The 80809-nt window shown below is 73.4% G+C and carries 76 protein-coding genes, 2 tRNA genes, 1 other RNA gene, 3 pseudogenes, 1 riboswitch and 1 other annotated feature (1 of these 84 only partly in view); of the genes and pseudogenes, 40 read left to right on the forward strand and 42 right to left on the reverse strand.

Going from position 1 to position 80809, the window contains the following annotated elements:
* The 9 genes from MY526_RS09590 to MY526_RS09630 all read left to right on the forward strand — a co-directional run.
* Positions 1–565, forward strand: partial view of a sigma-70 family RNA polymerase sigma factor gene (locus MY526_RS09590; protein ID WP_436703777.1) — the 3' portion only. Its footprint begins 509 nt before the window's first position; 565 of the gene's 1074 nt are visible here — the last part of the coding sequence; its start codon lies off the left edge, out of view; it ends in the stop codon at positions 563–565.
* Positions 562–1467, forward strand: a complete 906-nt coding sequence (locus tag MY526_RS09595) for an STAS domain-containing protein (protein WP_436690477.1) — start codon at positions 562–564, stop codon at positions 1465–1467. The genes MY526_RS09590 and MY526_RS09595 overlap by 4 nt, the downstream gene beginning before the upstream one ends.
* Positions 1464–1853 (forward strand): STAS domain-containing protein, encoded by a 390-nt coding sequence (locus MY526_RS09600; protein ID WP_436690479.1) that lies wholly within the window; start codon positions 1464–1466, stop codon positions 1851–1853. Before MY526_RS09595 ends, MY526_RS09600 begins: the two co-directional genes overlap by 4 nt.
* Positions 1850–2167, forward strand: coding sequence for a phosphatase RsbU N-terminal domain-containing protein (locus tag MY526_RS09605; protein WP_436690481.1), 318 nt, complete (start codon positions 1850–1852; stop codon positions 2165–2167). The genes MY526_RS09600 and MY526_RS09605 overlap by 4 nt, the downstream gene beginning before the upstream one ends.
* A 25-nt stretch (positions 2168–2192) precedes the next feature.
* Positions 2193–2474: a hypothetical protein gene (locus MY526_RS09610; RefSeq protein ID WP_436690482.1), complete on the forward strand. Its 282-nt coding sequence runs from the start codon at positions 2193–2195 to the stop codon at positions 2472–2474.
* Positions 2465–2608, forward strand: coding sequence for a hypothetical protein (locus tag MY526_RS09615; protein WP_436690484.1), 144 nt, complete (start codon positions 2465–2467; stop codon positions 2606–2608). The genes MY526_RS09610 and MY526_RS09615 overlap by 10 nt, the downstream gene beginning before the upstream one ends.
* Positions 2609–2648: 40 nt before the next feature.
* The gene (locus tag MY526_RS09620) at positions 2649–2918 is read left to right on the forward strand and encodes a hypothetical protein (protein ID WP_436690486.1); all 270 of its coding nucleotides are present in this window, start codon (positions 2649–2651) and stop codon (positions 2916–2918) included.
* A gap of 131 nt (positions 2919–3049) precedes the next feature.
* Complete coding sequence (locus MY526_RS09625) at positions 3050–4546, forward strand: M6 family metalloprotease domain-containing protein (protein ID WP_436703778.1); 1497 nt, start codon at positions 3050–3052, stop codon at positions 4544–4546.
* 61 nt (positions 4547–4607) lie between these two features.
* Entirely contained in the window at positions 4608–4904 is a 297-nt protein-coding gene (locus MY526_RS09630; protein ID WP_436690490.1) for a hypothetical protein, read from the forward strand.
* A 6-nt stretch (positions 4905–4910) separates the two neighbouring features.
* Here MY526_RS09630 and MY526_RS09635 read toward each other — a convergent pair whose 3' ends face one another.
* From MY526_RS09635 to MY526_RS09645, 3 genes are all read right to left on the reverse strand, one after another.
* A complete protein-coding gene (locus tag MY526_RS09635) occupies positions 4911–5423 on the reverse strand; it encodes a DinB family protein (protein ID WP_436703779.1) in 513 nt (170 codons plus the stop codon).
* Positions 5424–5484: 61 nt separating this feature from the next.
* On the reverse strand, positions 5485–5811 hold the full coding sequence (locus MY526_RS09640) for a TfoX/Sxy family protein (protein ID WP_436703780.1): 327 nt from the start codon (positions 5809–5811) through the stop codon (positions 5485–5487).
* A gap of 90 nt (positions 5812–5901) precedes the next feature.
* Complete coding sequence (locus MY526_RS09645) at positions 5902–6663, reverse strand: pentapeptide repeat-containing protein (RefSeq protein WP_436703806.1); 762 nt, start codon at positions 6661–6663, stop codon at positions 5902–5904.
* A 549-nt stretch (positions 6664–7212) separates the two neighbouring features.
* On the opposite strand from MY526_RS09645, the gene MY526_RS09650 reads away from it, so the two are divergent.
* Positions 7213–7977: a hypothetical protein gene (locus MY526_RS09650; RefSeq protein ID WP_436703781.1), complete on the forward strand. Its 765-nt coding sequence runs from the start codon at positions 7213–7215 to the stop codon at positions 7975–7977.
* Positions 7978–8082: 105 nt separating this feature from the next.
* Here MY526_RS09650 and MY526_RS09655 read toward each other — a convergent pair whose 3' ends face one another.
* Positions 8083–8799 (reverse strand): Crp/Fnr family transcriptional regulator, encoded by a 717-nt coding sequence (locus MY526_RS09655; RefSeq protein ID WP_436690502.1) that lies wholly within the window; start codon positions 8797–8799, stop codon positions 8083–8085.
* A 342-nt stretch (positions 8800–9141) separates the two neighbouring features.
* Between MY526_RS09655 and MY526_RS09660 the strand changes: the two genes are divergently transcribed.
* The 3 genes from MY526_RS09660 (at position 9142) to MY526_RS09670 (ending at position 11061) form a co-directional block, all read left to right on the forward strand.
* A complete protein-coding gene (locus MY526_RS09660; RefSeq protein WP_436690504.1) occupies positions 9142–9900 on the forward strand; it encodes an ANTAR domain-containing protein in 759 nt (252 codons plus the stop codon).
* A gap of 91 nt (positions 9901–9991) precedes the next feature.
* Positions 9992–10690: a GAF and ANTAR domain-containing protein gene (locus tag MY526_RS09665; RefSeq protein ID WP_436703807.1), complete on the forward strand. Its 699-nt coding sequence runs from the start codon at positions 9992–9994 to the stop codon at positions 10688–10690.
* An 11-nt stretch (positions 10691–10701) separates the two neighbouring features.
* Positions 10702–11061 carry a hypothetical protein gene (locus tag MY526_RS09670; protein ID WP_436690508.1) on the forward strand — a complete coding sequence of 120 codons (360 nt, stop codon included), beginning with the start codon at positions 10702–10704 and terminating at the stop codon, positions 11059–11061.
* Between the two features lie 261 nt (positions 11062–11322).
* On the opposite strand, the pseudogene MY526_RS09675 reads toward MY526_RS09670, so the two are convergent.
* The 4 genes and pseudogenes from MY526_RS09675 to MY526_RS09690 all read right to left on the reverse strand — a co-directional run.
* Positions 11323–11574 (reverse strand): annotated as a pseudogene (locus MY526_RS09675) (ATP-binding protein); the annotation flags it as partial.
* 291 nt (positions 11575–11865) lie between these two features.
* An RNA gene (rnpB, locus tag MY526_RS09680) (RNase P RNA component class A) lies at positions 11866–12266 on the reverse strand.
* 53 nt (positions 12267–12319) lie between these two features.
* Positions 12320–13039 (reverse strand): PIG-L deacetylase family protein, encoded by a 720-nt coding sequence (locus MY526_RS09685; RefSeq protein ID WP_436703782.1) that lies wholly within the window; start codon positions 13037–13039, stop codon positions 12320–12322.
* Between the two features lie 15 nt (positions 13040–13054).
* Positions 13055–13615 carry a dihydrofolate reductase family protein gene (locus tag MY526_RS09690; RefSeq protein ID WP_436703783.1) on the reverse strand — a complete coding sequence of 187 codons (561 nt, stop codon included), beginning with the start codon at positions 13613–13615 and terminating at the stop codon, positions 13055–13057.
* A gap of 54 nt (positions 13616–13669) precedes the next feature.
* Here MY526_RS09690 and MY526_RS09695 point away from each other — a divergent pair, with 54 nt between their 5' ends.
* Positions 13670–14146 (forward strand): nucleoside deaminase, encoded by a 477-nt coding sequence (locus tag MY526_RS09695; protein WP_436703784.1) that lies wholly within the window; start codon positions 13670–13672, stop codon positions 14144–14146.
* On the opposite strand, the gene MY526_RS09700 is transcribed toward MY526_RS09695, so the two are convergent.
* Complete coding sequence (locus MY526_RS09700; protein WP_436690516.1) at positions 14143–14847, reverse strand: alpha/beta fold hydrolase; 705 nt, start codon at positions 14845–14847, stop codon at positions 14143–14145. The two genes, MY526_RS09695 and MY526_RS09700, sit on opposite strands and share 4 nt — an antisense overlap.
* Before the next feature lie 92 nt (positions 14848–14939).
* Here MY526_RS09700 and MY526_RS09705 point away from each other — a divergent pair, with 92 nt between their 5' ends.
* Positions 14940–15695, forward strand: a complete 756-nt coding sequence (locus tag MY526_RS09705) for a sulfite exporter TauE/SafE family protein (protein ID WP_436690518.1) — start codon at positions 14940–14942, stop codon at positions 15693–15695.
* A 157-nt stretch (positions 15696–15852) separates the two neighbouring features.
* Positions 15853–16071 (forward strand): hypothetical protein, encoded by a 219-nt coding sequence (locus tag MY526_RS09710; RefSeq protein ID WP_436690520.1) that lies wholly within the window; start codon positions 15853–15855, stop codon positions 16069–16071.
* A 31-nt stretch (positions 16072–16102) separates the two neighbouring features.
* On the opposite strand, the gene nadA is transcribed toward MY526_RS09710, so the two are convergent.
* On the reverse strand, positions 16103–17134 hold the full coding sequence (nadA, locus tag MY526_RS09715; RefSeq protein ID WP_436703785.1) for a quinolinate synthase NadA: 1032 nt from the start codon (positions 17132–17134) through the stop codon (positions 16103–16105).
* A gap of 158 nt (positions 17135–17292) precedes the next feature.
* On the opposite strand from nadA, the gene MY526_RS09720 reads away from it, so the two are divergent.
* The gene (locus MY526_RS09720; protein ID WP_436690524.1) at positions 17293–17733 is read left to right on the forward strand and encodes an SRPBCC family protein; all 441 of its coding nucleotides are present in this window, start codon (positions 17293–17295) and stop codon (positions 17731–17733) included.
* A 15-nt stretch (positions 17734–17748) separates the two neighbouring features.
* On the opposite strand, the gene MY526_RS09725 is transcribed toward MY526_RS09720, so the two are convergent.
* The 7 genes from MY526_RS09725 to MY526_RS09755 form a co-directional block, all read right to left on the reverse strand.
* Positions 17749–18342, reverse strand: coding sequence for a dihydrofolate reductase family protein (locus MY526_RS09725; RefSeq protein WP_436690526.1), 594 nt, complete (start codon positions 18340–18342; stop codon positions 17749–17751).
* Positions 18343–18414: 72 nt separating this feature from the next.
* On the reverse strand, positions 18415–19509 hold the full coding sequence (locus tag MY526_RS09730; protein ID WP_436690528.1) for a bifunctional RNase H/acid phosphatase: 1095 nt from the start codon (positions 19507–19509) through the stop codon (positions 18415–18417).
* A 245-nt stretch (positions 19510–19754) separates the two neighbouring features.
* Positions 19755–20495, reverse strand: a complete 741-nt coding sequence (locus MY526_RS09735; RefSeq protein WP_436690530.1) for a zinc ribbon domain-containing protein — start codon at positions 20493–20495, stop codon at positions 19755–19757.
* 4 nt (positions 20496–20499) lie between these two features.
* Positions 20500–21336: a Nif3-like dinuclear metal center hexameric protein gene (locus MY526_RS09740; RefSeq protein ID WP_436690532.1), complete on the reverse strand. Its 837-nt coding sequence runs from the start codon at positions 21334–21336 to the stop codon at positions 20500–20502.
* Between the two features lie 121 nt (positions 21337–21457).
* Positions 21458–22873, reverse strand: coding sequence for an FAD-dependent oxidoreductase (locus MY526_RS09745; protein ID WP_436703786.1), 1416 nt, complete (start codon positions 22871–22873; stop codon positions 21458–21460).
* A gap of 96 nt (positions 22874–22969) precedes the next feature.
* Complete coding sequence (locus tag MY526_RS09750; protein WP_436703787.1) at positions 22970–25339, reverse strand: ATP-binding protein; 2370 nt, start codon at positions 25337–25339, stop codon at positions 22970–22972.
* 39 nt (positions 25340–25378) lie between these two features.
* Positions 25379–25873 (reverse strand): GNAT family N-acetyltransferase, encoded by a 495-nt coding sequence (locus tag MY526_RS09755; RefSeq protein WP_436690538.1) that lies wholly within the window; start codon positions 25871–25873, stop codon positions 25379–25381.
* Between the two features lie 64 nt (positions 25874–25937).
* Here MY526_RS09755 and MY526_RS09760 point away from each other — a divergent pair, with 64 nt between their 5' ends.
* Together MY526_RS09760 and MY526_RS09765 are read left to right on the forward strand one after the other, a co-directional pair.
* Complete coding sequence (locus tag MY526_RS09760) at positions 25938–27878, forward strand: FUSC family protein (RefSeq protein ID WP_436690540.1); 1941 nt, start codon at positions 25938–25940, stop codon at positions 27876–27878.
* A gap of 100 nt (positions 27879–27978) precedes the next feature.
* The gene (locus MY526_RS09765) at positions 27979–29379 is read left to right on the forward strand and encodes a WS/DGAT/MGAT family O-acyltransferase (RefSeq protein WP_436703788.1); all 1401 of its coding nucleotides are present in this window, start codon (positions 27979–27981) and stop codon (positions 29377–29379) included.
* A gap of 159 nt (positions 29380–29538) precedes the next feature.
* On the opposite strand, the gene MY526_RS09770 is transcribed toward MY526_RS09765, so the two are convergent.
* Positions 29539–30450, reverse strand: a complete 912-nt coding sequence (locus MY526_RS09770; protein ID WP_436703789.1) for an alpha/beta fold hydrolase — start codon at positions 30448–30450, stop codon at positions 29539–29541.
* A 180-nt stretch (positions 30451–30630) separates the two neighbouring features.
* Between MY526_RS09770 and MY526_RS09775 the strand changes: the two genes are divergently transcribed.
* Positions 30631–31449 carry an esterase/lipase family protein gene (locus MY526_RS09775; protein WP_436690546.1) on the forward strand — a complete coding sequence of 273 codons (819 nt, stop codon included), beginning with the start codon at positions 30631–30633 and terminating at the stop codon, positions 31447–31449.
* Between the two features lie 6 nt (positions 31450–31455).
* Here the strand turns inward: MY526_RS09775 and MY526_RS09780 are convergent, their stop codons facing one another.
* Both MY526_RS09780 and MY526_RS09785 read right to left on the reverse strand, forming a co-directional pair.
* Positions 31456–33015 carry an alpha/beta fold hydrolase gene (locus MY526_RS09780; protein ID WP_436690548.1) on the reverse strand — a complete coding sequence of 520 codons (1560 nt, stop codon included), beginning with the start codon at positions 33013–33015 and terminating at the stop codon, positions 31456–31458.
* Positions 33016–33216: 201 nt separating this feature from the next.
* Positions 33217–34449 (reverse strand): annotated as a pseudogene (locus MY526_RS09785) (IS256 family transposase).
* A 419-nt stretch (positions 34450–34868) separates the two neighbouring features.
* Between MY526_RS09785 and MY526_RS09790 the strand changes: the two are divergent.
* On the forward strand, positions 34869–35207 hold the full coding sequence (locus MY526_RS09790) for a CU044_2847 family protein (protein WP_436703790.1): 339 nt from the start codon (positions 34869–34871) through the stop codon (positions 35205–35207).
* Between the two features lie 29 nt (positions 35208–35236).
* Positions 35237–38308: a tripartite tricarboxylate transporter substrate-binding protein gene (locus tag MY526_RS09795; RefSeq protein ID WP_436703791.1), complete on the forward strand. Its 3072-nt coding sequence runs from the start codon at positions 35237–35239 to the stop codon at positions 38306–38308.
* Positions 38309–38504: 196 nt separating this feature from the next.
* On the opposite strand, the gene MY526_RS09800 is transcribed toward MY526_RS09795, so the two are convergent.
* The 3 genes from MY526_RS09800 to MY526_RS09810 form a co-directional block, all read right to left on the reverse strand.
* Positions 38505–38576 (reverse strand) — tRNA-Val (locus tag MY526_RS09800).
* A gap of 38 nt (positions 38577–38614) precedes the next feature.
* Positions 38615–39076 (reverse strand): peroxiredoxin, encoded by a 462-nt coding sequence (locus MY526_RS09805; protein WP_436690550.1) that lies wholly within the window; start codon positions 39074–39076, stop codon positions 38615–38617.
* 84 nt (positions 39077–39160) lie between these two features.
* Positions 39161–39586 (reverse strand): DUF3052 domain-containing protein, encoded by a 426-nt coding sequence (locus MY526_RS09810; protein ID WP_436690552.1) that lies wholly within the window; start codon positions 39584–39586, stop codon positions 39161–39163.
* A gap of 380 nt (positions 39587–39966) precedes the next feature.
* Here MY526_RS09810 and aceE point away from each other — a divergent pair, with 380 nt between their 5' ends.
* A complete protein-coding gene (gene aceE, locus MY526_RS09815; protein ID WP_436690554.1) occupies positions 39967–42771 on the forward strand; it encodes a pyruvate dehydrogenase (acetyl-transferring), homodimeric type in 2805 nt (934 codons plus the stop codon).
* A gap of 79 nt (positions 42772–42850) precedes the next feature.
* Entirely contained in the window at positions 42851–43771 is a 921-nt protein-coding gene (locus MY526_RS09820) for an FAD-dependent oxidoreductase (protein WP_436690556.1), read from the forward strand.
* 43 nt (positions 43772–43814) lie between these two features.
* On the opposite strand, the gene MY526_RS09825 is transcribed toward MY526_RS09820, so the two are convergent.
* Genes MY526_RS09825 through MY526_RS09835 form a run of 3 tightly spaced genes read right to left on the reverse strand, consistent with a single transcriptional unit; the run spans position 43815 to position 46277 of the window.
* On the reverse strand, positions 43815–45014 hold the full coding sequence (locus MY526_RS09825) for a M20 metallopeptidase family protein (RefSeq protein ID WP_436690558.1): 1200 nt from the start codon (positions 45012–45014) through the stop codon (positions 43815–43817).
* A gap of 28 nt (positions 45015–45042) precedes the next feature.
* Positions 45043–45591 carry a pirin family protein gene (locus MY526_RS09830; RefSeq protein ID WP_436690560.1) on the reverse strand — a complete coding sequence of 183 codons (549 nt, stop codon included), beginning with the start codon at positions 45589–45591 and terminating at the stop codon, positions 45043–45045.
* On the reverse strand, positions 45588–46277 hold the full coding sequence (locus tag MY526_RS09835; RefSeq protein WP_436690562.1) for a phosphatase PAP2 family protein: 690 nt from the start codon (positions 46275–46277) through the stop codon (positions 45588–45590). Before MY526_RS09835 ends, MY526_RS09830 begins: the two co-directional genes overlap by 4 nt.
* A 58-nt stretch (positions 46278–46335) precedes the next feature.
* On the opposite strand from MY526_RS09835, the gene MY526_RS09840 reads away from it, so the two are divergent.
* The 6 genes from MY526_RS09840 to MY526_RS09865 all read left to right on the forward strand — a co-directional run bounded on the left by MY526_RS09840 (position 46336) and on the right by MY526_RS09865 (position 53070).
* Positions 46336–47514 carry a PucR family transcriptional regulator gene (locus tag MY526_RS09840; RefSeq protein WP_436703792.1) on the forward strand — a complete coding sequence of 393 codons (1179 nt, stop codon included), beginning with the start codon at positions 46336–46338 and terminating at the stop codon, positions 47512–47514.
* Positions 47515–47668: 154 nt separating this feature from the next.
* Positions 47669–48880 carry an acyltransferase domain-containing protein gene (locus tag MY526_RS09845; RefSeq protein WP_436703793.1) on the forward strand — a complete coding sequence of 404 codons (1212 nt, stop codon included), beginning with the start codon at positions 47669–47671 and terminating at the stop codon, positions 48878–48880.
* Positions 48877–49899 carry a beta-ketoacyl-ACP synthase III gene (locus MY526_RS09850; protein ID WP_436703794.1) on the forward strand — a complete coding sequence of 341 codons (1023 nt, stop codon included), beginning with the start codon at positions 48877–48879 and terminating at the stop codon, positions 49897–49899. Before MY526_RS09845 ends, MY526_RS09850 begins: the two co-directional genes overlap by 4 nt.
* A 74-nt stretch (positions 49900–49973) precedes the next feature.
* Positions 49974–50210, forward strand: coding sequence for an acyl carrier protein (locus MY526_RS09855; protein WP_163482755.1), 237 nt, complete (start codon positions 49974–49976; stop codon positions 50208–50210).
* Between the two features lie 99 nt (positions 50211–50309).
* The gene (locus tag MY526_RS09860; protein WP_436690570.1) at positions 50310–51551 is read left to right on the forward strand and encodes a beta-ketoacyl-[acyl-carrier-protein] synthase family protein; all 1242 of its coding nucleotides are present in this window, start codon (positions 50310–50312) and stop codon (positions 51549–51551) included.
* Between the two features lie 106 nt (positions 51552–51657).
* Positions 51658–53070: an acyl-CoA carboxylase subunit beta gene (locus MY526_RS09865; RefSeq protein ID WP_436690571.1), complete on the forward strand. Its 1413-nt coding sequence runs from the start codon at positions 51658–51660 to the stop codon at positions 53068–53070.
* A gap of 169 nt (positions 53071–53239) precedes the next feature.
* On the opposite strand, the gene MY526_RS09870 is transcribed toward MY526_RS09865, so the two are convergent.
* Complete coding sequence (locus MY526_RS09870; RefSeq protein WP_436690573.1) at positions 53240–53740, reverse strand: DUF3145 domain-containing protein; 501 nt, start codon at positions 53738–53740, stop codon at positions 53240–53242.
* 383 nt (positions 53741–54123) lie between these two features.
* The gene (locus tag MY526_RS09875) at positions 54124–54375 is read right to left on the reverse strand and encodes a hypothetical protein (protein WP_436690575.1); all 252 of its coding nucleotides are present in this window, start codon (positions 54373–54375) and stop codon (positions 54124–54126) included.
* A 96-nt stretch (positions 54376–54471) separates the two neighbouring features.
* Here MY526_RS09875 and MY526_RS09880 point away from each other — a divergent pair, with 96 nt between their 5' ends.
* The 3 genes from MY526_RS09880 to MY526_RS09890 all read left to right on the forward strand — a co-directional run bounded on the left by MY526_RS09880 (position 54472) and on the right by MY526_RS09890 (position 56972).
* Positions 54472–55365 (forward strand): maleylpyruvate isomerase N-terminal domain-containing protein, encoded by an 894-nt coding sequence (locus tag MY526_RS09880; protein WP_436690577.1) that lies wholly within the window; start codon positions 54472–54474, stop codon positions 55363–55365.
* A 147-nt stretch (positions 55366–55512) separates the two neighbouring features.
* Positions 55513–56295 carry a DUF2382 domain-containing protein gene (locus MY526_RS09885; protein WP_436690579.1) on the forward strand — a complete coding sequence of 261 codons (783 nt, stop codon included), beginning with the start codon at positions 55513–55515 and terminating at the stop codon, positions 56293–56295.
* Between the two features lie 83 nt (positions 56296–56378).
* Positions 56379–56972 carry a hypothetical protein gene (locus MY526_RS09890; RefSeq protein WP_436690581.1) on the forward strand — a complete coding sequence of 198 codons (594 nt, stop codon included), beginning with the start codon at positions 56379–56381 and terminating at the stop codon, positions 56970–56972.
* 74 nt (positions 56973–57046) lie between these two features.
* Here MY526_RS09890 and MY526_RS09895 read toward each other — a convergent pair whose 3' ends face one another.
* Positions 57047–58264 carry a M23 family metallopeptidase gene (locus tag MY526_RS09895; protein ID WP_436690583.1) on the reverse strand — a complete coding sequence of 406 codons (1218 nt, stop codon included), beginning with the start codon at positions 58262–58264 and terminating at the stop codon, positions 57047–57049.
* A gap of 31 nt (positions 58265–58295) precedes the next feature.
* A riboswitch (cyclic di-AMP (ydaO/yuaA leader) is annotated at positions 58296–58392 on the reverse strand.
* A 489-nt stretch (positions 58393–58881) separates the two neighbouring features.
* On the opposite strand from MY526_RS09895, the gene pstS reads away from it, so the two are divergent.
* Positions 58882–59985: a phosphate ABC transporter substrate-binding protein PstS gene (gene pstS, locus MY526_RS09900; RefSeq protein ID WP_436690585.1), complete on the forward strand. Its 1104-nt coding sequence runs from the start codon at positions 58882–58884 to the stop codon at positions 59983–59985.
* A 209-nt stretch (positions 59986–60194) separates the two neighbouring features.
* Here the strand turns inward: pstS and MY526_RS09905 are convergent, their stop codons facing one another.
* Positions 60195–60647, reverse strand: coding sequence for a hypothetical protein (locus MY526_RS09905; RefSeq protein WP_436703795.1), 453 nt, complete (start codon positions 60645–60647; stop codon positions 60195–60197).
* A gap of 488 nt (positions 60648–61135) precedes the next feature.
* Here MY526_RS09905 and MY526_RS09910 point away from each other — a divergent pair.
* Positions 61136–61209, forward strand: a tRNA-Ile gene (locus MY526_RS09910).
* Between the two features lie 16 nt (positions 61210–61225).
* Here MY526_RS09910 and MY526_RS09915 read toward each other — a convergent pair.
* From MY526_RS09915 to MY526_RS09940, 6 genes and pseudogenes are all read right to left on the reverse strand, one after another.
* Positions 61226–61693 carry a tyrosine-type recombinase/integrase gene (locus MY526_RS09915; protein ID WP_436703796.1) on the reverse strand — a complete coding sequence of 156 codons (468 nt, stop codon included), beginning with the start codon at positions 61691–61693 and terminating at the stop codon, positions 61226–61228.
* Between the two features lie 294 nt (positions 61694–61987).
* Positions 61988–63976, reverse strand: a complete 1989-nt coding sequence (locus MY526_RS09920) for a glycosyltransferase family 2 protein (protein WP_436703797.1) — start codon at positions 63974–63976, stop codon at positions 61988–61990.
* 260 nt (positions 63977–64236) lie between these two features.
* Positions 64237–65028, reverse strand: a complete 792-nt coding sequence (locus MY526_RS09925; protein WP_436703808.1) for a glycoside hydrolase family 16 protein — start codon at positions 65026–65028, stop codon at positions 64237–64239.
* A 120-nt stretch (positions 65029–65148) separates the two neighbouring features.
* Positions 65149–66358, reverse strand: a pseudogene (locus MY526_RS09930) (IS3 family transposase); the annotation flags it as partial.
* Positions 65948–66076, reverse strand: a sequence feature (AL1L pseudoknot). It overlaps the preceding pseudogene by 129 nt.
* A gap of 476 nt (positions 66359–66834) precedes the next feature.
* Positions 66835–67587, reverse strand: a complete 753-nt coding sequence (locus MY526_RS09935; protein ID WP_436690599.1) for a ParA family protein — start codon at positions 67585–67587, stop codon at positions 66835–66837.
* Positions 67584–69044 (reverse strand): CHAD domain-containing protein, encoded by a 1461-nt coding sequence (locus tag MY526_RS09940; RefSeq protein ID WP_436703798.1) that lies wholly within the window; start codon positions 69042–69044, stop codon positions 67584–67586. Before MY526_RS09940 ends, MY526_RS09935 begins: the two co-directional genes overlap by 4 nt.
* A 1009-nt stretch (positions 69045–70053) precedes the next feature.
* Between MY526_RS09940 and MY526_RS09945 the strand changes: the two genes are divergently transcribed.
* The gene (locus tag MY526_RS09945; RefSeq protein ID WP_436690602.1) at positions 70054–70500 is read left to right on the forward strand and encodes a nuclear transport factor 2 family protein; all 447 of its coding nucleotides are present in this window, start codon (positions 70054–70056) and stop codon (positions 70498–70500) included.
* An 87-nt stretch (positions 70501–70587) separates the two neighbouring features.
* Positions 70588–70821: a helix-turn-helix domain-containing protein gene (locus MY526_RS09950; protein WP_436703799.1), complete on the forward strand. Its 234-nt coding sequence runs from the start codon at positions 70588–70590 to the stop codon at positions 70819–70821.
* Positions 70822–70985: 164 nt separating this feature from the next.
* On the opposite strand, the gene MY526_RS09955 is transcribed toward MY526_RS09950, so the two are convergent.
* The gene (locus MY526_RS09955; RefSeq protein WP_436690606.1) at positions 70986–71972 is read right to left on the reverse strand and encodes a patatin-like phospholipase family protein; all 987 of its coding nucleotides are present in this window, start codon (positions 71970–71972) and stop codon (positions 70986–70988) included.
* A 404-nt stretch (positions 71973–72376) separates the two neighbouring features.
* Positions 72377–72874, reverse strand: a complete 498-nt coding sequence (locus MY526_RS09960) for an NUDIX hydrolase (RefSeq protein WP_436703800.1) — start codon at positions 72872–72874, stop codon at positions 72377–72379.
* Between the two features lie 217 nt (positions 72875–73091).
* Here MY526_RS09960 and MY526_RS09965 point away from each other — a divergent pair, with 217 nt between their 5' ends.
* The 3 genes from MY526_RS09965 to MY526_RS09975 all read left to right on the forward strand — a co-directional run bounded on the left by MY526_RS09965 (position 73092) and on the right by MY526_RS09975 (position 77284).
* Positions 73092–74120 (forward strand): AraC family transcriptional regulator, encoded by a 1029-nt coding sequence (locus tag MY526_RS09965; protein ID WP_436703801.1) that lies wholly within the window; start codon positions 73092–73094, stop codon positions 74118–74120.
* A 71-nt stretch (positions 74121–74191) separates the two neighbouring features.
* Entirely contained in the window at positions 74192–75526 is a 1335-nt protein-coding gene (locus tag MY526_RS09970) for an APC family permease (RefSeq protein WP_436690612.1), read from the forward strand.
* Between the two features lie 156 nt (positions 75527–75682).
* On the forward strand, positions 75683–77284 hold the full coding sequence (locus MY526_RS09975; protein ID WP_436703802.1) for an MFS transporter: 1602 nt from the start codon (positions 75683–75685) through the stop codon (positions 77282–77284).
* 42 nt (positions 77285–77326) lie between these two features.
* On the opposite strand, the gene MY526_RS09980 is transcribed toward MY526_RS09975, so the two are convergent.
* The 4 genes from MY526_RS09980 to MY526_RS09995 form a co-directional block, all read right to left on the reverse strand.
* Positions 77327–78391: a YeiH family protein gene (locus MY526_RS09980; protein WP_436703803.1), complete on the reverse strand. Its 1065-nt coding sequence runs from the start codon at positions 78389–78391 to the stop codon at positions 77327–77329.
* Entirely contained in the window at positions 78388–79008 is a 621-nt protein-coding gene (locus MY526_RS09985; protein WP_436690617.1) for an RBBP9/YdeN family alpha/beta hydrolase, read from the reverse strand. The genes MY526_RS09980 and MY526_RS09985 overlap by 4 nt, the downstream gene beginning before the upstream one ends.
* Positions 79005–80339 (reverse strand): MFS transporter, encoded by a 1335-nt coding sequence (locus tag MY526_RS09990; RefSeq protein WP_436703804.1) that lies wholly within the window; start codon positions 80337–80339, stop codon positions 79005–79007. The genes MY526_RS09985 and MY526_RS09990 overlap by 4 nt, the downstream gene beginning before the upstream one ends.
* Positions 80340–80535: 196 nt before the next feature.
* The coding region (locus tag MY526_RS09995; RefSeq protein ID WP_436703805.1) for a 3-keto-5-aminohexanoate cleavage protein at positions 80536–80809 on the reverse strand (274 nt) is incomplete at its 5' end.

Raw genomic sequence — 80809 nt, forward strand, 5'->3', positions numbered from 1 at the left:
CGAGCGCGTGGAACCCCCGACCGAGCGGTGCCGCCCGGTGCTGCTCGCCATCTCCGGCGGCGACCGCCGGCGCCAGCGGGAGGTGGACGCGGCCCGCCACCTGCTGGAGTGCGACCTCTGCGCGAGGCTGTCCGAGCCCCTCGTCGGACGCGGCCGCTCCCGGGAGGACGTCGTGCGCGTCCCCGTCCGCACCGATGCCGACATCGTCGGGGCGCGCCAGGCGGCCCGCGAGGTGGCCACCCAGCTCGGGTTCTCCCCCACCGACATCACGCTGATCGCCACGGCGGTCTCCGAGATCGCCCGCAACATCGTGCGCTTCGCCGACGCCGGCGAGATCGTGGTCGAGCCCGTCGAGCAACCGCGGACCGGCATCTCCATCGTGGCGCGCGACTCCGGCCCCGGGATCCCCGACGTCGAAGAGGCCCTGCGGGACGGCTACAGCACCTACCGGGGTCTCGGGCTCGGGCTTCCCGGTGCCCGACGCCTCATGGACGAGTTCGCGGTCCTCTCCGAGAGCGGCCGCGGCGTGACGGTGACGATGACGAAGTGGCGGGGAGAGCGATGACGAGGAACGAGGACGCGACCGTGACCGAGGCCCGCCCGCACTCGACTGCGCACGCCGACGAGGACGTCCTGCTCCCCCAGCTCGTGGCCCACCTGCGCGAGCACCGGACCCGGTTGCGGCAGGAGTGGGCCTCGCGCATCCAGGGGGCCCACCTGCTGCAGGCGATGACCTCTCAGGAGATGGCCGCCGAGACCACGCTGGTCTACGACAACTACGTCGAGGTGCTCGAGACCGGCAGCGTGGAGGCGCTGCAGCACTATGCCCGCGACCTGTCCGAGCGGATCATCCCGCGCGGCGTGGAGACCCACGAGGTCGTGGGGATCGTCCTGCTGCTGCGCGACGTCCTGGCCCGGTCGCTGTTCGAGAAGTACCAGGGTGACCTGCCCCTGCTCAACCGTGTGCTCGACGCCTACGAGCCGGCCGCGAACCGGATCGCCAACACCGTCGCGGTCAGCTTCGTCGACGAGCGGGAGCGGGTCATCCGGCAGCAGCAGGACGCCATCCGGGAGCTGTCGACGCCGGTGCTCCCGGTCCGGGAGCGGCTGCTGATCCTGCCGATCATCGGTGTGCTGGACCAGGAGCGCGCGCGTCAGCTGACCGTTCAACTCCTCAGCGGCATCCGCACCCACCGGGCCAAGGTCGTCGTCGTCGACATCACCGGCGTCCCGGACGTCGACGAGTCCGTCGCCAACAACCTGGTCCGGACGGTGGACGCGTCCCGGCTCATGGGCGCCAGCGTGATCATCACCGGTCTGTCCCCCGAGATCGCCCAGACGCTGGTCACCATCGGGGTGGATCTCAGCAAGATGAACACGATCGGCGACCTGCAGGGCGGGTTGGAGCAGGCCGAGCGGCTCCTGGGGTACACGGTCACCCGGGGCAGCGAGACAGGTGGGCCATGACACCCGGCCCGCGGCTGTTCTCCATCCTGCGGCAGGCCCCGTACCTGATCGCCTCGGTGCACACGGCGCTCGACGACTCCCAGCTGGTCCGTTTCCAGGAGGACCTCGTGGAGCGGATCGGCGCCGACCGCGCCCGCGGGGTGGTCATCGACGTGGCCGCGCTCGACGTCCTGGACTCCTTCGGCACGCGCACCCTCCGGGACATCGCCGAGATGGCCCGGCTGCGAGGCGCGGTCACCGTCATCGTCGGCATCCAGCCCGACGTCGCCTTCGCCATGGTGGAGCTGGGCATGGACACCGGCACGGTCATCACCGCGCTGGACCTCGAGGAAGGACTGGAGGAACTGGACACACGACTCGCCGCCCCGCCGGTGCCGGGGCCGTGACACCGCACGGGGACCTGCTGCGCGACTACCGCGCGGCCTTCCTCCGGTACCTGTCGAGGCAGGAGGAATCGGCGCTGACCACCGGCTACCAGCTCGGGCGTGGCACCCTGGCCGCGGGTCGGAGCCTGCTCGAGGTGGTGCAGGTGCACCACGACCTCCTCGCGGAGGTGCTCGCCGAGACCCCTGCCGGCGAGGTGCCGCAGGTGGCCCGGTCGGCATCGGCGTTCCTGCTGGAGGTGCTGTCGAGCTACGACATGGCCTACCGCAGCGGATCTCGCGTCATCCCCGTCGGGCGGGGGCGTCTTCCTCCCTGACAGCGCTCCTCTGGAGGTGACGGACGTGACCGAGCTCGCCCACCGTGACACGCACAGAGGCCCCGTCCGCACCGGACGGCAGTTCGCCGAGAACCGGCTCGAGATCGTCGAGCTGATCCGCCGCGCGGCCGTCTACGTGGAGACCGCCGCCGTGCTCGACCGGCGGGCCGGCCGGTGCGCCAGCCCGGCGCTGGCCGACGTCCTGCGCGAGCGGGCCGCCACCCACCGGCGGAACGCCGAGCGGGTCCGCGCCGATCTCGCCTCGCACGGGGTCACGCTCACCGCCGGGAGCCGGCCGTGGCGGTGATCGTCCTGCTGTTGCTCGCCTGGGCGCTGGTGACGGCCGCCTGCGCCCGCTGGTACGCCCGCGCCCTCACCGCCGCCGACGAGGCCTCCCGGCCGCTGGCCCCCGGCCCCGACGGCGACCGCTGCACCCCCTGAGCGCCCCCGCGGCCGGTCCGCGTGCGGCACGCTTCCCGGCATGAGCGAGACCGCGCAGGTCGCCCTGGCCGTCGTCTGCCTGCTGGTGTCGCTGCTGGCCGAGCTGACCGCCCTCGCGCTCCTGATCCGGGAGAGCCGGCGGACCGGTGCCGCGCTGCGCGCCTGGCGGGACCGGTCCGGCGATGCCGGGCTGCTGGTCGACGTGCTCCTGGGCAGCCAGTTCGACCGGGCGAGCGCCCTCGTCCTGCTGGTCGTCGGCGTCCTGACCGGTGCGCTGGGCGGCGTCCTCGTCCTGCTCGTGGCCCGCTGACCGCCGGCCCGGGCCGGACCCGGTGACGCTCCCGTGACGGTCGCGTGACGGCACCGCGCCGAGGATCGCCGCGGATCCGACGAGAGCGGAGGTGCGCCATGTCCGTGGCGGTCTGGCGGGATCTGTGTGCCGTGGCCCCGAGCCCGGAGCTCCGGGAGCGGCTGCGCGAGGAGTTGCGGCAGTTCCGTGCCGACGCCGAGTCGCCGATCCTGCGGCAGCTGACGCTGCCCCGCAGGCCGCGCTGGCCGGGGTTCGACGACGGGACGATCATCCCGGCCGACGAGTTCCCGCTCGGCACGCCGTACAGCGCCATCAGCGGTGCCGCGGCGGAGCGCGCCCCGCTGCGCGGGAAGGTGCGCGTCGTCGTCGTGCTGGTGGACTTCGCCGACCACCCGATGAACGAGACGCCGCAGCACTTCAACGACCTGTTCTTCTCGACCGGCGTGCTGCCGCGCGGGAGCGTCACCGAGTACTTCAAAGAGGTCAGCGGCGGCAAGATCGACCTCGTCGGAGAGGTGGTCGGCCCGTACCGGATGCCGCGGACCCTGGCGTGGTACGCCAACGACAACTTCGGCATCGGCCGGCCGACCGGCACCCCGCGGGCGCAGCACATGGCCCGCGACGCGGCGGTCGCGGCCGACCCGCAGGTGGACTTCAAGCCCTACGACAACGACGGCAACGGCTACGTCGACGCCTTCGTCGTCGTCCACGCCGGGGGCGGCGGCGAGGCCACCGGCGACTCCGGGGACATCTGGTCGCACAAGTGGGTGCTGACGTCGCCGTACCGCACCGACCGCACCCGCATCTACGCCTACCTGACGATCCCCGAGGACGCGAAGATCGGCGTCAGCGCGCACGAGCTCGGCCACCTGCTGTTCGGCCTGCCCGACCTCTACGACACCGACGACACCTCGGAGGGGGCCGGCAACTGGTGCCTCATGGCCGGTGGCTCGTGGAACGGCGGCGGTGACCTGCCGGCGCACCCGTCGGCCTGGTGCAAGCTCAAGCAGGGCTGGGTGGAGGAGGTCAACGTCGAGGACGCGGGGACGATCACGTTCGACGACGTCAAGACCAGCCGCACGGTCCACCGCATGTGGCGGGACGGCACGCGCGGCAAGGAGTACTTCCTCGTGGAGAACCGGCAGCGCACCGGGTACGACGGCCTCATCCCGGCCGGCGGCCTGCTCGTCTGGCACATCGACGACGCCCAGACCACCAACACCGACGAGTTCCACTACATGGTCGGCCTGGTGCAGGCCGACGGGAAGCGGGACCTGGAGCGCAACCGGAACCGCGGCGACGCGGGGGACGTCTACCCGGGCACGAGCGCCAACACCGCGCTGACGCCCACGTCGACGCCGAGCTCCGACTCCTACGCCGGCCAGGACACCGCCGTCTCGATCACCGGCATCTCGACGTCCGGGCCCAGCATGACGGCCACCGTGTCGGTGAGCCCGCCGCCGCCCGCACCCCCGTCGCAGGCACCGAGCGCGGCGGCCGGCGAGGGGCTCGCCGGCGTCCCCACGCCGCGGGCGGACGGCGAGGTGACCAGCGCGCTGGCGAAGCTGAAGTCCGACATCGCCGCCCTCGAACAGCTGGTCGTGTCCGGAGGGACAGGGGCGGACTGAGGACGGTCACCGCGGACGGCGCCGCGACCCGGCGCCGTCCTGACGGTGGCGGGGCGATGACGTGGTCCAGGTCGTCGAGAACCTGACCCGGCTCTCGGGGCCCATCGTGTCCCGGGAGCCGGACCCGCGTCGGGACGGCTGGGACACGGTCGTGGTGCACGTGGAGGACGCCGCTCCGGTGGCCGGCATGGCCGATCTGCTGTCCCGGCGCCGGGGCGAGGACCTCGCGGTGGCCTTCCGCCGCGCGCTGCTGGGCGAGGCCGGGGCCGGTTCGAGGCTCACCTTCCGGGCGCGGTTCGCCCCCGACGGCGCCCTGGCCGAGCCGTACCCCGCCGAGGGCGACCTGCGGGTCGAGTAGGCCGTCTCACCAGTAGCCCCTGGCGCCGTCGAGCTGCTCGCGGAGGACGTCGAGGTGGCCGACGTGCCGGGCGACCTCCTCCAGCACGTGCAGCAGCATCCAGCGCAGGGTCAGCTCGGTGGCGCCGTACTCGGCGTTCCGGCCGCGGTCGTCGAGGTCGGCCGCGGCGACGATCTCGTCGGAGACGGCGCACTGCCGGGCGTACTCGTCGAGCAGCTGCTCCAGCGGGGTGTCGCCGACCTCGAAGTCGGCCGCCTCCACCTCCCCGAACTGCGGGTTGCCGTCGGCCGGGCGGTCGAGGAACAGCACCTCGAACCAGCAGTGCTCCACCCAGCGGAGGTGGGAGACCAGGCCCGCGACGGTCATGGCCGGCGAGGTCGGCAGCAGTGCCCGGTGGGCGTCCTGCTCCGAGAGCCCCTCGCACTTGTACGGGACGATCGCCCGCTGGAGATCGAGCCAGCCGAGCAGCTGGGTGCGCTCGTCGGCCACACCGGGTGGGCGGATCCGTGGAGGGGTCACCCCCGCGGACGGTAGTGCGGGGTGCCCGGGCTCAGCACCGCCTTTCCGCCGGCGTCCTCGGCTACGGCAGCGTGGCCACGAAGTCGCGGGCGCGCTGCAGCCAGCCGGCGAGCGCCTCGTCGGTGGCGTAGCCGGCGGGGTCGACCAGGACGAAGGCCGAGAGCCGCTTGCCGCCCAGTTCCATCGGGCCGACGTGCGGCTCCTCGAGGGTGCGGGCCACCGCGTCGGGGCCGACGCGGACCAGGAGCCCGGTGCCGGTGACGCCACAGCACATGCGGCCGTCCACCGAGAAGGACAGTCCCCCGCCGACCATCCGCTTGTCGACGACGTCGCCGTGCGGGGCGAGGAGTCGTCGGACCCGCTCGGCGGTGTCCCGGTCGTAGGCCACAGCTACGCGGGTCCGGCGGCAGAGGACCTCAGCCGCGGGACGTCGGCTCGCACGTCTGTCGATCCTGCCCGCTCCGACGACGGCGCGGGGCTAGGTGGGCAGGCCGATCGTCCCGTCGGTCATGGCCTCGTCCAGGTGGAAGGCACCCGCCGTCCGCGCGCCCGTCAGATCGGCGCCGCTCAGGTCGGCCCCCCGCTGGAAGTACTGGTTGCCGGGATCGACCCTGCCGAAATTGGCCTTCTCCAGAATGCTGCCCGCCAGGTGGGCGCCTCGGAGGTCGGCACCCTCCAGTCGTGCGCCCCACAGGCTGACGCCGTCGAGTCGCGCATCGCGCAGGTCGGCACGGCGGAGGTCCGTGCGCGACAGATCGAGGCGTACGCCGTCCCCCGCCGAGCCCCGTGCGTCCGACAAGGGTGGGCGGCAGAGAACGCTCAGGGCGGCCTGCGCGTCGGGGGCTCGCAGCCGCAGGATCTTCACGTAACGCCGCTCCTCCACGTCATCGGAGGGCAACCGTCCCCGGACGAACGCCGCCAGGGTGTCGACGACGTACCGGCGATCGATCGTCGAGTCCCGGGCGATCCGCTCCATGGCGAAGATCCCGCCCATGCGGACGTGCGTGCTCTCACTGCCCATCTGCTCGACGGCCCGGGTGAAGCGGTCGGTGACCTGCGCCGACTCGAGGAGCTTCAACTGCTCGGCCTGGTACCTCTCCTGCGAACGCAGGACCTGCCCCTGCCTGCGGTAGTTCAGGAGACCGATTCCGAACGTCGCCGCCGTACCGATGACGGCCACGGCGAAGGCCGTGAGACCGGCAGTGCTGAAGGGTGCGCCGTCGGCGCCCAGGCTCGTCATCGCCACCCCCGCAGCGTGACTTCGGAGGACAGGAGACTACGTCCGCGCGGCCGTCAGCGGCCGGTGGACGAACGCGGGACCGCCATCTGCCGGCTCGTCCGGGACCTCTCGATCACCGCATCGGGCCGTCGCCCGGCCCGGTCACGGATCCGAAGAAGGGGTCAGCGCCCCCGACGCCCCCAGGGTCGACCTGGGATCAGCACGCCGTGCCTCGACACCGTCGCCCCCAGACCGCCGTCGAGCGTTCCCGCGGAACGCGGTCAAGGCAGCTGACTCGACGACGTTCCCGCGGAAACGCCGCGCCGGGCCATCCGAATGAGGGAGACCGGGAGCGGTCGTCCGCGAGAGACGCCGGATGGCCGTGAGCAGTCCGCTGGGCACGGTCGAGGTGTCCTGATCAACGAGCCGACGATGGGTGCGAAGTGGCCGGCAGGACGCCCCGCCCGCCCATGGGCCCGCCTGGAAGCCGAACGTCCCGATGACGGTCAAGCGACGCGCCCGGGACTTCGGCTGACATCCTGCAGGAGGCGACAACCGACAGGAGACCCGATGACCGGCGGATTCAACTTCCCGAAGCCGGAGTTCGACATCGAAGCGACCGTCGAGCGTGCGATGGCGCTGATCAACCGGACTCTCCAGCCGTCCCTCGAGGAGGCCCAGAAGGTCGTCGACAAGGTCCGGGCGAGCAAGCCCCTCGTCGCCCCGGGGGAGCTGGTGAGCCAGGTGACGCGCGGGAACCGGATCAGGGCGGCGCGAGCGGTCTCCTTCTCGCTGCCGTCGATCGTGCCGGGTGTGGGAACGGCGATCTCGGCAGCCGCGATCCCGGTCGCGTTGAGGGAGGTCCTGAAGGAGTCGGTCAGTGCGGCAATCAAGGTGGGACTGCTCCACGACCGGGACCTCACCGACCCCGAACTCACCCGCATCGCCGTCCTCCTGGTGCTCACGGAGGGAGCGGTCAAGCTCGACAGGACCGGCCGGATCCGTCCCGACGCCATCCTGGGACCCCACGCGTCGCTGTTGGCAGGGGCCGCTGCGTTCGACGCCCTGGTGGCCCTGCCGGCGGAGGAGCGGCAGGAGATCGCCGCCTCGGAGTCGGAGATCCTCCGGGCATGGGCGCTGGCGATCGGACCGCCCCTGCTGGCCGGGCTGCTGCCCTTCGGCTTGGGGCCCATGGCCGCCGCGAACTACATGCAGTACGTGCTGAAGGGCACGATCACGGCCGCCTCGCGGGTCTTCGGGCCCGCTGATCCCGTGCCGGTGACCGTCGAAGCGATCCCGGAGCGTGAGGTCCGGCAGGACGCCCCCGAGTCCTGAGCCGAGAGGGCCTCGCGGGGGGCCGTGCGGACGCCGTGCGGACGGCCACGAGGTCGCTGTCGGGCGGTCGATCGCTGCCCGCCGTGCTTCGAGGAGGGCTGACCGCTACGTGGACGTCAGGGCCGTTTCAGTGGCCAGGCGGATCGCGTCGTAGCAGTTGCAGGCGCGGGCCTCCAGGCGCGGCCGGTCGATGATGGTGATCCTGCCGCGGACGTACGTGAGGCAGCCGTCCTCGGCCAGTGACTGGGCGACCTCGCTCACCGAGGTGCGGCGCACCGCGAGCATCTGGGCGAGGAAGTGCTGGGTCAGCTCGAAGGTGGGGCTGTCCATCCGGTCGGCGGTCATGAGCAGCCAGCGGGCGGCGCGCTGGCGCACGACGTGAACCCGGTTGCAGGCGGCGTTGCGCGCAACCTGGGTGAACAGTGCCTGGGCCGAGCGGCGCAGCATGTCGGTCAGCGGGCCGTCGACGTCGGCGAGGTGCGCCTTGAGGTCTGCAGCGGCCATGGACAGCGCCTCGCCGGGCACCTGGACCAACGCTCGTTCCGTCGGGATGCCTGCACCGAGGACCAGCGGGATGCCGACCATGCCTTCTCGGCCGATCGTGGCGGTCTCCACGACCAGGTCGACGCCGAGGTCGGCGACGATCGAGACGACGCCGACGAGCGGGAAGTGCACGGCCTCGATGGCCTCCCCCGGCTCGTGCAGCACGACTCCCGAGAGGAGCGGCGTCGGCCGCAGCGCCGGCAACAGTCTGGCCAGCGTCGCCGGGCCGAGGCCGGCGAGCACGGTGTTGCGGCGCGCGGTGAGCGGGTCGATCTGCACGGGTTCCTCCGATGCCGGCGTCGGCGTGCCGCGACCGGCCGGCGGGTGGTGGTCCCTCGTCGAGGTCGGTGCGCGTGGCGGAGGCTGCTCCTGCGTGCGGGGCGATCCCATCGTCGCCGACGGGGTCGATACCTGCCCGGTGGGCGAGGTCCGCCCTGCGCAGTCAATGTCGGGTACCGTGCTCAACGCCGTCGTTCGTTCCCGCAGTCGTGGTGCAGCAGGTCCGTCGGCGCAGCCCACTCAAGACGAGGGTGGGGCCCGTCCGCGAGACGGGCGCGCGACCTGCTCCTCGGCAGGCAGTGGTCGAGGTCGCCAGGCCGCAGGGCGTGAGGAGCGGCGCTGGTGACCGATCGCACCGACAGTCAGAGCGTGCCGCAGACCCGGGCGGCCCTCGACGAGCTCGGCCGGCTGCTCTTGTCGAACCAGACCCCGCAGTCGGTACTGCAACGCGTTGTCGAGCTGGTCCAGCAGGCGATGCCTGCGGGCGCCGAGGTGTCGATCACGCTCATGCGCGGCGAGCAGCCCGCCACTGCCGCTTTCACCGGATCACTGGCCGGCGACCTCGACGAGAGCCAGTACGCGCGCGGTCACGGTCCCTGCCTGGAGGCTGCCCTCGGCGGTCACGTGGTCGAGATCCCCGACGGCCGCACCGAGGACCGATGGCCGGACTACCTGCCGACCTTCCTCGAGCGCGGCGCGCTGAGCTCGATGGCCGCGCCCGTGCCGGCGGCGCACCTGGCCGCGGGACTGAACGTGTACGCGCGCGTGGCCGAGGCGTTCACCGCCGACGACCGGGCTGCACTTGCCGCGTTCGCCGCCTATGCCGGCGCTGCGTTGACCAACCTGGACGCGCTGCAGGATGCCCGGGACCTCGCTGACAACCTGGAGAAGGCGATGGAGTCCCGGTCGGTCATCGAGCAGGCCAAGGGTGTGCTGATCGAACGGTTCAAGCTCACCGCTGACCAGGCCTTCCGACTGCTGGCGGACGCCTCGATGAACACCAACCGCAAGGTGCGCGACGTCGCCGACCACCTGGTGCTCACCGGAGAACTCGACCGCACCCCCGCGACTCACCGCCCGCCGCGCGCACGAGACACCTGACCGGGCAGCCCGCACCGCTGGAGGGAGCCGCCATGCCAGACCCCGCTCCGCACGTGCCGGACACGGCACCGCCCGGACCCGACGAACTGGCATCGGCACTGACCCAGATGGCGGGCCTGGTCCTCTCCCGGGAGACCGTCGACACTGCCCTTGCACTCGTCACCACGCTTGCCGCGACCACCACTGCAGGCACCCTGGGTGCCGGGTCACCGTCGTCGACGAGCACGGCAAGCGGTCGCGCGCAGCGTCCAACGCTGCCGTCGAACAGGCTGACGTGCTCCAGTACGAGCTGGACGAAGGACCCTGCCTGACCGCCTGGCGGACCGGGGAGCTGGTGCGGATCGATGACACCGCCACCGACGGTCGGTGGCCGCAGTGGAACGAGGCGGTCAGTCGGATGGGTGTTCGCTCGGTGCTGAGCACACCGCTGATCGTGGGCGCGGAATCGATCGGCGCGATGAAGGTCTACTGCGAGCGGCAGCAGAACTACGGACCCCAGGACGAGCACGTCATGCGCCTGCTCGCCGCACAAGCCGCGATCCTGCTGGCCAACTCCCAGAGCCTCCAGGAGGCCCGCCGGCTCAGTCGGCAGCTGGCTGATGCGCTGGCCAGTCGGGACGCCGTCGCCCGGGCCACCGGCGTGCTGCTCGCCCGGGGCGCCGCCAGCGAGCAGGACGCCTTCGCCAGGCTCTCCGACGCCGCCCGGCAGGCCGGCCACCCTGTCCACGACGTGGCCCGTGCCCTCCTGGCGGCGGTGGCCGCTCGCAACGCCCGCTCCGCCGGTGCCTGACCGCCACGACCATGACCATCGATGAGCGCCACCGGCACATGGACAGCGCGCGGGTTCGGGCCGAGCTGAGTGTGCGGGACATGTGGTTGCGCTACCTGGCGCTGGGCGGCACCGGCGACGCCTTCGACCTCGACGGCTATCTCCAGGGCCTGGTGCCGCTCGAGGGGCTCCAGCAGGACGTCCTCGCCCAGGCCCTCAACGAGGCACTCGCGGACCGCTACCGGGCCGACTGCGTTCCGCTGTCGACACCGCCGCTGAGGGATGTGATCGACGAACGGCTCGACCGCGTCATCGAGGAGATGCTCGGCGAACGTCCGTCGTCTCCGCGAGTGGATTCCGACCGAGGAAGGCCGGGCACGGAGAGCAGCTAACGGCCGGGCGGACAGGCGGTCCGGCAGCCACTGCTCGACTGCCGGACCTCGGCCGCCAGCACGGGGGTCCGTGCGCGACCACGGCGATGCCATCCGCGGTCTCGACTGCTGAGGCCATTGGTCGTCCGGGTGTGGAGAACGTGGGGAGGTCTGCGTCCCGTCGTGCGGACTTCCCGCCTCTCGGTCGGTCGGTCGTGCGGTCGCGCAGACGAGGTGGGCCCACACGCGCTTGCGGCCGACTTCCTCCACCCAGCCGTGGCCGTCGCTGAGCCGGGCCACCAGAGAGAGCCCGAGGCCCCCGAGGGCGGCGTCGCGCCCTTCGGCCGGGATCGGTGGCCGGTCGGGCGCGGCGTCACTCACCTCCACCAGCCAGCCGGTCGCGGTGATCGTGACGGCCACGTGGGCGGGTGGGCTGCCGTGCCGCAGCGCGTTGGAACCCAGCTCCTCGAACGCCAGCAGCAGCCAGGAGACGTCGTCATCGTCGGCGCAGGACGGCGAGAACCCGGCGGCCACAGCGCCGCGCAGCCGCCTGCGCAGGACGGCGAGGTCGATCGGTGTCTCAGGGCTCCCCGTCCACGCCGACGGAGGATCCGTGGCCGGGGCCGGTGGTGGCTGGTGGCCGTCTTCTCGACCGGTCCATCTGCTACGGCGGGCGCGTCCAAGGTACCCGCGGTCGCCGCCGGCGGGACACCGACAGCTGCTTCCAGGGAGGCCGCCGTCGGCGGCGTCCGCGGCCGAGTTGCGGACCCTGGGCGGACTGTCGCCCCCGCTGACTACATGAGCTCTGGTCAGAGAGGCGGGCGACGGACGAGTCGGCCTGTACGCCGGGTTCTGTCCACGGGTGCCTTGCGGCCTCCCGATGGGCGGTCATCCATCTAGGCCTGCCGTTGCCGGCAGGCTCGAGCGGTCCACCCGCAGGCATCGGGCGGGCAGCCCTCGAACGCCTGCGCAGGACGGCGGTCGCCCGCCGTCCCTCTCGACCTTGCTCCGGGTGGGGTTTACCGAGCCACACCGGTCACCCGGTGTGCGGTGGTCTCTTACACCGCCGTTTCACCCTTACCAGCGCGAGCGCTGGCGGTCTGTTCTCTGTGGCACTGTCCCGCGGGTCGCCCCGGGTCGCCGTTAGCGACCACCCTGCCCTGTGGAGCCCGGACGTTCCTCGGCGGCGGGGTCTCCCCCGCCGACGCGACCGCCCAGCCGACTCGTCCGTCGTGCCCACAGTCTAGAACGCGGTGAGGACACGGCCCACCGCCGCCGCTCAGCCCCAGTACAGGTTGAAGCCGACCCGCCGGCCGCCGTCCTCGGCCAGCGTGCCCATGTCGATGACCTGACGCGCCTGCTCCTCGACCGGGTCCTTCGACAACAGCTCCAGGTACCGGCGGTGCTCGCACAGCGAGGCGACCGCGGCGTCCACGTGCTCGGCGACGTCGACCACGTGCGCCGGATCGGTCATCTCCTGGACGGCGATGTACTGCACACCGCGCCACGGCTCCTCGGTCAGCTCCGGGAAGATCCACTCGTTCCCCGCGTCGGCGACCGCGTCCAGCACACCCTGGCCCAGCGCCCGGTGGTCGGCGGAGTTCACGTAGGACGGCGATACCCCGGGTGGCGACCACGTGGCGCCGAAGTACCCGGTGACGACGAGCTCCGGCCGGTGCCGGCGGATGGCCCCCGCCAGGGCCCGGCGCAGGTCCAGCCCCTCCACCAGCTGGCCGTCGCGCAGCCCGAGGAACTCCACCTCGGTGACGCCGACGACGGCGGCGGACCTCCGCTCCTCCTCCTCGCGCTGCGGGCCGGCCTCCTCCGGCGGCACCCCCGCCATGCCCGCCTCGCCGCGGGTGGCCAGCAGGTAGTGCACGTCCTTGCCGGACGACGTCCAGGCGGCCACCGCGGCAGCCAGGCCGTACTCGATGTCGTCCGGGTGCGCCGCGACGACGAGGGCTCGCTGCCAGTCGGCGGGCATGGGCTGGGTCGGCATGGCGGCAGTGTGCCGTCAGCCGACCGTCGGCCGGTAGGTCAGCAGCGTGATCCCGGCACGGAACTCCTCCGCACCCACCCGCCGTCGCCGGACGTCGACGCCGTCGGGGAACAGCCGTCGCCCCCGTCCCAGCACCCGCGGGTGGACCAGCAGCCGGCACTCGTCGACCAGCCCCGCGCGGATCAGCGCGTGGCACAGGGTGATGCTGCCGGTCACGCCGACCTCGCCGTCGTGCGATGCCCGCAGCACGCGCACCTCCTCGACGGGGTCCCCGGGCAGCACCCGCGTGTTCTCCCAGCCCGGGTCGGTCAGCGTGCGGGAGACGACGTACTTCCGGACCTCGTCGAGGTGCCGGGTGATCCCCGTCGTGTCGTCGGTCTGCGCCGGCCAGAAGCCGCGCATGTCCTCGAACGTCCGCCGCCCCAGGAGGAAGCCGGTCTGGGCGGCCATCTGCTGCTGGATCACCGCCAGCACGTCGGAGGTGTCCTCGTCGTCGCCCTGCGGGTCGAACCACCCGTCGAGCGCCTCGATGACGCCGTCCAGCGTGCAGTTCTGCGTGACGACCAGCTGTCCCATGCCAGGACGACCCGGCGGGGGCCGGGAACTCATCGGCTGCGCCACCATGGCGCCGTGGTCGACGACGTGGACCGGACCCACCTCCGCCGGTGCGTGGAGCTCGCCCGCGCCGCGCTGGACGCGGGCGACGAGCCGTTCGGGTCGGTGCTCGTGGACGCCGCCGGCCGGGTGCGCTTCGAGGACACCAACCACGTCGCCGGCGGCGACGCCACCCGGCACCCCGAGTTCGCGATCGCGCGGTGGTCCACCGAGCACCTCACCCCCGCGGAGCGGGCGGCGGCGACCGTCTACACGTCCGGGGAGCACTGCCCCATGTGCGCGGCCGCGCACGCCTGGGTGGGCCTGGGGCGGATCGTCTACGCCAGCTCCTCGGCCCAGCTGAGCGGCTGGCTGGCCGAGCTGGGGGTGCCGCCGGGACCGGTGCGTCCGCTGCCGATCGGCGACGTCGTCCGCGGCATCGTTCCCGAGGGGCCCGTCGCCGGGCCGGGCGAGGAGGTGCACGAGCTGCACCGCCGGTTCCACGGTCGCTAGCGCGCGGCGACCGCCAGCAGCACCTCGGTCAGCTCACGGGGCGCGCTGACCATCGGGTCGTGCCCGGTGGCGAGCTCGACCAGCTCCCAGCCCGGCTGGGTGCGCACCAGCTCCCGGGAGGGGTCGATGGTGCGCAACGCCGGCGCGGTGCAGTCGACGAAGGTCCGCGGCCGGGCCGCCCAGCGGTCGGCGTCGAAGTCGAGCGGGTCGTCGTAGACGCCGCCGGGTTGCGGGGTCTGCCGCCGCGCCACCCACTCCGCGTCGGCGCCGGTGAGGCCGAACACCCCGGGCGGCGGGGGCGGGATGGTGCCGGTCCGCTCGATCGCCGCGCGCCGCGCCTGCCGGACGTCCGGCGGGTTGCGCGTCGACCAGCACTCCCCCGGAGCCGGGACGACGGCGTCGACGTACACCAGCCGGCCGACCGCACCGCCCAGCCGGTCGGCCGCGCCGGTCGCCACCACGCCGCCGTAGCTGTGCCCCACCAGCACCGCGTCCCGGCACTCCTCCGCCCGGACCGCGGCGACCACGTCCTCGACGTGGGTGGCGAGCGTGATGTCCGGCGCGAGCTGGTGCGCCCGGTCCCCCAGCCCGGTCAACGTCACGGCGAGGACCCGGTGCCCGGCCGCCCACAGCTGCGGCAGCACGCGCCGCCAGCACCACGCGCCGTGCCAGGCCCCGGGCACCAGGACGATGTCGGCCACGGCGGTCACCGCCCCCCGCCCACGAGCAGGACGCATCGCACCAGCGGCGTCCTTCCCGGTGACTCCACGCCGCCACCGTAGGCTCGCCGCTCGTGTCCGCCCTCGACCTGGCCGTCGCCGCGGGCGTCGCCCTCGTCGCCGGCGTGATCAACTCCGTCGCCGGCGGCGGCTCGCTGATCCTCTTCCCGACCCTCGTCGCCCTCGGCCTGGGCACGGTGGCCGCGAACGTGACCAACTCGATCGCCCAGTGGCCCGGCTACCTCGGCGGGGTCCTCGGCTTCCGCCGCGAGTACGCCGGCCAGCGCGGGCGGCTGCTGCGCTTCGGCCTGGTCGCCCTCCTCGGCGGGACGGCGGGCAGCGTCCTGCTGCTCACCACGCCGAGCGCGGCCTTCGACGTCGTCGTCCCGGTGCTGGTCCTGCTGGCCAGCCTGCTGCTGGCGGTGCAGCCGCTGCTCACCCGGCGGCTCCGGACGACCGAGGACGGCGGCCCGCGCCGGGACCCGGCCTGGCTGTACGTCGCGCTGTTCCTGGCCACCGTGTACGGCGGCTACTTCGGCGGCGCGCTCGGCGTGATCCTGGTCGGCGTCCTCGGGGTGGGGCTGCACCGGCTGAAGCTGGCCAACGCGCTGAAGTCCGCGCTGTCGGCGGTCACCGCCACCGTCACCCTCGTCGTCTTCGGCATCTGGGGGCCGGTCGACTGGCTGGTCGTCGCCGTCGCCGCCCCGGCCAGCCTGCTCGGCGGGTTCCTCGGTGCCCGCATCGCCCGCCGCATCCCCGCCACCCCGCTGCGGGTGTTCATCGTCGTCTTCGGGGTCGCGGTGTCGGCCTACCTGTTCACGCGCATCTGACCTGGCCCCATCGGGTGGACCGCCCCCCGGCGAGCGGTACTGCCGGTGGTGTGACCCCGGCCACCCAGTGTGGTCGGTGGGACGGACGGGTCCACACCGCCGCGGACACGCGCCCGCGGACGCCCGGATCGGCGCCGGAGCTGCCTACCGTCGACCCATGCGCGAGAACCGACTCTCCCCGGTCCGGACCGCCGGCGACTGCCCCACCGCCCGGGTCCAGCGGCTGCACCTGATCGCCGCCGCCCGTGCCGCGGCCGTGCAGCCGACGTCGCCGCAGCAGGTCGCCGACATCGTGCGGGTCACCGTCGACGACGAGGTGGACACCGGCACGTTCACGGCGATCGTCGCCGACATCTCCTCCGACGTCCTGCGCTGAACCCTGGCGGTTTCCACGGAAACCGACGGGTTCACTCCCCGCCGCGGCCGGGCTCCCCGATGGCGATCATCGCCTCGACCGCCCGGCGGGCCCGCGCCGCGGTCTCCGGGTCGACGTCGACGGCCCCCTCGCCGGTGCGGAGCGTCCGCAGCAGCTTGGCCGGCGTGATCATCTTCATGTAGCGGCAGGCGGCGCGGTCGTTCATCGGGATGAACGCGGTGCCGCTGTTCAGGCCGCGCAGCTGGTGCAGGATGCCCACCTCGGTGGCCACGAGCACCTCGCGCGACTGCGTGCGCGCCGCCTCCTCGACCATGCCGCCGGTGGACAGCACGCGGGTGCGGTCGGCCGGCACGTCGCCGTGGCTCACCAGGTCGAGCACCGAGGTCGTGCACCCGCACTCGGGGTGCACGAGGATCTCGGCGTCCGGGTGGGCGGCGATCTGCGCGCGGACGTCGGCCGGGCTGATCCCGGCGTGCACGTGGCACTCCCCCGCCCAGATGTGGATGTTCTCCCGCCCGGTGACCCGCTTGACGTGCGCGCCGAGGAACTGGTCGGGGCAGAAGAGGATCTCCTTGTCGGCCGGGATCGACCGGACGACGTCGGCGGCGTTGGACGACGTGCAGCAGATGTCGGTCTCCGCCTTCACCGCCGCGGTGGTGTTCACGTAGCTGACGACGACGGCTCCCGGGTACTGGGCCTTCCACTCGCGCAGCTGCTCGGCGGTGATCGAGTCGGCCAGCGAGCAGCCGGCGGCGTGGTCGGGCAGCAGCACGGTCTTGCCCGGCGAGAGGATCTTCGCCGTCTCGGCCATGAAGTGGACACCGCAGAAGACGATCTCCCGGGCGTCGGTCTGCGCGGCGACGCGGGAGAGGTAGAGCGAGTCGCCGGTGAAGTGCGCGACGTCCTGGATCTCCGGGACCTGGTAGTTGTGCGCCAGGATCACCGCGCCGCGCTGCGCGGCCAGCTCGCGGACCTCCGCGGCCCAGGTCTCGTACTCGGCGGCCGACAGGGTGCGCTCGTCACCGACGACGGCGGACGTGGCGGGCGCGATGGTGGCGGTCACGGATCTCCTCGGGTCGGGCGTGCGGCCCCATGATCTCCCGCGCCGGCGGTCTGCCGGGTGTGGCGTGGGGCACTCCCTACAACGCCGTCCCCGCGGCCGCCCTTCCCGCAGGACCATGGACCCTCGACCGCCGACCGGGGCGGTGCTGCGATCCCGGCATGGTGACCCTGACCTCCCGCGTGGTCGTCCCCGCTCCGGTCGAGGCGACCGCGGCGCTCGTCCTGGACCTGACCCGGGACCGGGAGTGGCGGCCGGCGGTGGTCAGCATGCAGGTGGACCCGCCGGGCCCGGCACGGGTCGGGCAGCGCGCCGTCGAACGACTCCGCTTCGCCGGGCTGACCTTCGTCACGCCGACCGAGGTGGTCGAGGCCGGTCCCACCTCGCTCGGCTTCGAGGGGGGCACCCGCCAGATGACCGTGCGGGGACGGCGGACGGTGGAGCCGCGGCCCGACGGGGGCTCCCTGGTCACCGAGGAGCTCACCGTGCTGCCCCACGGCCTGTTCCGCCTGGTCAACCCGCTGCTGACCCCGGGGTACCGGTGGCTGCAGGACGCCGACGTCGCCCGCATCCCCGCCGCCGTCGCCGCCCAGCGCGTCTGAGGGCCACCGCCGGCGTCAGCGGCGGACGTCGTAGACGAGGTGGGTGACCCGCCGCCCCTGGACGATGCGGGGGTCCTCGAGGAGCACCTCGGGCGGGCCACCGGAGCCGAAGTACGGCCGCCCCGAACCGAGGACGACCGGCACGAGGTTGACCACGACCTGGTCGATGAGGCCCTCACGGAGCGCCTGGCCGCCGATGTCCCCCGCGGTGACCGAGACGTCCCGGTCCCCGGCGTACGCCTTGGCCTGCTCGATCGCGCTGCGGACGCCGTCGGTGACGAAGGTGAAGGGCGCGGTGCCGAGGTGCGGCCAGTCGTCCGGGACCTCGTGGGTGACCACGAAGGCGTGCTCGCCGTTGGGCGGCACGCCCTCCCAGCCGTTGGTGACGTCGAACAGGTGGCGGCCGACCACGCCCGCGACCATCCGCGGTGTCATGGACCGCAGGAAGTCGGCGGTCTCCGCGGTGACGTGGAAGACGCGCGACTCGTCGGTGAAGGTCATGGCGACGTCGCCGTTGCCGTACCAGTCGAACAGCGGCCCCACCGAGTCGTCCTCGCGGGCGATGTACCCGTCGAGGGACACCGCCGCGAAGAGGATCGCCCTGCCCATGTCGCCCGCCTCCCCTGGTCGCCTGTCGTGCAGGGGAGACGGCCGGGGCACGGTCAACTCATCGGGTGAGGACTAGCGCAGGTGGCTCGTGTCGTTGACCAGCCGGACCGACGCGCGCCCGTCGGAGCTCCACGCCACCGTGCAGAACGACGCGGCTTCCAGGAACACCCGGTGGACGACGTCGTCGGCCACGTCCAGCCCGGCGGCCAGCAGCAGCTTGATCGGTGTCACGTGGCTGACGACGAGCACCGTGCGGCCGGCGTGCTCGCGCAGGATGCGGGCGCGGGCCCGGCCGACCCGCACGCTGACGTCGGCCACCGACTCCCCGCCGGGTGCGGCCACGGTGACGTCGCCGATGAACCGGCGCGTGGCCAGCGGGTGCTGCGCCCGCGCCTCCTCGGCGGTCAGGCCCTCGAGCCGGCCGAAGTCGAGCTCGACGAGGTCCTCGTCGTACTCGACGGGCAGCCCGAGCTCGGCGGCCACGGCCTCGGCGGTCTCCCGGGCCCGGCGGATCGGCGAGGCGACGACGACCTCGATGCCGAGCTCCGCGGCCCGCTTGGCCGCGGCCGTGACCTCCGCCCGGCCGGTGGCCGACAGCGGCAGGTCGTTACGGCCGCTGTAACGACGCTCGGGCGTGTGCTCGGTGCGGCCGTGCCGCAGCAGATGGGTCACCGTGGTGACGGTGGGCGCCGGCTGGGCCACCGGCTGGACGTCGTCCTCGGTCGTGGCCGGCTCGGCGGCCAGGTCGCGGCGGACCGGCCGCCCGTCCATGGCGCTGTTGGCCAGGGCGTCCGCGGCGCCGTTCTGCGCCCGCGGCACCCAGGTGTAGCGGACCCCGCCCAGCTGCCGGGCGATCGCCTTGGCCTGCAGCGCGAGCTTCTGCATGTCGGGGTGCTTGATCTTCCAGCGACCCGACATCTGCTCGACGACGAGCTTGGAGTCCATCCGTACCTCGACCTCGGCGCCCGGGTCGAGGTCGAGGGCGGCCTGCAGCCCGGCGACCAGGCCGCCGTACTCCGCGACGTTGTTCGTGGCCCGCCCGACGGACTCCGCCCGCTCGGCGAGCACCCGCCCGGTCGTCGCGTCGCGGACCAGGGCGCCGTACCCGGCCGGGCCCGGGTTGCCCCGCGAGCCGCCGTCCGCCTCGACGATGAACCGCCGCGTCACAGCGTTCCCCGTTCGACTCCGCGCTCGATCCGCTCCTCGGTCGCTGGCGCTCCCTGCGATGCTCCCTCGCGCGTCGTCTTCACAGCGTTCCCCGTTCGACTCCGCGCTCGATCCGCTCCTCGGTCGCTGGCGCTCCCTGCGATGCTCCCTCGCGCGTCGTCTTCACAGCGTTCCCCGTTCGACTCCGCGCTCGATCCGCTCCTCGGTCGCTGGCGCTCCCTGCGATGCTCCCTCGCGCGTCGTCTTCACAGCCCGGACTCAGCCGTGCGCACCAGGATCCGGCCGCAGTTGTCGCAGCGGACCACCTCGTGGGGGTCGGCGTTCCGGACGGCGGCCAGCTCCTTGCCGAACAGCTCGATGCGGCAGCCCTGGCACTGGCGCGCCTTGAGCATCGCCGCCCCCGTACCGCCGGTGTGGCTGCGGATCCGCTCGTACAGGGCCAGCAGGTCGGCCGGGACGGTGGCGACGGCCTCCTGCCGGGCCTTCTCGTGCTGGGTGGTGGCGTCGGCGATGTCGGCCAGGGCGTCGTCGCGGAGCTGCTCGGCGCGCTCCTTGTCCGCCTGTGCCCGGCCGTGGCCCTCCTGCGCCGCGCCCAGGGTCGCCTCCGCGGTCTCGAGCTGCTCCATGAGCTCGAGCTCCTGGTCCTCCAGGTCGGACTGGCGGCGGGCCAGTGACTGCAGCTCGTGCTGCAGTTCGGTCATCTGCTTGGCCGCGACGCTGCCGGAGTCCAGCTGCCTCTGGTCCTTGGCCGCGCGCTGCCGGACGGTGTCGACGTCCGCCTCCAGCCGCTTGACCTCCCGCTGCAGGTCGCGCACCTCGGTCTCGGCGCGGACCACCTGCGCGGCGAGGTCGCGTTCGGCCTCCGCCGCGGTCTCGACGGCGGCCAACTCCGGCAGCGTGCGCCGGCGGTGCGCCAGCTGGGCCAGCGCGACGTCCTCGGCGGCAACGGCCAGGAGCTTCTGCTGGTCGAAGTGGTCGGCCTTCACCCGCTCAACCTACCTGCGGGGCGGCCGCTCCCCCGGCGCTCCACGTCCACGGGTCGGTGCGCCGCTCGGACACCCGCACCTCGACCCGGCCGTCCAGGTCCCGGCGCAGGACGTCGGCGGCCACGGGCAGCCAGGGCCACTCGGAGGCGAAGTGCGCGACGTCGCACACCGCGGGCCCGGGGACCTCCTGGGCCTCCGACACGGGGTGGTGGCGGAGGTCGCTGGTCAGCAGCACGTCGGCGCCGGCCGCCGCGGCGGCGGGGAGGAGCGAACCGCCGCTGCCGCCGCAGACCGCCACGGTCTCGATCCGGCGTCCGGGGTCCCCCGCCACCCGGACGCCGCCCACCGTGGCGGGCAGGCTCCCGGCGACCAGGTCCGCGAACTGGCGCAGGGTCAGCGGCGCGGGCAGCCGGCCGATCCGGCCGAGCCCGGCACGCGGGTCCCCGGCGGCCGGCAGGAGGGGCGTGGTGCCGGTGAGACCCAGCGCGGCGGCCAGGGCGTCGTTGACGCCGTTGCCGGGAGCGCGGTCGGCGTTGGTGTGCGCGACGAAGAGCCCGGCGCGGGCCCGGATGAGCCGGTGCACGACGCGGCCCTTCGGGTCGTCGGCCGGCACGGCGGAGACCGGCGTGAGCAGCAGCGGGTGGTGGGTGACCAGCAGCTGGGCCCCGGCCTCGAGGACCTCGTCGACCACGGCGGAGACCGGGTCGACGGCGAACAGCACGCGCTGCACCGGCTCGCCCGGGTCGCCGCAGACCAGGCCGACGGCGTCCCAGTCCTCGGCGAGCGTGGGGTCGTAGCGGGCCTCGAGGGCGGCGACGACCTCCCCCAGGGTCACGGTCACCCGCCGGACTGTAGGTCAGCCCGTGAGCCGGTCCACCCGGGCCTCCCCCTCCGGACTCTCCGCGCCGGAAGGCCGGGACGACGGCGGACTTCCGGCGCGGAAAGTCCGTAGCGACGGCGGGTCAGACGGGTGAGCGGGAGTCGACCGGCGACCGCGGGACCGGGATGAGGCGCGTCGTCCCCGACGGCCACCGGCGGGAACCGACCAGCACGTGCGCCATCACCGTCGGCGCCATCAGGCTCGCCGGCGGCGCCTCCAGGTGGGCGACCCGGAGGAACGCCGTCCCCACCGCGGGATCGAGCGCGGCCGCCCGGTGCACCCTGCCGATGTACCCGTTGACCACCCGCGTCCGGCGGTCCAGCGGCCCCCGCACGCCCGGGATGCGCAGGTCCCCGCCGACGGCGATCTCCCACGGGACGTCGACGACCGGCTCGATCGCGCGCCAGAACGCCCGGGGCAGCGCGGGCCCGTCCACCCCGCGGCGCAGGACGTCGCGCAGCGCCAGGGCCTCCAGGCAGGCCACGGTCATCCCCTGGCCGTAGACCGGGTCGAAGCTGCAGACCGCGTCGCCGGTCACGAGGAGGCCCTCCGGCGGCCGCGCCAGCCGCTCGTAGCGCCGCCGGACGGACGCCGGGAAGCGGAACCGCCGCGGCTCGGTGATCGGCTCCGCCGAGGCGATCACCTCGTGCAGCATCGGCGAGGGCAGGGTCGCGGCGTATGCATCGAAGCCGTCGGGGTCGATCGGCGGACGGTCCCCCAGGTAGCCGCCCAGGGCGCAGATCCACCGGTCGCCCTCCTGCGCGAGCAGGAAGCCGGCGCGCGGGTTGCCCGGCGTGGCCGCGATGACGATCCCCCTGTCGCCGTCGAGCTGGCCCGGCTCGCGCCGGTACCACCGGGTGGAGTAGGCGACGTCCACTTCGACCCGCTCCTCCTCCGGCGGCTCGGCGCCGAGCGCGGCCAGCCAGTCGGGTGCGCGCGACGTCCGCCCGGACGCGTCGACGACGAGGTCGGCGTCCCACCGCCGGCTCTCCCGGTCCGCCGGGTCCCGGCGGTCCACCGCGGCGACGCCGCGCACTCGGCCGTGGTCGTCGGACACGAGACCCCGGACGTCCACCCGGTCGAACAGCTCGATGCGGGGGTCGGCCAGGGTCCGGCGCCGCACCTCCCGCTCGAGGAGTGGCCGGCTGATCAGGATCCCCTGCATGCCGGAGCGGCCGCGGGCGATGGTGTAGCCGTCGTTGACCCAGCGGAACTGCTCCTGGACGTCGGCCACCAGGCCGCCGCGGGCCACGAGCTCGTCGATCAGGCCGGGGAACAGCTCCTCGAGCCCGCGCAGGCCCGCGGCCAGCAGCCCGTGCGCGTGCGCGCTCTGCGGCACACCGCCTCGCGGTACGGCGTCCTCCGGCAGCGTGTCCGAATCGAGCACGGTGACCCGGCCGAACCGCTCGGCGAGGACCCGGGCCGCCAGCAGCCCGGCCATGCTCGCGCCGACGACGACGGCGGCGCCGTCCCGGCCGCTGGAGGAAACGGTGGTCATCACTACCTCCCGGTCGCGCGCCGCCCGGTGCGGCGGCCGCTCGGCCGAGCGTGGCGGCGGGGAGGCCGGAACTGATGCGTAGGACTACGCGCCGGGCTACCCGTCCGCGCGGGCCAGGCCCAGCTCCGCCATCCGGCGGGCGGCGGCCGTCCGCGAGCGGACGCCGAGCTTCCGGTAGGCCGAGCCGAGGTGCCCGCCGACCGTGCGCTTGCTGAGGAACAGCGTCCGCGCGACCTCGGCGTCGCTGCACCCGCGGGCGACCAGCCGCAGCACCTCCAGCTCCCGGGCGCTCAGCGGCTCGGGCAGCGCCCCGGGTGCCGGACCGGCCGCCGCCAGCTCCACCACCTGGTCGGCCAGCCGCGCCCCGGCCGCGCCGCGCCGCGCCGCCACCACCGCGACCGCCGCCCGCAGCTCGGCGGCCCCGGCGTCCCGGCCCAGCGCCGAGAGGACGGCCGCGCAGACGCGGGCCACCTCGACGACGCGCAGGCCGTCACCGAGCTCGGCGAAACCGGTCGCGGCGCGGGCGCACGACCGCGCCGCCTCCTCCGGCTGCTCCGCCGCGAGGTGCCACTGCGCGTCGTGCAGCGCCCACCGGGCCACGCCCCAGCGGTCGTGGACCTCCTCGCTGGTCCGCTCCGCCTCGCGGAGCGCGGCCGCGGCGTCGCGCAGCCGCCCGGTCCGGAGCAGGGCGACGGCGGACATGCCGGTCGCCCGTCCCACGGCCCACCGGTCCCCGGCCACGACGAACAGCGCCCGGGCCTCGGTCAGGAGGCGCGCGGCCGTCTCCGGGTCGTGCTCGGCGAGGGCCAGCAGGCCGTGCCAGTACGTCGCCCCGCCCAGCGTCCAGTCGTCGCCGGCGGCCCGGGCCCGCGCGGCGCTGGCCTCCACCAGCTCCCGGCACTCGGCCAGGCACTCCGGCTCCCCGAGCACGGCGGTGTCCAGGCAGACGGCGGCCAGCCGGTGCAGCACGATCGAGGCGTCGGCGTCGTCACCCAGGTCGTCGTAGAGCCCGAGCGCCTCGGTGAGCGCCGCCCGGGCCTCATACGGGTCGTCCTGGTGGCGGGCCAGCCAGCCCAGCGCGTGCAGCAGCTCCGCGCGGTCGGCCGTCGTCCCGGCGCCGGTGGCCAGCGCCGCCCGGGTCCAGGTCAGCCCCTCCGGGAACCGGCCCAGCCGCCACCACGCCCACCACTGCACCACCACGAGGTCGACCAGCAGCTCCTCCTCCCCGGGGGTCCGACGGGCCCAGCTCAGCGCGGCCCGCAGGTCCGGGCTGCGCGCGTCGAGGTGGTCCAGGGCCTCGCGCTGCGCCGAGGGACCGGCCGGTCCCCGCACCGCAGCCCCGAGCCGGCGGGCGAGCGCGAGGTGGGCGCCGGCGTGCCGCCGTGCGGTCTCCTCCAGCTCGCCGGCCTCCGCCAGCCGTTGCGCGGCGTACTGGCGCACCGGCTCGAGCAGCCGGTAGCCGCGCCGCGACGGGTCGGGCAACGAGCGGACCAGGTAGCGCCGGACCAGGGAGTCGAGCACCGCGCCGGCGTCCTTCCCCGGGTCGCCGGCGACGGCGGCCGCGACGTCCCGGTCGAAGGGGCCGGCGAACACCGCCAGGCGGCGGAACAGCACCCGCTCGTCGGCGTCGAGCAGGTCGTGGCTCCAGGCGAGGGTCGCGTGCAGGGTGCGCTGCCGGGCGGGCACGCCCTGCCGGTCGTCGACGAGCACCCGGAAGGCGTCGTCCAGCTGCTCGTCGAGCTCGGCCGGGGCCACCACCGCCGTCCGGGCCGCGGCCAGCTCCACCGCCAGGGGCATGCCGTCGAGCCGGCGCACCAGCCGCGCCACGGCCGCGAGGTCGCCGGGGCCCAGCGCCGCGCCCGCCGCGGCGGCCCGGTCCAGGAACAGCTCGACGGCCGGTGCGGCCGACACCGACTCCGCCGCGGTCGCCGGCTCCGGGGGCACGCCCAGCGGCGGGACCTCCCACACGTGCTCGCCGGCGACCCGGAGCGCCTGCCGGCTGGTGGCCAGCACCCGCAGGCCGGGGCACTCGGGCAGCAGGGCGAGGAGCAGCTCGGCGATCTCGTCGGCCAGGTGCTCGCAGTTGTCCGCGACGACGAGGACCTCGCGGTTCCCGAGCGCGCCGGCCAGCGCCTCGGCGTCGGCCCGGCTGTGCTGCAGCCCGAGCGTGGTGGCGAGAGACGGCGCCACGAACGCCGCCTCGCGCAACGGCGCCAGCGGCCACCAGGCGACCGGCGTGCCGGCGTCGCGCTCGCGGGACGCCGCGGCCAGGGCCAGCCGGGTCTTGCCGCACCCCCCGGCGCCCACCAGCGTCACCAGCCGGGCCCGGCCCAGCAGGCCGGCCACGGTGTCCAGGTCGGCGGACCGGCCCACGAGCGAGGTCAGCGGAACGGGCAGCGCGGTGGTGCCGCCGTGCCCCGCGGCCCTCCCCCGCGCCGCGGTGGCCGCCGGCGCCTGCCCAGGCACCCGTCCAGCGTGCCCGTCCCGGCGCCCGGGGCCAAGCGGTCAGGGCGCGCCGTCCACCGGCCGGGCCATCGCCACCCGGCGGCCGTGCCGGTCGAGCCCCAGGGCGTGCTCGGCCGCGCGCAGGGCCTGCAGCTCCGGGCCCACGTCGTCGGTCTCCCGCCAGCCGTGCCGGGCGTACCAGGGGCCGTTCCACCGCACGTCGGCGTAGGTCAGCAGCGTCACTCGCCGGCTACCGGCGGCGCGCGCCGCCTCGACGGTCGCCGCCAGCAGCGCCGCTCCGATCCCCTGGCGCATGGCGTCGGGGTGCACCGACAGCTGCTCGAGGTGCACGTCGCCGTCGACGAGCTCCAGGACGGCGAACCCGCGCACCGGCCGGCCGGCCACCAGCACCCGCCACGCCCCCGCGCGCACGTCGGCCGGCGCCGCGGGCGGGAGGTCGAGGACCCCGCGCGCCCGGAACAGCTCGTCCGCGGCGTCCTCCACCGCCGGTAGCTCGGCCAGCTCGGTGGTCGTCGCCACCCGGACCTCGATCACCGCGGCAGCCTCCCAGAGCGTCGCTCCGCGGGGCGGTGGAAAGCTCGGGACCGTGGAGAGGGGGGTGCACGCGCCGGCGTGGCTGGAGGAGCTGGTGCGCACCACCCGTCCCCCGGTGCCGTGGCGGGACGTCGTCCGGTACGCCGTCGCCATCCCCGCGCCACTGGCCGTGGCGGTCGTCGTCGGCGGGGGCGTCGAGCCCGGGCCGGCCCTCAGCGCCGGCGTCTTCGGCACCATGGGCGCGCTCGTGGCGACCCTCGCACCGCAGGGGGGCGCGCTGCGGGACCGGCTGCGCCGCATCGCCGCCGCCGTCGGCTTCGGCACCGTCGGCCTGGTCGCCGGCCAGTTCGCGACCGGTGGCGGCTGGGAGCCCGTCGTGGTCATCGCCGTGCTGTCGGTGGTCGCGGCGCTGGTCAGCGGGGTCAACGCCGCCCTGTCGCTCGGTGGGCTGCAGCTGCTGGTCTACGCCGCGCTGTCGTCGGGGCTGGTCACCACGCTGACCACCGCACAGGAGATCGGCTTCTTCCTGGGCGGCGCGGCCTGGGCGACGCTGACCGCGCTGGTCCAGGCGCGCACCGAGACGCTCGACCCCGACCGGACCGCGGTCGCCACCGTCTTCACCCGCATCGGCGAGCTGCTCGCCGCGAGCGGCACCCCGCAGTCCGACGACGCCCGGCGGGCGCTGACCACCGCGCTCAACGCCGCCTACGACCGGGTGATCCGCAGCCGGAGCCACTCGTCGGGGCGCACGCAAGAGCTCTCCGAGCTCGCCGGCGTGCTCAACGCGGCCGCCCCGCTGGTCGAGGGGACGGTCGCCGCCGCCCGGGCCGGCGTGCCGGCCGACCCGCAGGACGTCACCGCCGTCTCCGCGCTCGCACTCGCGCTCCAGGGCGCCCGCGAGCTGCCCGCCGAGCGGCCACCCGCGCTGGACGACGGGTCACCGGCACGCCGGGCCGTGCGCCACGGCGTGCGGCTGGTCTGGAACGTCGTCGGCGACCCCGAGGAGCGGGCCGGGGCCGCCGCCCCGCGCCCGGACGTCGACCTGCGCACCCGGCTGCGCGAGCTGACCGACCGCACGCTGGCCAGCCGGGACAGCCGGGACTTCGCCGTCCGCCTCGCGCTGTGCATGACGATCGCCGAGGTCGCCCGCCAGTACCTGCCCATCCAGCGCCCCTACTGGGTGCTGCTCACCGTGGCGATCGTGCTCAAGCCGGACTTCGGCTCGGTGTTCGGCCGGGCCGTGCAGCGCGGCGCCGGAACCGTCGTCGGGGTGCTGCTGGGCTCGGCGCTGCTGGCGGTCCTCCCCCGCAACGCCTGGGTGCTGGTGGCCATGGCCGCCGCGGCCGCCGTCCTGCCGTGGGCGCGGGCGGCGAACTTCGGCCTGTTCGCCGTCTTCCAGACGCCGATGATCATCCTGCTGCTCGGCCTGGCGCTGCCCAGCGACCCCGGGCTCGTCGGCGCCCGCCTGGTCGACACCCTCATCGGCTGCGCCATCGTGCTCGTCTTCGGCTACCTGCTGTGGCCGCAGACCTGGCGGGCCCCGCTCGGCGAGGCGCTGCGCGCCGCCGCCTTCGCCCTCGACGCGTTCGTGGAGGCGGCGTTCACCGGCGGCCCGGTGGAGCGGCGCCGCGCCCGCCGGCGCAACTACCGGGCGCTGACCGAGTTGCAGACCCAGCTGCAGCGACGGCTGGCCGAGCCGCCGCCGGTGAGCACCCGCGCCGCGGCGTTCTGGCCGGTCATCGTCCAGCTGGAGCGGACCTCGGACGCCGTCACCGAGGCGGTCATCGCCACCCGGCAGGGCGAACCCGCGCCCGACCTCGCGCAGGTCGCCGTCCTCCGCCGGGCCATCCGCGAACTGGAGGCCGACATCGAGGCGCACCGGCCGCCCGACGACGCCGAGATCCACGCCGAGGGCGTGCTGGCCCCGGTCGCGCGGGAGGTGGACACCGCACGGCGCCTGGTCCGGGACGCCGCCCCGGGCCGCCCGCGGGCCGACGAGGGCTGACGCCGGGCCGCCGCCGGACCGGGGGAGGTCCGCTGGACGCGACCGTCGCCGCGTGGTCGGCTAGCAGGTCAGAGCACGGACGTGCCAGAAGGAGCTGACCGTGGACCGCCTGAGCCCGACCGATGCCGGTTTCTACTACGCCGAGAGCGAGAACACCCCGCTGCACGTCGGATCGGTGTCGGTGTTCGAGGGGCCGGCCCCCTCGTACGGGGACGTCGTCCGGCTGCTGCTGAGCAAGCTGCCCCTGGTCCCCCGCTACCGGCAGCGCGTGCGGCAGGTCCCGATGCAGCTCGGCCGGCCGGTGTGGGTCGACGACCCGCACTTCCAGATCCTGTACCACGTCCGGCACACCGCGGTGCCCCGTCCGGGCGGCGACGAGCAGCTGCGCAACCTGGCCGGCCGGCTCCTCGGCCAGCGCCTCGACCTCGCCAAGCCGCTGTGGGAGCTCTACCTGGTCGAGGGGCTGGAGAACGGCCGGTGGGCGCTGATCTCCAAGGTCCACCACTGCATGGTCGACGGCGTCGCCGGCACCGACCTCATGCAACTGGTCTTCGACCTGACCCCCGACGCCACCCACCCCGAGCCCGAGGACTGGACGCCGCAGCGCATCCCGTCGAGCCTCTCGGTCGCCGCCGGCGCCGTGCAGGACGCCGTCACGCATCCGATGCGCCAGTTCACCCGCCTGCCCGGTGCGGGCAGCCTCACGCAGGCGTCCAGGGACGCGCTGCGAACCAGCCGGCGGCTCGCCGCCGGCATCCCCGCGGCCGCGCGACGGGTCACCAGCCCCGCCGCCCGGTCGTTGAACGGCCCGATCGGCCCGCACCGGCGCTGGGCGTGGACCGAGGCTCAGCTGGCCGAGCTCAAGGGCATCCGGAAGGCGCTGGGCGGGACCGTCAACGACGTCGTGCTCGCGGGCATCACCCGCGGGTTCCGGGACCTCCTGGAACGGCGGGGTGACCTCCGCGAGGAGCTGGTCGTCCGCTCGATGGTCCCGGTGTCGGTGCGCCAGGCCGGTGAGCGCAACACCCTGGACAACCGGATCTCCGCCGTCTTCGTCGACCTGCCCGTCGGCGAGCCCGACCCGGTGCAGCGGCTGGCCTCCGTGCGCCGGCAGATGGACGAGCACAAGAAGACCCTCGCGGCGGTCGACGCCCGCTCGATCATCGCGATGGGCGACTTCGTGGCGCCCACGCTGCTCTCCCTCGGCGTCCGGGCGGCGCTGGCGACCGGCCAGGTGCTCGGCCAGACCGTGACCACCAACGTGCCCGGCCCGCGCGTGCCCCTCTACGTGCTGGGCCGTCGGATGTGCTCGGCGCACGCCTACGTGCCGATCGCCGGCGGCATGCGCGTCTCCATCGGGATCTTCTCCTACCTGGACACGATGACGTTCGGGATCAACGCCGACTTCGACGCCTTCCCCGACGTCGACGTGCTCGCCACGGGCATCCGCCGCGGGGTCGACGAGCTGGTCGCGGCCGCCCGGAACGCGGCCTCGGCCTGAACCGGTTCGCGTCCGGGCCCGGGCCGGTCGCCCGTGGCCGCTCCCGAGACCGACCTGACCGTGGCTGCCCCCGCGAAGGCGTTCGCCGGCGTCGACGTCGTCGTCGTCCACCTGCGCGGTACACGGGCCTGGAGGCGTTGCGCGCGACGCTGGGCTGACTCACGTCCTGCGGGGCACGACGGGCAGCCAGTCGAGCAGGTGCTTGGCCACTACCTGCGGGCACTGCAGCTGCGGGACGTGCCCCACTCCCTCCAGCTCGACGTACTCCCACCGCGGGTGCCGGCGGGCGGCGTTCCGGGCCGCGGACACGGGCACCAGCCGGTCGAGCTCGCCGTGGACGAGCAGCACCGGCGCGGTCACCTCGGCCATCGCCCGCCGCATGAGCCGCGGGTCGGCCAGCAGGAGGAACAGTGAGCGGAATGCCGTGAGGAACGCGCGGTCCATGCCCGCGACGTCCTGCCGCTGGTCGATCAGCGCGGCGGAGCGGTCGATGAGCTCCGGCGGCACGCCGGCCGGGTCGACACCGCACACGTCCAGCATGTCGAGCACGGCCGCGCGAGCTCCGCGCCTCCGGTGCCGGGCGGCGAGGTAGCGCTCCCCCAGCCCGGGCAGTGCGTAGAGGGCGAAGGTCGCGGCCACCCGCGGATCGGGGCGCCCGCGCGGGCCCGGGACCGCGGGGTCGACGAGCACCAGCCCGCTCACCCGCGCCGGTGCGCGGGCCGCCTCGAGGATCGAGATCATCCCGCCCATCGAGTTGCCGACCAGCACCACGGGCGTTCCGGTCACCTCGCGGACGAAGCGGTCGAGCACGGTCACGTTGCTGCGCACGGTGGCCTGCCGGTGGCCCGGCTCGCTGCGGCCGAAGCCGGGCAGGTCGAGGGCGTGCACGCGGGCGTGCGGGGTGAGCAGCGGGGCCAGCAGGTCCCAGTTGAGGTGCGAGCCGCCGAGGCCGTGCACGAGGACGACGGTCGGCCCGTCGTCCGTGCCGCCGTAGTCGACGTGGTGCACCGGCCCGTCCAGGTCCACGGTGGCGCTGCGGCCGCGCAGCCCGGCGTCGTCGTCGGCGGTCACCGCTCCACCGTCTCCCGGCCCGGCCGCCGTCGCCACGCGACGCGCGCCGTGAGGCCTGTGCGGCGCGTGCGACGGCGGCCACACTGGACTCCGCGCGCCGCAGCAGTCAGGTGTGACTGCGGCGCGACAGTGGTACCGGACCGGGACGGCCGACGACGGCCGGACGGCGAGGAGGACGACGTGGCACGACCGCATGGGGAACGACTCCGGGGAGACGGCCCGGCCCTCCCGCTGTACCTCACCGAGCCGGCCCGCGGCGCCGCCGACTTCGGCCTCTTCCTCGCCACCCTGCCGCTCCTGCAGCGGCTGCCCCAGGGCGACGGGCACCCGGTGCTCGTGCTCCCCGGCCTGCTCGCCGACGACACGTCCACCCGGGCGTTGCGCTCGGTGCTCCGCGGCCTCGGCTACCGCGTGCACGGCTGGCGCCTGGGCCGGAACATCGGCCCGACCGCGCAGTGCGTCGAGGGGATGCGGGACCGGATCGACGACCTCAGCGACCGCTACGGCCGCCCGGTCAGCCTGGTCGGCTGGAGCCTGGGCGGGATCTTCGCCCGCGACCTGGCCCGCCGGACGCCGGACTCGGTACGCCAGGTGATCACGCTGGGCAGCCCGTTCCGGCTGACCCGGCACAGCCAGAGCCGCGCCTCCCGGGTGTTCGACCGGTACTCGTACCTGCACGTCGAGCACCGCAGCCTGCCGCTGGAACCCGACGGCAGCCCGCTGCCCGTGCCGGCGACCTCCATCTACTCGCACCTCGACGGGATCGTGCACTGGCAGACCTGCCTGGACACCCCGGGCGAGCGCTGCGAGAACATCGCCGTCCTGGCCAGCCACCTCGGGCTGGGGTACCACCCGGCCGCCATCTGGGCGATCGCCGACCGGCTGGCCCAGCGCGAGGGCACCTGGACGCCGTTCCGCCCGCCGCTGTTCCTCCGCCCGGTGTTCCCGCGCCCGGACCTCCCTGCCGGCGAGCACCCGCTGTCCAGCACCGCCGCCTGAGCCGGGTCACCCGGCCAGGAACGTCTCGACCTCCCGGAGGAACACCCGCCAGGCGGGCTCGTCGGCGAGCAGGACGTGGTTGCAGCTGTCGAGGGCCACGAACCGGCTCCCGGGGATGCAGGACGCGGTCAGCCGGCCCTGCTCGAACGGCGGCCGCTGGTCGTGCCGGGCGTGCAGGACCAGCGTCGGCGCGCGCACCAGGGCCGCTTGGTCCACGACGTCGATCGCCCCCGTCAGCTCGAGCACGCCCGCCGCGTTCTCCGCCGAGGTGCTGGCGCGCTGGAGCTCGTTGAAGGCGTCCCAGAGCGGGCGGGACCCCTGCGGCATGAACTGCGACGTGAACACCTGCCGGAACGCCGGCTCGTCCCGGCCCCAGCCGAGCCGGGCCAGCTCCACCTGCAGCTGGTGCTCTCGCCGCTGCTCGTCGGAGGTCGCCCGGGCCAACCGGCCCTGCAGGTAGCCGCCGTAGAGGACCAGCTTGGTCACCCGTTCCGGGTGGCGCGCGGCGTAGGTGATGGCGACCGGAGCGCCCTGCGAGATGCCCAGCAGCGGGAACCGGTCCAGGCCGGCGGCGTCCACGACCGCCTCCAGGTCGGCCACCCAGCTGTCGAACGTGAGCGGTGGGACCTGCCAGTCCGACAGCCCGCACCCCCGCTCGTCGTAGCGGATGAGCCGGTGCCGCCGGGAGAGCTCCACCAGCCAGTGCCGCCACACGGGGCTGCGCCAGTCGTGGTCGACGTGGGTCAGCCAGTTCGCCGCCTTCACCAGCGGCGGCCCGGCGCCCGAGCAGGCATAGGCGAGGGTCACCCCGTCGGCGGTCCGGCAGAAGCGGATCTCCTGCTCAAGCCGCCCCTGGTCGGCGGGGGTCAGGGCACCGTCGTCGGTCAGGGCCGCCATCAGCCCCGCCCGGATCCGGCGCGCCTCGGGGCCGGGACCGGTGCCCAGCTCCCGGCGCAGCGTCCGGTCGAGCACCTCCAGCTGCCGCAGCGCACCGCGCCGGTCGCCGTGCTCGGCGAGCTGGCGCACCAGTCCCAGGTGGGCGTCCTCGTCGAGCGGGTGCAGCTCCACCAGCCGGCTCCACCGGCGGGCCTGCCGCAGCAGCTGGTCGCGCAGCCCGCACAGCCGCTCGCGGGGCTCCTCGGACCAGGGTGCGTAGACGTCGGCCGGCAGGAGCTCCGCCGGATACCGGTCGAGGACCGCCGCCGCGGCTCCGGGCGAGCGCTCGGTCAGGGCCGCCTGCGCGCCGGCCTCGAACTCCTCGACGTCCACCGCGACTGGCGTCCCCGGGGCCAGCGCGACCATGTCGTCCCGGAGGACGACGGCGTCGGACCGGCCCAGCGCCCGGCGTGCGTAGTGCGCGGCCTTGTGCAACCGCGGGGCCGTGTCGCCCACGCCGAGGTCGGGCCACAGAAGGTCCATGACCCGCTCGCGGTGCAGTCGCCGGCCCTGCTGCAGGGCGAGCAGCTTCACCAGCGCGGCGGCGTCCCGGCGCGGCCAGTCGTGTTCGCCGACCGTCCGCTCCTCCACCTGGACGCGGAACGGACCGAGCAGGTTGATCCTCAGCACGGCGGGCCTCCGCGCCCGAGTATGCGACCGGGGAGGCGGCCGGTACGAGGACCGGACGACGGTGGGCGCGGCAGGGATCGAACCTGCGACCGCTCGCTTGTAAGAAGGACCAGCGGAAACGCTGTGCTGACCAGAGAAGACCGCGGTGACGTCCCGCTCGGTGGTGTAGCTCGCGGCCGTGCGGAGGTTCTGCGGGTTGGACTATGACGCGATCAGTGCCGGCTGCGCCACCTCCTCCGCGGAGTCGGGGCGGCTGGCGAGTAGGGCCATGGAGCCCTCGGAGAGGTAGCGGCGGTCGCTCACCTGCCATTCGTCGTGGGCCTCGACCAGCACCGCGCCGGCCAGCCGGAGCAGGGCGGCGGGGTTGGGAAAGACGCCGACGACGTCGGTGCGGCGCTTGATCTCCTTGTTCAGCCGCTCCAGCGGATTGGTCGACCAGATCAACTTCGGCGTGCCCGATCGGAAAGCCGGTGAACGCGAGCAGGTCGTGCTCGGCGTCGCGCAGCATGGCTTCCACCTGCGGGAACTGGCGGCCGAGCATGCCGGCGATGACGTCGAACTGAGCGTGCACGTGTTCGGCGTCGGGCTGGGCGAAGACGGTGCGGATGGCGGCGGCGACCATCTCGGCGTTGCCCTTGGACACCCGGGCGAGCACGTTGCGCATGAAGTGCACCCGGCAGCGCTGCCAACCGGCGCCGAGCAGCACCGCGGCGATGGCGGCCTTCAGCCCGGTGTGGGCGTCGGAAATGACCAGCTGGGTGCCGGCCAGGCCGCGGGCCTTCAGCGTGCGCAGGAACGCGGTCCAGAACGCGCCGTCCTCCGAATCGCCGACGGCGAAGCCGAGCACCTCGCGATGCCCGTCGGCGGCCACCCCGGTGGCGATCACGACCGCCTGGGAGACCACCCGGCGGTTGACCCGGGCCTTGCAGTAGGTGGCGTCGAGGAACACGTAGGGAAACGCCTGCTCGGCCAGGCTGCGGTCGCGGAACGCCGCGACCTCCTCGTCCAGATCGGCGCAGATCCGGGACACCTCGGACTTGGAGATGCCGGTGTCGGCACCCAGCGCCCGCACCAGATCGTCGACCTTGCGGGTGCTCACGCCGTGCAGATAGGCCTCCATCACCACCGCGAACAGGGCCTGGTCGATCCGCCGCCGGCGTTCCAGCAGCGAGGGAAAGAACGACCCGGCGCGCAGCTTCGGGATCCGCAGCTCCAGATCCCCGGCCGTGGTGGTCAGCGTCCGCGGGCGGAAGCCGTTGCGCTGGGCGGTGCGGTTCACACTGCGCTCGTGCGGGGCGGCGCCGATCACCGCGGTGAGCTCGCCTCGATCAACGCCTGGTACAGCGTCTCGGTGGCGGACCGGATGCGGTCGTCGACGTCGGCAAGCTTCAGTGCCTCCAGGAGCTCGAGCAGGGCAGACCGGTCCAGGGCCATCGCGTGGCCTTTCTCTGAGTGAACCTTGGCGGGAACACGCAGAACATCCACGCGGTGGCCCCTCGCACGCCAGCACTTCGCCGACGAGCTCAGGACCCCCGACCAGCTACACCACTTCCTGGGACGTCACCAAGACCGCTCGCTTTCGTGAGCGGTGGAGCCTCAGTTGAGTGGTCACCGTTCGAGCTGTCTTCGGACGCCAGGGCGCGCTTGCAGCTGTAGCCCATTGGCCGCGCCAGCGACCCGTTGCCACCTCGCAGGAGACTTGACCGTCGGCGCCGCCTCCGTTGGAGGCGATCGAGGTTTGGCAAGGTCCCGGCGCCTGCACGTACTGGCTGACTTGCCGCGGACTCCGCAGTAGCGTCGCGACAGCGACGTCCTCGGCTGATGAATGTGGGGGTACGAGGATGGTGCGGCTCTTGGAGTACCCGCTGGAGGCGGGCGGCAGCGTGCTCATCCAGGTCGAGGACGGGCACGATGGGGACGCTGAGGTCACTCGCGGCTGGGGAGACCGGGACCGCCGCGTGGTGGAGCAGGCCAGGGAAAGCTTCGAGCAGGCCGTCGCGCGGGTGCAACCTGCCGTGCAGGGACTCGTCCGCCAGTTGCGCTCGTTGGCCGACAGCCCGGATGCCATCTCGGTGGAGTTTGGCCTCGAGCTCAGTGCTGAGGTCGGCGCCTTCGTCGCCGGGGCCAGCACAAAAGGCAACTTCAAGGTCTCGATGACCTGGCAACCAGGCCGGCCATCCGAAGACGCCTAGCCAAGGCAACGGAACCTTGAGGTGATGCCATGGCCGAACGCATCTACGAGGATTTCGATCTACTGATCGAACCGGCCACCGGCAGCGGCTATCGCGCTAGGGTTCTCAGTTCCCCAGTGGGGGAGACCCGCCCGGTGCCGATCAACATCCCCTTCTCCGAGCTCGAACTGGACAACTTTCTGCTCCGTATCGGTCGGCCGCGTCGGTCCGTGGGCCGCGGCGGGGGCTCGCCGGAGGCCACCGCCGTGCGCGACTTCGGCAGGCGGCTCTTTGATGCCGTCTTCCGCGATCAGGTCCGCAGCACGCTGGCCACCAGCCGCAACCAGGTCGAGGGCCGCGACGCCGGCCTGCGGGTGCGGTTGCGGTTGACCGACTGCCCCGAGCTGGCCGACCTGCCCTGGGAGTACCTCTACGACGGGGACGCCCGCCGGTTCCTTGCCCTGTCGGAGTGGACCCCGGTTGTGCGGTATCTGGAACTGCCGGGCCGCATCCGCCGCCTCACTGTGCAGCCGCCGCTGCACATTCTCGTCCTGGTCTCCAGCCCAACCGACTTCTACCCCTTGGACGTCCAGGCCGAATGGGCACGGCTGGAGGAGGCACTCGATGACCTGCAGCGCTCCGGGCGCGTGCTCTTGGAGCGGGCGCCCAGAGGAACTGTGACGGAGCTGCAACGGCGGCTGCGGCGAGGCACCTACCACGTCTTCCACTACATCGGCCATGGCAGGTACGACCCTGAGGCCGAAGACGGCCTGCTCGCCCTCGAAGGTCCCGACGGTCGAGGCGACCCCATAAGCGGCGCTGATCTCGGCGCACTCCTGCACGATCACCGCACGCTGCGCATGGCCCTGCTTAACTCCTGCGAAGGTGCCCGCGGCGGACGCAGCGACCCCTACGCGGGCACCGCACAGAGCCTCATCTACCAGGGCATCCCCGCCGTGGTAGCCATGCAGTTTGAGATCACGGACCGAGCCGCCATCATTTTCACTCGCGGCTTCTATGAGGCCGTCGCAGACGGCTACCCACTTGATGCCGCGATGGCAGAGGCCCGCAAAGCCATCCGACACCAGCCCAACCCCGTCGAGTGGGGCACACCGGTCCTCTACCTACGCGCCCCTGACGGAAGAATTTTCGATCTGCCAACGGGGCCGCGGGACACCGAGGACTCGTCCCAACGGGACAGCGTCGTTTCGACTGCAACAGATGCGATGCCAAGTGACGACCACAGCCTCCACGCTCTCCGTGTGAACGACCTAGACGGAGGTGATCTCGTCAACTCAGAAGGGTCTACAGGCGCCACAGACCGGATCGGTGACGGAACACCCTCAGAAGCAGGACAGGGAGAGGCGCAGAGCGGCCGTGAAGACGTGTCTCCATCGCAACCGCCCACCACAGACGCACCTCAGGAGCCACATTCACTCGGCAAGATTTGGACGGCAGTAGTCGACGGTACAGTTCCGAAGTCAGTAACCACTCAGGCTGCACCTCGACCCGTCCAGGATCCGCAAGAGCGTGCGGCAGACTCGATTTGCCTCGCCCCGACAGGTGCGGCGGCGGGTCACGGAGCGCATGACTTCTCTGACCACGCCGACTCTGCATCATCGCCCCCATCAGTCGTGAACACGGCAGACGCTCAGCCGAGCAACGAGATGCGGATCCACCGCGAGGATTCAGGAAATCAGGCAGCGTCAACCTCAACAAGCGCCGGCGACCTACCTTCGAACCAGTACGATGAACTACATCCAGTGACAGGTGCAGCCGAGGGTACCCACGCCGACATCGGCAGGATTCGAATAACACCCGGCACCCATCAGAACGACGCCAGTGATCCTGAGAGTCTAAATCTCATTGAGCGTTCACAGGACACCGACCATCAACACGGGATAGCGGATACACCCCCTCCTCGCCCGCCCGCCGAAAACGTCGTTCCAAGTCGGGAGTTTTGCTCCGGCGCCCCCGACAGTGGAATCGGTCCAAGGCCCGGAACCGCTAATCTCTCCACAGACGCAGAACAGCCTGAGAAGACAGAGCACTCATTTCCGATCTCCGCAGTCACAGGCCACACGACATCTGCCGGGCAGTCACTTCCGACTCCGAAGTGGCGTCGCCTGGTCATCGCAATCATTGCAGCAGGTTTGGCAGCGGCCACAGGCCTCATCGCTCTGAACAGCTTCAACCGTGGGGCACCCGACGAACAGCACGCAAGTCCGGACCACGGCCCAGTCAGCGGCCTGCGGATCATGGTCCTAAACTCGCCCGGCAGCGGCTACGACAACGTCGCCCGCGCCGTCGCGCAGGTCCTAGAGGACAACGAGCAGGCCACCGACATCGAGGTCTTCAACCGGGAAGGCGCCGGCGGCACCGTCGGCCTGCAGCAACTGATAAGCGAAACCGGCAACGCCGACCTGCTCATGCAGATAGGCCTGGGCGTCGTCGGCGCGCAGTACAGCAACCAGTCCGAGGCGACCCTCGACCAGACCACCCCGATCGCCCGGTTGATCGGGGAGGCCGAGGCGATCGTCGCCCCGGCGGACTCGCCGTACCAGTCGCTGGACCAGCTGGTGCAGGCATGGAAGGCCGACCCGGGCAACATCCCCGTCGGTGGTGCGTCCAACCCCGGTGGACCAGACCACCTTACTTCGATGCTGCTGGCCCAGGAGGTCGGCGTCGAGCCGGCGTCGGTCAACTATGTGGCCTACGACGGCGGCGGCGAGCTGCTCGCCGGCATCCTCGGCGGGCAGGTCGCCTTCGGCGCCACCGGGGTCGGCGGGGTGGCCGAGCACGCGGTTGGTGACCTGCGCGTCCTCGCGGTCACCAGCGAAGAGCCGGTGGAGGGCGTGGACGCCCCGCCCCTCACCGAGCAGGGCGTCGACCTGGTCCTCCTCAACTGGCGAGGCATCGTCGCGGCGCCGGGCATCTCCGAGGAGGACGCTCAGCGCCACGTCGACATGATCACCGAAATGCACGACAGCGGAACCTGGCAGCAACTGCTCGAGGAGCAAGGCTGGACCGATGCCTACATCAGCGGAGAGAAGTTCGACAGCTTCCTCGACGAGGAGAGCCAGCGGGTCCAGGACGTTCTGAGCCGGCTGGGGTTGGCTTGACTTCCGCCGCCCCCGGCGGCCCGGCGCTGGCTGCAGCGGCCACCCAGGGCTACGGCGTCCAGGTTCTGCGCCCACTCGCGCCCCGTGACCAGCACCTCGGCCAGCGCGCTCCGCTGCTCTACGCGGCGTTCCTCATGCTGTGCTTGCCAGAACCAGGCTGCCCGAGGGGCCATTCCCGCAGGTCAGATGCGAGGTGTGGGCGCGGCAGGGATCGAACCTGCGACCGCTCGCTTGTAAGGCGAGAGCTCTCCCGCTGAGCTACGCGCCCCGCTCGCCCAGGGTAGGTGGCCCTGGACGGCGAGTGGGTCAGGCGGCCAGCTTGGTGACCGCGTCCTTCCAGCCCTGCTGCTCGCGGGCGTCGCCGGGGCCGTTCACCTCGGTGAAGGCGATCCGCCCCTCGGCGTCGACGAGGAAGGTGCCGCGCACGGCCATGCCCGCCTTCTCGTTGAACACGCCATAGGCCTGGGCGACGGCACCGTGCGGCCAGAAGTCCGACAGCAGCGTGAAGTCGAAGCCCTCCTGCGACTTGAACGCCTTGAGGCTGAAGACCGGGTCGGTGCTGATCGCCAGCACGCGGACGCCGGCGTCGGTGTAGTTGGTGAGCTCGTCGCGCAGCTGGCACAGCTCACCGGTGCAGATGCCGGAGAACGCGAACGGGTAGAAGACGAGCAGGACCGGCGTACCGCGCAGGTCGGCCAGGGAGACCACCTGCTTGTCCTGGTCGGGGAGGCTGAACTCGGGGGCGACGTCGCCGACGGAGAGGGTCATGCGCCCGATGGTGCCCCACCGGCGACGGCCCCCTCGCAGGGGCCTACCGCGAGCTCGCGAGCGGTGGGGGCGAGGGATCCTTCTTCAGCGGCGGGAGCGCGCGGCCTTCGGGGTCACCAGGCGGATCCCGGACCAGTCCTTCGCCGCGGAGATGCTGCTGGTCTGGGACAGACCCGCGGTCGGCGCGACCTCGGTGACGTCCCCGGGCTCCACGTGACCCGGCCGGCCCGACTTGGGCACCAGCAGCCACACGACGCCCTCGTCGGCCAGGGAGGTCAGCGCGTCGGTGAGGGCGTCGAACAGGTCGCCGTCGTCCTCGCGCCACCACAGGATGACGACGTCGGCCACCTCGTCGGTGTCCTCGTCGACCATGTCGCTGCCGGAGGCCTCGACGATGGAGTCGCGCAGGTCCTCGTCGGCGTCCTCGTCCCAGCCGAGCTCCTGCACGACCATGCCCGGCTTGATGCCCAACCGGGCCGCCATGCTGGCGCTGCCCGAGTCGACGCTCATCCCTGCTGTTCCTCCATGGGTTCCGGTGCGGCTGACCAGCGGTGGGCACGATCGTGCCCTGTCCGGCGGCGCGCTGCTGGGGGAGGAGCCCCGGGCGCGGCCGTGCCGTGCCGCGAGGGGGACCGGCGGCGGCCGGGCCGGACACGACCAGCGGGAGCGTTCCCCCGCAGCCTGGTCATGTCACCCCTTCCGTCCACGCCTGTCGTCCCGCCTCGGTCCTCGAGGCCCCGTCCGGCCGGTGGCCCCGGTCGGCGTTGGCGGAAGCGTAGGGCATGGCTGGTCAGGCGCAAGCGCTCCGCGGACGGCGCTGCGCACACCCGCCGTCCCGACATGTGGGCCCACGGGTGACGCCGGACGGACCGGCGGGGGACGATGTGCCCATGAGCGCACCGCAGCAGTCGGACGGGGATCCCGCCCGCGATGCAGGCAAGGCCCGCGCGGTCATCACCGACGGGCTCCCCAGCCAACTGGTCGACACCGATCCCGACGAGACCCAGGAGTGGCTCGAGTCGCTGGACGCCGTCGTCGACCACGCCGGCCGCGGCCGGGCCCGGTACCTGATGCTGCGCATGCTGGAGCGCAGCCGGGAGCAGCAGGTCGGCGTGCCGGCCCTGCGCAGCACCGACTACATCAACACGATCCCGCCGGAGCGGGAGCCGTGGTTCCCCGGCGACGAGCACGTGGAGCGGCGGATCCGCTCCTACATCCGGTGGAACGCCGCGATCATGGTCCACCGCGCGCAGCGGCCCGGGATCGCCGTCGGCGGGCACATCTCGTCCTACGCCAGCTCCGCCTCGCTGTACGAGGTCGGCTTCAACCACTTCTTCCGCGGCAAGGACCACCCCGGCGGCGGCGACCTCATCTGGTTCCAGGGGCACGCCTCCCCCGGCATCTACGCGCGGGCCTTCCTCGAGGGCCGGCTGAGCGAGCAGCAGATGGACGGCTTCCGGCAGGAGGTCAGCCACCCCGGCGGCGGGCTGTCGAGCTACCCGCACCCGCGGCTGATGCCCGACTTCTGGGAGTTCCCCACCGTCTCGATGGGGCTGGGCCCGATCAACGCGATCTACCAGGCGCGGTTCAACCGCTACCTGCACTCGCGCGGCATCAAGGACACCTCCGACCAGCACGTCTGGGCGTTCCTGGGCGACGGGGAGATGGACGAGCCCGAGTCGCTCGGCGCCATCGGCCTGGCCGCTCGCGAGGAGCTGGACAACCTCACCTTTGTCGTCAACTGCAACCTGCAGCGGCTCGACGGCCCCGTGCGCGGCAACGGCAAGGTGATCCAGGAGCTGGAGTCCTTCTTCCGCGGCGCCGGCTGGAACGTCATCAAGGTGATCTGGGGCCGGGAGTGGGACCCGCTGCTGGCCGCCGACCGCGACGGCGCGCTGGTCAACCTCATGAACGTCACCCCCGACGGCGACTACCAGACCTACAAGGCCGAGGACGGCGCCTTCGTGCGCGAGCACTTCTTCGGCCGTGACCCGCGCACCCGCAAGCTCGTGGAGAACATGAGCGACAAGGACGTCTGGGACCTGTCCCGCGGCGGGCACGACTACCGGAAGCTCTACGCCGCCTACAAGGCCGCCACCGAGCACAAGGGCCAGCCGACGGTCATCCTCGCCAAGACCATCAAGGGCTGGACGCTGGGCAGTCACTTCGAGGGCCGCAACTCGACCCACCAGATGAAGAAGCTGACCGCCGAGGACCTCGCCGCCTTCCGCGACCGGCTGTACCTGCCGATCCCCGACGAGGCGCTCGACAAGACCATGCCGCCGTACTACCGGCCCGACGCCGGCTCCGACGAGATGCAGTACATGCTCGAGCGGCGGAAGACCCTCGGTGGCGCGGTCCCCCGCCGCCGGTCGGAGTTCAAGACGCTCAAGGCCCCGGAGGACAAGGCGTTCGACGTCCTGCGCCGCGGGTCGGGCAAGCAGGACGTGGCGACGACGATGGCGTTCGTCCGGCTGCTCAAGGAGCTGCTCAAGGACCCGGAGCTCGGCCCGCGGTTCGTGCCGGTCATCCCCGACGAGGCCCGCACCTTCGGCATGGACGCGATGTTCCCGACGCAGAAGATCTACTCGCCGCACGGGCAGCGCTACACGTCCGTCGACCGTGAGCTGATCCTCGCCTACAAGGAGTCCGAGCAGGGCCAGATCCTGCACGAGGGCATCAACGAGGCCGGTTCCGCGGCGTCGTTCACCGCCGTCGGCACGTCGTACGCCACGCACGGCGAGCCGATGATCCCGATCTACATCTTCTACTCGATGTTCGGGTTCCAGCGGACCGGCGACGCCTTCTGGGCCGCGAGCGACCAGATGGCCCGCGGCTTCCTGCTCGGCGCAACCGCCGGCCGGACGACGCTCAACGGCGAGGGCCTGCAGCACGAGGACGGCCACTCGATCCTACTGGCGCACACCAACCCGGCGGTCGTCACCTATGACCCGGCCTTCTCCTACGAGGTCGGGCACATCACCAAGGACGCGCTGCGCCGGATGTACGGCGAGGACCCCGGCGCCCCGCTGGGCGGCTCGCGCTCGCCGGACGTCATCTACTACCTGACGGTCTACAACGAGCCGTTCCCGCAGCCGGCCGAGCCCGAGGGCGTCGACGTCCAGGGCCTGCTGGCCGGCATGTACCTCTACGCCCCCGGCCAGGGCGACGGCCCGAAGGCGCAGGTGCTGGCCTCGGGCGTCGCGGTGCCGTGGGCGCTGCGCGCACAGGAGCTGCTCGCCAACGACTGGGGCGTCTCGGCCGACGTGTGGTCGGTGACGTCGTGGACCGAGCTGCGCCGGGAGGCCGACGACGCCGAGGAGTGGAACCTGTTCCACCCCGGCGACGAGCGGCGGGTCCCGTACGTGACCCAGCGGCTGCAGGACGCCCCCGGGCCGGTCGTCGCGGTGTCGGACTGGATGAAGGCCGTCCCCGACCTGATCGCGCCGTTCGTCCCCGGCGGGATGGCCACGCTGGGCACCGACGGGTTCGGTCTCTCCGACACCCGCCCGGCGCTGCGCCGGTACTTCCACGTCGACGCCGAGTCGGTCGTCGTCCGGACGCTGGCGTCGCTGGCCAAGCTCGGCCAGGTCGACGGCGACCTCGTGCGGCAGGCGGTCGAGAAGTACCAGGTCAACGACGTGCAGGCGGCGCCGGAGGACGAGACCGATCCCGACACCCAGCCGGCCACCTGATGAAGGACCCCACTGCCCCCCGCCACTCGCAAGCTCGCGGCGGGACCCTGCAGTGGGGCCGGCCGACGACGGCCCGTCCGTGGCCGTCGTCGGCGGCGGGGTCGTCGGGCTGACCTGCGCACTGGCGCTGGCCCGCGCCGGCGCCCGGGTGCGCCTGCACACCGCCGACCCGCCCGAGGCGACGACCTCGGCGGTGGCCGCCGCCATCTGGTTCCCCTACCGGGCGGCGCCGCAGGACGCCGTGCTGCGCTGGGGAGCCGCCTCGTTCGCCACCTTCACCGAGCTCGCCCGCGACGCGGCCACCGGCATCGCCCTGCGGCCGGGGACCGTCGTCCACCGCACCGCCGAGCCGGACCTCTGGTGGGCGCCGGGCGTGCCCGGGTTCCGCCCGGCGACCTCCGCGGAGCTGCCGCCGGGCGCCCCGGCCGGCACCCGCTGCACGCTGCCGGTGGTCGACATGCGCCGATACCTGCCGTGGCTGGCCGCGGCCGGGCGGGCCGCAGGCGTGACGGTCGTCCCCGGGCAGGTCGACCGGCTGGCCGACGTCCCCGGCGACGTCGTCGTGGTGGCCGCCGGGCTGGCCTCCGGTCCGCTGGTCGGCGACGACACCCTCACGCCGGTGCAGGGGCAGGTCGTGCGGCTGGCCGACCCCGGCCTGACCAGCTGGCTGCTGGACGAGGAGCACCCGGACGGGCTGACCTACGTGGTGCCCCGCGGCTCGGACGTCGTCTGCGGCGGCACCGCCGTGGAGGGGGCGACCGGCACCGAGCCCGATCCGGCGATCGAGGCGGCGGTGCTGGCGCGGGCGCGCGCACTGGTCCCCGGGCTGCGGGACGCCCCCGTGCTGTCGCGCGCGGTGGGGCTGCGGCCGGGGCGGCCCACCGTCCGGCTGGAGCGGTTCGAGCGGGACGGCCGCCCGGTGGTGGCCTGCTACGGGCACGGCGGCGCCGGGGTCACGCTCTCCTGGGGCTGCGCCGCGGACGTCGTGGCCCTCGTCTGACCGGAGTGGATCCGGAGGCGTGACCCCGACGGATCCCCTGCGCTCAGCCGGCCAGGGCCCGCAGCGCCATCGCCGCGTAGAGGGCCGCGCCGTCGGGCAGCACCGCCTCGTCGAACACCACGAGGTTCGAGTGGTTGCCGGCCGCCGTCGCCGGGTCCTGTCCCGGTGAGCAGGCCCCCAGGAAGGCCATGGCGCCGGGCACCTGCTGCAGCACGTAGGCGAAGTCCTCCGCGCCCATGAGCGGTTCCCGGGCGGTCGCGGTGCGCTCGGCGCCGAACAGCGCCGCGGCCGTCGCGCTCACCGCCTCGGCCACACCGGCGTCGTTGACCGTGACCGGGTAGCCCTGCCGGTGCTCGAACTCCACCGTCAGCTCGTGCGCCGCGGCGACGTGCCGGGCCACCCGCTCCACCCCGGCCACCATGTCGGCCCGCCGCTCGGCCGACAGCGTGCGGATCGTCCCCTCGAGGAACGCGGTGTCGGGGATGACGTTGTCGGTGGAGCCGGCGGTGAGGTGCGCGACGGTGAGCACGGCCGGGTCGAAGACCGGCGCCCGCCGGGTCACCATCGTCTGCAGCGCCAGCACGATCTCGGCGGCGACCGGCACCGGATCGGCCGCCGAGTGCGGCATCGAGGCGTGCCCGCCGCGGCCACAGACGGTCACCAGCCAGTGGTCGGCGGCGGCCATCATGGGCCCGGGCCGCACGGTCACCACGCCGCTGGGCTGGGTGGCGAAGACGTGCAGCGCGAACGCCCCGCTGACCGGTGCCTCCGGGACGGCGTGCAGCAGGCCCTCCTCGAGCATGTACCGGGCGCCGTGGTGGCCCTCCTCCCCCGGCTGGAGCATGAGCACGACCTGGCCGGCGAGCTCGTCGCGGCGCTCGGCCAGCAGGCGGGCGGCGCCCAGCAGCATCGCCACGTGCAGGTCGTGCCCGCAGGCGTGCATCGCCCCGGGCACCTCCGAGGCGAACGGCAGACCGGAGTCCTCGTGCACCGGCAGGGCGTCCATGTCGGCGCGCAGCAGGTAGGTCGGGCCGGGCCGGGCGCCGCGCAGGACGCCGACGGCGGAGGTGGTCGTCGTCCCGACGGTCACCTCCACCGGCAGCGCGGCCAGCTCCTCCAGCACGGTGGCCTGGGTGCGAGGCAGCTGCAGCCCGATCTCCGGGTGGCGGTGCAGCCGGCGGCGCAGGTCGACGATCCGGTCGGCGTCGGCGTGCGCCGCTGCGAGCAGGTCGGGCGTGGGCATGGACCTCACTCTCCCAGCTCGCCGGCCGTCACCCGGATGCCCAGTCCGGCCGGCCGACGTCCAGCTGCCACACCACCGCGGTCGCGGGGCCGTGCACCGGGCCGCCGTCCTGCCGCTCGACCCGCGTCCCCTCCGGACCCGTCAGCACGAGCAGCCCCGGCGGCACGGTCGTCCACGTCCCCGCCTCCACCACCTCGGTCCACAGCCGGGCGTCCGGACGGTCGAGGGGCAGCCAGCCGTCGGCGTTGGGGTGGACCTCGTGGGCCGCGGGCTCGCCGGGCATCGCGCTGCGCAGGTACGTCTGCAGCACGTGCGCGCCGTCGTCCCCCGCGATCTCGTCGTGCGCGAGGCCGGTGCCGGCGCGGAGGACGGCGACGTCCCCGGCGGCCAGGACCGCGCCGCTCCCCCAGGCGTGACGCAGCGACCCGTCCAGCACCACCGCGACGACGTCGACCGCGCGGTGCCGGTGCCGCCCGTAGCCGGTGCCGGGCGCCAGCCGGTCGTCGGCGATCCGCAGCAGCGGTCCGAGCGAGCCGTCGTCCGGCTCCAGCACGACGTCGGACACCAGCCCGCTCACGGCGCCTCCCGGGGCGGCAGCGCGGCGCGGCCGCCGGGCAGCGCGCCGAAGACGAGGGCGACGGCCAGCGCCCATGCGACCCCGAGCGACCACCCGCCGAGGACGTCGGAGAGGAAGTGCACGCCCAGCCACATCCGGGTCAGCCCCACGAGGACGACCAGCGCCACCCCGGCGACGACGGCCGGCCGGCGCCACCGCGGCGCCAGGCGCGGCCAGGCCAGCACCAGCGCGACGGTGACCAGGGCGGCGATGCCCGAGGAGTGCCCGCTGGGGTAGCTGAGGCCGCCGTAGCTCAGGCCGCCGTCCTCGAACGCCGGGCGGACCCGGCCGACCAGCTCCTTGAGCGACACGGTGATCGGGGCGACGGTCACGATCGCGACGGTCACCCAGGCCGCGGTCCACCACGCCCGGCGGGTGCCCAGCCAGAACAGCACCGGCAGGAACACCAGCACCCGGAACCAGGTGACCCCCGGGGTGGTCAGGACGTCGAGCAGCAGGTCGTGCCCGGTCGCCCGGTCGTCCCCGGCGTAGAGCGCCTCGCTGACCGACTCGTCCAGGCGGACCTGCGGCGCGAAGCCGGTGAGCACCCCGGCGCCCAGCGCGCCGAGGACGCCCAGGCCCGCGGCGATCGCGGCGACCGCCCTCCGGCGGGCGGAAGCCGCCCGCTCCCGTCGCAGCACGTCCACCCGCCCACTCTCCCAGCGCCCCGCCCGCGGCGGACAGTCGCGTGGAAGGGTTGGGGGTGTGTCCGACCGGGGCGACCGCCACCCACCGTCCGCCGGGACCCTCCGGCGACTGGAGCGCGCCTCGGGCTCCCTGGCCACCCGCGCCGTGGCCCGCATGGACGACGACCTCCCCTGGTTCCGCACCATGCCGGCCGACCAGCGCTCGTGGGTCATGCTCGTCGCCCAGGCCGGGATCGCCTCGCTCGTGGAGTGGTGCCGCAGCCCCGACCGGCCGCCCCGGCTGACCGGCGGGGTCTTCGGCGCCGCGCCCCGCGAGCTGGCCCGCGTCGTGCCGCTCAAGCACACGGTCGACCTCATCCGGGTCACCGTCGAGGTGATGGACGACTTCGTCGACAGCGTCGCCGAGCCGGGCGACGCCGACGCGCTGCGCGTGGCGGTCCTGCAGTTCAGCCGCGAGGTCGCCTTCGCGACCGCGCACGTGTACGCCAGCTTCGCCGAGAGCCGGGGCGCGTGGGACGCCCGGCTGGAGGCGCTCGTGGTCGACGCGCTCGTCCGCGGCGAGCGCACCGAGGAGCTGTCGGGACGCGCGTCGGCACTGGGCTGGGCGGCGATGAGCCCGGTCACCGTCGTGGTCGGCACCGCCCCGCCGGACCGCGACGCGCACGCCGCCATCCGCCGGGCAGCCCGGCAACTGCGCAGCGAGGTGCTCGTGGGGGTGCACGCCGACCAGCTGGTCGTGGTCCTCGGCGGGTCCGACGAGCTGGAGGCGGTCGCCGACCGGGTCAGCGACGAGTTCGGGCCCGGGCCGGTCGTCACCGGCCCGGTCGTCGACCGGCTCGACCAGGCTGGCGACTCCGCGGCCGCCGCGCTCGCCGGCCTGCGCGCCGCGCCCGCCTGGCCCGGCGCACCGCGGCCGATACCGGCCGACGCGCTGCTGCCCGAGCGGGCGCTGGACGGCGACCCGGTGGCCCGGGCGACGCTCAACGAGCGGGTGGCGGCGCGGCTGCAGGCGGCCGGCGGCGAGGTGCTCGAGACGGTGCGCGCGGTGCTCGCCAGCGGCGGCAACCTGGAGGCCAGCGCCCGCGCGTTGTTCGTCCACCCCAACACCGTGCGGTACCGGCTGAAGCGGGCACTCGAGCTCACCGGGCTGTCCGCGACCGACCCGCGGGGTGGGTGGACCCTGCAGGTCGCCCTGGCCCTCGCCGCGCTCGACCAGGACCGTTCCCTCTGGCACTGAGCCGGCGCACCCGCGGGCGCGGGCAGTGTGACACCCGCCACCGGGACCCCCACGGCGACCCCCGTGAGCCCGGTCCGCTTGTAGGAACCCTCCAAAGAGCACCCGTGTGCTTTCGTTCCGCTCCGACCCGCGCGCGACGGCGATCCCTGGCACGGTGAGGGACGTGCTGGCCGTCCTCGCCCCTGGTCAGGGTGCGCAGAAACCCGGGATGCTGACCGACTGGCTCGAGCTCCCCGGTGCCGAGTCCTTCTTCCGGTGGGCCGGCGCGATCGCCGACGCCGACCTCCTGTCGCTGGGCACCACCGGCGATGCGGAGGCCATCAAGGACACCGCGGTGACCCAGCCGCTCGTGGTCGCGATGAGCCTGTTCATCGCCCGCGAGCTCGGCGGGCTCCCCGGCCCGGTGGCGCACACGCCGCAGGGCGGCCGGGACGTCGTCATCGCCGGCCACAGCGTCGGGGAGCTCACCGCGGCCGCCCTGGCGGGGGTGCTGAGCGTCGAGGCGGCGATCGCGCTGACCGCCGTCCGCGGCCGGGCGATGGCCACCGCGTGCGCGATGACGCCGACCGGGATGTCCGCCGTCCTCGGTGGTGACCCCGACGAGCTGGCCGCGGCGCTGGAGCGGCACGGCCTGGTGGCCGCGAACATCAACGGTGGCGGCCAGGTCGTCGTCGCCGGCTCGCTCGACGGCCTGGCCGCGCTCAAGGCCGAGCCGCCGGCCAAGGCGCGGATCGTGCCGCTGTCGGTGGCCGGCGCCTTCCACACCGAGTACATGGCGCCGGCCCGGACCGAGCTGGAGGGCCTGGTCGGCGGGCTGCGGCCGGCGGACCCGAGCCGCCTGCTGCTCTCCAACGCCGACGGCGCGGCGGTGACCTCCGGGGCCGCGGTCCTCGACCGGCTGGTCAGCCAGGTCACCAGCCCGGTGCGGTTCGACGCCTGCCTGGCCACGATGAAGGAACTCGGCGTCACCGCCGCCATCGAGCTGCCCCCGGCCGGGGCGCTCGCCGGGCTGGCGAAGCGGGAGTGGAAGGGGTCCGACGTCGAGATCCTCGCCGTCACCGGCCCGGCCGACCTCGACCGCGCCCGCGACCTCATCGCCACCGAGCGCGGCCGGGCCGAGGCCGAGCACCTGCCCGACTGGCGGGTCGTCGTCTCCCCGGCGCGCGGCACGGTCAGCCCGGCCGACGTCAGCGAGGGCAGCCGGCTGCCGGCCGGGACCCCGCTGGGCCTCATCCGCGGCCGCCGCGAGGAGGTCAAGGTCTCAGCGGGCTACGACGGGGTACTGGCCGAGTGGCTGGTGCAGGACGGCGACCTGGTCGACGCAGGGGATCCGATCGCCCGGCTCTACCCGGAGGTGGCGGAATGACCAACGCGACGCCCGAACGAGCGCCGGCGACCGAGGAGCGGAACGAGGGCGGAGTGAGGATCAACCTGCGTGAGGGCGCGCCCGGCGCGCGACTGCTGGGCCTGGGCGCCTACCGGCCCCGCCGGCGGGTGACCAACGACGAGCTCGCCCAGGTCATGGAGACCAACGACGAGTGGATCCGCAGCCGGGTCGGCATCGCCGAGCGCCGGTGGGCGTCGGAGGACGAGTCCCTGGTCGACATGGCCGTGGCGGCCGGCGGCAAGGCACTGGCCGCCAGCGGCCTGTCCCCCGACCAGGTCGACCTGGTGATCGTGGCCAGCGCGAGCCTGCGGGCGCCCATCCCGGGCATCGGCCCGCAGGTGGCGTTCCGGCTGGGCATCCCGCGGCCCGGCTCGTTCGACCTCAACGCCGGCTGTGCCGGGTTCTGCTACGCCCTCGGCGTGGCCGCGGACGCGATCCGCACCGGGTCGGCCGGGCACGCGCTCGTCGTCGGGGTCGAGCGGCTGACCGACGTCACCGACCTGACCGACCGCTCCACGGCGGTGATCTTCGCCGACGGCGCGGGGGCCGCGGTGCTCGGTCCCTCCGACGAGCCGCAGATCGGCCCGGTGATCTGGGGCAGCGACGGCGACCAGCACAACGCGATCGAGATCGCCGCGGGCAGCTCGACGATGACCATGGCCGGCCAGGCGGTGTACCGCTGGGCCACCACCAAGCTCACCGAGACCCTCGTCGAGGCGATGGAGGCCGCGGGCGTCGGCCCGCAGGACATCGACGTCTTCGCCCCGCACCAGGCCAACCTGCGGATCATCGAGTCGATGACCAAGCGGCTCGGGTTCGGCGAGCGGACCGTCATCGCCCGCGACATCGTGCAGGCCGGCAACACGTCGGCCGCCTCCGTCCCGCTGGCGCTGACCGCGCTGATGGAGTCCGGCGAGGCCAAGAGCGGCGACCTGACCCTCGTCCTCGGCTACGGCGCCGGACTCACCTTCGCCGGACAGGTGTTCCGCCTGCCCTGAGGGGCACCCACCATGCACCGGGCCACCAGGGCCCGACGGCGGAGTTCCCGCCTACCCGAGAGAGAGGACCGCGCGTGAGCGAGGACATCCAGACCGGTCTGGCCGAGATCCTGGAGGAGGTCGCGGGCGTCGCCCCCGCCGACGCCACCCCGGAGAAGTCGTTCACGGAGGACCTCGACGTCGACTCCCTGTCGATGGTCGAGATCGCCACCGCGGTCGAGGACAAGTTCGGCGTCGCCATCCCCGACGACGAGCTCGGCAACATCAAGACCGTCGGCGACGCCATCAGCTTCATCCAGAAGAACCAGTAGAAGGACCCCCCTGCCCCCCACCGCTCGCACGCTCGCGGCGGGACCCTGCAGGGGGCCTCGACCCGGCTCCCCCGGCCGCCCGTCCCAGGAGGAATCCCCATGAGCACGCCCGTCGGCGACGTCGTCGTCACCGGCCTCGGCGCCACCACACCACTGGGTGGCGACGTGGCCAGCACCTGGGACGCCCTGCTGGCCGGGCGGTCGGGGGTCAGCCGGATCACCGACGACTGGATCAAGGAGTTCCCGGCCCAGCTCGTCGCCCGGCTCGCGGCCGACCCCGTGGAGGGGCTCGACCGCGTGCGGGCCCGCCGGCTCGACCGCAGCCAGCAGGTGGCCGTCGTCGCCGCCGAGGAGGCGTGGCGGCACTCCGGCGCCGCCGACGCCGGGGTGGCCCCCGAGCGGGTCGCCGTCGTCTTCGGCACCGGCATCGGTGGGGCGCTGACCCTGCTCGGCCAGGACGACGTCCTGGAGGAGAAGGGGCCCAAGCGGGTCTCCCCCTTCACCATCCCCATGCTCATGCCCAACGGCCCGGCCGCCGCGGTCGGCCTGTCCATCGGCGCCAAGGGCGGCGTGCACGCACCGGTCAGCGCCTGCGCGTCCGGCGCCGAGGCCATCCGGTGGGGCCTGGACCTGATCCGCTTCGACCGCGCCGACGTCGTGCTGGTGGGCGGCGCGGAGGCCTGCGTGCACCCGCTGCCCATGGCCGGGTTCGCGGCCATGCGCGCGATGAGCACCCGCAACGACGAGCCGGAGCGCGCCTCGCGCCCGTTCGACAAGGCCCGCGACGGCTTCGTGCTCGGCGAGGGCGCGGCCGCCCTGGTCCTGGAGCGCGCCGACGCCGCGAAGGCCCGCGGGGCCCGGGTGCACGCCCGCCTGGCCGGCGCCGGCGGTACCGCCGACGGCTACGACCTGGTCGCCCCGCACCCGGAGGGCGAGGGTGCCGGCCGGGCGATCGCCGCGGCCATCCGCGACGCCGGACTCACCGCGGCCGACATCGGCCACGTGAACGCGCATGCCACGTCCACCCCGGTCGGTGACACAGCCGAGGCCGCCGCCATCCGCAACACCATCGGCGAGCACGTCCTCGTCACGGCCACCAAGAGCCAGACCGGCCACCTGCTCGGCGCGGCGGGGGCACTGGAGTCGGTCTTCACCATCCTCGCCCTGCGCGAGCAGGTGGTGCCGGCGACGGCGAACCTCGACGACCCGGACGACGACGCCTCCGTCCAGGCCCTCGACATCGTGCGCCGGGAGCCCAGGCGCGCCCAGCTCACCGCCGCGGTGAACGACTCCTTCGGCTTCGGCGGCCACAACATCGCGCTGGTCTTCACCACCGCCTGAAGAAGGACCCCGAGCACCGTCTCCTGGGTCGGCCCGACCGGGCCGGCCCAGCGGTGCCGCCTGCCCAGGCCCCCCGATCCCGCGCGCCCGAGGCCCCGGAGGTCCCGTGACTGCCCTGTCCGTCGTCCCCGCCCCGACCGCCCCCGACCCGCGGGATCCGGCCGACCGCCTCGGGCGCCTGTTCGACCCCGGCTCCCTGTCGCTGCTGATCCCGCGGGACGACTCGGGTGTCCTGGCCGCCCGGGGCACGGTGTCGGGGAGCCCGGCCGTCGCGTACTGCACCGACGCGACCGTCATGGGCGGCGCCATGGGCCTCGACGGCTGCCGGCACATCGTCGACACGATCGACACCGCGCTGCGCGAGCGTCTGCCGGTGGTCGGGGTCTGGCACTCGGGGGGTGCGCGCCTGGCCGAGGGGGTCACGGCGCTGCACGCGGTGGGCGAGGTGTTCGCGGCGATGGTGCGGGCGTCGGGCCGGGTCCCGCAGATCTCCGTCGTCCTCGGGCCGGCCGCAGGGGGCGCCGCGTACGGCCCGGCGCTCACCGACCTGGTGATCATGGGCCCGGCCGGCCGGGTGTTCGTCACCGGCCCCGAGGTGGTCCGCTCGGTCACCGGCGAGGACGTCGACATGGAGCGGCTCGGCGGTCCGGACACGCACGGCCGGCGCAGCGGCGTCGTCCACGTGGTCGCCGACTCCGAGCAGGGTGCCCTCGACACCGCCCGCGAGGCGGTCGGCCTCCTCGCCGCCCAGGGGAGGTTCGCCCCGGCCGACGGCGAGCCGGACGTCGACCTGCGCGCCCTGCTGCCCGAGCAGCCGCAGCGGGCCTACGACGTCAAGCCGCTGGTCGCCGCCGTCCTGGACGGCGCCGGCCTGGAGCTGCACCCGCGCTGGGCGCCCAACGTCGTCACCACGCTCGGCCGGCTGGCCGGGCGCACGGTCGGCGTGATCGCCAACAACCCGCTGCGCCTGGGCGGCTGCCTGGACTCCTCCTCGGCCGAGAAGGCCGCCCGCTTCGTGCGGATGTGCGACGCCTTCGGGGTCCCCCTGGTGGTGCTGGTCGACGTGCCCGGGTACCTGCCCGGCGTCGGTCAGGAGTGGGACGGCGTGGTCCGCCGGGGCGCGAAGCTGCTGCACGCGTTCGCCGAGGCTGTGGTGCCGCGGGTGACGCTGGTGACCCGCAAGTCCTACGGCGGGGCGTACATCGCGATGAACGCCCGCTCGCTGGGCGCGACCGCGGTGTTCGCCTGGCCGGGCGCCGAGGTCGCCGTCATGGGCGCCAAGGCCGCCGTCGGCATCCTGCACCGCAAGAAACTGGCGGCCGTCCCCCCGGCCGAGCGCGAGGCGCTGCACGCGCACCTCGCCGCCGAGCACGAGCGGATCGCCGGCGGCGTGAACCGGGCGCTGCAGATCGGCGTCGTGGACGAGGTCGTCGACCCGTCGCGGACCCGGCGCCGGCTGGTCACCGCACTGGCCGCCGCCCCCGCCGGCCGCGGGGCGCACGGCAACATCCCTCTCTGACACACCGGGACGCGACGGGGCCCGGCACCTCCGCGGAGGAGCCGGGCCCGCTGCTTCTTCTGTGCGCTGGGCCGCCCGGACGCCGCTTCCCCGACGACGTCCGGACGGACCGGCCTCAGCCTACGACGGGAGTGCGGGGGGCACCCGGCCGTCGTAGTCGGATCGTGACCTAGACCACCTGGTGCAGCCAGGTGACCGGACTGCCGTCGCCGGCATGGCGGTAGACCTCGAGATCGGCGTCCCAGGCGGCACCGAGCAGCTCGTCCACGCCGTGGCGGAACGCCTCGATGGAGCCGGCCGTGGCAGCGAGGTGGCGCAACTGCTGCTCGCTGACGACGAGATCACCGTTGGCGCTCATGGGCGCGCGGAAGACACCGTGGCCGGGCACGTACGACATGCGCTCACCGTCGTTGCCGTGGCTGGCTTCCTCGGTCACCTCGAAGCGCAGCATCGGCCACGCGCGGAGCGCAGCGACGAGCTTGGCGCCTGTCCCGGGCGAACCGGTCCAGGCGACCTCGGCACGGTAGGAACCGTGTGCCGCGGGCTGGTCGGCCCACGACAGGGAGACCGGCGCGCCGACGACGCGTTCCAGCGCCCACTCGACGTGCTGGCAGAGCGCCTTCGGGCACGCGTGCACGAAGACGACACCCTGGGTAGACCGTCGTTGCACGGGGCACCTCCATCGACTCGATCGGTCTCGTCTTCCCCAACGGACGATCGATTCGGTGACAGGCTGTGTTCGGCGGCCTCGGACCAGGGGTCCCGTCAACAGTCTGCACGATGGTCACCCCCTCGCGCCAGTGCGGAGGAGGCGGATGGGTCACATGTGACGCTTGGTCACGGGAGTGACCACTATGTGCTGGTCAGCGGCCATACCACGGTGACGACACCGCCGTCCACCCATCCGCCGCGGCTTCCGTGCCCCGCGTTCGGAGCGCACGCTCGGGACCCCGCGACGCGGCCGGTCGACGTCCACACCCGCAGACCGGTTGTGACACACGGTAACGACAGCCACGGTGCGTGACGAGTTCGACACGCCGCACCGGACGCGGGTCAGGCGCCGAACGAGGCCTGGAGGTCCTCGCGCGGCACCACCCGGGTCGCCCGGAACGGCAGCCCCTCGACGCCGGGCTCGCTCCAGTCCACGTCGACGACCTGACCGGCCCGCAGGGTGCTGGTCGGCCCGTGGACGACGGCGGCGTCGACCCAGCAGTCGCCGGGGAGGTCCGGTGCCTCGATCAGCCCGGCTCGCCGGTCGTCGTCCCAGCGGATGACGGTGCCGCGGGTGGTGCCGCTCCGTGTCATGCGGTCAGGCTGGCGCGGACCGCCGTCGCCGGACAAGAGCGCGGCGTGCGACGCACGTCATGCCTGCCCGTCGACGCGGCCGGGTAGGGGCGGCGCATGCCGAGCTCCCAGGGGATGGCCGACGCCGGCCGCGACCAGGTGTCGGGGATGGTGCTGCCCGCGTGGGACGCCTTCCTCGACCAGGCCGCCGCCGTCGACCTCGACCGGCCGACCCGGCTACCGGGCTGGCGGGCGCACGAGGTCTGCGTGCACCTCGGCTGCTGGGACGACCACACCGCCCTGGCCGACCTCATCGCCTCTGCCCGCGCGGGCGGCGGGGGCACTCCCCCGGACGTCGACGCGACCAACGCGCGCGTGACCGCGGCGCACCGCGACGCCTCCCGGGAGGAGGTGCTCGACGCGCTGCGGCGCAACCGCGAGGCGACCGCCCGCTACCTCGCCGAGGAGCCGCGCGAGCTCGACACCGCCCCGGCCCTGGCCGTGGTGGGCCGGCTGCCGCTGCTCAGCGTCGTCCTGGGACAGGCGTACGAGCTGGCGGTGCACGGACTGGACCTGGTACCCCTGGGCGCTCCCCCGGTGCAGGCCCCGGTCCTGCAGGCCGGCCTGGCGGCTCTGGCGGACGTCACCGGGGCACTGGCGGCGGCCGAGGGGATCACCGGTGGCGCCACCCTCGCGACGCCGGAGGGCGGCTGGCGGTTCGCCGCGGACGGCGACGGCTGGACCGTGCGCCGGGTGGCCCCGGGCGAGGCGAGCGGCACCGCGGTGGAGGCGGCGGCCGACCTGCTGCTCGAGGCGGCGTCCGGGCGGGTGAACCCCGTCGTGGCGCTGGCCCGGCGGCGGCTGAAGGTGCACGAGCTCGGCGGCCTGCTGACCCTCGCGCCGATCGTGCAGGCCGCGCCCGGCATCCCCGGCGGGCCGATCCTGCAGCTCGCCGCCCAGACCCTCGGCGGCGTGGGCGGACTGCTCGGGCGGCTGCGCGGCCGGCGCTGACACGACGACATCCCCGACGAGGTCGGTTTACGTCGTAATCACCCGGGGCACCACCATCGCAGACGCTGTTGCGAACAACTTCACGGCGTCGCATCTCATTGACCGCAATTCTGCGGCGCACCTTTCACCACGGCCGAGGAGCCCCCCATGATCACGGACCAGGACGTTCGACGCGTCATCGGCAGCACGGCGTACGCCACGGACGGCAGCAAGCTCGGCACGGTCGGGGAGGTCTTCCTCGACGACGAGACCGGCCGCCCCGAGTGGGCCAGCGTTCGGACCGGCCTGTTCGGCACGAAGGAGGCCTTCGTCCCCCTGGCGCAGGCGGAGCTCGCGGGCGAGGACCTCCGCGTGCCCTTCGACAAGGACCGGGTCAAGAACGCCCCGCACGTCGACGTCGCCTCGGGGCACCTCTCGGCCACCGAGGAGTCGGAGCTGTACCGCCACTACGGCATCGGCGACACCGGCACGCCCGCGGCCGGGGGCCGGGACGTCGACGGTGACGGCGTGGTCGACCACCCGGTCGGCCACGACACCTCCGGCCCGACCACGGACGACGCGATGACCCGTTCCGAGGAGCGGCTCACCGTCGGCACGCGCACCGAGGAGGTCGGCCGCGCCCGGCTGCGCAAGTACGTCGTCACCGAGAACGTGACCGAGACCGTGCCGGTCTCCCGCGAGGAGGTCCGGGTCGAGCGCGAGCCGATCACCGAGGGCAACGTCGGCAACGCCATGGACGGCCCCGCCATCAGCGAGGAGGAGCACGAGGTCACCCTCCACGCCGAGCGCCCGGTCGTGGCGAAGGAGGCCGTGCCGGTCGAGCGGGTGCGCCTGGACACCGAGACCGTGACCGAGCAGCAGACGGTGAGCGAGCAGGTGCGCGAGGAGCGGATCGAGGCGGACGGCGTCGAGGAGACCCGCCGCCACTGACCGACCCTCGGGGCCGGGTGGCAGCACACCCCACCCGGCCCCCCGGTGCACGACCTCCCGCTCCCACCCCTCCCAGGAGACCCATGTCCACCACTGACCACGGCGCGTCGGCCACGCGCGGCCCGGCGCGCAACGCCGTCGACGCCCAGCACGACCGCTTCGGCGGCATCAAGTGGGGCGCGGCCTTCTTCGGCTGGCTGTCCGCCAACGGCCTCGCCGTCCTGCTCGTCGCGCTGCTCTCTGCCGCAGGCGTCGCCCTCGGCCTCACCCAGGGCATCCCCAGCACCGAGGAGGCCACCCAGCAGGCCGACACCATCGGCATCGCCGGCGGCATCGCACTGCTGGTGGTCCTCTTCCTCGCGTACCTCGCCGGCGGCTACGTGGCCGGCCGCATGGCCCGGTTCGACGGCGTCCGGCAGGGGATCGCAGTCTGGGTCATCGGACTCCTGGTCGTGATCGCCCTGTCGGTCGCCGGGGTCGTGCTCGGGTCGGAGTACAACGTGCTGCAGCAGTTGAACCTGCCGCGGATCCCGATCGACGAGGGAACGGCCACCACGGCGGGGATCATCGCCCTCGTGGCGGTCCTGCTCGCCACGCTGCTCGGTGCGGTCCTCGGCGGACGGCTCGGCACCCGGTACCACCGCAGGGTCGACCGGGCCGGCTTCGACGCCGCCTGACCCGGCTGGTCCCGCGACGACGGAGGGCCCCGCACCGACTGATCGGTGCGGGGCCCTCCGTCATGCGGTCGGGCTCAGCAGGAGCCGCCGAGGTCGATGCCGTGGGCGCTGAGCCACGGCATCGGGTTCACCCGGTTCTCGTACAGACCGCCCTGGTGCACCTCGAAGTGCAGGTGGGGTCCGGTGGACTGGCCCTTGTTGCCGACCTCGGCGATCTGCTGCCCGGCGGTGACCACCTGGCCGGCGCTGACGAAGAACCGGTTCACGTGGCCGTAGAGGGTGATCTGACCGTCGCCGTGCTGGACGTAGACCGCCTGGCCGAAGCCGCTGGCCGGGCCGGCCTGCAGGACGACGCCGCCCTCGGGGACGTAGATCGGGGTGCCGATAGGGGCGGCGATGTCGACGCCCTGGTGCATGGTGCCCCAGCGCGCGCCGTAGCAGGAGGTGAGGCGCCCGGAGGTCGGCATGCCGGACGTCGTGGCGGCGCTGGCGAGGGTCTGCGCCTGCGCCTGGCGCTCGCCCCAGGCGGCGCCCGGGTCGGCGGCACCCTGGGCGGCCAGCATCCGCTCACCGGCCTGGCGGAGCTCCTCCTCGAGGCGGGCCTTCTCGGCGGCGCGGGCGTCGAACTCGGCCTGCGCCTCGGCGAGGTGGGTGTTCGCCGCCGCCTCGGCCTGGTCGGCGGCGCGGGCGAGCTCGTCGAGCCGGACGACGGCGGCCTGCGCGGCACGGTCGGCGTCGGCGACCCGCTGCTCGACGGAGAGGAACTCGGCCAGCCGGTCGGACCGGTGGTCGCCGATGACCTCCATGGTGGCGGCCTGCTGCAGCAGCTCGGTGGGGCTCTCGGCGTCGAGCAGCAGCTCGACGTCGCCGTAGCGCTGGTCGCCGCCCATGTAGGCCTGGCGGCTGAGGTCGGCGATGGCCTCCTCGGCACCGGCGACCGCGGCCCGGGCCTCGGCCAGCTCGGCCGCGGTGGCCTCGGCCTCGGCCTGGCCGGCGGCGAGCTCGGCACGGGCGACGAGGGCGGCGTCGGCGGCGGCCTCGGCCTCGACCGTCATGCGCTGCAGCTGCTCCTCGGCGGCCTTGACCTCGCCCTCGATGCGGGCGACGTCAGCCGCGAGTTGCTCCTGCTCGGAGGCTGCGGGGGTGACGGGGGCGGCGACGGCCGCGGGCGCGCCGACCAGGAGGCCGGCGAGGACGGCGCCGACGACGAGGGCCCGGCGCGGAGAGCGCAGGCGACGGCGGACGGAGGTCGGTCGGTCGAGCTCGGTGTGCAGGCGGTGCAGGGTCGCCAAGGCGACGGTTCTCCCATCCTCGCGGCCGCCTACCGAGTTAGCTGACGGGTTCGGGCCGGACGGCGCCCTACCCGCCTGCGCCCCGTGCGCAGGCAGGACTCACCCCAGTGGAACGGTGGGTCCCCGGTCCCCCCTCGATCCCCGGAGGGACGTCGGGCGGTTCGGCGGGGCCCGGCCGAGGCCCCCCGGTTGTCGGGAGGCGGAGCCCGGCTGGGCCGTCAGGAAAGCTACTACGCGTGAGGGCCACCGGTCACGATCGGGTAACACACACGGTGCGCCTCCTTGCCCGAAGGGGTGAGGATCGACTACGTGCGGTCACAGCCTGACTGCTGACGGGTGATCACGGTGCCACACCCGTCACTCCTGCCGGGACCGCACCACCCACCTGCCCCGACACGGGTGGCGGAGCCCGGCGGAAGGGAGGAGGCTGCGCGGCCGCGTCGTCACCGACAGTGCGCGTCGGCACCCCCCGGTGAGATCCCGGACACGTCTGGCCGCCACGCCCGGGCGAGCGGCCCGACTCCGGTCGCCGGCGAGTGGACCCGGAGCCGACCGCCTAGGGTCGGCGACAGCGCCCCGGGGACGATCGCCCGGGCCCCGGATCGCGGAAGGCGTGTGTGACTGCCCGGAGGAAGGTCGCGGCCGGGATCGGCGCGCTGGCGGTCGGAGCCGCCGTCGTCGCCGTCGCCGGGTACGTGCCGCCGAACGAGCGCGACCGGGCCGGCGCCGCGGCCGGCGACCTGGCGGGTGCGATCGTCGGTGCGGGAGCGAGCAGCCAGCAGGCGGCCATGCAGGGCTGGACCGCGGGCTACTCCGCCGTCCAGCCGGGGGTGACCGTCGACTACGACCCGGTCGGCTCCGGCGGCGGGCGGGAACAGTTCCTGACCGGCGGCATCGACTTCGCGGGGTCGGACGCCGCACTGGACGACGAGGAGCTCGCCGAGGCCGCGGCCCGCTGCGGCCCCGCGGGGGTGTTCGAGCTGCCCAACTACATCTCGCCGATCGCCGTCGTCCACACCGCTCCGGGCCTCGACGAGCTCGCCCTCTCCCCCACCACGCTGGCGGCCGTCTTCGCCGGGCGGATCACCCGCTGGGACGACCCGGCCATCGCCGCCGACAACCCGGGCGCACCGCTGCCCGACCTGGCCGTGACGCCGGTGCACCGCAGCGACGAGTCCGGCACCACGGAGAACTTCACCGAGTACCTGGCGGCCACGGGCGGGGACGCCTGGCCGCACGAGCCCGACGGCGAGTGGCCGGTGGCCGGCGGGGAGGCCGCCCAGGGCAACTCCGGCGTCGTGGCCGCGGTGCGCAGCGGCGTCGGCACCATCGGGTACGCGGACCTCTCCCAGGCCGGTGACCTCGGCGTCGCGCGGATCGGGGTCGGCGAGGAGTTCGTCGCCCCCTCCCCCGAGGCCGCCGCCGCCGTGGTGGAGAACGCCTCCCGCCTGGAGGGCCGCGGCGAGTTCTCCTTCGCCGTCGAGCTCGACCGCACCACGACCGAGGCCGGCCGGTACCCGATCGTCCTGGTCAGCTACCACCTCGGCTGCGTCGAGTACGCCGACGCGCGGACCGCCGAGCTGGTCGCGGACTTCATGGGCTACGTGGTGAGCGAGGAGGGGCAGGACGCCGCGGCCGAGGTGGCCGGTTCGGCTCCGATCTCCGACGCGCAGCGCGACCAGGCCATGACGGCGATCGACGCGATCGGGACCGCCTCCTGAGGCGGACACACCGCCCCAGCGACCGGTTGTCGGCTGTTCCCACTCGACCGGGCCCGCGCCGGACGCCCAGGGCAGCCTGGTCGACCACCGCTGGGGCGGGATGGTCCGGCCGACCCTCCGGTCGACCGGACCATCCCGCCGTCCTCAGCAGACGCTGGGCCACACCGCCCGGTCACGAACGGTGCGCATGTCTGACGAGACAATGTCGATCAGTTCAGGGTGATCGTCGAATCCGGGTCGGCGCTTCCCTCGCACGGTGCTGAAGCGTCGGCAACGAGGTTCACGAGGACTGCGGCGTTCACGTCGCACACGTTGGCGACGACGCCGATGGGGGCCTGCACGTTGATGCTGGAGACGTTGACGTTGACCAGACCGTCCTGAGTAGGGGGGGCTCCGCCGTCGGTGGTCGTGATCTCGGCATCAGCGTCGGGGGTGGCCTCGGCGTTGCAGTTCGCCGCGTCGTCGACCAGATCCGCGACCAGCACGGCGATGTTGACGTCGCAGATGTTGGCGGCGATTGCGACCGGTATCTGGACCACGAGGTCGGAGATGTTGACGTTGATCAGGCCCTGCTGATTCGGCTGAGCGGCCGCGGGGGACGCAAGTCCGACCGTCGCGCCGAGTGCGAGCGTGGCGGCCGCGGCGAGGGTGCGAGTGTGCATGATCTGTCCTTTCTCAGCGCACCGTGCGGTGCGCAGAAGTACCTGGTGGCGTGACCAGCACGCGGAGGCACTTCTTGTGAGCGCCGGATCGTGGCGCGAGTTCGTTGTTCGTGAACTCGGTATGAAGACGCTCTGATCGCTGCGGCGCGACGAGGCCCACGAGGAGCGAACACGCGTGCAACGACGCCGAACTCCTCGTCGATCTCGCGTCATGACCGCGGGGCGCAGGCGTCGGTGAGTGAGACGCGCGGAGTGGCCGAGCGGGCGCAGGTGGCGGTGTCGGAGCGCCGGCCGTCCCCCGGATGGTGCGCCGAGTCAGGGGACGGCGGCGCGTCCGCCGCCGGTGCTCCAGCAGGTGCGGATCGCCAGGAGCGGTGCCCCTATCCTGGGAGCACTCATTCGGGCGCGTTCACGCGGCGTGGACAGACGATGCGTGGCCGATCGAGTGCGGTGCCCGGTCGACGCTGAGTTGGGGTCGGCCGCACATCGGGGCGGTAGCTCAGCCGGTCAGAGCATGGGACTCATAATCCCTGGGTCGTGGGTTCGAGCCCCACCCGCCCCACCGGTGGTCGTGCTGGTCAGCGCCTTGTTGGCGTCGGTGTCAGATCGGGGCTCTTGCCCCGCGCCCACAAGACGCCCACAGGATGCGCCGAGATGTGGGCGGCGTGGGCGGCATCCATGCGTTCGGCGAGGGCGCCGAGGTCGTCGTCGAAGAGGCCGGAGTAGACGTCCAGGGTCATCGCGGCGGAGGCGTGGCCGAGCATCCGCGGGACCGCCTTGACGTTCGCGCCGCTCGCCACGAGGAGGCTCGCCGCGGTGTGGCGGAGATCGTGGGGACTGAGATCCTCCCGTCCCGCTGCAGTAGCGGCCGGGGCGAAGACTCGGCGCCGGAAGGTGCCGGACCGGAGCACGCCGCCCTCGGGTGAGGTCAGCACCAGGTCGTCGGCGCGCTTGCCGGCGGACCGCCGGGCCAACGGCTCGAGGAGGACGGCAGGAACGGGGACGGTCCGCTGCTGGTGGGTCTTCGGGCTGCCGAACGCGACCACGCCTCCAACCTCCGTCCCACAGGGCCGCCATCTCGCCCAAGCGGAGCCCCGTGTAGGCGAGCAGCCGGACGAGGGACCACCTCAGAGCGATAGGTCATGAAAAGGTCATGAATAGGTCATGAACGGTGTCGCTGGTGCTGCGGCAAGCCGCTGACCAGCCAAGACACAGTTCAGCGCCCCGCCTTCCGGACTGGCCATGCCGGTTCGATCCCGGTCACCCGCTCCACGTACAAGGTCCGCCACCTACCCGAAGGTCGCGCAGCGGAGCCACGTCGGCCGCAACAGGGCCCGGCGTTACGACCGGGAGTAGGCGGCGTCCTCGCCCGGGGGGCGGTGCTGCCCACGGCCCCGTGGCGGTGTGGTCGAGTACACCGCACTGGCGATCTGAGCCCGAGTGACCATGCCGTGGGCGTAGGCGAGGTCACCGAGCCGGGTCCACCTGCCGTCAGCGTTCGCCTGCAGCGCCAGCAGAGACTGGAGTTGCGCGACACTGAGCGCCTCCTCGCGGACGAGGACCTGGCCGAGGCGCGTCCCGTACCGGCTCTGGGCACGCCGCTCTCGTACCGAGCAGATGAGGCGCGTGGTGGCCACCTGCACCAACGGCGCGGCGCAGATGAGTGCCACCGTCGCGGCCCAGAAGAGCAGTGTGGGGTAGTCGTGGTGCAGGGCCAGCCCGGTGGCGATGGAGGCCAGCGAGACGCCGAGCCACAGTAATTGCGACCGGAAGGTGCGCCAGGTGTCCCCGGTGGCGGCCGTTCCCTTGGCGGTGACGACGTACACCAGCGGCCGGCCGGCCAGCTGGGCCACCGCCGCGGCGCTGAACACCGGCCCGGTGACGAGGTCGAGGGCGAGGCCGGAGAGGTTCCAACTGGTGCGCTCATGCTCGGCGAGGTTGAAGCGGCCCATCAACCGGAACAGCAGGTATCCGAGGACGACGTTGGCGAGGAACAGCCCGAGCCACGCCCCGAGTGGCAGCCGGGTGACCGAGATGCCGCCGACGAGATAGAGCGCGAAGAGCAGGATGCCGCCCAGCCAGCTGAACGCGATCAGCGGGTAGTGCGTCTGCAGGGTGGCGAAGGAGAGCTGTTGGCTCCGGCGGGGCATCCGCGGGATGGCCCGGAAGGAGTGCTGCCGAATGACCTCCCAGATCCCGTAGGCCCAGCGCTTCTGCTGGCTGAACCAGTCGCTGTAGGTGGCCGGCCCCTCCCCGACCGCGAGGACGTCGGGTGTGTAGACGCCCCTCCAGTGGTTCCCCGTCGCGGGGTTGCGGCTGCCGTAGAGGGCGATGCCGGTCAGGTGGTCCTCGATGATGCTGTCCTGATACCCCCCGATGACCTCGAAGGCGCTGGGCCGGTACAGGTGGTTGGTGCCGATGAGGATCGGGGCGCCGAACCGGTTGGCGCCGCGCTGGGTGATGCCGTGGAAGATGTAGGACATCTGCGCCGCCCCGCGCGCCACGAAGGACTCGTCCACGTTGCCGTAGACCTGGGGGGCTACGACGAACCCGAGGTCGGGGTCGGCGAAGTAGCCCAGGGTCCGCTCCAGGAAGTGCGGAAACGGGACGTGGTCGGGGTCCATCTGCGCCACGACGTCGTAGTCGGCGGCGTGCTGCTCGCGCCAGCTGTTGTGGTTGCCGTGCTTGGTCCTGGCCTTGAACGGGCCGGAGGGCTGGTTCCACCGCTCGACGCCCTTGCGGCTGAAATGATGGACGCCGAGCTCCGCGCACCGCTCCCGGACCTCGGGGCTGTCCCCCTCGTCGAGCAACCAGACGTCCCGCTGTCCGTCGTGGCGGATCCGGGTCATGGCTCGCAGCGTGGCCATGACCAGCTCCAGCGGCTCCTTGCCCGGGACGATCGTGGTCAGCACCGCGACCCGGAGGCCGGGATGGGGCCGCATCGGGATCGGGTCCTGGGCGTTGGCGAGGAACCAGGTTGTCACCGCGGTTCTGAAGCCGGCGATCAGCTGCAGGACCACCAATACGACCAGGCCGACGACCGTGAGCACGCCGACGACCGGCCGCCCGGCGGGGAGCAGGGGCAGGTGGGAGGGCCAGAGGACGTACGCCAGCAGCGCGACGGAGGTGGCAATGTGCAGGCAGCCGGCGGCCACCATCGCCCACCACTGGCGGCGCGTCAGCACGTCGCGGAACCGGATGACCGCAGCGGAGGGCTGCAGCTCCCCGGCGATCTCGGACGACTCGCGCCCGTACAGCCGGCCAGGCTGTCGCCGTTCGTCCATCCCGGGCGGCACCCCGACCAGCTCTCTCGCGCGATCGACCGTCATTGCACTGCACCCCGTGTCTCGTTCGGTGGCCGGCCCGGTAGGGTTCGGGTCCGGCGACACCGTCGTCGTCCGGATCAGGGGTGCGTGCCCGACGTCCCGTCAGCAGGCGGACGTCGCGAGCGACGTCACCCACCGTCGTCCTGCATTCGCTACCTACCCAGGCATCGGACGACTCCAACACTCCTTTGCGGGCCCGGGCGGTCACGCAGCGTCGCGGCGTGCGTCCTCGAGGGCCCTCCGGACGCCGCGGCGGGGTCGGCTCAGGCGCGGAAGCGGACCCAGTCCACGACCATGGACGCCACCCGCGGTGTGGACGCGTCGGGGGGGCCGGGAAGGTCCCCACCGACCGCGACGTTCAACAGCAGGTACTGCGGTCCGTCGAAGGGCCATGTGCCATCCGCGGGCAGGTCCCCGGTCGACACCGCGCCGGTCTCCCGGCCGTCGATCGCGAACACGATCCGGTCGCCGGTCCAGTCCGCGCTGTAGGTGTGAAAGCCGGCGGACAGCGGCTCCGGCACGGGCGAACGGACGCCGCGCTGCCAGTGTCCGGAGTCGGCGCGGGGCCCGTGGACCGTCTGCAGCGCCTCGCCGGCCTCCCCGAACGACTCGACCAGGTCGATCTCCCCGCACCGCGGCCAGCCGACCTCCTGGATGTCCTGACCCAGGGTCCACGCGGCGGGCCAGATGCCGGCCCCCGCGGGGAGCTTGGCGCGAACCTCGACCAGACCTTCGTGCGCCACGCGCCGGCCGAACGTCGTGATCCGCGCCGACGTCCACTCCCCCATGTCCCCCAGCCGCGCCGAGAGCACGAGGTGCCCGTCGCCGTCCAGCGCCACGTTCTCGGGTGCGTCCGTGTAGGTCTGCACCTCATTGTTGCCCCAGCCGCCGCCCCCAAGCTCCGCCGTCCAGCTCGACCGGTCAGGGAACGAGCCGGCGGGTCCGTGGAACTGGTCCTCCCAGATCAGGCGACGCTCCCGCTCGCCCGAGCAGCCGGTCAGACCCGTCAGCACGAGGGCGCAGACGAGCCCGAGAGCGCGGACGACGTGGGACACACCGGCTGATGATGCGCCGTGAGGACGGCGGGGTGGTCGGAACCGTGATCCGACACGGCCTGAACCGCCCCGCGACCAGTGGAGGCTCGGTTCGGCCGGAACGTCCTCGGTGAGGCCGGCGATTGATCGGTAGTGGTTGTCCTCGTACTCGATCGGTGGGATGTCGCCGCAGGCGCCATGCAGCCGGCGGTGGTTGAACCAGTCGACGTACTCCAGCGTGACGAGCTCGACGTCGTCGAGACCTCTCCAGGGCCCGCGGCGGCGGATCAGCTCGGTCTTGTAGAGGCCGATGAGGGATTCGGCGGCGGCGTTGTCGTAGGAGTCGCCCTTGCTGCCCACCGACCGGACCGCGCCGGCGGCGTCGAGGCGTTCGGTGTAGCGAATTGCGACGTAGGGCCCGCCGCGGTCGGAGTGGTGAATCAGGCCACTGACCTCCTGCTCGTCCCGGGCTCGGGTCCACAGGCCCTGCTCGAGCGCGTCGAGGGCCAGGTCCGCGCGCAGGCTGGTCGACGCCCGCCAGCCGACGATCCGGCGAGAGAACACGTCCATCACGAAGGCGACGTAGACGAAGCCCGACCAGGTCGCCACGTAGGTCAGATCGGCCACCCACAGCCGGTTCGGCGCCGGCGCGGAGAACGTCCGGTCGACCAGGTCACCGGGGCGGGCGGCGACGTCGGCCGGCACGGTGGTGCGCTTGACCTTGCCGCGGACCGCGCCGGCCAGGCCGATCTGGCGCATGAGCCGCTCCACCCGGCAGCGAGCGACCCGAATGCCTTCCCGGTTCAGCTGAGGCCAGACCTTGCGGACACCGTAGACGCCGAGGTTGGCCGCATGCACCCGGGACGATCTCGACCTTGAGCTGCTCATCGGCCACGGCCCGCGCCGAGGGTGGTCGGGACCGTGCGGCGTAGTAGGTGCTCGGAGCGATCGCGGCGCCCGCCTCGGTGAGCGTGCGGCAGATCGGCTCGACTCCGAACTCCTTGCGGTGCTGGTCGATGTAGTCGATCAGCGCTGAGATGGCCGGTCGAGCTCGGCCGCGAAGAAAGCCGACGCGCTCTTGAGGATCGCGTTGGCCCGGCACAGCTCACGGTTCTCCCGCTCAGCTCGGCCAGTCGCGCCCGCTCGTCGGTCGTCAGACCCGGCGCGCTGCCCGCGTCGATGCGGGCCTGCTGCACCCAGTTCCGCAGCGAGTCCGGCACGATCCCAAACGCTCGCCGACCCGCTTGCACGCGGCATTGACGCTCAGCCTCTCCGGCCCCTCCACCAGATCGAGCGCGAAGCGGATCGCCCGCTCACGCAGCTCGTCGGGGTGCTTCCGCGGTGCCGCCATGACTTCCATCCTTCGGTGGTTGGAAGCCTCCATCAATCCCGGGGCGGTTCAAGGCGCAGCTGTCGCCGTCGAACTCAATCCCGCCACCTGCCGGATGGGCACTCGGTGGGCACGAACGCGCGAGCAGCACCCGTTCTCAAGCGAACGGCCGCGGACTGCCGCGGGGAGCTGACCTGTGGAGACGCACGCGCACGGTCACGGCTGATCACCGCCGACACGCGGTCCGCGCGACTCATGATCCCTGGGTCGTGGGTTCGAGCCCCACCCGCCCCACCGGTGTTCGTGTCTTGTTTCGCCTGATGCTTGACCACGGAGCTTCGGGTGCTCCGCGACAGTGGTGCGGCTGATGGTTGACAGCTGTTCCGGCTGATCCTTGACGCTCCCTCGATGAGGCAGATGAGCGTGACGGAGCAGCGCCATCTGGCGGTGCTGGCGGTGATCGCCGACGGGCATCCACGTGATTCGTGCTGTGGGCGTCAGCCGGTGCCGATCAGGCAAGACTGCACCCGTGCCCAGAGCGCCTCGTAGGCGGCGGTCGCGGAGCTGGCCGGCGCGAACGCCGGCACCGGTGCGCGCTCTTCGGCCATCTGCTCGATCGCCACCCGACTCGGGATCGCCTCGGGGACGACGGACGCGTGATCGTTGGGCAGCCGTTCGGTGAAATCGCGATGGGCCTTCTTGCGGCGGTCGACCATCGACAGAAAGCCGACGACCTGCGGCTTCCGCCCCGGCATCATGTCGACGAAGTCGATGAGCTGGTCGTAGGTGCGCACCGAGAGCATGGCGGGGATCAGGGGGACGAGCAGCACGTCGCAGGCGTGGACGACGTTCTCCGACACCAGGGACACGCTCGGCGGGCAGTCGAGGACGACCAGGTCGTACTCCTTCTTCAGGGGCCCGAGCAGGCGGCGGATCCGATCCGTGGGGCGCTTCGCCGAGTCCAGGTCCAGATCGAGGTTGCGGTAGCTGAAGTCGGCAGGCATCAGGTCGAGCTGGTCGAAATCGGTTCCCTTGATCCCGTCGTCCAGTGTGCGCTTTCCCCTGACCAAGGCGTTACCGCCACCCTTCACCTTGGGTTTGACCCTGAACAGGTACGTGGCCGAGCCCTGCGGATCGAGGTCCCAGAGGAGGGTGCGCAGACCGTCGCGGGCCGCGAAGTAGGCGATGTTGACCGCGGCTGACGTCTTCCCGACGCCCCCCTTGATGTTGTACGTGGCCAGGACCTTCATGACGCCGCTCCTGCCATTGCGGTGGCCGGCGCCGTTCGGCGCGGTCCTGGTGGGGCCGTCCGACGCTGCGCCGACCGCCGGGAGAACTGCTCGAACATGGCGGCGAACTGCGCGCGCGACGTGTCCTGGTCCTCCTGCAGCCGGGCCGCGATCTCCCCCATCGCGAACATCGTCCGGGCGGAGGCGCCGTCGTTGGCCATCATGTCGGTGGCGAGTGAGTACAGCGCCTCGCGCTGGGCCTCGCTGTCCTGGAACGTCCCGAGCACATCCTGCAAGGCCTTCAACTCCTTGATGGCGACGCGAGCGTCGGCCGGATCCGTCGTCGGGGGAAAGGTCTCCAGCAGGTAGCGCAGCTCCTTGGCCCGCTTGCGCAGGTCGTGCAGGTCCTCGGCAGGCGACGCGTCGGTGATCCGCGAGCCGAGGCGGAGTACACGACGATGCGCGCGATCGAGCCGTTCCACGACCACCTCGGCCGCGATCGGTCCCGCACAGGGCTGCCCGTCCCAGGTCGCCAGCGCCAGCAGCGAGGCGCGCCATCGTGCACGGAACCGCTCGAACCGCGGCGACCGCAAGCCGGCCGCGAGCCTGCGCCGCTCGTCCGCACGGAGCCCGGTCAGGTGGAGCACCAGGGGTTCCACGTCCTCGCGTCGGCCGGTCGAAAGACCAGCCGTCAGGGACGGGAGCTCCTCGAGAAGGACGTCGAGGTCGCGCGACGGCGTCGTGAGGTCGCCGAGCAGCTTCAACTGCGGTGTCACCCACGCGACCAGGGAGGGCGGCAGGACGTCACCGAGCAGCTTGACCGCCGAGCGAGCGCGCCGCACCGCGACCCGGAGGTCGTGCAGGAACTCGATGTCGACATCGCTGACCGTTCCGTCCACGGCGGCCTCCAGCTCGCCGAGAAAGGACAGCAACACCCTGGCCACCGCCACGCGGGCGGGAAGACCGGCCTCCATCACGGGCCTCGAGGGCGCGTCGGGATCGACTCCCGCGGCGCGCAACGCCGCCGGGTAGCGCGAAGGTGTGTCAGGAACGAGCCCCGCCCGGTGCGCGATACGGGCGGCGCACTCGCCGGCCGCGTCGTACCCCCGCAGAGGGATCAACCACAGGCCCCCCGGCAGGCGGCCGCGGCTTCTGGAAACGGTGGCCGGACGTTCGTGGATCAACCGCAGGACGGTCTTGCCCTCGATGTCCAGCAACCTGCCGGTGACGGACGTCCCCGATGCCTCGACCATCGGCAGGAGAGCGCGCACCCCGAGGACCGGCTCGAGGTGCGGGCGAAGGTCGTCGGGAAGACGCGCCAGCAAGCGCGGCCAGCCGAGGGTGTCGGGCCCCGCCGTGACCGTCGCACCGTCGGTGCGGCTGAGCCCCAGCATGCATCCGTCGCCGTCGGGGGCTTGGACGGCCGTCAGCGCCATCCCGCGGCGGTACAGCCGCAGGTCGAAGCTGTCCAGCCACATCGTCCGCGTGGTAACCGGTCTATCCATGGCCACCGTGTAGCTCGCCGCCAACGCCGCCAGGGCAGCGGCTACTGCCGATGGTTCGGAACCGGCCCAGAACTGGCCGCCGCGAGGGTCACTCACCGGCGTTCCTCTCAGGTCACCGACCTCGGTCGGGTGTCGCGCATTGTGTCGGTCGCAGCCGACCGCCAGGGTGAGGCGCGCCCAGCAGCTGTCATCTCGAACGACCGGTGCGGCCCGACCAGCCACCGACTGCCCCGAGCAATTGCCTCGGTGATGTGGTCGACCGCGGAACCCAGTTCGGTCTTCAGTTGTCACCGGCCGAGCGGGCCCGTAGGGCCGGGCACGCCCGCAAGGCCTACTTCGCACGCCTTGCGTTGCTGTCGTCGACGACGCCTGAAAACTGACCCCCACGCGACGTAGAACCCGCACGTCGCCAGGGGGTCAACCCTCGGCCGCCGTTGACAGCTGTCGGCACGGGCGTGGCGCCCCCGCTGGCAAGTGAGAACCGCGGTGTGAACCACCCCGACGAAAACCGAGCACACGTCACGCCCCGGCCTCCAGACGAGTCCCCTGCCGAACGAGTCGCTCCCGAGGTCGCGCAGCCCGAGGAGTAGCTCCGAGCACGGCTCGAGGTTGTCCCCGACCGGCGCCAAAGCCGTGCGTGGTGGCCACACCACCGCGACGTCGCTCCGCAGTCTTCCCGCATGGCCGTGTACCGCTACCGGACCCAGCCCCGTGCGGAGAGGTCGCGTCCAGGTCCATCGGGAGGTCGTCTCGCGTGACGGGGCGACCTGATCTTCGCCTCGACCTCTCCCCGCGCTCACCGCCGCCTCAGGACAGGCCGCCGCCCCGGAACTCGACGCTGCCGAGTAGGCCGCTCACTGCTGGGCCGAGCGGGAGATTCCCTCACCAATCCACGACCTTGGCCCCGGAGGACTGGGCGCGAGCTGCTCAGGAGGCCACCATGGCCACGTCCTGGTAACGAGGGCTTGCCAAGGAGGACGGCATGACCACCACGACGCCCGTGCCCGGAGCTCAGATGTCCCGGGAGCGCATGGACGAACTCGTCGACGGCCACTACCGGGCGGAGGAGACCGGCGACCTGGCCGCGATCGTTGCGGGATTCCAGCCCGATGCCGAGCACGACGTCGTCGGGCGCCCCGGCCCCACGCTGCACGGTGCGGCGCAGATCGAGGACTTCTACCGGGCTCTCTTCGCCGACTTGCGGATCGACCGGTTCGAACCGGTCCGCCGTTGGTACGGCGCCGACCACGTCGTTGACGAGTCGGTCCTGCACGCCACCGCGATGGGGCACCCATTTGGACTGGACGGGCGCGGCCGACCGGTCCAGACCCGCTTCTTGCACATCTTCGACTTCCGCGACGGCCTGATCAGCCGGGAGAGCGCTTGGATCGATCTCGCGGCCATCCAACAGCAGTTGGGCCCCGGGTGATGCGGCCTGGAATCCTCGTCCTGCCGGCTGGCTGTACCCGGGGACGTTGGTGACAGCGGTCCGCCTTGAACGCAGGAGAACCTCCGAGTGGGTTGTGGCTCGTCGAAGGCCCACATCCGCTCGGAGGTTCTCGCGTCCCACGGTGATGCCCGCACCACCGTTCACGCCCGGAAGCTGATCGTCGCCCCGTATCGGGCCGGCTGGCGCCAGGCGCACATCGCCGCGGCGATGGGCATCTCGCGCACGTGCGTGCGGACCTGGATCGGCCGCTACGAAGCCGAAGGCGAGGCGCCGATACCTCTCGAGCACGTCATCAGCTGAGCCGGCGCACAGTTCGCCCCGCACCCCGCTCGCCGACCACCACCGGCAGGGCCGCCCGGGCAGGACCTCGCTCTCCGCCGAGGCCCCTGGCGTGGCTGATCGACGGCGGCGCCGTCGGCCGGCGCGGGACATGACCATCGTCGATGGAGCGACGGCCCTGCGCGTCAGGCGACACCATCGACGGGTGACGGCGCGGCCGAGACGAACCGGGTCGTGCCTGTTCGCACCGCCGTCTCGAAGACGTGGCGGCGTCGCCGGGCGTCCATCACGTCGGGGCCCATGACGGCGAGGTCCTCGGCGGTGGGCGCGACCACGCGCACGGTCGTTCCTGCAGCGGTGAGCCGAGCCACCTCCCACTCCAACCGCTGGTTCGGGTGCTGGCGCAGGCGGGCCGCCGCGGACCTGCGCGGACCCGGTGCCGTGGTCGCCATGGGCGCCAGTACGAGCACCTCGTCCAGTCGTTCGTCCGCCAGCACGTCCGCGTTGGTGACCGAGACCGCGCCCCCGTCCACGTAGCGGCGGTGACCGATGAGCCGCGGCGGGAACACACCGGGGATCGAGCACGAGGCCATCACCGCCTCGGGGAGCGACGTCACCGGGTGCCCCGCCGCTCCGAAGACGACGCGTCGCCCGGAGTCGAAGTCCATCGCGACCATCCACGTCCGGGGACGGGCGGGCCATCCCCCGTGACCGCACACCTCCGCGATCAACTCGCCGACCGGCGCCAGGCTGCCCCGGCCGCGGGGGGCCAACGCCGCGGCCGTTGCCCGCACGGTGTGGCGTCCGGGTTGGCCGAGGGTCCGCGCGGCCAGCCGCAGGTTGCCCGGGAACGGCACGGGCCAGGGGATGTCGGTGAGCGCGCGGTGGACCCGGTCGGGCACGTCGACGGGGCTGACCGCGTCACCTTCGACCGCTCGGACGGGACCACAGGACAACGTCTCGGCCATGACCCGGGGCGGCACGCCGGAGCCGAGCAGCGCCGCGAGCACCGACCCGGAGGAGGTGCCGACGACGACCTCGAACGCCATCCCGTCCGGGCCCTCCGTGTCGGACAACGCGCAGAGCACTCCCAGGGCCCAGGCGCCGCCGACGGCAGCACCCGCACCGATCACCAGCCCACGTCGGGGCTGAGATCGCACAGAATCACCCATGACAGCTCCTCCAGACGGCTGACGCGTTCCCTGGCGTCCCTGGACGGCGACCCGACACGGCCGTCGCGGCACGGAGGACAGCGGCGCCCGACGCTCCTCGGCCGGCGAGGGGCAGAACGGAGCCGCTCTCCTCCGTGGGTGCGTGGGCCGGCATCCCCCGTGCTTCGTGGCCGATCAGGCTGACGAGATCCGTCCGATCCCCGCGTGCCCGACCTGGGCGCTGATGCCGTTGACGACGCTTCGACGTACGGCTCAGGAGTGCTGGGGACGGTCCCCTCCAGAGGTCCTCGACTCCTCCGGTCGCCTGGCCCTCGCTGAGATGCACGCGGCGAATGCTCCGAGGCTGACGGCGGTCTCGGATCCTCCCTTCCGGATGGGACCGCGGGACGACCGGTCGCCCGCGGTCAGCCCAGGTACACCGGCTCTCCGACGGAGATGGCCTGGGCGATCCAGAGCCGCACCGGCGGCTCGATCGGCAACCCCGGGAGGTCCGCGACCTGAACCCAGGCGGCCTCGCTGGTCTCGTGCTGATCACCGCGCGGAACCCCACCCACGGCACTGCCCCGGAAGATCAGCGCGAACTGCTGGCGCACCTCGCCGCCGACGGAGCGGACGACGTGACCGGGATCGCTGAACAGGCCGACGAACCCGGTCACCACCACCTGCACACCGGACTCCTCGGCGGTCTCCCGAACGGCGGTCTCGACGGCGGTCTCACCGACCTCGACGCGGCCGCCCGGCAACTCCCACGCACCGCTGTCACACCGGCGGACGAGGAGCAGCGCCCTCTGACGCCACCGCACTGCGACGAACACCGAGGGGACGACGAGGCTCGCGGCCGGCGCCGACGGATCGTGGAAGTACACCTGCCGCGTGCGTGCCCGGCGGTCGATCGACGTCATGGCCTGCCTGCCCCGTCCCCTGGAGTCGCTCCCCGCGACGCTCCTGCGCCCTGCGGCCGGGAGCATCGTCCGGAGCGGGTGAAGCAGGAGAGATCCCGGGGTTCGCGGCCTCCGGGGAGATGCGCCAGCGGGAGACACCGATTGCACTTTGCGGTTCTGCCGAGTGCCGCCTAGGTTTCCCGTGATCGCGGAGGGGGGACCGCTCATGCGGCCTCGCGTGCGGACTGCCGCGCTGACCGGGTACGCCGACCTGGCTCGATCGCTGGGGCTGGACCCGACCGAGCTGTTGGGCGACGTGGGCCTGACCCTCACCGACCTCGACACCCCGGACCGGTGGATCGCCGCGGCGCCCGCGGCCAGACTGCTCGAGCTGTCCGCCCGGCGCGCCCCGTGCGAGGACTTCGGCGTGCGCCTGGCCGAACGCCGGCGGCTCGGGTCCCTCGGGCCGATCAGCGTGGTGCTCCGCGACGAACCGGACCTCCGCAGCGCCGTGGACCTGTTGATCCGGTACGAGCGGGTCTACAACGAGGCGCTGCACATGCGCCTCCACGAGCACGACGAACTGGCGAGGATCACGGTGTGGCTGGAGTTCGGCGAGCCCGCCCCAGCCGGGCAGGCACTCGACCTCGTCATGGGGGCGGTGGTGGGCATCATCCGGGCGCTGATCGGGAACGACTGGGCGCCCCTGTCCGCCTCCTTCGCCCATCCGCGCCCGCGCGACCCGGCGTCGTACCGCCGCACGTTCGGCCCGGGTGTGCGGTTCGACCAGGACTTCACCGGCCTGGAACTGCTCGTGCGCGACCTGGTCGCCCCCGTCCTCACGTCCGACGCGTCCGTGCGGCCCTACAGCCGGCAGTTCCTCGACGACGTCGTCGCCCCCGGGTACCCGACGTTCGCCACCCAGGTGTCCGAGACGGTGGAGTTGCTGCTGCCGGCGGGACGGTGCTCGCTGAAGACGGTGAGCCGGTACCTGGGGATGCGCCCGAGAGCTCTCCAGACCCTCCTGGCCGAGGACGGGCACAGCTTCTCCGCGATCGTGCACGCCACCCGGGCCCGGCTGGTCGAGCGCTACCTGCCCAATGACGGGTACTCGGTGACCGAGGTGTCCCAGCTGCTGGGTTTCGGCGCGCCCAGCGCCTTCACCCGGTGGTTCCAGGCGCGGTTCGGCACCAGTCCCAGCGAGTGGCGTCGAAACGCACGCGCCGGATCCCTCCCCGCTGCGATCGGGGACGGGCAGGCGACCTGAACCGTCCGGGAGGTCCGCGACTCCTCCGTCGCGGATGAGGTCGCAGGCCAGGCGGCGCGGTAGTCAGGACCATGACCGTCAGCGACCAGCCCGCCGCCCGGCTGTCGGTGCGGCAGGCGGCCTTCATCGGGGTCGGGGCCATGGTGGGCGCCGGCATCTTCGCGCTCCTCGGGGCTGCCGGTGAGGTCGCCGGTGCCGCCGTCTGGCTCTCCTTCCTCATCGCCGGCGCCGTCGCCGTCCTGCAGGGGTACTCGTTCGCCAAGTTCGGGGCCCGCTACCCGTCGGCCGGAGGGCTGCTGGAGTACGTCGTCCGGGGGTTCGGCAACGGGCACGTCACGGGAGTCGTGGCCTGGTTGCTGCTGGCCGCCAACGCGATCATCACCGCGATGGTCGCCGTGTCGTTCGGCAGCTACGCCTCCGCCGCGTTCGCCGACGGAGGAGCCGGCTGGACGAAGGCGTTCGCCGTCCTGGTGGTGCTCGTGATGACCGTGCTCAACATCCTGGGCTCCCAGGCAGTGGCACGGGCGCAGACGATCGTGGTCGTCGTGGTGGTGGGCATCCTCACCGTCTTCGCGGTCGCGACACTGTGGAACCTGGACACGTCGCTGCTCGCGTTCTCCGGCTACCCCTCGCTGCGCGCCGTCGTGTCGAGCGTGGCGCTCACCTTCTTCGCCTTCCTCGGCTTCGGTGTCATCACGTTCACGGCGAAGGACCTGGCCAACCCGGCCCGCGAGCTGCCGCGTGCGGTGTACCTGGCGCTCGGCATCGCGACGGCGGTCTACGTCGCGGTCGCGGTGGGCGTCTTCGGCACCCTGACCGTCGACGAGGTGGTCGCCTCCGGCGGGACGGCGCTGGCGGTGGCCGCACAACCCGTCCTGGGCGACGCCGGGTACTGGCTGATGAGCGTGACGGCGCTGTTCGCGACCGCCGGCGCCACCAACTCGGGGCTCTACCCCGCGGCGGGGTTGTGCGAGCACATGGCCTCGACCGGCCAGTTCCCGCCGGTGCTCGGTCGTCGGTTCCGGGACCGCGCGCCCGCGGGGATCCTGCTGACCGCAGTGGTGGCCATCGCCCTGTCGGTCGGTTTCGCGCTCACCGCGATCGCCTCGATCGGCAGCGCGGTCGCCCTGATCGTCTTCGCGCTGGTGTCGGCGGGCCACCTGCGGGTCCGGGGCGAGACGGGGGCCAAGACGTGGCTGCTGGTGCTCGCCGTCGGGTCCGCGGTGATCGTCCTGGTGACCTTCGCGTTCACCACGCTGGTCGAGGAGCCGGCGACCGCGGTCACCCTGGTCGCCATCCTGCTGGTGAGCATCGCGCTCGACCTCGTCTGGAAGCGCCGACGGCCCGATCGTCCGGCGCCGGCGCCGGACGGCCCCGTGCACGCACCGCAGAGCCCCGCCAGGTGACCACGGCGCACGCCATCGGGCAGCCAGCCGTGGAGCGCCGTCCCGCTGGAGTCCTCCGGCGGGTGGCCCGGTGCGATCCCCCGGTGCACGGTCGCTGTAGCCGTTCACCACGAGCGGATGAGGACCACCGGCGCCGGTCCCGCCCACGATGACACGATGGTGAGCGATCGCGCGGACACGTCCTCTCCCCCGGAGGGGAAGCGGAGCCGATTGCTCGCCGTGCTGCTGGCGATGGCGATGTTCGTGCTCGTCGTCGACACGTCGCTGATGAACGTCTCGATCTCGGCGGTCGTCCGTGACCTGGACACGACCGTCTCCGGCGTGCAGTCCGCGATCGCGCTCGAGGCACTGGTCTCCGCCGCGTTCATCCTGATCGGCGGCAAGGTCGGCGACCTGGCCGGTCGCAAGCTGGCGTACACGCTGGGGCTGCTCGGTTACGCCGTCGGCGCCGTCGCCATGACGCTCGCCCAAAACCTCACCGCGATCATCGTGTTCTGGGCGATCATCGGCGGGCTCGGCGCCTCGCTGCTCCTGCCGGCCATGCAGTCGCTCATCCACGGCAACTTCGAGGGCCCGGCGCGGAGGAAGGTCTACGCGCTGGTCGGGGCGGCCGCGGCGATCGCCGCGGCGGTGGGGCCGCTGCTGGGCGGCGTCATCACGACGTTCCTGTCGTGGCGGGTCGGGTTCCTGCTCGAGGCCGTGATCATCGCCGTCGTCCTGTCCGGCCTCCGGCTCGTCCGCGACGTCCCCTACACCGGTCCGCGGCACGTCGACGTCGTCGGTTCGGTCCTGTCCGTCCTCGGGATGGGCGGCATCGTGCTGAGCATCCTCGTCTGGCAGGAGGGCGGTGAGTCCGTCGGCGGGCTGATGCTGATCGGCCTGGTCGCGATGGGTGCACTGGTGTGGTGGCTGCGGCGCGGCAAGCGCCTGGGTCGGCCGACGCTGCTCGACCCGGACCTGTTCTCGTCCAAGTACTTCCGGCTCGGGGTCTCCGAGCAGCTCCTCCAGCAGATCGCCCTGGGCGGCACGATGATCGTGCTGCCCATCTACCTGCAGATGGTGCTGGAGTACGACGCGCTGCAGGCCGGCCTGTCCATCGCCCCGCTGTCGCTCAGCATGTTCGGGATCGCCCTGCTCGCCGGCCAGCGCGCGGGGCGGCGGCGCCCGTCCACCATCGTCCGATGGGGGTTCGCGCTCTTCACCGCCGGGCTGGTGATCCTGCTCCCGGTCGTGCCCCGCGCGGACTCCGGCTGGTACCTCCTGGTCCCGCTGCTGATCGCCGGATCCGGGCTGGGGCTGCTGGTCTCGCAGCTGAACAACTACACGCTGAGCCCGGTCTCCGACGAACGCGTCAGCGAGGCCGCCGGCGTGAACTCCGCCGCCGGGTCGTTCGGGCTGTCCTTCGGCCTGGCCTTCGCCGGCGCGATCATGCTCGCTGCGCTCGCGATCACGTTCACCACCCGCGCCGAGGACAGCGACGTCCTGTCCTCCACCGAGCAGCAGCAGGTGGCGGAGGTGCTGGAGGACGACGCGCAGCTGATGAGCAACACCGGGCTCGAACAGCTGCTCGCCGACCAGCCCGAGGCGACCCGCGAGGAGATCGTCCGCATCAACACCGAGGCCCGGCCCCCGGCGCTGCAGATCGCCCTGGTGATCCCCATCCTCGCGGGCCTCCTGGGCCTGGCCAACTCCTTCCGCATGGCCCGGCTGCCCGACCCCGTCCCGTCGAGCTCGACCGAGGGGCTCGCCCTGGGCTGACGGCACCCGACTCCCCGCTGGGCCCTGCTTCGGCCCGGCGGTTCAGCCGAGGACCAGCACCCCGGCCAGCGCGACCCCCGTAACGAGCAGCGTCGACAGCGTCGACACGAGGAGGACCCGTCCGCTGCCGCGGAGCAGCGAGCGGATCTGCACCGCCGCGCCCATGCCGAAGAGAGCGGCGGCGAGCGCCGCGACCTGCACGTGCGAGATCGCGTCGAGCGCCCCCGTGGGCATCACACCGGTGCTGCGCAGGGCGACGCAGGCGACGAACCCGAGCACGAACAGCGGCACGATCGGCGGCCGCTTGGCAGCCGTGCCCTGATCCGACCCGGCCAGCCGCCGCCGGACACTGACCGTTGCGACGACGGGCGCCAGCAGCAGCACCCTGGTCAGCTTGACGACGACCGCGATCGCCACGACGGCGGCACCTCCGGCGCCGGCGGCCGCGACCACCTGACCGACCTCGTGGATGCTCGCCCCGGCCCAGATGCCGAACTGCACGTCGCTGAGGCCCAGCGGGTTCGCCAGCAACGGCAGCAGCACCATGGCCACGGTGCCGAAGAGGGTGACCATGGCGATCCCGACCGCGACGTCCTCCTCGTCGGCCCTGGCCGTGTCCTCCATCGCGGCGATGGCCGAGGCCCCGCAGATGGCGAACCCGGTGCCGATCAGCAGGCTGCGGGCCGCGCCGAGCTGCAGCCGGTTCCCGAGCCACGTGGTCACGACCAGCGTGACCACCAGGGTGCCGGCGACGAGTGCGACCGTCCCGACGCCCAGCGCCATGATGGAGCCGAACGACACGGCGAACCCCAGCAGCACGATGCCGATCCGCAGCAGGCGCCTGGTCACGGCCGCGAGGGCCTGCTTCGCCACCCGGGGCAGCAGGCCGGTGTTGCCGGCGACCATGCCCAGAGCGACCGCCCAGGTCAGGACGCCGACCGCCGGAACGAACCGGTGCGCGAGGAGTGCGCCGCCGAGCCCGAGGGCCGCGGCGACGAGGCCCGGCCACCGGCGCGGCGGCGTCGCCGCGCCGGTGGCCGTGTCCGCGGCCCGGCCCCTGCCGGCCACCGGGACGGTCTCGGCCGGGGCCTGCTCGACGGTGGTCATGCCCGTGCGGGCTCGGGCAGGCGGCAGGAGCGGAACCCGTTCGGGTCGCGCTCCACCGTGCTCCCGCCCAGCCGGTCGATCAGCTCGACCGCCTCCGGCCACTCGCCGAACCCGGAGGCCGGGTTCAGGTGGCCGACGGCACCGAGGTCGTGCACGTGGCTGCCCCAGGACGCCGCGAGGCTGCGCAGCCGCACGGGGTTGCCGAGCGGGTCGTCGCTGCTCGCGGCGACGATGCTGGGGAAGGGCAGCGGCTCCCTCGGGATCGGCAGCCACCCGTGGGCCCGCAGCCGGTCGATCGAGGGGTACTCCGCGGGCAGCTCGGCCGCGAACACGGGCGGGGTGGCCAGGAGGGCGCCGACCACCCGCGTGGGGTTGTACCGCGCCGCCCAGTGCACCGCGACCAGCACCCCGGCGCTGTGGGCGACGAGGACCACCGGCCCGGGGGCCTGCTCGACGACCTGGTCGAGCAGGGTCACCCGCACCAGCAGGCCGGCGTCGGTCCGCCCCAGCGGCGGGACGGTCCGCGCGCCCGGCAGCGCGGCGGCGAGCCGCGTCTGCCAGTGGTCCCCGACGTGGCCGCGCAGGCCCGGGACGAGGACGACGGTCGCCGCGCTCATCGGGTGACCGCCGGGGCGTTCACCTTGAGGAGGCTCTTCGGGTACGCCCGGCGGCCCAGGATCAGCGCCACGAGCGCACCGACCGCGACCATCGGCACGATCTTCATCGCGCTCTCCAGACCGAGCCGGTCGGCCAGCATGCCGGTGACGACCGGTCCGGCCGCGAGACCGAGCAGGTTGTTGGCCAGCGTGAGCGTGCCGAAGGCGGTCGCCCGGATCGACTCGTGGGTCAGGTTCGCCACCATCGCACCGGCCGGACCGGTGGTGCCGGCGGCGAAGAAGATGCCGACGCCGAGCAGCAGCAGCTGCGGGGCACCCGGCTCCAGCGCGAAGCCCACGCCGAGGAGGACCAGCGACAGCAGCGAGTAGACGATCGCCGTCGTCCACTTGCGGATGGCCACGTGCCGGCTCAGCCGGTCGGTGACCCAGCCGCAGACGATCATGCCGGTGCCCATGAGCAGGATGGCGAGGGCCGCCAGCGCGGCCGCCCGGTCCGGCGCGAGGCCGTAGGCGCGGTTGAGGTAGCTGGGCAGCCAGGCGAACAGCGAGCCGGCGAGGAACAGCTGCAGCCCGCTGCCGACGTAGGCGGCGATGACCGACGGGGTGCTGAACAGCGTGCGCAGCGGGGCCCGCTTGCCGGGCACGGAGACCGGCTCGCCCTCGGCGGCGTCGTCGACCCGGTGCGCGTCGAGCTTCTTGTCGCTGATGAACATGCGGTAGAGCAGGACCAGGACGAAGCCGAGGACGGCCATCGCGCCGAAGGACCAGCGCCAGCCGAACTGGACGGCGAGGGCGCCACCGAGGGCGACACCGAGCACCGAGCCGAACGAGCCGCCGGCCATGAAGGCACCTGTGAAGGACGCCCGCTTGTAGGCCGGGAAGACGGCGAGGACGACGGCCAGGCCGACGCTGCCGTAGGCGGCCTCACCGACGCCGATGAAGACGCGGGCCAGCATCAGCTGCTCGTAGTTGGCCGCGACGGCGGAACCCGCGGTGGCCAGGCTCCAGATGACGGCCATGAGGACGATCGAGCGGACCCGGCCCCATCGGTCGCCGAGCAGGGACAGCGGAACGGCCAGGAGCCCGACCGTCAGCGCGACGACGCTGGTGAGCGCCCCGAGCTGCGTGTCGGTGAGGGCCCACTCCAGCTTGAGGAAGGGGAACACGGCCGAGAGGACCTGCCGGGACATGTAGTCCGACAACAGCAGGGCGAACGTGAGGGTGAAGACGACCCACGGGAAGAGCCGGCGGGCCTTCTTCGTGGGGGCCTGCGTGGAGGCAGGGTCGACGACGGTGTCGTCGACCCTGCTCCCGGTGACCAGCGATGTCATGACGAGCTCCAGTGCGCGATTCGAGGTCGATGTCGGTGCCCGTCCGGTGACGGGACCGATGGGGTCGACCTCGAACGCAGGGGTTCGCTGTCGACGTGGTGGCGCAGGTGCGGGCCGGGCGGAACCGGGCCCGCACCTGCGGACCGGGGTGGCGGGAGAAACGGCCGATCAGGCGGTGCCGGTCAGGCGGTGCCGGTCAGGCGTGGTGCAGGAAGCCCCGCTGGCCGGGGCGGCGGTTGGGCGGGTAGCCGAGCTTCGCCAGCGCCTCGTCGGCGCTGTCCCAGTACTCGCCGAGCCGGTAGATCTCGCGGGCTTCCTTGCCCGTGGCGACCTCGCGGCCGAGCTCGCCGGCGATCCGCACGAGCTGACGGACGGCGTCGGCGGAGGTGAGCTTCTCGCCCAGCCGGCCCCAGAGGGTGTCCTCGTTGCCGCAGCGCGGGTGCAGGCCCATCGCGATCGCCATCGTGTTG

The organism is Geodermatophilus sp. CPCC 205761 (genome assembly GCF_051383655.1).
Taxonomy (GTDB): domain Bacteria; phylum Actinomycetota; class Actinomycetes; order Mycobacteriales; family Geodermatophilaceae; genus Geodermatophilus.

Bases quoted from the DNA above. Each gene is read 5' to 3' on its own strand.
- MY526_RS09990 (WP_436703804.1), bottom strand. From the start codon at position 80,339: ATGACATCGCTGGTCACCGGGAGCAGGGTCGACGACACCGTCGTCGAC.
- aceE (WP_436690554.1), top strand. From the start codon at position 39,967: ATGAGCGCACCGCAGCAGTCGGACGGGGATCCCGCCCGCGATGCAGGC.
- MY526_RS09860 (WP_436690570.1), top strand. From the start codon at position 50,310: ATGAGCACGCCCGTCGGCGACGTCGTCGTCACCGGCCTCGGCGCCACC.
- MY526_RS09875 (WP_436690575.1), bottom strand. From the start codon at position 54,375: ATGACACGGAGCGGCACCACCCGCGGCACCGTCATCCGCTGGGACGAC.
- MY526_RS09690 (WP_436703783.1), bottom strand. From the start codon at position 13,615: ATGGGACAGCTGGTCGTCACGCAGAACTGCACGCTGGACGGCGTCATC.
- MY526_RS09970 (WP_436690612.1), top strand. From the start codon at position 74,192: ATGACCGTCAGCGACCAGCCCGCCGCCCGGCTGTCGGTGCGGCAGGCG.
- MY526_RS09945 (WP_436690602.1), top strand. From the start codon at position 70,054: ATGACCACCACGACGCCCGTGCCCGGAGCTCAGATGTCCCGGGAGCGC.
- MY526_RS09890 (WP_436690581.1), top strand. From the start codon at position 56,379: ATGTCCACCACTGACCACGGCGCGTCGGCCACGCGCGGCCCGGCGCGC.
- MY526_RS09725 (WP_436690526.1), bottom strand. From the start codon at position 18,342: ATGGGCAGGGCGATCCTCTTCGCGGCGGTGTCCCTCGACGGGTACATC.
- MY526_RS09810 (WP_436690552.1), bottom strand. From the start codon at position 39,586: ATGAGCGTCGACTCGGGCAGCGCCAGCATGGCGGCCCGGTTGGGCATC.
- MY526_RS09905 (WP_436703795.1), bottom strand. From the start codon at position 60,647: ATGCACACTCGCACCCTCGCCGCGGCCGCCACGCTCGCACTCGGCGCG.
- MY526_RS09975 (WP_436703802.1), top strand. From the start codon at position 75,683: ATGGTGAGCGATCGCGCGGACACGTCCTCTCCCCCGGAGGGGAAGCGG.
- MY526_RS09850 (WP_436703794.1), top strand. From the start codon at position 48,877: ATGACCAACGCGACGCCCGAACGAGCGCCGGCGACCGAGGAGCGGAAC.
- MY526_RS09685 (WP_436703782.1), bottom strand. From the start codon at position 13,039: ATGCCGACCCAGCCCATGCCCGCCGACTGGCAGCGAGCCCTCGTCGTC.
- MY526_RS09825 (WP_436690558.1), bottom strand. From the start codon at position 45,014: ATGCCCACGCCCGACCTGCTCGCAGCGGCGCACGCCGACGCCGACCGG.
- MY526_RS09935 (WP_436690599.1), bottom strand. From the start codon at position 67,587: ATGAAGGTCCTGGCCACGTACAACATCAAGGGGGGCGTCGGGAAGACG.
- MY526_RS09650 (WP_436703781.1), top strand. From the start codon at position 7,213: ATGACCGGCGGATTCAACTTCCCGAAGCCGGAGTTCGACATCGAAGCG.
- MY526_RS09940 (WP_436703798.1), bottom strand. From the start codon at position 69,044: ATGTGGCTGGACAGCTTCGACCTGCGGCTGTACCGCCGCGGGATGGCG.
- MY526_RS09885 (WP_436690579.1), top strand. From the start codon at position 55,513: ATGATCACGGACCAGGACGTTCGACGCGTCATCGGCAGCACGGCGTAC.
- MY526_RS09670 (WP_436690508.1), top strand. From the start codon at position 10,702: ATGACCATCGATGAGCGCCACCGGCACATGGACAGCGCGCGGGTTCGG.
- MY526_RS09985 (WP_436690617.1), bottom strand. From the start codon at position 79,008: ATGAGCGCGGCGACCGTCGTCCTCGTCCCGGGCCTGCGCGGCCACGTC.
- MY526_RS09710 (WP_436690520.1), top strand. From the start codon at position 15,853: ATGCGCGAGAACCGACTCTCCCCGGTCCGGACCGCCGGCGACTGCCCC.
- MY526_RS09805 (WP_436690550.1), bottom strand. From the start codon at position 39,076: ATGACCCTCTCCGTCGGCGACGTCGCCCCCGAGTTCAGCCTCCCCGAC.
- MY526_RS09620 (WP_436690486.1), top strand. From the start codon at position 2,649: ATGAGCGAGACCGCGCAGGTCGCCCTGGCCGTCGTCTGCCTGCTGGTG.
- MY526_RS09745 (WP_436703786.1), bottom strand. From the start codon at position 22,873: ATGACCACCGTTTCCTCCAGCGGCCGGGACGGCGCCGCCGTCGTCGTC.
- MY526_RS09980 (WP_436703803.1), bottom strand. From the start codon at position 78,391: ATGACCACCGTCGAGCAGGCCCCGGCCGAGACCGTCCCGGTGGCCGGC.
- MY526_RS09955 (WP_436690606.1), bottom strand. From the start codon at position 71,972: ATGGGTGATTCTGTGCGATCTCAGCCCCGACGTGGGCTGGTGATCGGT.
- MY526_RS09645 (WP_436703806.1), bottom strand. From the start codon at position 6,663: ATGACGAGCCTGGGCGCCGACGGCGCACCCTTCAGCACTGCCGGTCTC.
- MY526_RS09720 (WP_436690524.1), top strand. From the start codon at position 17,293: ATGGTGACCCTGACCTCCCGCGTGGTCGTCCCCGCTCCGGTCGAGGCG.
- MY526_RS09595 (WP_436690477.1), top strand. From the start codon at position 562: ATGACGAGGAACGAGGACGCGACCGTGACCGAGGCCCGCCCGCACTCG.
- MY526_RS09920 (WP_436703797.1), bottom strand. From the start codon at position 63,976: ATGACGGTCGATCGCGCGAGAGAGCTGGTCGGGGTGCCGCCCGGGATG.
- MY526_RS09795 (WP_436703791.1), top strand. From the start codon at position 35,237: ATGGCCGAACGCATCTACGAGGATTTCGATCTACTGATCGAACCGGCC.
- MY526_RS09960 (WP_436703800.1), bottom strand. From the start codon at position 72,874: ATGACGTCGATCGACCGCCGGGCACGCACGCGGCAGGTGTACTTCCAC.
- MY526_RS09600 (WP_436690479.1), top strand. From the start codon at position 1,464: ATGACACCCGGCCCGCGGCTGTTCTCCATCCTGCGGCAGGCCCCGTAC.
- MY526_RS09880 (WP_436690577.1), top strand. From the start codon at position 54,472: ATGCCGAGCTCCCAGGGGATGGCCGACGCCGGCCGCGACCAGGTGTCG.